The sequence below is a fragment of the Luteimonas sp. 100069 genome (assembly GCF_003813845.1).
Classification (GTDB): domain Bacteria; phylum Pseudomonadota; class Gammaproteobacteria; order Xanthomonadales; family Xanthomonadaceae; genus Luteimonas; species Luteimonas chenhongjianii.
Map to the genome: position 1 here is coordinate 169860 of NZ_RPFN01000005.1, position 114337 is coordinate 284196.

Annotated in this window: 97 protein-coding genes, 1 other RNA gene, 1 pseudogene and 1 riboswitch (2 of these 100 only partly in view); of the genes and pseudogenes, 24 read left to right on the plus strand and 75 right to left on the minus strand. The window is 69.4% G+C overall.

Annotated elements, in window-relative coordinates:
• Positions 1 to 432, plus strand: partial view of a dephospho-CoA kinase gene (gene coaE, locus EGK76_RS12165; RefSeq protein ID WP_123832791.1) — the 3' portion only. 216 nt of this gene lie to the left of the window's left edge; the window shows 432 of its 648 coding nt (coding positions 217-648); the start codon falls outside the window, past its left edge; it ends in the stop codon at positions 430 to 432.
• Between the two features lie 418 nt (positions 433 to 850).
• On the opposite strand, the gene EGK76_RS12170 is transcribed toward coaE, so the two are convergent.
• The 3 genes from EGK76_RS12170 to EGK76_RS12180 form a co-directional block, all read right to left on the minus strand.
• Positions 851 to 1798: a Nudix family hydrolase gene (locus tag EGK76_RS12170; RefSeq protein ID WP_123832792.1), complete on the minus strand. Its 948-nt coding sequence runs from the start codon at positions 1796 to 1798 to the stop codon at positions 851 to 853.
• A gap of 602 nt (positions 1799 to 2400) precedes the next feature.
• Positions 2401 to 5151, minus strand: coding sequence for a preprotein translocase subunit SecA (gene secA / locus EGK76_RS12175; protein WP_123832793.1), 2751 nt, complete (start codon positions 5149 to 5151; stop codon positions 2401 to 2403).
• A 398-nt stretch (positions 5152 to 5549) separates the two neighbouring features.
• Complete coding sequence (locus EGK76_RS12180; protein WP_233580290.1) at positions 5550 to 6434, minus strand: M23 family metallopeptidase; 885 nt, start codon at positions 6432 to 6434, stop codon at positions 5550 to 5552.
• Positions 6435 to 6469: 35 nt separating this feature from the next.
• Here EGK76_RS12180 and EGK76_RS12185 point away from each other — a divergent pair, with 35 nt between their 5' ends.
• A complete protein-coding gene (locus EGK76_RS12185) occupies positions 6470 to 6934 on the plus strand; it encodes a DUF721 domain-containing protein (protein WP_123832795.1) in 465 nt (154 codons plus the stop codon).
• 212 nt (positions 6935 to 7146) lie between these two features.
• Here the strand turns inward: EGK76_RS12185 and lpxC are convergent, their stop codons facing one another.
• The 18 genes and pseudogenes from lpxC to rsmI form a co-directional block, all read right to left on the minus strand.
• Positions 7147 to 8055, minus strand: a complete 909-nt coding sequence (gene lpxC / locus EGK76_RS12190) for a UDP-3-O-acyl-N-acetylglucosamine deacetylase (RefSeq protein ID WP_123832796.1) — start codon at positions 8053 to 8055, stop codon at positions 7147 to 7149.
• 440 nt (positions 8056 to 8495) lie between these two features.
• On the minus strand, positions 8496 to 9776 hold the full coding sequence (gene ftsZ, locus EGK76_RS12195; RefSeq protein ID WP_096297252.1) for a cell division protein FtsZ: 1281 nt from the start codon (positions 9774 to 9776) through the stop codon (positions 8496 to 8498).
• 143 nt (positions 9777 to 9919) lie between these two features.
• Positions 9920 to 11155 carry a cell division protein FtsA gene (ftsA, locus tag EGK76_RS12200; RefSeq protein ID WP_096297251.1) on the minus strand — a complete coding sequence of 412 codons (1236 nt, stop codon included), beginning with the start codon at positions 11153 to 11155 and terminating at the stop codon, positions 9920 to 9922.
• Positions 11152 to 11949, minus strand: coding sequence for a cell division protein FtsQ/DivIB (locus EGK76_RS12205; RefSeq protein ID WP_233580291.1), 798 nt, complete (start codon positions 11947 to 11949; stop codon positions 11152 to 11154). The genes ftsA and EGK76_RS12205 overlap by 4 nt, the downstream gene beginning before the upstream one ends.
• Positions 11946 to 12905, minus strand: coding sequence for a D-alanine--D-alanine ligase (locus EGK76_RS12210; RefSeq protein WP_123832797.1), 960 nt, complete (start codon positions 12903 to 12905; stop codon positions 11946 to 11948). The genes EGK76_RS12205 and EGK76_RS12210 overlap by 4 nt, the downstream gene beginning before the upstream one ends.
• Complete coding sequence (murC, locus tag EGK76_RS12215) at positions 12902 to 14365, minus strand: UDP-N-acetylmuramate--L-alanine ligase (protein ID WP_123832798.1); 1464 nt, start codon at positions 14363 to 14365, stop codon at positions 12902 to 12904. Before murC ends, EGK76_RS12210 begins: the two co-directional genes overlap by 4 nt.
• Complete coding sequence (gene ftsW, locus EGK76_RS12220; RefSeq protein ID WP_123832799.1) at positions 14362 to 15702, minus strand: putative lipid II flippase FtsW; 1341 nt, start codon at positions 15700 to 15702, stop codon at positions 14362 to 14364. The genes murC and ftsW overlap by 4 nt, the downstream gene beginning before the upstream one ends.
• Positions 15702 to 16787, minus strand: a complete 1086-nt coding sequence (gene mraY, locus EGK76_RS12225) for a phospho-N-acetylmuramoyl-pentapeptide-transferase (RefSeq protein ID WP_096297247.1) — start codon at positions 16785 to 16787, stop codon at positions 15702 to 15704. The genes ftsW and mraY overlap by 1 nt, the downstream gene beginning before the upstream one ends.
• On the minus strand, positions 16777 to 18156 hold the full coding sequence (gene murF / locus EGK76_RS12230) for a UDP-N-acetylmuramoyl-tripeptide--D-alanyl-D-alanine ligase (protein ID WP_123832800.1): 1380 nt from the start codon (positions 18154 to 18156) through the stop codon (positions 16777 to 16779). Before murF ends, mraY begins: the two co-directional genes overlap by 11 nt.
• Positions 18153 to 19625: a UDP-N-acetylmuramoyl-L-alanyl-D-glutamate--2,6-diaminopimelate ligase gene (locus tag EGK76_RS12235; RefSeq protein WP_199730910.1), complete on the minus strand. Its 1473-nt coding sequence runs from the start codon at positions 19623 to 19625 to the stop codon at positions 18153 to 18155. The genes murF and EGK76_RS12235 overlap by 4 nt, the downstream gene beginning before the upstream one ends.
• Before the next feature lie 8 nt (positions 19626 to 19633).
• On the minus strand, positions 19634 to 21520 hold the full coding sequence (locus tag EGK76_RS12240; protein ID WP_096297245.1) for a penicillin-binding protein 2: 1887 nt from the start codon (positions 21518 to 21520) through the stop codon (positions 19634 to 19636).
• Positions 21517 to 21780 carry a cell division protein FtsL gene (ftsL, locus tag EGK76_RS12245; protein WP_096300325.1) on the minus strand — a complete coding sequence of 88 codons (264 nt, stop codon included), beginning with the start codon at positions 21778 to 21780 and terminating at the stop codon, positions 21517 to 21519. Before ftsL ends, EGK76_RS12240 begins: the two co-directional genes overlap by 4 nt.
• A 2-nt stretch (positions 21781 to 21782) precedes the next feature.
• Positions 21783 to 22763: a 16S rRNA (cytosine(1402)-N(4))-methyltransferase RsmH gene (gene rsmH, locus EGK76_RS12250; RefSeq protein ID WP_123832877.1), complete on the minus strand. Its 981-nt coding sequence runs from the start codon at positions 22761 to 22763 to the stop codon at positions 21783 to 21785.
• On the minus strand, positions 22751 to 23200 hold the full coding sequence (locus tag EGK76_RS12255; RefSeq protein WP_096297244.1) for a division/cell wall cluster transcriptional repressor MraZ: 450 nt from the start codon (positions 23198 to 23200) through the stop codon (positions 22751 to 22753). Before EGK76_RS12255 ends, rsmH begins: the two co-directional genes overlap by 13 nt.
• A gap of 862 nt (positions 23201 to 24062) precedes the next feature.
• An RNA gene (gene rnpB, locus EGK76_RS12260) (RNase P RNA component class A) lies at positions 24063 to 24427 on the minus strand.
• Positions 24428 to 24468: 41 nt separating this feature from the next.
• The gene (locus tag EGK76_RS12265) at positions 24469 to 24693 is read right to left on the minus strand and encodes a hypothetical protein (protein ID WP_123832802.1); all 225 of its coding nucleotides are present in this window, start codon (positions 24691 to 24693) and stop codon (positions 24469 to 24471) included.
• Positions 24668 to 24869: pseudogene (locus tag EGK76_RS12270) on the minus strand (chromate transporter); the annotation flags it as partial. The gene EGK76_RS12265 and the pseudogene EGK76_RS12270, both read right to left, overlap by 26 nt.
• Positions 24826 to 25692, minus strand: a complete 867-nt coding sequence (gene rsmI, locus EGK76_RS12275; RefSeq protein WP_123832803.1) for a 16S rRNA (cytidine(1402)-2'-O)-methyltransferase — start codon at positions 25690 to 25692, stop codon at positions 24826 to 24828. The pseudogene EGK76_RS12270 and the gene rsmI, both read right to left, overlap by 44 nt.
• Before the next feature lie 56 nt (positions 25693 to 25748).
• Here rsmI and EGK76_RS12280 point away from each other — a divergent pair, with 56 nt between their 5' ends.
• Positions 25749 to 26993 carry a penicillin-binding protein activator gene (locus tag EGK76_RS12280; protein WP_123832804.1) on the plus strand — a complete coding sequence of 415 codons (1245 nt, stop codon included), beginning with the start codon at positions 25749 to 25751 and terminating at the stop codon, positions 26991 to 26993.
• On the plus strand, positions 26990 to 27370 hold the full coding sequence (locus EGK76_RS12285) for a YraN family protein (protein WP_123832805.1): 381 nt from the start codon (positions 26990 to 26992) through the stop codon (positions 27368 to 27370). The genes EGK76_RS12280 and EGK76_RS12285 overlap by 4 nt, the downstream gene beginning before the upstream one ends.
• A 32-nt stretch (positions 27371 to 27402) precedes the next feature.
• Here EGK76_RS12285 and thiL read toward each other — a convergent pair whose 3' ends face one another.
• The 8 genes from thiL to glyA form a co-directional block, all read right to left on the minus strand.
• On the minus strand, positions 27403 to 28359 hold the full coding sequence (thiL, locus tag EGK76_RS12290) for a thiamine-phosphate kinase (RefSeq protein WP_123832806.1): 957 nt from the start codon (positions 28357 to 28359) through the stop codon (positions 27403 to 27405).
• An 18-nt stretch (positions 28360 to 28377) separates the two neighbouring features.
• Positions 28378 to 28842, minus strand: a complete 465-nt coding sequence (gene nusB, locus EGK76_RS12295) for a transcription antitermination factor NusB (RefSeq protein WP_096297239.1) — start codon at positions 28840 to 28842, stop codon at positions 28378 to 28380.
• Positions 28839 to 29306 (minus strand): 6,7-dimethyl-8-ribityllumazine synthase, encoded by a 468-nt coding sequence (ribH, locus tag EGK76_RS12300; protein WP_096297238.1) that lies wholly within the window; start codon positions 29304 to 29306, stop codon positions 28839 to 28841. Before ribH ends, nusB begins: the two co-directional genes overlap by 4 nt.
• Before the next feature lie 41 nt (positions 29307 to 29347).
• A complete protein-coding gene (gene ribB / locus EGK76_RS12305) occupies positions 29348 to 30448 on the minus strand; it encodes a 3,4-dihydroxy-2-butanone-4-phosphate synthase (RefSeq protein ID WP_096297237.1) in 1101 nt (366 codons plus the stop codon).
• Positions 30445 to 31062: a riboflavin synthase gene (locus tag EGK76_RS12310; protein WP_096297236.1), complete on the minus strand. Its 618-nt coding sequence runs from the start codon at positions 31060 to 31062 to the stop codon at positions 30445 to 30447. Before EGK76_RS12310 ends, ribB begins: the two co-directional genes overlap by 4 nt.
• Before the next feature lie 94 nt (positions 31063 to 31156).
• Positions 31157 to 31305: riboswitch (FMN riboswitch) on the minus strand.
• Between the two features lie 272 nt (positions 31306 to 31577).
• Positions 31578 to 32672 carry a bifunctional diaminohydroxyphosphoribosylaminopyrimidine deaminase/5-amino-6-(5-phosphoribosylamino)uracil reductase RibD gene (gene ribD / locus EGK76_RS12315; protein WP_096297235.1) on the minus strand — a complete coding sequence of 365 codons (1095 nt, stop codon included), beginning with the start codon at positions 32670 to 32672 and terminating at the stop codon, positions 31578 to 31580.
• 230 nt (positions 32673 to 32902) lie between these two features.
• Entirely contained in the window at positions 32903 to 33427 is a 525-nt protein-coding gene (nrdR, locus tag EGK76_RS12320; protein ID WP_096297234.1) for a transcriptional regulator NrdR, read from the minus strand.
• A 35-nt stretch (positions 33428 to 33462) separates the two neighbouring features.
• Positions 33463 to 34731 (minus strand): serine hydroxymethyltransferase, encoded by a 1269-nt coding sequence (gene glyA, locus EGK76_RS12325; RefSeq protein WP_096297233.1) that lies wholly within the window; start codon positions 34729 to 34731, stop codon positions 33463 to 33465.
• Between the two features lie 161 nt (positions 34732 to 34892).
• Here glyA and ettA point away from each other — a divergent pair, with 161 nt between their 5' ends.
• The 3 genes from ettA to pyrF all read left to right on the plus strand — a co-directional run bounded on the left by ettA (position 34893) and on the right by pyrF (position 38212).
• On the plus strand, positions 34893 to 36554 hold the full coding sequence (gene ettA, locus EGK76_RS12330) for an energy-dependent translational throttle protein EttA (protein ID WP_096297232.1): 1662 nt from the start codon (positions 34893 to 34895) through the stop codon (positions 36552 to 36554).
• Between the two features lie 79 nt (positions 36555 to 36633).
• Positions 36634 to 37371: a type I methionyl aminopeptidase gene (gene map, locus EGK76_RS12335; protein WP_096297231.1), complete on the plus strand. Its 738-nt coding sequence runs from the start codon at positions 36634 to 36636 to the stop codon at positions 37369 to 37371.
• A 10-nt stretch (positions 37372 to 37381) separates the two neighbouring features.
• Positions 37382 to 38212 carry an orotidine-5'-phosphate decarboxylase gene (pyrF, locus tag EGK76_RS12340; RefSeq protein ID WP_123832807.1) on the plus strand — a complete coding sequence of 277 codons (831 nt, stop codon included), beginning with the start codon at positions 37382 to 37384 and terminating at the stop codon, positions 38210 to 38212.
• Positions 38213 to 38379: 167 nt separating this feature from the next.
• Here the strand turns inward: pyrF and EGK76_RS12345 are convergent, their stop codons facing one another.
• The 25 genes from EGK76_RS12345 to xerD all read right to left on the minus strand — a co-directional run bounded on the left by EGK76_RS12345 (position 38380) and on the right by xerD (position 74726).
• Entirely contained in the window at positions 38380 to 39804 is a 1425-nt protein-coding gene (locus tag EGK76_RS12345; RefSeq protein WP_199730907.1) for a hypothetical protein, read from the minus strand.
• A gap of 359 nt (positions 39805 to 40163) precedes the next feature.
• Positions 40164 to 41351, minus strand: a complete 1188-nt coding sequence (pncB, locus tag EGK76_RS12350; protein WP_123832808.1) for a nicotinate phosphoribosyltransferase — start codon at positions 41349 to 41351, stop codon at positions 40164 to 40166.
• 3 nt (positions 41352 to 41354) lie between these two features.
• Entirely contained in the window at positions 41355 to 42287 is a 933-nt protein-coding gene (locus tag EGK76_RS12355) for a glycosyltransferase family 2 protein (protein ID WP_123832809.1), read from the minus strand.
• Positions 42288 to 42320: 33 nt separating this feature from the next.
• Positions 42321 to 43295, minus strand: a complete 975-nt coding sequence (locus tag EGK76_RS12360) for a glycosyltransferase (protein ID WP_233580293.1) — start codon at positions 43293 to 43295, stop codon at positions 42321 to 42323.
• 29 nt (positions 43296 to 43324) lie between these two features.
• A complete protein-coding gene (gspD, locus tag EGK76_RS12365) occupies positions 43325 to 45601 on the minus strand; it encodes a type II secretion system secretin GspD (RefSeq protein WP_233580294.1) in 2277 nt (758 codons plus the stop codon).
• Between the two features lie 8 nt (positions 45602 to 45609).
• Entirely contained in the window at positions 45610 to 46461 is an 852-nt protein-coding gene (locus EGK76_RS12370) for a hypothetical protein (RefSeq protein WP_096297226.1), read from the minus strand.
• Positions 46451 to 47110 (minus strand): type II secretion system protein GspM, encoded by a 660-nt coding sequence (gspM, locus tag EGK76_RS12375; RefSeq protein WP_123832810.1) that lies wholly within the window; start codon positions 47108 to 47110, stop codon positions 46451 to 46453. The genes EGK76_RS12370 and gspM overlap by 11 nt, the downstream gene beginning before the upstream one ends.
• Complete coding sequence (locus EGK76_RS12380) at positions 47100 to 48278, minus strand: PilN domain-containing protein (protein ID WP_123832880.1); 1179 nt, start codon at positions 48276 to 48278, stop codon at positions 47100 to 47102. Before EGK76_RS12380 ends, gspM begins: the two co-directional genes overlap by 11 nt.
• Entirely contained in the window at positions 48278 to 49141 is an 864-nt protein-coding gene (locus EGK76_RS12385; protein WP_123832811.1) for a type II secretion system protein GspK, read from the minus strand. Before EGK76_RS12385 ends, EGK76_RS12380 begins: the two co-directional genes overlap by 1 nt.
• A complete protein-coding gene (locus EGK76_RS12390) occupies positions 49138 to 49773 on the minus strand; it encodes a prepilin-type N-terminal cleavage/methylation domain-containing protein (protein ID WP_123832812.1) in 636 nt (211 codons plus the stop codon). The genes EGK76_RS12385 and EGK76_RS12390 overlap by 4 nt, the downstream gene beginning before the upstream one ends.
• Complete coding sequence (locus EGK76_RS12395) at positions 49770 to 50189, minus strand: prepilin-type N-terminal cleavage/methylation domain-containing protein (protein ID WP_096297222.1); 420 nt, start codon at positions 50187 to 50189, stop codon at positions 49770 to 49772. The genes EGK76_RS12390 and EGK76_RS12395 overlap by 4 nt, the downstream gene beginning before the upstream one ends.
• 2 nt (positions 50190 to 50191) lie before the next feature.
• Complete coding sequence (locus EGK76_RS12400) at positions 50192 to 50656, minus strand: GspH/FimT family pseudopilin (RefSeq protein WP_096297221.1); 465 nt, start codon at positions 50654 to 50656, stop codon at positions 50192 to 50194.
• A gap of 94 nt (positions 50657 to 50750) precedes the next feature.
• On the minus strand, positions 50751 to 51179 hold the full coding sequence (gspG, locus tag EGK76_RS12405; RefSeq protein ID WP_096300315.1) for a type II secretion system major pseudopilin GspG: 429 nt from the start codon (positions 51177 to 51179) through the stop codon (positions 50751 to 50753).
• 67 nt (positions 51180 to 51246) lie between these two features.
• Positions 51247 to 51693: a hypothetical protein gene (locus EGK76_RS12410; RefSeq protein ID WP_123832813.1), complete on the minus strand. Its 447-nt coding sequence runs from the start codon at positions 51691 to 51693 to the stop codon at positions 51247 to 51249.
• Between the two features lie 89 nt (positions 51694 to 51782).
• A complete protein-coding gene (locus tag EGK76_RS12415; RefSeq protein WP_123832814.1) occupies positions 51783 to 52103 on the minus strand; it encodes a hypothetical protein in 321 nt (106 codons plus the stop codon).
• 47 nt (positions 52104 to 52150) lie between these two features.
• Positions 52151 to 53368 carry a type II secretion system F family protein gene (locus EGK76_RS12420; RefSeq protein WP_123832815.1) on the minus strand — a complete coding sequence of 406 codons (1218 nt, stop codon included), beginning with the start codon at positions 53366 to 53368 and terminating at the stop codon, positions 52151 to 52153.
• 11 nt (positions 53369 to 53379) lie between these two features.
• Positions 53380 to 54159 (minus strand): hypothetical protein, encoded by a 780-nt coding sequence (locus EGK76_RS12425; RefSeq protein WP_123832816.1) that lies wholly within the window; start codon positions 54157 to 54159, stop codon positions 53380 to 53382.
• Positions 54156 to 55889: a type II secretion system ATPase GspE gene (gene gspE, locus EGK76_RS12430; protein WP_233580295.1), complete on the minus strand. Its 1734-nt coding sequence runs from the start codon at positions 55887 to 55889 to the stop codon at positions 54156 to 54158. Before gspE ends, EGK76_RS12425 begins: the two co-directional genes overlap by 4 nt.
• Before the next feature lie 117 nt (positions 55890 to 56006).
• Positions 56007 to 56651 carry a DUF2242 domain-containing protein gene (locus EGK76_RS12435; RefSeq protein ID WP_233580296.1) on the minus strand — a complete coding sequence of 215 codons (645 nt, stop codon included), beginning with the start codon at positions 56649 to 56651 and terminating at the stop codon, positions 56007 to 56009.
• 113 nt (positions 56652 to 56764) lie between these two features.
• Positions 56765 to 57172 carry a hypothetical protein gene (locus EGK76_RS12440; protein WP_123832818.1) on the minus strand — a complete coding sequence of 136 codons (408 nt, stop codon included), beginning with the start codon at positions 57170 to 57172 and terminating at the stop codon, positions 56765 to 56767.
• 356 nt (positions 57173 to 57528) lie between these two features.
• Entirely contained in the window at positions 57529 to 59442 is a 1914-nt protein-coding gene (locus EGK76_RS12445) for a S8 family peptidase (protein ID WP_158613497.1), read from the minus strand.
• A gap of 154 nt (positions 59443 to 59596) precedes the next feature.
• Complete coding sequence (locus EGK76_RS12450; RefSeq protein WP_233580297.1) at positions 59597 to 68101, minus strand: cell surface protein; 8505 nt, start codon at positions 68099 to 68101, stop codon at positions 59597 to 59599.
• 527 nt (positions 68102 to 68628) lie between these two features.
• Positions 68629 to 72534 carry a phosphoribosylformylglycinamidine synthase gene (gene purL / locus EGK76_RS12455; RefSeq protein ID WP_123832820.1) on the minus strand — a complete coding sequence of 1302 codons (3906 nt, stop codon included), beginning with the start codon at positions 72532 to 72534 and terminating at the stop codon, positions 68629 to 68631.
• Positions 72535 to 72622: 88 nt separating this feature from the next.
• Positions 72623 to 73435 (minus strand): DsbC family protein, encoded by an 813-nt coding sequence (locus EGK76_RS12460; protein ID WP_096297213.1) that lies wholly within the window; start codon positions 73433 to 73435, stop codon positions 72623 to 72625.
• 316 nt (positions 73436 to 73751) lie between these two features.
• Complete coding sequence (gene xerD / locus EGK76_RS12465; RefSeq protein WP_123832821.1) at positions 73752 to 74726, minus strand: site-specific tyrosine recombinase XerD; 975 nt, start codon at positions 74724 to 74726, stop codon at positions 73752 to 73754.
• 69 nt (positions 74727 to 74795) lie between these two features.
• Between xerD and EGK76_RS12470 the strand changes: the two genes are divergently transcribed.
• Entirely contained in the window at positions 74796 to 75287 is a 492-nt protein-coding gene (locus EGK76_RS12470; RefSeq protein ID WP_096297211.1) for an RDD family protein, read from the plus strand.
• A gap of 361 nt (positions 75288 to 75648) precedes the next feature.
• Here the strand turns inward: EGK76_RS12470 and lptG are convergent, their stop codons facing one another.
• Both lptG and lptF read right to left on the minus strand, forming a co-directional pair.
• Complete coding sequence (gene lptG / locus EGK76_RS12475) at positions 75649 to 76758, minus strand: LPS export ABC transporter permease LptG (protein ID WP_096300306.1); 1110 nt, start codon at positions 76756 to 76758, stop codon at positions 75649 to 75651.
• Entirely contained in the window at positions 76755 to 77840 is a 1086-nt protein-coding gene (gene lptF / locus EGK76_RS12480) for an LPS export ABC transporter permease LptF (RefSeq protein WP_096297210.1), read from the minus strand. Before lptF ends, lptG begins: the two co-directional genes overlap by 4 nt.
• A gap of 135 nt (positions 77841 to 77975) precedes the next feature.
• Here lptF and EGK76_RS12485 point away from each other — a divergent pair, with 135 nt between their 5' ends.
• The 4 genes from EGK76_RS12485 to zupT all read left to right on the plus strand — a co-directional run bounded on the left by EGK76_RS12485 (position 77976) and on the right by zupT (position 84094).
• A complete protein-coding gene (locus tag EGK76_RS12485; protein WP_096297209.1) occupies positions 77976 to 79454 on the plus strand; it encodes a leucyl aminopeptidase in 1479 nt (492 codons plus the stop codon).
• Positions 79455 to 79521: 67 nt separating this feature from the next.
• On the plus strand, positions 79522 to 79947 hold the full coding sequence (locus EGK76_RS12490) for a DNA polymerase III subunit chi (protein WP_123832822.1): 426 nt from the start codon (positions 79522 to 79524) through the stop codon (positions 79945 to 79947).
• A 138-nt stretch (positions 79948 to 80085) separates the two neighbouring features.
• Positions 80086 to 82923, plus strand: coding sequence for a valine--tRNA ligase (locus tag EGK76_RS12495; RefSeq protein WP_123832823.1), 2838 nt, complete (start codon positions 80086 to 80088; stop codon positions 82921 to 82923).
• A gap of 361 nt (positions 82924 to 83284) precedes the next feature.
• A complete protein-coding gene (gene zupT, locus EGK76_RS12500; protein WP_123832824.1) occupies positions 83285 to 84094 on the plus strand; it encodes a zinc transporter ZupT in 810 nt (269 codons plus the stop codon).
• 85 nt (positions 84095 to 84179) lie between these two features.
• On the opposite strand, the gene rpoH is transcribed toward zupT, so the two are convergent.
• From rpoH to EGK76_RS12515, 3 genes are all read right to left on the minus strand, one after another.
• Positions 84180 to 85058 (minus strand): RNA polymerase sigma factor RpoH, encoded by an 879-nt coding sequence (rpoH, locus tag EGK76_RS12505; protein ID WP_096297205.1) that lies wholly within the window; start codon positions 85056 to 85058, stop codon positions 84180 to 84182.
• A 183-nt stretch (positions 85059 to 85241) separates the two neighbouring features.
• The gene (gene glnE, locus EGK76_RS12510; RefSeq protein ID WP_123832882.1) at positions 85242 to 88013 is read right to left on the minus strand and encodes a bifunctional [glutamate--ammonia ligase]-adenylyl-L-tyrosine phosphorylase/[glutamate--ammonia-ligase] adenylyltransferase; all 2772 of its coding nucleotides are present in this window, start codon (positions 88011 to 88013) and stop codon (positions 85242 to 85244) included.
• A gap of 684 nt (positions 88014 to 88697) precedes the next feature.
• The gene (locus EGK76_RS12515; RefSeq protein ID WP_096297204.1) at positions 88698 to 89816 is read right to left on the minus strand and encodes a UDP-N-acetylglucosamine--N-acetylmuramyl-(pentapeptide) pyrophosphoryl-undecaprenol N-acetylglucosamine transferase; all 1119 of its coding nucleotides are present in this window, start codon (positions 89814 to 89816) and stop codon (positions 88698 to 88700) included.
• Positions 89817 to 89918: 102 nt separating this feature from the next.
• On the opposite strand from EGK76_RS12515, the gene EGK76_RS12520 reads away from it, so the two are divergent.
• Positions 89919 to 91451, plus strand: a complete 1533-nt coding sequence (locus EGK76_RS12520; RefSeq protein ID WP_123832825.1) for an acetyl-CoA hydrolase/transferase family protein — start codon at positions 89919 to 89921, stop codon at positions 91449 to 91451.
• A 38-nt stretch (positions 91452 to 91489) separates the two neighbouring features.
• Here the strand turns inward: EGK76_RS12520 and EGK76_RS12525 are convergent, their stop codons facing one another.
• On the minus strand, positions 91490 to 91750 hold the full coding sequence (locus tag EGK76_RS12525) for a GIY-YIG nuclease family protein (RefSeq protein ID WP_123832826.1): 261 nt from the start codon (positions 91748 to 91750) through the stop codon (positions 91490 to 91492).
• Positions 91751 to 92009: 259 nt separating this feature from the next.
• Between EGK76_RS12525 and EGK76_RS12530 the strand changes: the two genes are divergently transcribed.
• Positions 92010 to 93227, plus strand: a complete 1218-nt coding sequence (locus tag EGK76_RS12530; protein WP_096297201.1) for an NAD(P)/FAD-dependent oxidoreductase — start codon at positions 92010 to 92012, stop codon at positions 93225 to 93227.
• A 25-nt stretch (positions 93228 to 93252) separates the two neighbouring features.
• On the opposite strand, the gene EGK76_RS12535 is transcribed toward EGK76_RS12530, so the two are convergent.
• The 4 genes from EGK76_RS12535 to EGK76_RS12550 form a co-directional block, all read right to left on the minus strand.
• Positions 93253 to 95436: a hypothetical protein gene (locus EGK76_RS12535; RefSeq protein WP_123832827.1), complete on the minus strand. Its 2184-nt coding sequence runs from the start codon at positions 95434 to 95436 to the stop codon at positions 93253 to 93255.
• Positions 95437 to 95596: 160 nt separating this feature from the next.
• Positions 95597 to 97234: a chaperonin GroEL gene (groL, locus tag EGK76_RS12540; protein WP_096297199.1), complete on the minus strand. Its 1638-nt coding sequence runs from the start codon at positions 97232 to 97234 to the stop codon at positions 95597 to 95599.
• A gap of 97 nt (positions 97235 to 97331) precedes the next feature.
• Positions 97332 to 97622 carry a co-chaperone GroES gene (gene groES / locus EGK76_RS12545; protein ID WP_096297198.1) on the minus strand — a complete coding sequence of 97 codons (291 nt, stop codon included), beginning with the start codon at positions 97620 to 97622 and terminating at the stop codon, positions 97332 to 97334.
• A gap of 282 nt (positions 97623 to 97904) precedes the next feature.
• Positions 97905 to 98390 carry an acyloxyacyl hydrolase gene (locus EGK76_RS12550; RefSeq protein WP_096297197.1) on the minus strand — a complete coding sequence of 162 codons (486 nt, stop codon included), beginning with the start codon at positions 98388 to 98390 and terminating at the stop codon, positions 97905 to 97907.
• A 237-nt stretch (positions 98391 to 98627) separates the two neighbouring features.
• Here EGK76_RS12550 and EGK76_RS12555 point away from each other — a divergent pair, with 237 nt between their 5' ends.
• The 5 genes from EGK76_RS12555 to accC all read left to right on the plus strand — a co-directional run bounded on the left by EGK76_RS12555 (position 98628) and on the right by accC (position 104110).
• Positions 98628 to 101048: a protein-disulfide reductase DsbD gene (locus EGK76_RS12555; protein ID WP_096297196.1), complete on the plus strand. Its 2421-nt coding sequence runs from the start codon at positions 98628 to 98630 to the stop codon at positions 101046 to 101048.
• Positions 101045 to 101644: a TlpA disulfide reductase family protein gene (locus tag EGK76_RS12560; RefSeq protein WP_096297195.1), complete on the plus strand. Its 600-nt coding sequence runs from the start codon at positions 101045 to 101047 to the stop codon at positions 101642 to 101644. The genes EGK76_RS12555 and EGK76_RS12560 overlap by 4 nt, the downstream gene beginning before the upstream one ends.
• Before the next feature lie 101 nt (positions 101645 to 101745).
• Positions 101746 to 102189, plus strand: coding sequence for a type II 3-dehydroquinate dehydratase (gene aroQ, locus EGK76_RS12565; protein WP_096297194.1), 444 nt, complete (start codon positions 101746 to 101748; stop codon positions 102187 to 102189).
• 72 nt (positions 102190 to 102261) lie between these two features.
• Entirely contained in the window at positions 102262 to 102732 is a 471-nt protein-coding gene (accB, locus tag EGK76_RS12570; RefSeq protein ID WP_096297193.1) for an acetyl-CoA carboxylase biotin carboxyl carrier protein, read from the plus strand.
• A gap of 10 nt (positions 102733 to 102742) precedes the next feature.
• On the plus strand, positions 102743 to 104110 hold the full coding sequence (gene accC, locus EGK76_RS12575) for an acetyl-CoA carboxylase biotin carboxylase subunit (protein ID WP_096297192.1): 1368 nt from the start codon (positions 102743 to 102745) through the stop codon (positions 104108 to 104110).
• A gap of 124 nt (positions 104111 to 104234) precedes the next feature.
• Here the strand turns inward: accC and EGK76_RS12580 are convergent, their stop codons facing one another.
• The gene (locus EGK76_RS12580; RefSeq protein WP_096297191.1) at positions 104235 to 104759 is read right to left on the minus strand and encodes a hypothetical protein; all 525 of its coding nucleotides are present in this window, start codon (positions 104757 to 104759) and stop codon (positions 104235 to 104237) included.
• Positions 104760 to 104875: 116 nt separating this feature from the next.
• On the opposite strand from EGK76_RS12580, the gene EGK76_RS12585 reads away from it, so the two are divergent.
• A complete protein-coding gene (locus EGK76_RS12585) occupies positions 104876 to 105067 on the plus strand; it encodes a hypothetical protein (RefSeq protein ID WP_096297190.1) in 192 nt (63 codons plus the stop codon).
• A 15-nt stretch (positions 105068 to 105082) separates the two neighbouring features.
• On the opposite strand, the gene EGK76_RS12590 is transcribed toward EGK76_RS12585, so the two are convergent.
• The 4 genes from EGK76_RS12590 to EGK76_RS12605 form a co-directional block, all read right to left on the minus strand.
• Positions 105083 to 105499 carry a hypothetical protein gene (locus EGK76_RS12590; protein WP_123832828.1) on the minus strand — a complete coding sequence of 139 codons (417 nt, stop codon included), beginning with the start codon at positions 105497 to 105499 and terminating at the stop codon, positions 105083 to 105085.
• An 80-nt stretch (positions 105500 to 105579) separates the two neighbouring features.
• A complete protein-coding gene (locus tag EGK76_RS12595) occupies positions 105580 to 105993 on the minus strand; it encodes a hypothetical protein (RefSeq protein WP_123832829.1) in 414 nt (137 codons plus the stop codon).
• 174 nt (positions 105994 to 106167) lie between these two features.
• Entirely contained in the window at positions 106168 to 106893 is a 726-nt protein-coding gene (locus EGK76_RS12600) for an HAD family hydrolase (protein ID WP_096300302.1), read from the minus strand.
• A 276-nt stretch (positions 106894 to 107169) separates the two neighbouring features.
• Entirely contained in the window at positions 107170 to 107526 is a 357-nt protein-coding gene (locus tag EGK76_RS12605; protein ID WP_123832830.1) for an EF-hand domain-containing protein, read from the minus strand.
• Between the two features lie 374 nt (positions 107527 to 107900).
• Between EGK76_RS12605 and EGK76_RS12610 the strand changes: the two genes are divergently transcribed.
• Positions 107901 to 109097 (plus strand): PQQ-dependent sugar dehydrogenase, encoded by a 1197-nt coding sequence (locus tag EGK76_RS12610; protein WP_123832831.1) that lies wholly within the window; start codon positions 107901 to 107903, stop codon positions 109095 to 109097.
• A 58-nt stretch (positions 109098 to 109155) separates the two neighbouring features.
• Here EGK76_RS12610 and EGK76_RS12615 read toward each other — a convergent pair whose 3' ends face one another.
• Positions 109156 to 109947: a lytic transglycosylase domain-containing protein gene (locus EGK76_RS12615; RefSeq protein WP_096297185.1), complete on the minus strand. Its 792-nt coding sequence runs from the start codon at positions 109945 to 109947 to the stop codon at positions 109156 to 109158.
• A 95-nt stretch (positions 109948 to 110042) separates the two neighbouring features.
• On the opposite strand from EGK76_RS12615, the gene EGK76_RS12620 reads away from it, so the two are divergent.
• The gene (locus tag EGK76_RS12620) at positions 110043 to 110561 is read left to right on the plus strand and encodes an adenine phosphoribosyltransferase (protein WP_096297184.1); all 519 of its coding nucleotides are present in this window, start codon (positions 110043 to 110045) and stop codon (positions 110559 to 110561) included.
• A 65-nt stretch (positions 110562 to 110626) separates the two neighbouring features.
• Positions 110627 to 111106, plus strand: a complete 480-nt coding sequence (locus EGK76_RS12625; RefSeq protein WP_096297183.1) for a cupin domain-containing protein — start codon at positions 110627 to 110629, stop codon at positions 111104 to 111106.
• Positions 111107 to 111115: 9 nt separating this feature from the next.
• Here EGK76_RS12625 and EGK76_RS12630 read toward each other — a convergent pair whose 3' ends face one another.
• The 3 genes from EGK76_RS12630 to EGK76_RS12645 all read right to left on the minus strand — a co-directional run bounded on the left by EGK76_RS12630 (position 111116) and on the right by EGK76_RS12645 (position 113192).
• Positions 111116 to 111547 carry a hypothetical protein gene (locus EGK76_RS12630; protein ID WP_148087431.1) on the minus strand — a complete coding sequence of 144 codons (432 nt, stop codon included), beginning with the start codon at positions 111545 to 111547 and terminating at the stop codon, positions 111116 to 111118.
• A gap of 60 nt (positions 111548 to 111607) precedes the next feature.
• Positions 111608 to 112321 carry an SOS response-associated peptidase gene (locus EGK76_RS12635; RefSeq protein WP_123832832.1) on the minus strand — a complete coding sequence of 238 codons (714 nt, stop codon included), beginning with the start codon at positions 112319 to 112321 and terminating at the stop codon, positions 111608 to 111610.
• Positions 112322 to 112925: 604 nt separating this feature from the next.
• The gene (locus tag EGK76_RS12645) at positions 112926 to 113192 is read right to left on the minus strand and encodes a hypothetical protein (RefSeq protein ID WP_123832833.1); all 267 of its coding nucleotides are present in this window, start codon (positions 113190 to 113192) and stop codon (positions 112926 to 112928) included.
• A 193-nt stretch (positions 113193 to 113385) separates the two neighbouring features.
• On the opposite strand from EGK76_RS12645, the gene EGK76_RS12650 reads away from it, so the two are divergent.
• Positions 113386 to 113988 carry a DNA-3-methyladenine glycosylase gene (locus tag EGK76_RS12650; protein ID WP_199730911.1) on the plus strand — a complete coding sequence of 201 codons (603 nt, stop codon included), beginning with the start codon at positions 113386 to 113388 and terminating at the stop codon, positions 113986 to 113988.
• On the opposite strand, the gene EGK76_RS12655 is transcribed toward EGK76_RS12650, so the two are convergent.
• Together EGK76_RS12655 and EGK76_RS12660 are read right to left on the minus strand one after the other, a co-directional pair.
• On the minus strand, positions 113985 to 114308 hold the full coding sequence (locus EGK76_RS12655; RefSeq protein ID WP_096297177.1) for a thioredoxin family protein: 324 nt from the start codon (positions 114306 to 114308) through the stop codon (positions 113985 to 113987). The genes EGK76_RS12650 and EGK76_RS12655 overlap by 4 nt on opposite strands.
• Positions 114308 to 114337, minus strand: partial view of a host attachment family protein gene (locus EGK76_RS12660; RefSeq protein ID WP_096297176.1) — the 3' end only. 369 nt of this gene lie beyond the right edge of the window; the window shows 30 of its 399 coding nt (coding positions 370-399); the start codon falls outside the window, past its right edge; it ends in the stop codon at positions 114308 to 114310. Before EGK76_RS12660 ends, EGK76_RS12655 begins: the two co-directional genes overlap by 1 nt.

The window sequence follows — 114337 nt, forward strand, 5'->3', positions numbered from 1 at the left end:
CGCCGGATCTTCGACGATCCCGCCGCACGCCAGAGACTGGAGGCGATCATCCACCCGCGCGTACGCGCACTTCTGCAGCTCGAGTGCGAACAGGCCACCAGCCCCTATGCCGTCGCGGCGATTCCGCTGCTGACCGAAGGCGGCCGCGCAGCCTATCCGTGGTTGCAGCGGGTACTGGTGATCGACGTGCCGCGCGAGCTGCAGCTGGCCAGGCTGCTCGCGCGTGACGGGATCGATGCCGCGCTTGCGGAGCGGATGGTCGCGGCCCAGGCCACCCGCGAGGCTCGACTGGCGATCGCCGACGACGTGATCGTCAACGACGGGACGCTGGAAGCGCTGGATGCGGCCGTCGGCGCGCTGGATGTGCAGTACCGCGGAATGGCGGCTGCGGGTGTTCAAGCCTCACCGGGACGACGTCCACTCGATCGTTAGGTGCCACCGGTGGGCGACAGGTGCAGCAGCGCGAGGCGGCGACCGCAGGATGGATGGACCACGCGAGAGTCCCTGCACCCGGGTGGATCGTCCAGACACGTGCCCGGCGAACAGATTCCGCGGGAGGCTGGCGAGTACGTTAGTGAACTCCCGTCCGCCTCTGCATTGCCGCTCGGGGTGGCTGATCGGTGTTGTCCACGGCCGTCGCTGCGGAAGCACCGTCAGGAGCTTCATGCAGCCCGGAAAGGCGCCCCGTTGGCCGAAGCAGGGTGCATCGCGAGCGTTCGCCCTCACCCCAACCCCTCTCCCGGAGGGAGAGGGGCTTGTCGCGCGGTGCCGACGCATCGCCATGCCGGATCGCCCCCGGTGGTGAACGTGTCCGCACCGTCCGGGTTTCCCTGGCGAAGCCTGGACGCGCTCAGTCCGGCGACCACAGGCTCCGAATGGCGGCAATGCCCTGGGCGCCATGGCGTCGGGCTTCGGGAATATCGGCCGGCGTCATGCCGCCGATCGCGTAGATCGGCAGCGCGCAGGTCTCGCGCAGGCGGGCGAACTCGGACCAGCCGATTCCCGGCTCGCCGGGATGGCTCGCCGTCTCCGCCACCGGTCCCAGCACGACGAAATCACAGTCGATCGCCACGGCGTGGGCAAGGTCGCCAGCATGGTGGCAGGAGGCGGCCAGGAGAATGCCGGCAGGCACCGGACGCATCGTGCATGCCTGCAGCGCAGCCGATGCGAGGTGGACTCCGGCGCCGGCCGCGAGCGCGACGTCCACTGGCCCGTTGAACAGCAGCTGGGCGCCGTGCAGGCGGCAGCGGATCTGCGCCTCCCGCAACAGCGCCTCCTGGCGATCACCCGGGATGCCCGGCAGGCGCAGCTGGACGCGGCGCACGCCGCGGCGCAATGCCGCGTCGAAGCTCTGGAGCCAGGCCGCGTCGTCGTCGCCCGGTGGCGGTGTCACCAGATAGCGGTCCGGGGTTTGCAGTGCGGCGACGACCGGCAGATCCGCCGGCGGCATCGAGTAACGCCCGAGCTTGTCCGGCGCGACCCAGGCCAGTGCCTGGCCCTCCCGCCCCCGAGCCACGCCCTCCCAGTGCGCCACATGGCGCACATCCAGGCGCAGGCGCTTGGCCGGGTAGCGCTGCGGCACCACGATCAGGGGCGCACCGACCGTCACGCGGATACCCAGCTCCTCATCCAGTTCGCGCGCCAATGCCGCCTCGGAGGTTTCACCGGGTTCGCGCTTGCCACCGGGAAACTCCCACAGCCCGGGCATGTCGCGGTTGGGCGTGCGTCGCGACAGCAGGACACGGCCACGCTTGTCGGTGATGACACCGGCAACGACTTCGATGACGCGCTCGCTCATGCGGCTTGGGATCCGGAGAAGGCGGTCAGGGTATGCGGCGCCCGTGCGCTTTGCCAGCCGCAAGACGGTTTCCTCAGACAGCACCCGCGTGGCCGCGACGCGACCGCTCAAGGCCCTTCCCTCCGGGCGACGAGTTGGGCGAGGCTCTCTGCGGCAATGCCCTGCCTCACCCAACGCGCGATGCGCGCACTCGTGCGCAGTGCGTCGCCCCGGATCAGGCCGGGCAGCGCCCTCCCAGATCGAGAAGAATCGCCCGCCCGCACGTCATCCTGATCGTTCGCGCACTCTTCGGCTCAGCGCCGGACAGAGAAGACGCTGGATGTCCCGGAATGCCGGTCACGCAGCAGCGTCCCACCGGACCGCACTCAAAGCCCCTCTCTTCTTTGGGAGAGGGCGCGTTGCGGCAACGCCCTCCCACCCCGCGCGCCCTACGCGTCGTCCTCTCCCGGAGGAGAAGTGCATGCACGCTGGCGCTCCGCGCGTCGCCACGGGATCGGGTCCGGGGCGTCGCTCTGCCGACGGGAACCGTGTCGGCAGCAGGGCGTCCCGGCCCTGGGCACGCCGGCAGAAAACGTCGCTCGAAGGGCAGTACGCCCGGCCGATCAGTTCAGCTGACCGTGGCAGTGCTTGTACTTCTTGCCGCTGCCGCAGGGGCAGGGATCGTTGCGGCCGACCTTGTCGCCGTCGCGGACGATCGTGGCGGGCTGGGCCGCCGCGCGAGTGGCGCGAACGTCCTCGGCCTCCTCGTCGGCGCTGTAGCCGCCGGCGTCGGCGTGCTGGAACTGGGCCTGGTTGAGCTTGGCTTCGACCTGGCGCCGCTCCTCCGCTTCCAGCGCGGCGATCTCGTCGTCGCTGCGCACGCGCACGCGCGCCAGCATGGTCACCACGTCATGCTTGACCTTCTCGAGCATTTCCGAGAACAGCTCGAATGCCTCGCGCTTGTACTCCTGCTTGGGCTGCTTCTGCGCGTAACCGCGCAGGTGGATGCCCTGGCGCAGATAGTCCATGCGGCCCAGATGCTCCTTCCAGCCCTGGTCGAGCACGTTGAGCATGATGTGCTTCTCGAGCATGCGCATGGTCTCGTCGCCGAGCTGCGCTTCCTTCTCGGCGAACAGGCGGTCGACTTCCTGCTGCACAAAGGCGGAGATCTGCTCGTCGTCGAGCTCTTCGCGGCTCTTCGCGAGGTCGACCAGCGACAGGCGCAGTCCGAATTCGCGCTCGAGCTCCGATTCCAGGCCCGGCAGATCCCACTGCTCGTCGATGGACTGCGGCGGCACGTAACGCGCGACGATGCCGGCGACCACATCCGCGCGGATGCCGTCGATGTTCTCCTTGACGCTCTCGGCGTCCAGAAGCTCGTCGCGCTGGCCGTAGATGACCTTGCGCTGGTCGTTGTTGACGTCGTCGAAGTCGAGCAGGTTCTTGCGGATGTCGAAGTTGTGCGCCTCGACCTTGCGCTGCGCGTTGGCGATCTGCTTGGTCACCAGCGGCGACTCGATGATGTCGTCTTCCTGCAGGCCCATGCGCGCCATGACCTTCTGCACCCAGTCGGCGGCGAAGATGCGCATCAGGTTGTCTTCGAGCGACAGGTAGAAGCGGCTGGAACCCGGGTCGCCCTGGCGGCCGGAACGGCCGCGCAGCTGGTTGTCGATACGGCGCGACTCGTGGCGCTCGGTACCGATGATGTGCAGTCCGCCTGCTGCCTTGACCGCATCGTGGCGCACCTGCCACTCGGCGCGCAGCCTGGCCTTCGTGGCCTCGTCGACCGGCGCGCCGGTATCGGCTTCCAGCTGGGCGAGCTCGGCTTCGAGCGAACCGCCGAGCACGATGTCGGTGCCGCGGCCGGCCATGTTGGTGGCGATGGTCACGGCGCCGGGACGACCGGCCTGGGCGATGATCTGCGCCTCGCGCTCGTGCTGCTTGGCGTTGAGCACCTCGTGGGCGATGCCTTCCTTGCGCAGGTGCTCGGACAGCAGCTCGGAGACTTCGATCGACGTCGTGCCGACCAGCACCGGCTGGCCGCGCTCGTTCGCCGCCTGGATCTCGCGCGCGACCGCGCGGTACTTGCCGGCGCGGTTGAGGAACACCGCGTCGGGGTTGTCCTTGCGGATCATCGGGCGATGGGTCGGGATCACCACGACCTCGAGCGAATAGATGCTCTCGAACTCGTAGGCTTCGGTGTCGGCCGTGCCGGTCATGCCGGCGAGCTTGCCGTACATGCGGAACAGGTTCTGGAAGGTGATGCTGGCGAGCGTCTGGTTCTCGCGCTGCACCGGCACCCCTTCCTTGGCCTCGACCGCCTGGTGCAGGCCGTCGGACCAGCGGCGGCCCGGGAGCGTGCGGCCGGTGAACTCGTCGACGATGATCACCTCGCCGTCGCGGACGATGTAATGGTCGTCGCGCTGGTAGATCGCGTGCGCCCGCAGGCCCGCGTTGAGGTGGTGCACGATGTGGATGTTCTGCGGCGCGTAGAGGCTCTCGTCCTCGCCGAGGATGCCGGCCTTGCGCAGCAGTTCCTCGGCGTGCTCCTGGCCGGCCTCGGACAGGTGGACCTGCTTGCCCTTCTCATCCACCCAGAAGTCGCCGTCGCCGTCTTCGGTCTCCTGCCTGACCAGCGAGGGCACCAGACGGTTGACCTTGATGTAGAGCTCGGGGGAGTCGTCGGCGGGGCCGGAGATGATCAGCGGCGTGCGCGCTTCGTCGATCAGGATCGAGTCGACTTCGTCGATGATCGCGTAGTTGAGGCCGCGCTGGTAACGGTCGGCCTTCGACAGCGCCATGTTGTCGCGCAGGTAGTCGAAGCCGAATTCGTTGTTGGTGCCGTAGGTGATGTCTGCGCGGTAGGCGTCGCGCTTCGCTTCGCCGTGGGGCATGCCCGGCCAGATCACGCCGACCGACAGACCCAGCCAGTTGTAGAGCTTGCCCATCTGCGCCGCGTCACGGCGGGCGAGGTAATCGTTGACCGTGATGACGTGGACGCCCTTGCCCTCGAGCGCATTGAGATACGTCGGCAGCGTGCCGACCAGGGTCTTGCCCTCGCCGGTGCGCATCTCGGCGATCTTGCCCATGTGCAGCACCATGCCGCCGATCAGCTGCACGTCGTAAGGGCGCATGCCCAGCACCCGCTTGCTCGCTTCGCGGCAGACCGCGAAGGCCTCGGGCAGGATCTTGTCGAGCGATTCGCCGTTGGCGATGCGTGCCTTGAACTCGGGCGTCTTGGCCTGCAGCTCCGCGTCCGAGAGCGCCTCCATCTGCGGTTCCAGGGCGTTGATCTTCGCGACGATCTTCTCGAGCTGTTTGACGAAGCGGTCGTTGCGACTGCCGAAGACACTGGTGAGCAGGCGATTGAGCATTGGAGTACCGGGTTCGGGAATCGAGGCGCGGCGCAGGCGGTTTCGCCGCAGAGCCGCAAAAGAAAAGGGCGCCGGGCGCCCTTTCGTTGGCAACACGCATTGTAGCTTGGGGAGGGCGGCTGCGCTTTCAAGCCACCCGGACCGCGCCGGTGGCGCCCTTGCGGCTGCCGGCTACCGGTGGACGGCGGACGGGAGCCTTTCTCTGACAGGGCGCCTGCCCCGCGCGGCTGCGGACCGGTATGCGTCGGCGTTGCCGCACGCTGCCGGGCTGCGTGTGTCGAACGCCAGGAACAGGCGCAAGCCCGACACGTCGCCCAGCGTCGCCCCGGATCCGGCCGGGTCAACGCGCATGCGCAGGACCCGCTGCGTCTGCGCCAGGACGCAGCGGCTGCGGCCGGTTACTGGCGGGTGACACCCATGTTGCCGAGGAACTTGCGCGGGTTCTGCACGCGGCCGTTCTCCCACACCTCGAAATGCACATGGGCGCCGGTAGAGCGACCGGTGGAGCCGGCCTTGGCGATCTCGTCGCCGACGCGGACCAGATCGCCCACCTTCGCCACGTTGCGCGAATTGTGCGCATACCGGGTCACGTAGCCGTTGCCGTGATCGACCTCGACGACATTGCCGTAGCCACTGCGCACGCCCGAATAGCTGACCACGCCGTCGGCGACCGTCATCACGCGATCGCCGGTGCGGGCGCTGAAATCGATGCCCTTGTGGAACTGGCCGCCGCGACCGAAGGGGTCGGCGCGGTAGCCATAGGACGAGGTCACGTAGCTTTTGCCCACCGGCGAACGCGACGGCAGCGCGTTCTGCTCGATGCGCAGATCGAACAGCAGGGCCTCGAGCACCGAAAGCTGCTGGCCGGCGGAGGCGAAGTCATCATCGAGCGCATCCATGCCGCCAAGCAGCGTGCGCGCCGGCATGTCCCGCGCCGGTTCCGCACCACCCTGGCCAACCGGCTGGTCGAAATCGAACTCGCCGTCCTCGAGGCCTGCGCCGCGCGCAAGCCGGTCACCAAGGGCATTGAGACGAGTCGCCTGGGCCTGGAGTTCGCTCATCCGCGCAGCGAGTGCGTTGATCTCGCGCTGGGCTTCGCGGCGGGTGGCGTCGATCGCGCGTTCGTTGCTGGCGGCGACGCCATGCAGGCGCGCGACCTCGGCGGCGTTGAGCGCGGCGCCCCCGCACAGGCCGGCGACGGCGACGGCAGCAGCGACGGTCAGCGGCCGGCGCGCCGACACGGCGCGGGCCCGGGCGGCCACCTGCGCGACACGGCCGCGCATATCATTCAAAAACGAGTTCAGGGTCATACGTACCAATGTCTGATTTCAGGTCCAGATCCAAACCGCCCCGCATCGGCGCTTCCCGCGTGGGAGCCCCGACGGCCGCACTGGAAGCGGCACTGGGCGGTACGTCGGCCGATCCGATCCGCCGGGCCATGTGGCTCGACGCGTTGGATCGCCGTCTCGTTCCCCTGTTGCCACCGACGCTGGCGCCGCATGCGCGGTTGGCCAATGTGGATGGCAGCAGGTTGGTCTTCCTCGTCGATTCGCCCATCTGGCACGCCAGGCTGCGCCTGTCGGCTGGTGTGCTGCTCGACGCCGCCCGGTCCATCGGGCTGGATGTCAGCGACATCGTGGTCAGAACCTCGACCCGGCCGCTCCGACCCGAGGTCGATGCTGGCCGCGCACGTACCACCCCACCTTCGCCGGTGGCCCGCGCTGCGCTGAAGGCGGCGCTGGCTTCGCTGCAATCCGGCGAGGATGGCGACGAACGAAAATGAAGCGGCGGTCCCGTCCCCTGCTCACCAAAGTCGAGGCCAGGTGAAGGGGGGAGGGGCCATCCTACTGGCCGAAAGCGGGCAGGAGGTTAACTACAAGTTACGGAATCAGAAAGATAACGTTAACTTTTAGTTATGTATCGCCACAGACATGAACAGGTCGGGCGCGGTCACGGCCAAGTTCATCGCGTGTTGGCGAAGGTGATCACCGCCGCTCAGGCGGCAACCGGGGCGCCGTAGGCGAGCGGTGCATTGCCCGCCCGGTCGAACGTGACCTCTTCCCAGGCGTCGGTCTGCGCCAGCAGGGCGCGGACCAGCTTGTTGTTGAGCGCATGGCCCGACTTGTAACCAACGAACCGCCCGAGGATGGGGTGGCCGGCCAGATAGAGGTCACCGACCGCGTCGAGAATCTTGTGGCGCACGAACTCGTTGGCGTATCGGAGGCCGTCGTCGTTGAGCACGCGGAACTCGTCGAGCACGATCGCATTGTCCATCGACCCGCCGAGACCAAGATTGCGCTCGCGCATGTATTCCAGGTCGCGCATGAAGCCGAAGGTGCGCGCGCGGCTGACTTCGCGGATGTAGGCCTCGGTCGAGAACTCGACTTCGGCGCGCGACTGCGCCAGCGGGATCGCGGGATGGTCGAAGGCGATGGTGAAGTCGAGCTTGAAGCCGTCGAACGGCTCGAAGCGCGCGATCTTGTCGCCCTCGCGCACTTCCACCGGCTTGAGCACGCGGATGAAGCGCTTGGGCGCATCCTGCTCCACAACACCGGCCGACTGCAGCAGGAACACGAAGGGGCCGGACGAGCCGTCCATGATCGGAACTTCCGCCGCGGACAGCTCGACATACATATTGTCGACACCCAGGCCCGCGAGTGCGGACATCAGGTGTTCGACCGTCTGGACCTTGGCCGGGCCACAGCTCAGTCCGGTACACAGCGTGGTCTCGGTGACCAGATTGCCGTGTGCGGGAATGTCCACGGGCGGGTCGAGATCGACGCGTCGGAACACGATGCCGGTATCGGGCGCCGCGGGACGCAGGGTCAAAAACACTTTCTCGCCGCTGTGCAGGCCGACGCCTGTCGCGCGGATCACGTTCTTGATGGTGCGTTGGCGGGGCATGGGGGAGTCCGCAGGAGAGAAGATTCCGCGCATCCGTCATCGGACTGCCATCGGAACCGCGAGGCAGATTATCACGGCACCGGCTGAACCTGAACGGAAAGGCGGGCGATGCTGACTGCGCGGCCAAACGCCGGCAAATGCGCTGCGACGGCTGGAAAACGGCCCACCGGGACGAGCCCGATGGACCAAAAGGCGACGCGCGGACAACGCGCCGCCGGGCACTTCAGGGCAGGAGGACGCTCCGCCCTGCGGCGACGGCCATCCGCAGGCCGCCCGGTCGGGCGGACGCGCATGCCGTCGCGCGGCGAGGAATCAGCCCACCTAACGGTGCAGGACGGGGCGAAGCGCGGGCGAGGCACTGCCTCGCGCTTCGTCACGCGCCCGGTTACAGCAGGCCGGGAGGGGCCTGCCGCAAGCGATGACCCTCGCCAGGGACGGCATCAGTCGGCCTGGCGACGCAGGAACGCCGGAATGTCCAGGTAGCTGCTGTCGCTGCCGAAATCGGCGACCTTGGGGGCCTCGCTCGATTCCGCACGGGCGTTGCTGCGCAGCGGAGAGGTCGACTGGCCGCCGGCGTTGCCGCGCAGCGAGGCCGCGATGCTGTTGCCGGGGCTGTAGGGTGCGACCGCGTCGGAGCCGTCCTCGATCAGCATGCCGGTCGTGCCGTCGCGCACGCCGCGCTGGTTGTTGCTGATCAGCTGGACCTGCGGCTTGCCGCGGCCCGCGCCTTCTCCGCTGTAGCCTGCCGCACGCGCCGGGGCGCGATTGAGGCCGGTCGCGACCACGGTCACGCGGACCTCGTCCTGCATGTCCGGATCGAGCACGGTGCCGATGACGATGGTCGCGTCCTCGCTGGAGAAGTTCTCCACCGTGCGGCCCACTTCGTCGAACTCGGCCATCGTGAAGTCGGCGCCGGCGGTGATGTTGACCAGGATGCCGTTGGCGCCGGCCAGGTTGACGTCGTCGAGCAGCGGGTTCTGGATCGCGGCTTCGGCGGCGGCCTGGGCGCGGTCGTCGCCACGGGCGAGGCCCGTGCCCATCATCGCCAGGCCCATTTCGGACATCACGGTGCGGACGTCGGCGAAGTCGACGTTGATCAGGCCGGGACGCACGATCAGGTCGGCAATGCCCTGCACGGCGCCGAGCAGCACGTCGTTGGCGGCGCGGAAGGCCTGGATCATCGTGGCGTTGCGGCCGAGCACGGTGATCAGCTTCTCGTTGGGAATGGTGATCAGCGAGTCGCAATGCGCCGACAGTTCCTCGATCCCCTTGAGGGCGACCTGCATGCGCCGGCGGCCTTCGAAGGGGAACGGCTTGGTGACCACGGCGACGGTCAGGATGCCCATCTCCTTGGCCATCTGCGCGACCACGGGCGCAGCGCCGGTGCCGGTGCCGCCGCCCATGCCGGCGGTGATGAACACCATGTCGGCGCCCTGCAGCGCATCCATGATGATCTCGCGGTCCTCGAGCGCGGCCTGGCGGCCGACTTCCGGGTTCGCGCCTGCGCCCAGGCCCTTGGTGACGCTGCTGCCGAGCTGCAGCTGCAGCTTGGCGCCGCAGTTCTTGATCGCCTGCGCGTCGGTGTTGGCGGTGATGAACTCAACGCCATCGACGCTGTTGTTGACCATGTGCGCGACTGCATTGCCGCCGCCGCCGCCGACACCGATGACCTTGATCACCGCGTTTGGGGCCATCTTCTCGACCAATTCGAAATGTGCCATGTCCGTCGTCCTCTCGTTGGACCGGGTTCGGCGTGGTGACCACGTCCTTCCCGGCGTCTATTGATGTGCCTTGCTATGCCGTACCGCTGGTTTCGTCGCTGCCCTGCCCGCCGCGTCCCCACCCCCGTTTTCGTGTGCGCGAATCAGAATTCGCCGTTGAATCGCGCCCATATCTTTTTCAGCCACCCGCCGGCGCGGCCCCCGGAGACCACGGGCCGGCGCGGATGTTCGATCTGGCTGCCCATCAGCAGCAGGCCCACCCCAGTGGCGTGGACCGGATTGCCAACCACCTCGCCCAGGCCGGTGACGTGCTGGGGAATGCCCACCCGAACCGGCATCTGCAGCATTTCCTCGGCCAGTTCGACCACGCCTTCCATCTTCGAGGCGCCGCCGGTGAGCACCATGCCGGCGCGCACGTGCTGCTCGAAGCCCGACCGGCGCAGTTCGGCCTGCACCATCTCGAAGATTTCCTCGTAGCGCGCCTGCACGGCCTGCGCCAGCGACTGCCGCGGCAGGCGCCGCGGCGGGCGGTCGCCGACGCTCGGGACCTGGATCGATTCCTCGCTGGTCGCCAGCTGCGCGAGCGCGCAGGCGTAGCGCACCTTGATCTGCTCGGCCTCGGGCGTGGGGGTGCGCAGCATGTGCGCGATGTCCTCGGTGACCTTGTCGCCGGCGATCGGCAGCGAAGCCGTGTGGCAGATCGCCCCCTGCACGAACACCGCCAGATCGGTCGTGCCGGCGCCCATGTCGACCAGCACCACGCCGAGCTCGCGCTCGTCGGAGGTCAGCACCGCGGTGCTCGAGGCCAGCGAGGAGAGGATCAGATCGTCGATCGACAGCCCGCAACGCTGCACGCACTTGCTGATGTTGGCCGCGGCCGACTGCGCGCAGACGACCAGGTGCGCATGCACCTCGAGGCGCACGCCGGTCATGCCGACCGGGTTGCGGATGCCTTCCTGGGAATCGTCGAGCACGTACTCGCGCGGAATCGCGTGCAGGATCTTCTGGTCGGCCGGGATCGCGACCGCCTTGGCCGCATCGAGCACGCGGTCGAGATCGGCCCAGGTCACTTCGTTGTCGCGGATCGGCACGATGCCCGGCGAGTTGCGGCACTGCACGTGGTTGCCGGAGATCGAGGCGTAGACCGAGCGGATCTCGCACCCGGCCATCAGCTCGGCTTCCTCCACCGCGCGCTGGATCGACTGCACGGTCGATTCGATGTCCACCACGACGCCGCGCTTGAGGCCGCGCGATTCGTGGCTGCCGATGCCGATGACCTCGATCGGATTGCCGGGCGAGTACTCGCCGACCAGCGCCACCACTTTCGAGGTGCCGATATCGAGTCCGACGATGAGTGTCTTGTCGCCCTTGCGGTTCATGTGGAAAAGCCGGAAACGGAGGTGGAAGAACGGTGCGCGACCGGGTTGGCGGTCGCGTCAGCGGCCCGGGCTGCATCGGGCGCGGGTGGATCGCCCCAGATCAGCGCGAAACCGTTGGTGTAGCGGAGGTCGGCGCGGGTCAGCGGCTCGACCCGGGTGCCGGTCAGGCGCGGCAGCATCCGCGCGAAGCGGGCCAGGCGCAGGCGCGCTTCCTGGCTGCCGACGACGACATCGGTGCCGCTGGACAGGGTCAGCTGCCAGCTGCCGCGCGCGTCGAGCGCGACGCGCTCGACCCGGATACCGGCAGTGCCGAACAGCTCCCGCGATTCGTTGTAGAGCGCGACGATCTCGGGAATGCGATTCTCGGGGCCGTCGAAACGCGGCATGTCGGTGGGCACGTCGACGCCCTCGGCGGCGAACAGGCGGCCACGCGTCGACAACAGCCGCGCATCGCCCCAGCGCGCGAAGGGCACATGCTCGGCGATGCGTACATGCAGAACGTCCGGCCAGCGCTTGCGCACCTCGACCCCGGCCACCCATGGCAGGCGCGCGACATCGCGCTGCGCCTGAGCCAGATCGACCGCGAAGAAGCCGCGCTGCGCATGCGGCAACACGGCGGCGCGCACGCGCGCGGTATCGACCTGCTCGAGGCCGTCATTGATGCGCAGCACGCGCAGCGGCCAGCGCTCGGCGCCGATCCAGCCGTTGACCACGGCGACCACCGGCAGCGCCACCAGCGCAACCGCCAGCGCCCATGCCAGGACCCGCACCATCGTGCCCAGCGCCTGGTTCATCGCGCTTCCACCTCCACCGGAATCGTGGCTTCGAGCACGCGCCAGCACAGCGCCGCGTAATCCATTCCGATCTGCGCAGCAGCCTTGGGCACCAGCGAATGACTGGTCATGCCGGGCGCGGTATTGACCTCGATCAGCTGCAGGCCACGCTCGATGTCGCGCATGACGTCGACGCGGCCCCAGCCGCTGCAGCCCGCCGCACGGAAGGCGGCCAGTGCCAGCGCGCCGACCTCGGCTTCGTCCTCGGGGGACATGCCGGGGCACAGGTACTGCGTGTCGTCGGCGATGTACTTGGCGTGGTAGTCGTACCACTCGCCTGCGGGCACGATGCGGATGGACGGCAGCGCGATATCGCCGATGATGCCGACGGTCAGCTCGTCGCCACGCACCATCTGCTCCATCAGCAGTTCACCGGCATAGCCGGCGGCGAACTCGACGGCCGGTTGCAGTTCCGCTTCGCTAAGCACGCGGAACACACCGACGCTGGAGCCTTCGCACGACGGCTTCACGAAGACCGGATAGCCGAGCGACGCCGCGGCAGCGCGGAGGTCCGCGCCTGGCGCCAGGCGGGCGAAGCGCGGGGTCGGAAGACCTTCGCTCATCCACACCTGCTTGGTGCGGATCTTGTCCATGGTCAGCGCGGAACCGAGCACGCCCGAACCGGTACAGGGAATGCCGAAAGCCTCCAGCAGGCCCTGGACCACGCCGTTCTCGCCGTCGCCGCCGTGAAGGATGTTGAACACGCGGTCGAACTTGCCGGCGAGGATCGCCTGTGCGAGCGCCGGCACACCGTCGACCGCGTGCGCATCGACGCCGCGCGAGCGCAGCGCATCGAGCACCCCCTGCCCCGACTGCAGCGAGACCTCCCGCTCCGAGCCCGAGCCGCCGAGCAGCACCGCAACGCGGCCGAACACGCCCGGCTCGGTGAAACGGGGTGCGGACAGCGTGGCGCTCATCGGCCCGCCTCCGGGCGCGCTGCGCCGATGAAACCTGCCTGCGCGAGGCGCTGCACGGCGACGCCGATGTCGCCGGCGCCCATCATCAGCAGCAGGTCGCCATCTTCGAGGATGTCGGGCAGCACGCCGGCCAGATCCGCGGCGCCGGCAACGACGACCGGATCGATCCGGCCGCGCGCGCGGATCGCGCGTGCGAGCGCCTTCGCATCGGCGCCCGCAATCGGCGCCTCGCCCGCGGGATAGACCTCGGTCAACACCAGTGCATCGACATCCGACAACACGCCGGCGAAGTCGTCGAACAGGTCGCGGGTGCGGCTGTAGCGGTGCGGCTGGAATGCGACCACGAGGCGGCGATCGCTCCAGCCTCCGCGCGCCGCGGCGAACACCGCCGCCAGCTCCTTGGGATGATGGCCGTAGTCGTCGACCAGCTGTACGCGGGCGCCGGCAGGCGTGACCAGCTCGCCGAGCAGGTTGAAGCGGCGGCCGATGCCCTGGAACGCACCCAGCGCGGCGACGATCGCCTCGGGGGCGACGCCGAGCTGCCAGCCCACCGCGGCTGCGGCGAGTGCATTGAGCACATTGTGGCGGCCGGGCAGCGCAAGCCGCGCGCGGATGCGCGTGTTTTCGGGCAGGCACAGCGTGAAGGTCATCGCCGCGCCGTCCTGGGCGACGTCCTCGGCACGCACGTCGGCGGCATCCGACAGGCCGTAGGTCATCACATGGCGCGGCGTGGCCGTGGCCAGGCGCGCGACCTCGGGATCGTCGATGCACAGCACCGCGAGTCCATAGAACGGCAGTCGATGCAGGAATTCGTCGAACGCGGCCTGGACGCGGGCGAAATCACCGCCGTAGTTCTCCAGGTGGTCGGCATCGATATTGGTGACGATCGCGATCAGCGGATTGAGGCGCAGGAAGCTGCCGTCGCTCTCGTCCGCCTCGGCGACGAGCCAGTCGCCACTGCCCAGGCGCGCGTTCGCGCCGGCAGCCAGCAGCTGGCCGCCGACGACGAAGGTCGGATCGAGGCCGCCTTCGGCGAGCACGCTCGCGGTCAGTGACGTGGTCGTGGTCTTGCCGTGGGTACCGGCCACCGCGATGCTGCGGCGGAAGCGCATCAGTTCGGCCAGCATCTCCGCGCGCGGCACGATCGGGATGCGCTGCGCGCGCGCCTCCATCAGTTCCGGATTGTCGGGCCGGATCGCGCTGGACACGACCACGCAGTCGCTGCCCAGTACATTGGCCGCCGCATGGCCGCGATGCACGGTCGCGCCAAGGCTCGCGAGCCGGCGCGTGGTCGCGCTGTCGGCGGTGTCGGAGCCCGATACCTTGTAGCCCAGCGTGCACAGCACTTCGGCGATGCCGCTCATGCCGGTGCCGCCGATGCCGACGAAATGCACGCGCGAGAACACCTTGGCGAAGTCTTCCTTCGACAGGCCGCGGGTCTGGTGGAGACGACGGATCATGCCTGGCTCCTGCCGCCGAAACTCGGCTCGACGCGCTGGCGCAGGCGGCTGGTGCCGCGCACCGGCGCGCCCGGCTGCACGGGCAGCGGCGGCTGGGTGGTAGTGGGGACCGGGCTCGCGGGCGCCGGCGCCGCGGCATCGCCGCGCAACCGGGCGACCTGGCGCTGGGCGCGGTCGAGTTCGTAGGAGACGCGCAGCAGCAGGCCGAGCGCGAGACACGTCATCATCACGCTCGAACCGCCCGACGACACCAGCGGCAACGTGAGGCCCTTGGTCGGCAGCAGGCCGAGGTTGACGCCGATCGACACCAGGCTCTGCATGCCGATCATCATTGCGACGCCGAAGGCGCAGTAGCCGGCGAAATGGCGCCGCATCTCCACGCACTTCAGGCCGATCCACAGCGCTCGGCCGACGAGCGCGGTGAACAGGCCGACCACCAGGCACACGCCGACGAAACCGAGCTCCTCGGCGAGCACCGAGAAGATGAAGTCGGTATGCGCTTCGGGCAGGTAGGACAGCTTCTGCACCGATGCGCCCAGGCCCACGCCGGAGAATTCGCCGCGACCCACCGCCATCAGCGCATTGCTGAGCTGATAGCCGGCGCCGAGCTGGTCTTCCCAGGGATTCATGAAGGACGTGATGCGGCGCAGGCGGTAGGGCTCCATCACCGCGACGCCCACCACCGCCGGCAGCAGTGCGACGACCGGCAGCATCATCCGCTTGAGGTGACCGCCGCCGAGCACGAGCATGCCGGCGGTCACGCCGAGCAGCAGCATCGACGAGCCGAAGTCGGGCTGCAGCAGCAGCAGGGCCACCAGCACCACGGCGACGCCGATCGGCTTGAGCATCGCGCCCCAGGTCGCATTGACATCGTCGCGGAAGCGCACCAGGTAGCTCGCCAGCCAGACGATGTAGATGACCTTGACCGCCTCGACCACCTGGAAGTTGGAGATGCCGAGGTTGATCCAGCGATGCGCGCCGTTGACCGAACGTCCCAGCCCGGGCACGAATACCAGCAGCAGAAGCACGGCGCAGCCCAGCAGCAGGAACCGGTCGTACTTCTCGATCGTCTTGAGCTCGGTGCGCATCACCGCGGTCGCCAGACCCAGGCCGAGTGCGAGGAAGATGAAATGGCGACTGAGGAAGTAGTAGCGACCGACCTGCATGTCCTCGCCGATCGCGATCGAGCTCGACGCGACCATGATCACGCCGAGTGTGGCGATGGCGACGATGATGCCCACCAGCCAGGGATCGAAACGCCCGTGGATGTCGTCCAGGCGCGTGGCCTGACGCGCGGCGGCGCTGTCGTGGGCCATCTGCTCGAAGGTGCGGGCCATCAGCGCACCTTCAACGTGGCGAGGCCGACCAGCACCAGGATCACCGAGATGATCCAGAAGCGCACGATCACGCGCGGCTCGGGCCAGCCCTTGAGCTCGAAATGGTGATGGATCGGCGCCATGCGGAACACGCGCTTGCCGGTCAGCTTGAAGCTGGCCACCTGGATCATCACCGACAGCGTTTCGATGACGAAGATGCCGCCCATGATCACCAGCACCAGCTCCTGGCGCACGATCACCGCCATCGTGCCGAGCACGGCGCCGAGCGCGAGCGCGCCGATGTCGCCCATGAAGACCATGGCCGGGTAGGTGTTGAACCACAGGAAGCCGAGCCCTGCGCCGGCGATCGCGGCGCAGATGATCACCAGCTCGCCGGCCCCGGGCACCTGCGGGATCTGCAGGTAGGTCGAGAACACCGCGTTGCCCGATGCGTAGGCGAACACGCCCATGCCGCAGGCGACCAGGACCGTCGGCATGATCGCCAGCCCGTCGAGGCCGTCAGTGAGGTTGACCGCGTTGGAGAAGCCGACGATCCAGAAGTAGGCAATCGCGACGAAGCTGATGCCGGCCAGCGGCAGCGCGATCGACTTGAACAGCGGCACATAGAACGTGGTTGCGGCCGGGACGTCGGCGTAGAGATAGAGATACAGGCCCGCAGCCAGGCCGAAGATCGACTGCAGCAGGTACTTCCAGCGCGACTTGAGCCCGTTGGGATCACGTCGCACGATCTTGATCCAGTCGTCGTACCACCCGATCGCGCCGAAGGCGACCATCACCGCGAGGATCACCCATACGTACTTGTTGCGCAGATCGCCCCACAGCAGCACCGACAGCAGCACCGTCAGCAGGATCAGCGCCCCGCCCATCGTCGGCGTGCCGGCCTTGGAGAAATGCGACTGCGGTCCGTCCTTGCGGATCGGCTGGCCACCCTTGAACTGTGCCAGCCTGCGGATCACGGCCGGGCCCAGCCACAGCGACAGCATCAGCGAGGTCAGCGCCGCGAGGATGCCGCGGAACGTCAGGTACTCGAACAGCTTGAAGAAGTCTTCGAGGCCCTGCAGCCAGCGCGCGAGTTCAAGCAGCATGTCCGGTTCCTTCAATGTTGCGCAGCGCGGTGACCACCCGGTCCATCGCACTGCCTCGCGAGCCCTTGACGAGCACCCGCGCCCCGGCGTGCAGATCGGTCGCCAGCGCTTCGATCAGCGCCGCATGGGAGTCGAATCGCCGGGCACCCTCGCCGAAGGCGTCGGCCGCGGCCGCGCTCAGCGCGCCCAGCGCATAGAGTCGGGCGATACCCGCCGCCCTGGCGCGCACGCCGGCCTGGGCATGCATCGCCGGGCCGTCACCGCCCAGTTCACGCATGTCCCCGAGCACCAGCCAGCGCTCGCCGCCGGCCGCGGCGAGCGTATCGATCGCAGCGTTGAGCGAACCGGGGTTGGCGTTGTAGCTGTCGTCGATCAGCACCGCGCCACTGTCGAGCGTGTGGCGCACCAGCCGGCCCGCGACCGCCTCGGCGGTCCCGAGCGCCGCGACGATGGCGTCCAGCGGCACACCGGCTGCCAGCGCGATCGCGGTCGCCGCCAGCGCATTGCGCACGTTGTGGCGGCCCGGCAGCGGCAGCGCCACCTCGGCCTCGCCGGCAGGCGTGACCAGACGGAAGCGTGCGCCCGCGTCATCGAGGCGCACATCGCGCGCGAGCACGTCGGCGGTCGCTTCGATGCCGAAACGCAGCAGGCGACGACCATGCGCACGCTGGGCGAAGTACGGCGCGAACGCATCGTCGGCGTTGATGACCGCGGTGCCGTCGGCCGGCAACGCGTCGTAGATCGCGGCCTTGGTGTCGGCGATGCCGAGCAGGCTGCCCATGCGTTCCATGTGCGCGGGCGCGATGTTGTTGACCAGCGCGATGCGCGGCCGCGCGATCGCGGTCAGATAGGCGATGTCGCCCGGCTTGCCGGCGCCCATCTCGTAGACGGCGAACGCCGCGTCTTCAGGCGCATCGAGCACCGCCAGCGGCAGGCCGATCTCGTTGTTGAAGTTGCCGGGATTGAAGCAGGTGGCGGCGTGCCGGGACAGGATGGCGGCCACCAGTTGCTTGACGCTGGTCTTGCCGTTGCTGCCGGTGATCGCCACCACGGTGGCGCTGCGCTCGCGCTGCACGGCACCCGCCAGCGCGCCGAGCGCGACCTGCGGATCGGCGACGACGATCTGCGGCAGCGGCGTGTCGAGCTGCCGCGCCACCAGCGCGGCGCGTGCGCCGTGAGCCGCGGCTGCCGCGACATGGTCGTGGCCATCGAAGCTCTCGCCCCGCAGCGCGACAAACAGCAGCCCGCGGGGATCGGCCGGGTCGAGCTTGCGGCTGTCGGTGACGACGGCTTCGATCGAGACGTCGTCGCCGCCATGCAGGCGGCCGTTGACGAGTCGGGCAATGCGGGCGAGCGGCATCGGCATCACGGTCGCGCCTCCTGCCACGCATCGAGCGCTGCCTGGGCGACGATGCGATCGTCGAAGGGATGCTGCACGCTGCCGATCTCCTGATAGGGCTCATGGCCCTTGCCGGCGATCAGTACGATGTCGCCGGGCGCAGCCGTCGCGATCGCATGTTCGATCGCGCGACGGCGGTCGCGCTCGACGACCACCGCTTCGGGCTTCGCGAAGCCGGCCATGATGTCGGCGACGATCGCATCACCCTCCTCGCGGCGCGGATTGTCGTCGGTGACGATGACGCGATCGGCGTGGGCTTCGGCGATCGCCGCCATCTGCGGCCGCTTGCCGGCATCGCGCTCGCCGCCGCAGCCGAACACGCAGACCAGTTCGCCGCGCAGATGGCCGCGCAGCGACTGCAGGGCCTGCTGCAGCGGATCGGGCTTGTGGGAATAGTCGACGACGACCAGTGGCTGCGCCCCGCCGCCGAGGCGGTTCATGCGACCGGCGATGGGTTCGAGCGCCCCGAGCACGCGCACGATCTCTGCCGGCGCATGACCCAGCGCCAGCAGCACGCCGGCGACCGCCAGCAGATTGTCGACATTGAAGCGACCGAGCAGCGACGAGCGCACAGGCAGGAACTGCCCATCGATGCGCATCGAGAACGCGATGCCCGACGCGTCGAAGGTGACCTCGTGCGCGGAGAGATCCGCATCGGCGTTGCCGACAGCGCTGATGGTGATGGCGCGGACGTCGTCGGCGAGCTGCGCCGGCAGCGTCCGGCCGAATGCATCGTCGATGTTGATCACCGCGGCGTTCAGGCCTTCGCGTGCGAACAGCTTCGCCTTCGCGGCGCCGTAACCGGCCATGTCGCCGTGGTAGTCGAGATGGTCGCGGGTGAGGTTGGTGAACACAGCGACATCGAAATGCACGGCGTCCACGCGGCCCTGGTCGAGCGCGTGCGAGCTGACCTCCATCGCCACCGCCTGCGCGCCGGCATCGCGCATCTGCGCGAGCAGCGCATGGGTCTGCAGGACCAGCGGCGTGGTGAATCCATTGGCCTCGAGCGCGCCATGCAGGCCGGCGCCGAGCGTGCCGATCGTGCCCACGCGGGTGCCGCTCGCCTCGAACGCCTGCGCGAGCAGCTGCACCGTCGAGGTCTTGCCGCTGGTGCCGGTGACGCCGACCATCGCCATCGCACGCGAAGGCTGGCCATGGAAGGCATCGGCCATCGCGCCCATGCGCGCGCGCAGGCCGGGGACCGCGATCGCATCGCTTGGCAGCGACGGGATCTCGGCCGGCACCGGCGGTTCGAACAGGATCGCTCCAGCACCGGCGGCGCGGGCGACGTCGGTGAAGTGCAGGCCGTGCGTGCCGAAGCCGCCGATCGCGACGAAGGCATCGCCGGGGCGGATCGCGCGGCTGTCCTGCACCAGGCCAGTGATGAGCGTGTCTTCGGGAACCGCTGCGACATCCGGCAGCAGCTCGCGGAGCGCCATTGCGCGGATCATCGCTGGACTCCCGCGACGGCGACTGGCGCCGACGATGCAGCGACCGGTACCGGGACGGCTGGCGCGGCTGCAGGCGCCGGCTTCGCCGACCTGCCCTGCTCGCGCGCACGCTTGGCATCGTTGGCGGCCTGCGCGGCCAGCCAGGTGTCGATGTCGTCGGGCGGCACGTCCATCAGGCGCAGCGCGCCGTCCATGACCCGCTGGAACACCGGGGCCGACACATAGCCGCCGCCGTAGGTGGACCCGCCCTTGGAGGTGTCGGGATCGTCGATGACCACGGCCATCGCGAAGCGCGGATTCTCCACCGGCACCAGCCCGGCGAAGAAGGCGAGATACCGACGCGCGTAACTGCCACCGCTGGCCTTGCGCGCGGTACCGGACTTGCCGGCCACGTGGTAGCCGAGGATCGCCGCGCGCGTGCCCGTTCCGCCCGGTTCGGTGACGGTCTGCATCATCCGCACCACTTCGTCGGCCACGCCGGGCGACACCACCTGACGCGCTTCGCCGGCGCCGCCCTTGACGAAGGTCGGCGGCAGCGCACGGCCGTGGTTGCCGAGCGTGGCGTAGGCGTGCGCGATCTGCATCGGCGTCACCGACAGCCCGTAGCCGTAGGACATGCCCTGCTTGCTCGTGCCGCTCCAGCGCGATGGATCGGGGAACAGACCCGCCGCTTCGCCGGGAAAGCCGCTGCCGGTGCTGCGGCCGTAACCGAAACCGCGCACGAATTCGTAGAAATAGCGATCGTCGAGCTTGCGCACGATCATCGACGAGCCGACGTTCGAGCTCTTGGTGATGATGCCGGTGGTGTCGAGCACCCCGTAGTTGCGAAAGTCGCTGGTCTTGAAGCGGCCGTTCGGAATCCAGCCGGGGTTGGTGTTGAACGTGGTGCTCGGGGTGATGACGCCTTTCTCCAGCGCGGCCGCCACGGTGATCGGCTTCATCGTCGAGCCGGGCTCGAGCAGATCCGTCACCGCGCGGTTGCGGTGCGCGTCGCGGTTCTCGCCGGTGACGCGATTGTTGTTGTAGGTCGGCAGGTTGGCCATCGCCAGCACTTCGCCGGTCGCCACGTCGAGCACGACGATCGACCCGGCGCTGGCGCCGGTTTCCTCGAGCGCACGGCGCAGCTCGCGGTGGGCGAGGAACTGGATGCGTCGGTCGATGCTGAGCACCAGGTCCTTGCCCGGCTCGGCGGCGCGCACCAGGCTCACGTGCTCGACGATGCGGCCGTGGCGGTCGCGGATCACGTTCTGCGCGCCGGGCTTGCCGGCCAGCCATTCGTCGAACGCCAGCTCCACGCCTTCCTGGCCGCGGTCGTCGATGTTGGTGAAGCCGAGCACGTGCGAGACGGCTTCGCCCTGCGGGTAGAAGCGGCGGTATTCGCGCTGCGAGAACACGCCGGGAATACCCAGGTCGAGCACGCGCTTGGCCGCCACCGGACTGATCCGGCGATGGCGCGGGATGTACATGAATTCCTTGTCCGCGCGTTGCGAGACCGCGCGTGCGAGTTCCTCGAGCGGCAGGCCGGTGACCTTGGCCAGCTCCGGCAAGCGGTCGGGATGCTTGCTCAGCTCCTGCGGGTTGACCCACAGCGATTCGACCGGCGAGGAGATCGCCAGCGGCTCGCCGTTGCGGTCGGTGATCATGCCGCGCGAGGCCGGGATCGGCACTTCGCGGCGGAAGCGCGCGTCGGCCTTCTGCTGGTAGAACGCGTTGTCGATCAGCTGCAGGTCCACCGCCCGGCCGACCAGCGCGACCGCGCCCAGACCCAGCGCCCCGCCGACCAGCATCAGCCGCAGGCGCAGATCGAACTGCGCACGCTTGCGCGGCTTCTTGGCATGGCCGTCGCCCGCCTTGACGAACCTCGTGAGCCGGCCGAACTTCATGGCCGCACCACGACGATTTCCGCCGTTTCCGGGAACCGCATGCCCAGGCGCTCACGTGCCACCTGGTCGACGCGGTTGCTCATCGCCCAGGTGGCCTGTTCCAGCTGCAGCCGCCCGAAATCGATGTTGAGCTCGTCGCGCGCGCGCTCGAGCCGGGTCAGATCGATATAGAGCTGGCGATAGTCGTGGCGCGCGTGGACCACGCCGATCGCGGTGATCACGTTGGCGGCCAGCAGCACGGCGACGAGCAGATGGCGCAGCTTCATGCGGCGCCCTCCGCATCGAGCTTTTCGGCCACGCGCAGCACGGCGCTGCGGGCGCGCGGATTGGCGCGCAGCTCCGTCTCGTCGGCCTTGGTGGCATCGCTGACGATGCGCAGGCGCGGCACGAACGGCGCCGCTTCCGGCAGCCGACGGTTGCCGGCCGGCGCTTTTGCGTGGCCGGCGATGAAGCGCTTGACGATACGGTCTTCGAGCGAATGGAAGCTGATGACCGCCAGGCGACCACCGGGGCGCAGTGCATCCATCGCCGCGCTCAGGCCGGTTTCCAGATCCGCCAGCTCGCGGTTGATGTGGATGCGGATCGCCTGGAACGAACGCGTTGCCGGGTGGGTTTCCTTCTGCCCGGGCTTGGGCCTGCCGCGCGGCACGTTGGCGGCGATCACCGCGGCGAGATCGGCGGTGCGCAGGAACGGGGCCTCGACGCGGCGCGCGACGATCGCGCGGGCGATGCGGCGGCTCATGCGCTCCTCGCCATAGGTCCACAGCACGTCGGCGATGTCCGCCTCGGCCGCGCGCGCGATCCACTCCGCGGCGCTTTCGTCGGCCTCCGGGTCCATGCGCATGTCGAGCGGGCCGTCCTTGCCGAAACTGAAACCGCGCTCGGCGACGTTGAGCTGCGGCGAGGACACACCCAGGTCGAACAGCGCGCCGTCGAGCGGCGCTTCGGCGACCGCGCTCCAGGCCGCCAGGTCGGCGAAGCTGCCGCGACGGATCGACACGCGCGCATCGTTGCCGAAGCGAGCCTGTGCGACCGCGATGGCCTCGGGATCCTTGTCCATCACCAGCAGCCGGCCGGCCTCGCCCAGTTGCGCCAGCACGCCGGCGGCATGTCCGCCGCGACCGAAGGTGCCGTCGAGGTAGCGGCCGTCCGGGCGCACCTGCAGACCATCGAGGACCTGCGCGTACAAGACCGGGAGGTGGCCGGACGTGGCATCCGTACCACCCGCGGTCACAACGGCAATCCTTCGAGATCGTCTCCGGCCATGTCCTCGTCGGTGAGGGTCTGGCGGATCTGCGCCTGATGCGCCTGCTCGCTCCACAACTCGAACTTGTCGCCCATTCCCACCAGGACCGCGCGCCGGTCGATGCCGACCGTGTTGCGCTGGCTGGGCGGAATGCCGATGCGGCCGTTGCCATCGGGCTCGAGCACGGTGGCGGCGCCGACCAGTTTCAGCTGCAGGATGCGGTTGCGCGCCAGCGTGCGCGGCAGGGCGTTGACCTGGTCACGCAGCACTTCCCAGGCCTTGTACGGATAGAGGTACAGGCCGCCTGCGTCGAAAGGGTTGTAGGTCAGGACGAGCCGGTTGCCACACTCACGCGCGACAAAGTCCCGGTAGGCGGTTGGAATCGCCATCCGGCCCTTGTCATCGATAGTGATGGCGGTCTCGCCCTGCAACACGTCCGTCTCTGCCCGTTGGCGCCCGTCTGAAGCAGGCTTGTGTGATGGAAAACCACAAAAAACCCGGTTTCCCCACGAGTCGCCACCTTAGGACTGGGCATTTGGGTTGTCAACAGCTTCGTGTGGGCCTTTTCACCTGTCCGGTCAATGACTTGCAGCACTCTTCAGAGAATTGTTCAAGCTTTATCCACAAGCGATTGTTTCATCTCAAATTTTGAGAATCAGGCCGATTTCGCAATGAACGGAACCCTCACGCAGGCTTCACGAAATCCAATGCTGCGATGCGGTAAAGCCCGCTGCCGAAGGCGTTCGCGGGAGGGGATGTGCGCGAACGAGAGCGCGTAACGATCTCCGGTCCACTTCCGCGCCAGCTCTCTGGAGGCTCCACCCGGGTGACACCGACCGCCCGCTCGCTCGGGCGTCTCCAGACGTGAATGCATTTCCGCACTTCGCAGAGCCACCCGACCCGGGACCGGGATGCGCGGCGCCTGCCTTTGCAGCGCCGCAGCCGGACAGAAGACCGCTGACGGACCGGCCCTGTGTCCGGGTGGGCGACATGGATATCCACGAAGGCTCAGCCTGAGGATCCCGAGCCGGCCGTCCACCCGCGTCCAACTCAACCCGGATGGTCCGAGGCGCCTGGAGAGGAACTTCAGTCGCCCTGGAAGAGAGGTCCCCACCGCTCCGGGCTTCCCGGGAGCTCGACAAACCAGCGCGAGGGTGGACACGGCTGGTTCTCATGGCATGGATGACAAGACCCGCCACGCCTGTCGAGCAGCGGGGATTCCAGCGCCCCGCCTTGGAACGTTGGGCGGCGGTCCCCACCCTTGCGGTCAAAGGCAGGCCCGCGATCTGAAGAAGGTGGCGGAGCCGGCCGATAAGCCGGGTTCTGTCGTGGACAGTCATTCCTCTAGGCGCACCGTCACCGGTACGCTCGAGCAACCTACCCGGACCCGACGCGGGCAACGTCATGAGGTCCCTATTTGGTCTTGCTCCAGGTGGGGTTTGCCGTGCCGGCCTGTTACCAGGCTCGCGGTGCGCTCTTACCGCACCATTTCACCCTTGCCGTCCTGCCGAAGCAGTCTTGGGCGGTATCTTTCTGTTGCACTTTCCGTCGGCTCGCGCCGCCCAGGCGTTACCTGGCACCTTGCCCTGTGGAGCCCGGACTTTCCTCGGCATCGCCGGGTGCCGAAGCTCCCGTGATGACGCGACTGTCTGGCCGACTCCGCCGGCGCGGATTGTCGCATGCTCCAGCGCTCCACGCCGGTCTAGCCAGCCGACAGGGCCCGACCGGCCAGCGACATCAGCGGCACCAGCAGCCACGGCGGCATGCGCAGCCCGGCCAGGATGAACAAACCCGCCACGACCAGCACGACGTCGTGCCAGTCCTCGACCGCGCTGCGCCACAGCGGATCAGCCTGCCTGGCGAAGGCGATCGCCAAGCCCACCGGCTGCTCGCCGGCGCAGCTGGCACAGCGCGACGAGCTCGGCATACTCGGTTTCCCGCAGCCAGCGCCGCCGCACTGCGAGCTCGGCGTGGAAATACGCCAGATGCGCGACCGGGCCGCCGAAGGCCGTGAGGCCGAGCCGCAAGAAGACGCCGAAAATGCGTCGGGACAGCCGCCTCAGCCGTCGGTGGCCTCGGAGTCGGCGCCGCCGCCCATGCCATACAGCGCCTTGCGCGGCGCACCGGTGATGTCGGCGGCGAGCTTCGCCGCCAACGAGGGTTTCATCTCCCTGCTCAGCAGCGCATACACCCGCCGTCCTTCCGCCAGGCGCGCATCGGCGTCCTCGCCTGCCCCTTCGACCAGCACCACGAACTCGCCCCGGCGCTGGTCGGCATCGGCGGCGACCCGCGCCGCGAGCGTCTCGAGCGGACCGTCGAGTACGGTCTCGAACAGCTTGGTGAGCTCGCGGGCGACCACCGCCGGACGCTCGCCCCCGAACGCCTGCACCGCATCGGAGAGCATCTCCTCGATCCGGTGCGAGGACTCGTAGAACAGCAGGGTCCGCGGCTCGGCGGCCAGCGTCTGCAGGCGCTCGCGCCGCGCGCCGGTCTTGGCCGGCAGGAACCCTTCGAAGACGAAGCGATCACTGGGCAGGCCGGCGACACTGAGCGCGGCGATCAGCGCGCTCGGCCCCGGCACCGGCGACACCCGCAGCCCGGCCGCGCGCGCGGCGCGGACCAGACGGAAGCCCGGATCGCTGACCAGCGGCGTGCCGGCATCGCTGACCAGGGCCAGCGAGTCGCCAGCGCGCAGACGCTCGACCAGGCGCGCCGCGAGCCCGTCCTCGTTGTGCTCGTGCAGCGCCAGCAGCGGGCGATCGATGCCGAAATGACCCAGCAACTGACGGGTATGCCGAGTGTCCTCGGCACAGATCGCGTCGACGCTGCGCAGCACGTCCTGCGCCCGCGGCGACAGATCGCCGAGGTTGCCGATCGGCGTGGCCACCACGTGGAGGACGCCGGGGGCGCGGGAGGAATCGGTCATCGTCTGCACGCCGGGAACGCTAGAATGCGGCCATTATCCTGCAGCGGAACCGCGACATGGCAGCAACGGTCCAGCCTTCGAACGCCCGCACCCACGCCACGCGCCTCCGCGATGCCCGGCCCCGCGCCCTGCGCCTGCTCACCGGCGCTGCCCTGGCGGCCGTGCTTGCCGGTTGCGCCACCGTGCGGACCTCGGGCCCTGCGCCCGTCCCGATGGAGCCTTCGACGACAACGACCAGCGCGCCGACGCGCTGGCATTTCGACGATACGCGCGCGCCCGCCGATCGCGACGGCTACCGCCCTCCGCGCAAGCTCGCAGTGCTGCTGCCGATGAGCGGCCCGCTGGCCACTGCCGCCGCGCCGGTGCGCGACGGCCTGCTGGCCGGCTATTACGGCGAGCGCCGCGCCCGGCCCGAACTCGCCTTCTACGACACCTCGGGCACCGCTGCCGGCGCCACTGCCGCCTATGCACGGGCGATCGCCGAGGGCGCCGACCAGGTGCTCGGCCCGCTTGGGCGCGACGAGGTGGACGCGCTGTTCCGCGGTCCGATCTCGGTGCCGGTGGTTGCCCTCAACCGCGGCTCGGCCGAGGCTCCCGACAATGCCGCGGCATTTTCGCTTGCCCCCGAAGACGAGGGCGACGCCGCCGCGCAGTACTTGCTCAAGCGCAATGCCCGCAATGTGCTGGTGCTGAGCAATGGCGAGGACGCGGCCCGTCGCAGTGTCGATGCGCTGACCGCGCGGCTGGCCCAGAACGGCGGCAGCGTCGTGGCCACGCTCGCAATCATCGGCGACGCTCCGGTCGACCAGACTGCCGCGCTGCAGAACGCACTGGCCGGCGAAGTCGGCGTGGATGCGGTCTACCTGGCCATCCGCGGCAACCAGGCCCGCGTGCTCGCCCCGCAGATGTCGGTCGCCGGGCTGGCGACGCGCCCGCGCGTGGGCAGCTCGCTGCTGACGCATGGCACCGGCAAGGCCGAGGAGGACCAGATCCTCGACGGCATCGTGTTCCCGACCGAAAGCTGGTCCATCGGCAGCGGCGCACGTTCCTTGCCTCCGCAGGCCTCGGTCGCCAGCGACCTGCCGACCGCGCGCGGTCCCGCCGCCCGTCTGTTCGCATTCGGCTTCGATGCCTGGCTGCTGGCCGGCTATCTCGAGCACCTGGCGCTTGCGCCTGATGCCACGGTCGGTGGCGCGACCGGGATGCTGCGCATTGCCCCCGACGGCAACGTGATGCGCCAGCCCGCGTGGTCGAGCTGGCGCAACGGACATGTGGTGCCGCAGGCGGACGCCGGCGGTTGAACGAGCGGCGGCGCGATGGTGCCGCCGTCGAGCGGGCCGCGGCCGCGCATCTGCAGGCTGCCGGCCTGCGGCCACTCGCTGCGAATGTCGGATTCCGCGGCGGCGAGCTGGACATCGTGATGCTGGATACGCGCGCCGGTGCGCGGACGGTCGTGTTCGTCGAGGTCCGCCACCGCCGCACGGCCGCCTTCGGCGGGGGCGCGGCCTCGGTCGATGCCGGCAAGCGCCGCCGGCTGGTGCTGGCCGCCCAGCAGTTCCTGATGCGCCAGCCCGGGCTGCGCGAACTGCCGTGCCGTTTCGACGTGGTCGAAGCGAGCGGCGACGCGGCGTCGCCCACGCTGCGCTGGATCGAGGATGCGTTCCGCGCGGATGACTGAAGGCCGCGGCGGGTGCCATCGGCGCCGGGCACTCAGCCGGAAAAGTGATCCCAGCCAGCGCGCGGCGACGTCCAGGGCGCGCCGTCGGCGCCGACTGCTATGACTTCCGCCCCTGAGCCGATGCGGCCGATCCTGGTGACCTCCACCCCTGCCCCATCGCCCGCCTCGAGAACGGCCCCGCGGCGGTCGGGCGATGCGGTGAAGCACAGCTCGTAGTCGTCGCCGCCGGTGGCCTGCAGTGCGCGGCGCGTGTCGCGATCGGGCGCGGCAGCCCGAAGGGCGGCCGACACCGGCAACGCATCGAGGTCGATCGTGGCGCCCACGCCGCTGCCACGGCACAGATGGGCGAGGTCGGCCAGCAGGCCATCGGAGATGTCGATCGCGGCACTGGCGAGGCCGGCCAATTGCAGGCCGAGCGCAAGCCGCGGGCTCGGCCGGTCGAGGCGCGAACGCAGCGCGGGATCGCGCGGGGCGCCCGCCGACCATTGCGCCAGCGCGGCCGCCGCGTCGCCGGGCGTGCCACTGACCCACACGTCGTCGCCGATCCGCGCGCCATCGCGGCGCAGCGCCATGCCCGGCGCCACGAGCCCGAACGCGGTGACGCAGACCGAGAGCGGCCCGCGCGTGGTGTCGCCGCCGACCAGCGCGACATCATGCAGGCGCGCGAGCGCATCGAAGCCGTCGAGGAAGCCGTCGAGCCAAGCCGGATCGGACGCAGGCAATGACAACGACAGGGTGCACCAGGCGGGCGCGGCGCCCATCGCGGCCAGATCGGACAGGTTCACCGCGAGCGCCTTCCAGCCGATGTCCGCAGGCGCGGTGTCATCGGGGAAATGCACGCCGGCGTTGAGCGTGTCCATCGCGACGACGAGCTGCTGGCCGGCGGGCGGTTGCAGCAGCGCGGCGTCGTCGCCGATGCCGAGCACCACGTCACCGCGCGCGACGGTGCGGGCGCGGATACGCTCGATCAGATCGAATTCGCCGGCCATCGTCGGCGCGCCGGGGGCTCAACGCCCGCGCAGCGCCCCCACTTCCGGCGCACGCCAGGCCGCGGCGGCCTTGTCGAGCACGCCATTGACGTAGGTATGGCCGTGTTCGGAGCCGAAGCGCTTGACGGTCTTGAGCGCCTCGTCGATCACCACCCGGTAGGGCACGTCGATGCGGTGCTGCAACTCGTAGGCGGCAATGCGCAGCATCGCGCGCTCGATCGGATCGACCTCGTCGATGCCGCGGTCGAGGAACGGCGCAAGCGCTGCGTCGAGTTCGCGGTAGCGCGCGCCCACGCCGTGCACCAGATCCTCGAAGTACGCCAGATCGGCGACTTCCTTGGCCTGTTCGTGCGCGAACTGGGCGACGATCTCGCGCGGTTCGGTGCCCGACATCTGCATCGCGTAGATGGCCTGCAGCGCGCGGCGGCGTGCACGCGAACGCAGCACGGGGTCGACGCCATGGGGCTTGCGGGTCTGGTTCATCCGATCTTGTCCAGCAGGTTGCTCATTTCGATGGCGACCAGCGCCGCCTCCTCGCCCTTGTTGCCGTGGACGCCGCCGGCGCGCTTCTCCGCGTCGCCGTGGGTCTCCACCGCCAGCACGCCGTTGGCGACCGGCACGCCGCTGTCGAGCGCGACGCGCATCAGCGCCTCGCTGCAGCCGTCGGCGACCTGTTCGTAGTGGCGCGTGTCACCACGCACCACGCAGCCCAGGGCCAGCAGCGCGGTATATCGGCCCGCGCCGGCCAGGCGCGCGCAGACGACCGGAATCTCCCAGGCGCCCGGCACGCGGATCACGTCGACCGCGTCCTCGGCGACGCCATGGTCGGCGAACGCGGCGCGCGCGCCGGCCACCAGGGCATCGGTGATCTTCGGGTTCCAGCGGCTGGCGACGATCGCGTAGCGCGCGCCGGCCGGGGCGCGCAGGTCGCCTTCGATGTGGCTCATGGGCATGGGGTCTTGCGCAGGGCCGTCCAGTTTACCGCGCGTCATGCCCCGACGTATTCCACGACCTCGAGCCCGTAGCCGGCAAGGCCCACCTGCTTGCGCGGCGTGCCCAGCACGCGCAGCCGGCCGAGGCCGAGGTCGGCGAGAATCTGCGCGCCGGCGCCGTTCCGCCGCCACTGGCCGACATCCTTGTCCTTGCCCGGGGGCCGCACCACCGCTTCCTTGCGCAGCTTCGCCAGCAGGGCCTCGGAATCGCGCGGCGCCGACAGCACCACCATCACGCCGCGGCCTTCGGCGGCGATCGCCCGCAGCGCATCGCTGCCGGCGATGCCGAAATCGTCGCGGCGCCAGTGCAGCAGATCGGCCAGCGGATTCTCCACCTGGACGCGGACCAGCGTCGGTGTCTGCGCGTCCGGCGTGCCGCGGACCAGCGCGAAATGCAGGTCATGGGCGATGCGGTCGCGGTAGGTCACGAGCCTGAAGGGGCCGAACTCGGTGTCGATCTCGCGCTCGTCGATGCGCTCGACGGTGTGCTCGGTGGCGAGACGGTAGGCGATGAGGTCGGCGATCGAGCCCATCTTCAGGCCGTGCTCGCGGGCGAAGGCTTCCAGCTCCGGGCGACGGGCCATGCTGCCGTCGGGATTGAGGATCTCGACCAGCACCCCGGCCGGCTCCAGGCCCGCGAGCATCGCCAGGTCCACGCCGGCTTCGGTATGCCCGGCGCGGGTCAGCACGCCACCGGGCTGGGCGACCAGCGGGAAGATGTGGCCGGGCTGGTGCAGATCCTCGGGCCTGGCATTGGCCTTCACCGCGGTGCGGATCGTATGCGCGCGGTCGTGCGCCGAGATGCCGGTGGTCACGCCCTCGGCGGCCTCGATGCTGACGGTGAAGTTCGTCTGGAACTGCGCGGTGTTCGCGCGGACCATCGGCGCCAGTCCGAGCTGCGCAGCGCGGCTCGGCGTGACCGGCAGGCAGACCAGGCCGCGGCCGTGGGTGACCATGAAATTGATGTCCGACGGCTTGACCAGCTCGGCGGCCATGATCAGGTCGCCTTCGTTCTCGCGGTCCTCGTCGTCGACGATGACCACCATGCGGCCCTGGCGGATCTCTTCCAGCAGTTCGGGGACCGGGGCGAAGTTCATGCCTGCGCTCCCGCCGGCACCACGCCACTGGCGAGCAGCCGCTCCACGTAACGGGCGACCAGGTCCACTTCCAGGTTCACCCCGTCGCCGACGGCCGTGCTTGCGAACGCCGTGTGGGCAACGGTGTGCGGCACCAGCGCGACCTCCAGGCCCGTGGCGTCCACGGCATTGACCGTCAGGCTGACGCCATCGACGCAGATCGAGCCCTTCTGGGCGATGTACTTCAGCAGCGCGGCCGGCACTTCGAAGCGCCAGCGCTGCGCGCGGGCATCGTCGTGGATCGAGGCCACGCGGCCGACGCCATCGACATGACCGCTGACCAGATGGCCGCCGAGGCGATCGGTCGGGCGCATCGCGCGCTCCAGGTTCAGCGCGCGGCCCGGAACGAGTGCGCCCAGCGTGGTCAGCGACAACGTTTCGGTCGAGGCATCGGCCTCGAAATGCGCGTCGTCGAAGTCGACCACGGTCAGGCACACGCCATTGACCGCGATGCTCTCGCCCATCGCCACGCCCTCGAAGGGCAATGTGCCGACCGCGATGCGCAGCCGCGCGTCGCCGCCACGCGATTCGATGGAAACCAGGCGTCCGACGCCCTCGATCAGTCCGGTGAACATGTCGCTGCCTCCGTCCGCGCGGCACCCGCGCGGTCAAGCGAGAAGGGAACGGTCCGGGACGCGACAGCGTGCGCGGCCGTTCGGCCACGCATGAGGTCGTCTTCTCGCATCCGGACTCTGACCGTCGGCTCCGGATTTCGACCGGATCTGCTGACCCGCCGGCAGCTGCCGGCGGCGCTCGCGGGCTCGCGCGTCGCCGCGCCTACCGCCGGTGGGGACTTCCACCCCGCCCCGAAGACATTCGATTGATGCCGGCACGCCGGCCCGCGCATTCTAGCAGCGCCGCTCGCGCTGCCTCCCGCGCCCGGCGGGATGCTTCATTGCAGGGACAGCGGAGCCGCAAGCCCGGCGTACGTGAAGCTCGATCCCGGCCCCGGGAAAGCGAGCAGGAGGCGGGAGCCGGCAAGCGCCTTACAGCCGGGGCCCGCCGCCGGTCGAAACCCTTGGCTGCCTGGCCATCGAAACTCGATTCCGGCGCACTGGTCGCGTGCCCACCGCCGACTGCGGCACATCATTCAGACAGCGGGACGGAGCAGGATCCTGAAGTCGTCACCGATCCGGCGCGTGTCGACAGTCTCCAGATGCAGCCGCTGCGCCATCGATTCGATGCCGAGGCCGTCGAACATCGGCCGGCCGCGTTCGCCCAGCAAGACCGGGGCGATGTAGAGCAGGAGTTCGTCGACGAGTCCGGCGCGCAGGAACGCGCCCGACAGCGTCGCGCCCGCCTCGACCTGGACCTCGTTGATGCCGCCCTCGGCCAGCGCTGCGAGGACCGCCTGCAGATCGAGCTGGCCGTCGGCCCCGCGCGCGACGGCGAGGCGAGGCGCCGCGAAGCCCTGCGGCGGCTTGGCATCGCGGGCATGCACATAGAGCGTCGGCGCGGCGCCATCGCGCACATTGCCGCGCGCGATCGTCGCCAGGCCCGCGTCCAGCACGACGCGCAGCGGCGGGGCGAACGGCGCCTCCGGCTCGAGGCGCACGGTGAGCCGGGGGTCGTCGGCCAGCACCGTGCCGCTGCCGGTCAGCAGCGCGCCGGCGCGGGCGCGCCAGCGCATCACGTCCCGGCGCGAGGCCGCGCCGGTGATCCATTTCGAATCGCCATTGGCCATCGCGGTGCGGCCATCGAGGCTGCAGCCGAGCTTGACCCGCAGCCAGGGCCGTCCGCGCTCGATGCGCGAAAGAAAGCCACGGTTGAGCGCGCGCGCCTGCGGCTCCATCAGGCCGGACGCCACCTCGACGCCGGCCGCCCGCAGCCGGTCGAACCCGGCCCCGTCGACCTGCGGAAACGGATCGCGCATCGCCGCGACCACGCGCGAGACACCCGCCGCGATCAGCGCGTCCGCGCAGGGCCCGGTGCTTCCGGTATGCGCGCAGGGCTCGAGCGTCACGTAAGCGGTCGCGCCCCGCGCACGTTCACCGGCCGCCTGCAATGCGACCACCTCGGCGTGGGGGCCGCCCTTGTGCACGTGGAAGCCTTCGCCGACAGGCTCGCCCGCCGCGACCAGCACGCAGCCGACCATCGGGTTGGGACGAGTGGTCCAGGCCCCCCGCTCGGCCAGATACAGCGCGCGGGCCATGAAACGGTGGTCGTCGGCGGTGAAGTCGGTCATGCGCAATCCTCGAATCGATGGGGCCGCCGGTTCGCATCCTGCCCGGAAGGGGGCCGATCCGGGATGGCGGGCGCACGTGCCGGCGAAAGTGCGCCCGGGCATGCCTCGCCCAGGGCTGGTCAGGCCGGGGCGTGATGCGGGGCCAGGTCCGCTGCCGGACCGGGAAGCCGTCCCGACCCGATGCGACAGCCCTTCACCGCGCGCGTGGCAGGCACCAACGAGCGGAGCGTTCAGCGCTTGCGCGGTCCCTTGACCGGGGTCGCGGCGGCGCCCTCGAGCAGCGGCAACTGACCATCGCCCGGCAGCTCGCGCTCGAGCCGGTCGAGCTCCTCGCGGAAATCGGCCACGTCCTCGAACGCGCGGTACACGGAGGCGAAGCGCACGAAGCCGACGTGGTCGAGCTTGCGCAGCTCGGCGATCACGAACTCGCCGACCCGCCGCGAGGACACCTCGCGCTCGGCGGTCATGCGCAGCTGGTGGACGACCGCGCGCACCGTCGCTTCGATCTGCTCCTCGGAGACCGGGCGCTTGTGCAGCGCGCGGTCCATGCTCAGGCGCAGCTTGCGCGCATCGAACGGCTCACGCCGGCCGTCGCCCTTGATGATCGTCGGCAGCTTGAGCTCGATCGTCTCCAGCGTGCTGAAACGCTCCCCGCAGGCCTCGCATTCGCGCCGCCGACGGATGGTCGCGCCGTCCTCGGACACGCGCGAGTCGATCACGCGCGTGTCGGTGCTCTGGCAGAAAGGGCAATGCATGCGTCAGTCCGTCAGCCGGTGGCGCGCCGTGGCGCTCAGCCGTAGACCGGGTACTTCGCGCACTGCGCGGCGACCTTGTCGCGCACCGCGGCGATGACGCTCTCGTCGGCCGGCGCGTCGAGCACGTCGCAGATCCAGTGGGCGAGTTCGGCGCAATCGGCCTCGGTGTAACCGCGCGTGGTCACCGCCGGCGTGCCCAGGCGCAGGCCCGAGGTCACGAAGGGCTTGCGCGGATCGTTGGGCACGGAGTTCTTGTTGACCGTGATGTGGGCGCGGCCGAGCGCTTCTTCCGCGTCCTTGCCGCTGACGTCCTTGCCGATCATGTCGACCAGCATCAGGTGGTTCTCGGTGCCGCCGGAGACGATCTTGTAGCCGCGCTCGATGATGACCTTCGCCATCGCCTGGGCGTTCTTCACCACCTGCTGCTGGTAGGCCTTGAACTCCGGCGCCAGCGCTTCCTTGAACGCGACCGCCTTGGCCGCGATCACGTGCATCAGCGGGCCGCCCTGGATGCCGGGGAACACGATCGACTGCAGCTTCTTGGCGATCTCGTCGAACTGCTCGCCGGCGCCCTGCCTGCTGGCGACGATGACGCCGCCGCGCGGGCCACGCAGGGTCTTGTGCGTGGTCGAGGTGACGACGTGCGCATGCGGCGCGGGGTTGGGATACACGCCGGCGGCGACCAGGCCTGCGACATGCGCCATGTCGACGAACAGATACGCGCCCACCTTGTCGGCGATGCTGCGGAAACGCGCCCAATCGATGACCTGCGAATACGCCGAGAAACCCGCGACGACCATCTTCGGCTTGTGTTCGACGGCCAGACGCTCGACCTCGTCGTAGTCGATCAGGCCGGCATCGTTCACGCCGTACTGCACCGCGTTGAACAGCTTGCCGGATGCGTTGACCTTGGCGCCGTGGGTCAGGTGGCCGCCATGCGCCAGCGACATGCCCAGGATGGTGTCGCCGGGCTGCAGCAGGGCGAAATAGACGGCCTGGTTGGCCTGCGAACCCGAATGCGGCTGCACGTTGGCGTAGTCCGCATCGAAGAGCTGCTTGAGGCGGTCGATCGCGAGCTGCTCGGCAATGTCGACGTATTCGCAGCCACCGTAGTAGCGCTTGCCCGGATAGCCCTCGGCGTACTTGTTGGTCAGCTGGCTGCCCTGCGCCTCCATCACCAGCGCGCTGCAGTAGTTCTCCGAGGCGATCAGCTCGACATGATCCTCCTGGCGGCGGGTCTCGTCGGCGATGGCCTTGGCGAGGTCGGGATCAAAGCTTTCGAGACGGGCGTCGCGCTGGAACATCGAGGGCTCCGGAGAGGGGGTCGGCGGGCCCGCCATTGTAGCGCCCGGCCACCGGCGGCGCCGGCCCGGCCGCCTCCGACCCGCTATAATCGCCCCATTCCCCTCGAGACCCGACGCCGCCCGACCGGGCCCCGGCGCGGGTCGGTGCAACCGGAGCCCCCATGTCGCAATACATCTACACCATGAACCGCGTGTCCAAGGTGGTCCCGCCGAAGCGGCAGATCATCAAGGACATCTCGCTGTCGTTCTTCCCCGGCGCGAAGATCGGCCTGCTCGGCCTGAACGGCTCGGGCAAGTCGACGGTGCTGCGCATCATGGCCGGCGTCGATACCGATTTCGAAGGCGAGGCGCGCCCGCAGCCGGGCATCAAGGTCGGCTACCTGGCGCAGGAGCCGCAGCTCGATCCCGAGATGACCGTGCGCGAAGCCGTCGAGGAAGGCGTAGGTGAAGTGCTGCAGGCCCAGGCCGCGCTCGACAAGATCTACGACGCCTACGCCGAGGAAGGCGCCGATTTCGACGCACTCGCCAAGGAACAGGAGCGGCTGGAGGCGATCCTCGCCGCCGGCGACGCACACACGCTTGAAAACCAGCTGGAAGTCGCTGCCGACGCGCTGCGCCTGCCGCCGTGGGACGCGATCGTGGGCAAGCTGTCGGGTGGCGAGAAGCGCCGTGTGGCGCTGTGCCGCCTGCTGCTGCAGAAGCCGGACATGCTGCTGCTCGACGAACCGACCAACCATCTCGACGCCGAATCGGTGGAATGGCTGGAGCAGTTCCTCGCCCGCTACACCGGCACCGTGGTCGCGGTCACCCATGACCGCTACTTCCTCGACAACGCCGCCGAGTGGATCCTCGAACTCGACCGTGGCCGCGGCATTCCGTGGAAGGGCAACTACACCGAGTGGCTGACGCAGAAGGACGAGCGCCTCAAGCAGGAAGACAACCAGGAAAAGTCGCGCCAGAAGGCGATCCAGAAGGAGCTGGAATGGTCGCGCCAGAACGCCAAGGGCGGCCGCACCAAGGGCAAGGCCCGTCTGGCCCGCCTGGAAGAACTGCAGTCGGTGGATTACCAGAAGCGCAACGAGACCAACGAACTGTTCATCCCGCCGGGCGAGCGCCTGGGCAACGCGGTGATGGAGTTCAAGAACGTCTCCAAGAAGTTCGGCGACCGCCTGCTGATCGACAACCTGTCGATGATCGTCCCGCCGGGCGCGATCGTCGGCATCATCGGTCCCAACGGCGCGGGTAAATCCACGTTGTTCAAGATGATCACCGGGCAGGAGAAGCCGGACTCGGGCGAGATCGTGGTCGGCCCGACCGTGCAGCTGTCGTATGTCGACCAGAGCCGCGATGCGCTCGAGGGCAACCACAACGTCTTCCAGGAAATCTCCGGCGGCCTCGACATCCTCAACATCAACGGCACCGAGATCCAGTCGCGCGCCTACATCGGCCGCTTCAACTTCAAGGGCCAGGACCAGCAGAAGCTGGTCGGTTCGCTGTCGGGTGGTGAGCGCGGTCGCCTGCACATGGCCAAGACCCTGCTGCAGGGCGGCAACGTGCTGCTGCTCGACGAACCGTCGAACGATCTCGACATCGAGACCCTGCGTGCGCTCGAGGACGCGCTGCTGGAATTCCCCGGCAATACCTTCGTGATCTCGCATGACCGCTGGTTCCTCGACCGCATCGCCACGCACATCCTCGCGTTCGAAGGCGACAGCCACGTCGAGTTCTTCCCCGGCAACTACCGCGAGTACGAAGAAGACAAGCGCCGCCGCATGGGCGACGACGCCGGTCCGAAGCGTCTGCGGTTCAAGGCGCTGAAGTAAGCGTCCGGAGAGAGTCGAGCCCCTCTCCCTCTGGGAGAGGGGTTGGGGTGAGGGCAGCGCGGACAACCGGGAGCCACACATGACCATCCAGACCCTGGAAGAACTCGAAGGCCTCAAGCGCGCCGGTGCACTCGTGGCGCGCATCCTGTCGACGATGCGCGATCACGCGCTGGCCGGCACCACGCCGTGCGAACTCGACGGCATCGGCGCGGACATGCTGTGCGTGGCCGGCGCTCAATCCGCCCCGGTGCTGACCTACGGTTTTCCGGCCGCGACCTGCATCAGCGTCAACCGCGTGGTCGCGCACGGCATCCCGGACGCGACGCCGCTGCGCGATGGCGATCTGGTCAATATCGATGTCTCTGCCGAACTCGATGGGTTCTTCGCCGATACCGGCGCCAGCTTCGTCGTCGGCACCGCGAGCGCGGCGCAGCAGCGCCTGCTCGATGCGACGCGCGAAGCGCGCCACGCAGCCATTGCCCAGCTGCGCGCCGGCGAACTGCTCAGCGGCGTCGGCCGCACCATCGAGACCGTCGCCGCGCGCCGCGGCTTCCGCATCATCCGCAACCTGCAGAGCCATGGCGTCGGTCGTGCGCTGCACGAATCACCCGGCTCGATTCCCGGCTACTTCGATCGTCGCGACACCCGGCGCCTGCACGACGGCATGGTGATCACCGTCGAGCCGTTCCTGGCCACCCATGTCACGCGCACCGAAGATCTGGACGACGGCTGGTCGCTGGCCTGCCGCAGAGGCTATGGCGCGCAGTTCGAACACACCGTCGTCGTCACCCGCGGCGCACCGATCATCGTCACCTGAGGCACGCACCATGACGCACACCTTCATGCAGGCGCTGCGCGCGCGCTGGCAGTCCGCCGACACGCTCGTCTGCGTCGGCCTGGATCCCGAACCGGCGAAGTTTCCCGCGCGTTTCGCGAACGATCCCGATGCGGTGTTCGCGTTCTGCCGCGACATCGCCGATGCGACCGCCGAATACGCCTGCGCGTTCAAGCCGCAGATCGCGCACTTCGCGGCGCTCGGCGCCGAGGATGCGCTGCAGCGACTGATCTCCCATCTGCACGCCGCGCATCCCGGCGTACCGGTGATCCTCGACGCCAAGCGCGGCGACATCGGCAGCACTGCGCAGCGCTACGTCACCGAGGCCTTCGAACGCTTCGAGGCCGATGCGGTAACCGTGAATCCCTACCTCGGCCGCGACTCGGCGCAGCCGTTCCTCGAGCGCAGCGAAAAGGGCGTGGTGGTCCTGTGCCGCACGTCGAACCCGGGCGCGGCCGACCTGCAGGATCTGCCGGTCGCCCATGCCGGCAGCACGCGCCCGCTCTACCAGCACGTCGCCGAGACCATCGCGCGTGAATGGAACGGCCACGGCAACGTGTCGCTGGTCGTCGGCGCGACCTGGCCCGGGCAGCTGCGCGAAGTCCGCGCCATTGTCGGCGACATGCCGTTCCTGGTGCCGGGTGTCGGCGCGCAGGGCGGCGATGTCGAGGCCGTAGTGAAGAATGCGAAGACCACGGACGGCACCGGCCTGATGGTCAGCTCCTCGCGCGCGATCCTCTACGCGTCCAACGGCGACGACTACGCCGAGGCAGCCGCGCGCGAGGCGCGCACGTTGCGGGATGCGATCAACGGGCATCGCTGAGGGCGCGCGCCCCGTCACCCGACCGCGGAGGCGGCGAGCCGACGGCGACCGCCGACCGTCGGCACGCGAGTGTCCAGGCAGCCGACACGACCGGCAGCCGATGGCAACTACCGGCCCGGTGCGGCCAGTCGGGCGCCCCGCTCATCGAAGCGCCCCACGGTTCGCGGTCAGGGTGTGACGGCAGCCGATGACCCGGCAGTGACGAATGCGCGCACGTCCGCGGCAAGCGCGGCGCGGCTGCCCACGCCGATGTAGGGCATGTGCCCGGATGCGTAGGTGCGCGTGACGACGCGTGCCGGGTCCATGCCCGACAGTGCAACCGCCTGGTCCGCGGCGCCGACGGTGGTCACCAGATCGTAATGGCCGGTGGCCACGAGCACGCGCAGGGCGGGATTTCGACGCATCGCAATGGCCAGAGACAATGCGTGATTCTCCTGAAGCGGCGGTCGGCCCTTCCAGAAACGGGCATTGATGCGGCGGAACTCGATCGCGTTGTAGGCCCGAGCGGTGTGAACCCCCAGCGTGTCGCGCAGATGCGTCTGCAGCGTGGCGACGTACAGCGGGACGTACTGCCCCATCGCCGGATCGTCGGCGACGGGATCGCCGCCTGACGCAGTCAGAGGCAGGGTGAAGCGTGCGTCGTAGGCGCCGACCTGCAGGCCGGCATCGCCCAGCACCTCGCGTCCGAAGGTCGGCGCATCCATGCGCAGATCGCGCGCGAGCCAGCGCGCGGCGTCGATGCCGGTCAGCGCGGCCAGTTCGGCAGCCACGGCAGCGCGGTCGTCTTCCGGCAGTCGAGAACCCGCGAACAGCGCCTGCAGATACGGGCCTTCGGCGAACGTACGGGCGCGGGCGACATGCGCCTCGAGCGTGGCGTCCTGCGGCACGGCCCGGTGGTACCACGCCGTGGCCGCCCAACTCGGGAGGCCGGTCACCGCGGCGAGTTCCGGGGCGGGACGGCTGCCGTCCATCGACTGGCCCAGCAGCATCACGCCGTTGAGCGTGATGCCGTCCATGCGTCCGCTGCCGGTCGGCCCACCGGCCAGCAGACGGGCCAGCTCGGCGGCGCGCACCGTGCCGTAGCTTTCGCCCATGAGATAGCGCGGGCTGGCTTGCCGGCCATGGCGCCGCAGCCAGTCGCCGATGAAACGCGCAACCGCATCCGCATCCTCGCGGACGCCGAACACGCGTTCCGCATTGGCCTCGCCGAACACGCGCGCATAGCCGGTGCCCGGCGGATCGATCAGCACAACGTCGGCCACGTCGAGCGGCGACTCCCGATTGTCGACCAGCACGAACGGCGGCGCGGTCGGCGGTCGGATCTCCGCATCGCCCGCCTGTGTGCCGTAGTCCGGGCGCTTCGGCCCGAGGATGCCCATGTGCAACCAGAGCGACGCGGAGCCGGGACCGCCGTTGAACGCGAAGATCACCGGACGCGCCATATCGGCACCATCGGCGAGATAGCTGGTAGCGAAGATCGATGCGATCGTCGCGCCGCCGGCATCGCGCAGCGGCCATTCCTCGACGACGCTACGGTAGCGCAGCGCTCGACCGTTGAAACGGCCCCGGTGCCGGCGTTCGACGCTCGGCATCAGCGGCGTGCCCGCAGGTACAACGACGGCGTCGGATGCAACGGGCGCCGTGACAGGCGACGCGTCGGACGCGACTGCCCCAACGCCGGCACCGGCCAGAACCAGCATCGCGCCAACGCCCCAGGCGTAAACGCCGACAGCCCGCGTGCGCATTACGGCGCCGCCACGAAGGTACGCAGGTCGTCGGCGAACTGCGCCGGAATACTCTCGATCGTGTACGGCATATGCCCGAAATGTAGTTGAGCGTGTGCACCCGGTCCAGTGGGCAGCCCGAATGCGCGACTGCTTGCCCGGACGTGGTCATGCACGCGCGAGACGCCGCTACCAGCCGGCCCGTGAGCCCGCAGGCTGCGGCGCGATCAGGCGACCGCGTCGGCCGGCAGTCCGAATACCTGCCGCAGATACGCAAGATAGGCCGGGTCGTCGCACATGCCCTTGCCTGGCGAATCACTGAGCTTGGCCACCGGCTGGCCGTTGCAGCGGACCATCTTGATCACGATGTTCAACGGCGTCGGACCCAGATCGTTGGTCAGATGCGTGCCGACACCGAAGGCCAGCTTGCAGCGGCCACGGAAGTAGGCATGCAGACGCTTCACCTTGTCGATGTCGAGGCCGTCGCTGAAGACCAGGATCTTGCTTGCCGGATCGACGCGGTTGTGCGCGAAGTGCTCGAGCATGCGGTCGCCCCAGACGAAGGGATCGCCCGAGTCATGGCGCACGCCGTCGAAGAGTTTGCAGAAGTACATGTCGAAATCGCGCAGGAACGCGTCCAGGCCGACGACATCCGACAGCGCGATGCCCAGGTCCCCGCGATATTCGTGCGCCCACGACTCCAGCGCCGCAACCTGCGAATCACGCAGCCGCGGGCCCAGCGCCTGGAAGGCCTGCAGGTATTCGTGCGCCATCGTGCCGTGCGGCGTCATCCCGTAAAGGCGCGCGAAGTGGACGTTGCTGGTGCCGACGAACTGGTCGCCCAGTGCATCGCGCAGCAGCGGCAGCATGTGCCCATGCCAATGCAGCGAATAGCGCCGACGCGTGCCGTAGTCGGCGATCCGGCACTCCTCGTAGCCGGGAACGTCGCGCAGCAACGCGGCCTTCGCCTGCAGGCGCCGCACGCCTTCGCCGAAATCGGGCTGCGTGGTGTTGCGGAACCAGACCTCGTTGATGATCGCCAGCAGCGGCACTTCGAACAGGATCGTGTGCAGCCACGGCCCGGTGATCTCGAGCTCGATCTCGCCCGGGACGTCGCGGGACGGGCGCAACACGATGTACTTGCGGTCGAGATAGAACAGGCCGAGAAAGTCGGCGAAGTCCGGCTTGATGAAGCGCAGCGCGCGGACGTAGGCCAGCTCGTCCGCAGTGAACCGCAGCGCGCACAGCGCATCGATCTCGGCATCGATCTCATCGATGTAACGGGCCAGATCGATACCGGGCGTCCGGCATTTGAAGCGGTACCGCACGACCGCGCCCGGATGCTGGTGCAGCACGGCCTGCATCATCGTGAATTTGTACAGATCGGTATCGAGCAGCGAGGCGACCGTAGCCATCGTTCAGACCCCTGCCTGGGATACGCGGCGCAACACCGCGAGCGGAAAGCGTGTCCAGATCATCGCCCACACGGCGACGCGCACCGGCCAGGCCCGACGGTCCGCCTCGAAACGCCGGAAATAGCGCCACAGGCCGCGGTGCTTGTGCCATTCGACGAACACCGGGCGCGCGCGACTGGACACGCCGCGCACGTGCAGGACCGCGATGTCGTTGGCGACCGCCACCACCGCGCCCGCTTCGCGAACGCGCCGGCACAGGTCCAGGTCCTCGGCATGCAGGCGGTAGCTGGTGTCGAATCCGCCGACACGGTCGAACAGCGTGCGCGGCAGCAGCATCAACGCGCCGGACACCGCCGGTACGCGCTGCAGGGCCTGCGCGGGGTCGCGCGGCACTGCCAGGACGCGCGCGGCAGACGCGCGCAGCATCGCCGCGAAGTCGGGGTCGCGGCGGCGCGCGGCGGGATCACGTACGCCGTCCTCGCCCACCAGCTCGGTTCCGAGCAGGCAGGGTGCATCGAGCGTGGCGGCGTGCCTGCGCAGGCGCATGAGCGTGTCCGCATCGACCAGGCAATCTGGATTGACGAATGCGATCCACGCCGCATCGGCATCGCGTGCGCCCAGGTTGCAGGCCACCGCGAAGCCGGGATTGTCGGGATTGCCGATGAAGCGCAGGCGCGGATCCAGCGAGGCATGGCGCTGCACGATGGCGAGCGTCGAGTCGCTGGAGGCGTTGTCGACAACCCGGATCTGCGCCACGCCTTCAGCCGCGCGCAGCCGCGCCAAGCACCCGTCCAGCGTGCTGGCGCTCTGGTGGGTAACGACGACGGCGACGATGTCGGGCGAGGCGGCGGCTGCGGTCACTTCGTCGGCGGGGGCTGCGGCGGGAGGGACATTGTCCGCCACACCGGGGGCGTCGTGGGTCCCCGTGCGTTCCATCGCCGGTCCGGGCTCCCGCTACGCGGGGTTCGCTCATGCTGCCGGCAGCGAGGCGGAGTCCGGGCTGGCCGTGGCGTGGGCCGGCTTGAACCCGTCATCCGCGCCGCCGGCCTCTCTCCCTTCCGCTTCGGCGGCGGAAAGCGGCGTCGGCGGACGAACCGGGTCCACCGTCTCTTCATGGAACAACTGCTGCTGGGCCGGCGCGTGTTCGAGGGCATCGAATCCGCGCTGCAGGGCGATCCGGGTCGCGTGCAGCGGGTCCTGCATCAGGAACGTCGCCAGTCGCGAGTGCCAGGACGGCCAGCGAACGCCAAGCGCATCCATGTCGCCATCGGCCGGGCCGCCCTCGCCGCCGCGCGCGACGAACGCGGTCTCGCACAGCGCATTGCGCCAGCCCAGGCCCGCCATGCGCAGCGACAGGTCGATCAACGCCGCATACCAGGAGCGGTAACTCGATGCATCCAGCCCGCCGGCCTTGCGCCGCGCATTTCCACGCAGCAGAACCGCATGGCCAACGGCGGCCGGCAGTTCCGGATACAGCGGCGGCAGCGCCTGGCAGGCGCGGGCCAGGCGGGCGGGATCGTCCTGCACGGGATTGATCTCGCCGATCCGCGGCCAGGCAGCGGCTTCGCCGGCATTGCACCACGGCGTGGCCGTGGCGATGGAGGCGTCACCGGCGAAACAGCGGGCGAGCGCATTCGCCCAGCCCGGCGCGGGCATCGCGTCGGGCGCAAGCACGATGACGTCCGCATCGCCGCAGGCGCGGAGCACGTCGTCGAGATGCGCGACCTCTCCGATCGAGCGCTGGCGGCAGGTGTAGTCGGCCTGCAGTGGCGTGCTGGCGAGCCAGCGCTGCACGATCTGCGCGCCGCGCGGGCCGATGCGCGCATCGTCGGCGAGCCAGATCCGGGTGCCCGCCGGCGTGCCGGCATCGAGCGCGGCGAGACACGCATCGAGCGCGTCGTCGTCGTGCCCGACCGGCAGCAGGATCACCGGCAGCTCAGCCATGCGCAGCGCCTCCGTGCACCGGCGAACCCTCAGTCCTGCACGCGCTGCAGCGGCTGCAGGGCGCGGAAGCGGCGGCCGTACTCGTCGGTCAGCTGACGCGCCTCGAGCGGATTGCGCACGATGGTCGGGGTCAGCAGCACCACGACCTCGGTGCGTTCGGTACGCGAGCTCTGCGTCCCGAACAGGCCGCCAAGCACCGGGATCCGGCTCAGGCCCGGCAGGCCGCCGGACGTGCGCCCCACCTCGTCGCGGATCAGGCCGGCCAGCATCACCGTATCGCCCGCCTGTACCGCCGCCTCGGTCTTGAGCCGGCGCGTATCGATGCGCACGTTGCCCTGCGAATCGGCGGTGTTCTGCGGCTGTGGCGAACTCACTTCCTGCACGATGTCGAGGAAGACCATGCCGTCGCGGGTCACGCGCGGGCGCACCTTGAGGATGATGCCGGTCTCCAGGTACTGCACCTGCGTGTACTGGTTGTCGCCGAGGATCGGATTGACGCTGGTGCTGGCGACCGGAATGTTCGCGCCGACGTTGAACTCGGCGATCGCGTTGTTGCGCACGAACACCGACGGCGACTGCAGGATCTGCACGTCGGTCACCTGGTCGAGGGCACGGATCACCGCCGCGGCGTCGTTCTTGACCAGCGTCCAGGCGGCGCCCGGGCCGCGCACGCCGCCGATGCTCGCGCCCAGCGTGCTCCAGCGGTTCGGTCCACCGGCGGCCGGCGGCAGGAACGGGCCGAGGCCGTTGTCGGTCATGCCCTGCTCGATGTACCAGTTGACGCCGTACTCGAGCTCGCCGCTGAGCAGCACCTCGACCACCTGGGCCTCGATGTGCACCTGGGCCGGCATCACGTCCAGCCGTTCGACGACGTCGCGGATCGAACGCCAGGCCGCGGGCGTCGCGCGCACCAGCAGGGTGTTGGTTTCGTCGACGGCCGAAACGCCGACGCGGTCGCCCTCGACCTCGAGCGTGACGGTACCCGGGCCTTCTTCGACCTCGTTGAGCTGCATCTCGCCGCCACCGCCACCGCCGCCGCCCAGGCCACCGCGGCCGCCGCCCGGCATCCCGCCGCGGTTGTTGCTGCCCAGTCCGCCGCCGCTGTCGAGTCCGGACTGGTTGCCGTACTGGGTGTTGAGCCCGCCGCTGCGCATCGTGTTGCCGGTCAGGCCCGGCATCACCGAAGCGCCCCCCTGGACGCCACCGCCACCACTGCCCGGGCCACCGCCGAACACCTCCGCCAGGCGCTGCGCGAGTTCGCGCGCCTTCACGTACTTCAGCTCCAGCGAGAACAGGCGCGCCTCCTGGCCGGCGTTGTCGATGCGCTCCAGCCACTGCTGGATCTCGCCCAGGTAATCGGCCTGCGGCGTGATCACCAGTACCGCGTTCGCCCCTTCCAGCGGCATGAAGCGGAACATGCCCGAGACCGGCGATTCGCTGTCCTGGCCGAACACCTTCTCCAGATCCGCGACCACCTGGCTGGCCTTGCCCGACTGCAGCGGGAACACGCCCACCGACATGCCCGACAGCCAGTCGACATCGAAGATCTCGATCGTGCGCAGGTAGTTGTCGAGTTCGGAGCGGCTGCCCGAAACCGTGATGACGTTGCGCGCGTTGTCGGCCGACACGATCGCGTTCGGCCGCGCATAGGGCTCGAGCACCTTTTCCATCTCGGTCGCCGAGATGTAGCGCAGCGGCACGGTGCGCACCTCGAAACCACGCGCCGCGCCGGTGCCACCGGTACGCGGGGCCACGGTGCCGGTGGCGAGCGCGGTGTCGGCGGCGACGATGTTGTAGCGGCCGTCGCTGTAGATCATGCGGGCGTTGTTCCAGCCCAGCACCATCTCCAGCAGGCTCAGGGCCTGGGCCGGACTGACCGGCTGCGGCGTGGCGAGCGTCACCGTGCCCTGCACTTCCGGCGCGATCACGTAGTTCTGCCCGAGCATGTCGCCGAGGATCGCCTTGGCGACCGCGTGCACCGACTCGCCCTCGAAATTGAACGACGCCTGCCCGCTGGTCGCGCCGAGCGTCGGCGCGGCCGCGGAGGCCGCCCGCTGGTTGATCACCGTGCCACTGCCGCGGCGGATCTGCGGCTGCGGACGTTCCTCGTCGGCCAGCAGCGGCTGGGTGCGCGCGCCGGTCGTCGATGGGGTGTCGGCAGCGGCGCCGGCCTCCACGCCCTGGCGCATGTCGGCATCGCGGCGCATCGTCGCGGTCGGCACGCTCGCGCAGCCCGCGAGCAGCGCGATGCCGGTACCGATGGCGATGGCACGGAGATGGAAGGCTGGCGTCATGGAAGGCTTCATCGACAGGTCTACGGAGTCTGGACGGGGTTGGACTGCTGTTGCTGGCGCAAGCGCGCGCGCCGCTCCTCGATGCGGCGACGGATCGCCTCGACCTGCGCTTCCGAAGGGCCGGCGGCCGGCGCGCTCTCGGAGCTTGCAGCGCCGCTGGCCTCGACCTGCGGCGCTGCCTGGCGGCTGACCTGGGGCCGCGCCTGAGGCGTGCCTGGCTGCCGTGACCGCGCTGCCACGGCGGCCGCCTCGGCGGCGCGCTGCACGGCCGCGTTCGCCTCGTCCTGCAGCGCCGCCTGGCGCGCGACAGCCTGGGGGGCCCGCCCGACCGGCAGCGCTGTCGGCGCCATCGGGGTCGGCGGCTCGCCACCAATGCCGTCGAACACGCGCAGCTCCAGCGTGCGTGGCCCCTCGGGCGTGGTGAAGACCACGCTGCGGGCATCGACCGTCTCGAGCTGCCATGTGGACGCGGCCGGAGGCGCCTCGCCGATCTTCAGGCGCACCGGATCGCCGCCGTCGCCCGGCTGCAGGATCGCCATTGCGAAATCGGGCGTGCGAAGCACACTGGTCAGCACGTAATCGAAGCCGGCCCCCTCGCCCTCGCCTTCGTCCTGGGGATCGATGAAGAACGGGTGCGGCCGGCGGTCGCCGGAGAACAACGGCCGCGACGCGAACTCTCCGAACGCCGAAAGCGGCGGCGCTGGCGGCATGGGCGCCACCGCGGCAACCGGCGCCGCGAGCGCGCTGCCGTCGTCTTCGAGCGTGCCGATGCGGCTGCCGAGCCCGGCCAGCGACAGCGCCGCGAACACCAGCGCCCAGCCGCCGACCGCGGCAAGCAGCACGGTGCGCGCATTGCTGGCATCAATCCGCATCGGCGCCTCCGTTGGCGGGCGGCTGTGCCGGCGCCGCCGCGCCGCTGCCGGGCGTGGCGGCGGGCGCCGGCAGCAGGTAGCCCGACAGATCGAAACTGACGTCCACCCCGCCGCTGCTTGCCCCGGCGGTCAACGTGTGGCGCTGACTGAGGATGTTGAGGTTGTCGACGAACAGCCGCGGCGTACCGGTCTCGAGCGAATACAGCACGGCAGCCAGCTCCGGATTGCCGCAGCGCAGGCGCACCTGCACGGTCGCGCGCGGGTAGTGGTCGGTGCGCTGGCCGGCGATCGGCGAGCGGTTGCTGATCGCGCAGCTGCGGTTGCCCGGGCTGGCCTCGAGCACGGCCTGCTCCAGGCGCTGCACCAGCGCGGCAGTCGCCAGTTCCACGCCCGGCTGCGGCATGAAGCCGGGGGCGTCGTCCATGCTCGCGCGCAAGCGCTCGAGTTCGGCGCGCACCTGCGGCGCCTGTTCGAGTTCACGCCGGATGCGCAGCTCGCGTTCCTGCAGGGTGTCGATCCTGGACTGGATCTCGCGCATCGGCCGGGTCCACCAGGGGTGGATCAGCAACAGATACGCAAGGGCCAGGACACCGAGCAGCAGCCCCAGCGCCAGCCAGCGGTCGCGGGCCGACACGGGCCTACCGGTCATCGTCCGCACGCACGGGTTCCAGTGTCGGGCCCGCCGGCGCGGCGGGCGGCGCCACGAGTTCGGCGGTGAGGGTGAAGCGGTCCGAGCGCGTGCGCGGGTCGTTCTGCAGGGCCCCCGCCAATGCTGGCGCGCGCCACAGCGCCGATCCCGACAGCTGCCCGACCAGGGCCGAGGCCTCGGTGCTCAGGCCGATCAGCAGCACCCGGTCGCCCTCGATCGCGGCCTTCTCCAGCGACGTGCTGTCGGGCAGCCTGCGCGCGAGTTCGTCGAGCACCGCGACCGTCATCGGCCGCGCGGCGCGCTGCGCCTGCAGGAAGGCCATGCCCTCGCGCAGTTCGGTGAGCTGCTGGCGCTGCGCAGAGGCGGCGCGGGCGCGCACGGCTTCCGACGCGACGCGCGCTTCCAGGGCATCGGCCGCTGCGGCGCGGTTCTCGCGCATCTGCCACAGGCCGAATGCGGTCAACAGCACGGCGATGCCGGCGATCAGCCATTGCACGCGGGCCTGGGGATCGCCGCGCCGGCGCCTGCGCGCATCGTCGATCAGATTGACGCCCAGCGGCCCCGTGTCACTGGCGAGGTCGATGCCGGCGAGGGTCGGCGCGACCGGCCCGAGCGCGGCGAGCTGGGCATCGATCGCGGCGCGCGGCACCACCACGAGTTCCACGTCGATCTGGCCATCGCCGCGTCGTCCGAGCAGGCGATGGTCGTAGCGCACGTCGGCTGCAGCGAACGGCGTCTGCCGGTCGATCTCGAAGCCCAGCACCTCATGGAGCCGGTCGGCCGCCGCCTCGGGCAGGGTCATGCGACGCCGCAGGCCAACCGCGGCCGGCAGCAGCAGCCAGCGCGGCAGTTCGACCGTGCGCGGCGCGAGCACAGCCGCCAGCGGATCGGCCGCCCCGGTGTCGAGCGCGGCGCGCGGCAGGCTTGCGAGCTCCCGCACGCCTTCGCTGTCCTGCAGCTGCAGTGCCACGTCCGCGCCCCGACCGACCAGCAACAGGCGACGGCTGGCGAGCCCGAAGAGTTCGCGCACGCGCACCGGCAGCCACGCCGCGAGCGACGCCCCCCACCACGACCGGAAACCACGCAGCCGCGCCAACGTGCGGCCGTCGACGCGCCAGGCACGCCGGTCCGGCGCGGATTCGCCTGGGGTTGCGGGTGTAGCGGACATCATCGTGGCGACGCTCCTTCCTCCCAACGCAGCACGCTGTAGGCCGTGCCGGGTATGGCACCGCTGCCGCTCCTGACCACGGCCCGCAGCCGCGCGGTCCGTCCCTCCGGGAGCCGCGCCTGGCTCTGGATACTATACGTGCCGCTACCGCCGCCCAGCAGCGCGCCCACGAGCTGTGCGCCGACCGCGGCGCGGCCCGCCAGGATCGGATCGGCGTCGACCCCCATCGCCTGCAGCACCGGCGCGGCCGCGAACTGCGGGTCCGGCGTCGGCAGGCGGCTGTGGATCGTCAGATAGGGGGCGATCGCCTCGAACAGGGCGGGGGTCATGCCGAGCACCTGCTCGACCTCGGCCACGCTTTCGAAGGGGGCGTTCTTGGCTCCGTAGGGTCGGCCGGCACTGCGGTAGTCCGCCGCCTCGGCGCCGCCGGTGACCTGCACCAGATCGTCGCCGTCCCGCCAGTCGACGATTGCGCCGCTCACCTGCTGTGCGACATCCGGCTCGGCGCCGGTCGCCTGCAGCAGCGCGGTGATCAGGCTGGCATCGGCGGCATTGAGATCGACCTTGCCGGTCTCGTCGACGATCCACAGCGTCACGTCCACGTCGTGGAAGCGCCAGGTATAGGGGCGCCCGTCGGGCTGCCACTGCAGCGCCGGGTCGTCCGCCGCCAGGCGCGTCAGTGCGTACTCCAGGCCGGCGCGTGCGGCCTGGTCGGCGGCGAGCCCGCGACTGAGCACGCGGCCCTGCTGCTGTTCGATACGGGCGGTCAGGGCGAATGCGCCCACCAGCGCCGCCAACAGCGTGATCAGCCACAGCACCAGCAGCAACGCCGCGCCCCGCTGGACATGCCGCCGCGCATTCATGGCTGCAGTTCCGCGCCCGGCTGGCCGGTGCCCTGCGGCAGGGTCACCACCAGCACCGGCCACGCACCGTCGCGCTCGGTTTCGATCGAGACCTCCACCTGCAGCGGCAACGCCGACGGCCCCCAGCGCTCGTTCCACGCCCCCAGCGCGCCGGTTTCGTCGAAACCGCGGTAGCGCAGCCGCAGGCTGGTCAGGTCATCCACCAGGGTTTCGGGGGGACGCGGGTCTTCCGGTTCGATCGTGCGGCCGGTCATCACCATGCCGAACGCCACCGTCAGCCGCTGTGCCCGGCCGGAATCGTCGACCGCGATGTCGTGCAGGTGCGGGCCGCCCTGACCGAGATAGTCCGGCAGATCCGCAACCCAACGCAGGCGCTGCGGCTCGCCGATGAACTGTGCGATCTCGCCGGTGCCTTCGTCGGTCTGGAACGCGATCTGCTGCGCGGACGCGATGCGCCGGCGCAGGAAGCCGGCGACCGCGCGCATGCGTTCGCTGCGCTGCGACAACGCTTCGCCACGATCGACCGTCGCCGTCGCCGCACGCAAGGTGGTCAGGGCCAGGGCGAGGCCGGCGGCCAGCAGCACCGTGGCCAGCAGCACCTCGATGAGGGTGAAACCGCGTGCCTGCCTCATGGCGCCAGCACCGCCAAAGCGCCGGGTTCATGCAGGCGCAGCGTATGCACCTGCAGGCGCTCGCGGGGGCTGCCCTCTCCCCAGTGGACGTCCAGCGCCAGTTCGAAGAGTTGCCGGCCGGAAGGATCCGGCACGGCGGCGGGCAGTTCCGGATCGACGAAGGGCGTGATCGCCAGGGACCAGCGGTAGCGCCCGTCCTCGAACTCGCCAGTGCTGCGGCCGGCCACGATCGGCACGTCGATGCCGACTCCGTCGAGCAAGGAGCGCGCATGCAGCGCCGCTCGGCCGGAATCGGCCGCCCAGCGCACCTGGCGCGTCCCGTTCGACAGCGTGCCCAGCAGCAGCATCAGCGCAATGCCGAGTACGGCGAACGCGACGATGACCTCGATCAGCGTGTAACCGCGCTGGCCACGCATGCTCATTCGTTGGCGTTCCCGCGCGAGAGCCTGACTTCGCCCGTCAGCCAGGCGACATCGACCTGCCAGGCCGCATCGCGCAGCAGCACGCGCACGCGCCCGCCGGTGGCTGCTCCATCGGCGAAGAACACGATCACGCCTTCGTCGGCGCTGGCCTGGAGTTCACGCGCGCCGGTGAACTCGACCTCGAGCGATTCGGGAATGCTGCCGTGCCGGCCATTGGGCGCCTGCCAGCTGCGCGCCTGTGGATTGAGGACGAACCGTTGCGGCTCGCCGGTCGCGATCGCGTGCGCACGGGTGTAGCGCAGTTGCGCGGCAATGGTCTTGCTCGTGGACTGCAGGGCGACACGATCGAACCCGCCACTCATCGCCGCCGCAGCCAGCACACCGGTGACGGCGATCAGGCCGACCACGAGGAGCACTTCCAGCAGCGAAAAACCGCGGATCCTGGCGATGCGGTGCGACATCTGGCGCGGCGATCTTCCGGAGCGGGACAGCTCCGGAATCTAGCATCAACGGCGCCGCACTTCCGCGCCGCCACCGGGGTTTTCCAGGCCCTGATTACTCGTATCGGATGTCGGCGTTCACGCTGTCGCCGCCCGGCTTGCGGTCGGCGCCGAAGCTGACGATCTCGAAGGGCTGGCTGTTGCCCGGCACGCTGTACTCGTAGGGCGTATTCCACGGATCGCGCAGCTCGGCGTCCTTGGCATAGGGTCCCAGCCATCCGCTGGCGCCGCCGGGCTGGGTCACCAGGTCGTTGAGCGCGTCCGGCAGTGTGCCGGTGTCCATTTCGTACTGGTGCACCTTCTCCGCCAGCGTCTGCACCTGCGCCTTGGCCAGATTGACGCGCGCGCGGTCACCGCCGCCGAGGATCCGGGTCGCCGCGAACGCGACGATGCCGCCGATCAACACGACGACGAGGATGATCTCGATCAGGCTGAAACCGCCTTGCGCCATGCGCGGGCTGCCGGGAGAACGCGAGCGGAGCATGGTCTGCATGGGGACGCCTCTTCGGGGGAATGCCCCCGATTGTATGCGTCCTAAACGCACCGGTCGGTCAGTTGCTGGCCAGCAACTGCTTCGCGCGACGCTGCGCTTCTTCGTAACCGTCCCGGGACAGGCGGTCGCGGACATAGCCCCTGACGTCGAGACCCTGCCGGCAATGCTGCGGCATGCACATCCGGTAGACCATCAGCGAGCCGGGGCCGCAACCGCCGAAACGCTCGCACCTGGCCAGAAGTACTGCATGGCCCCAGGCATCGCGCAGGGCTTCGTCGTCCATCCCGAGTGGCCTGTCGATCACCTTGGCGGGATCGAAAAAGGTGGCCTCGAGCAGCAGGATCTGAAGCGCTTCGAAGACTGCGGGACTGCGTGTTTCAGCGCTTGTCCTCTCGGCCGCCAGGCGCAGCACGTGGCGATCTTCATGGTCCATCTGTTCATCCGCTTCCAGCAGCGCGGAGATCAGCTGTGCGTCCGCATCACCGGCCTCGACCCGACGCTGCATCTCCACACGCTCGGCCTCGCGCCGGTCGAGCGGCTTCTCCGGTGGACAGAAGCGCGCCTGGAACGCGCGCAGCTCCGCGAGCGAAAGCGTCAGGCGGGATCCTCGCGGTACGCGCCATGGAACTTCTCCAGGGCGATCGTGTCGAGAACGCAGACGTCGGTGGCGGACGCACCCAGCAGGAGGACGCCGAACGGAGCACCGGCCTCCTGGGCGGCGTGCTGCAGCTGCTCGTAACGGCTCGCCCGCCAAAGCGCGGCCTCGCTCCGCGCCACGCGCGAGCCGGACGGATCACTGCCTGCCGTCGACGCCGGCTGCGGTTGGGCGTCCGCGTCGCCTGCAGCCCCGTCGGTGACCGCAGGCTGGCAGGCAACCAGCGCCAGCAAGATCAAGCCCGCGCCGAGACAGTTCATTGCCGGTTTCCACATGCGGCCTTCCCCGTCCAGACCCGTCCGCCCGCTCAGCCGATGACACTGGTCAGGTCGTAGATCGGCACCAGCACCGCGAGGATCACAACCATCACCACCAGCGCGAGCAGCATGGTGATCGCGGGTACCAGGGCGGCGAGCATGCGATCGAGCGAGGTACCGGTCTGCTGGTCGAAGGTGTCGGCCGTGCGCAGCAGCATCGCATCGAGCGCGCCGGATTCCTCGCCGACCTGGATCATCTGGATCGCCAGCCGCGGAAACCGCTTGCTGCGGCCGAGCGCGGCCGACAGGCCCACGCCATTCTTGACCTCCGCCTCCGCCGCCTCGACATCCGCCGCCAGCGCGAGATTGCCCAGCACCTTGCGGCCGATACCCAGCGCCGCGATCAGCGGCACGCCGTTGCGAAGCAGGGTGCCGAGGGTGCGCGCGAGCCGCGCGGTCTCGATACGCGCGACCAGCGGCCCGAAGATCCGCCGCTGCAGCAGCCAGGCATCGAAGCGCAGGCGGAAGCGCGCATCGCGCAGTTTCAGCGTGAAGGCATAGACCGCGAGTGCCGGCACGATGAGCAGCGCGATCCACCAGTCGCGGACGAACTCGCCCACGCCCAGTACCACCATCGTGAAGCCCGGCAGCTCCGCATCGAGGCTGTCGTACATCGCCGCGAACTGCGGCACCACGTAGCCGAGCAGGAACATCAGCGACGCACCGACCATGACGATCAGGATCGCCGGATAGATCAGCGCGTTGACCACGCGCCCGCGCAGCGCACGCGCCCGCTCCAGGTAGTCGGCCAGGCGTTGCAGTGTGTCCTCGAGGCTGCCACCAGCCTCGCCGGCGCGGACCATGTTCACGTAAAGCCGCGAGAACGTACCGTGCTGGCGTTCCAGCGCCGCCGACAGCGAAACACCGCCGCGCACGGCGTCGCGCAGCTCGGTGATCGTGCGCTTGGCTTCGGGTTCCTCGGGCAGGTCCAGCAGGATCGTCAAAGCGCGGTCAAGTGGCTGCCCGGCATTGAGCAGCGTGGCCAGCTGCTGGGTGAACTGCACCAGCCGCTGGCCTGCGAACGGCTTCGGCTTGAACAGCGCCCTCCAGTCTTCGACTGCGCGCGCTTCGCTGGCCGGCCGCGCTTCGATCGGCAGATGCCCCTGTTCCTGCAGCCGCAAGGCCACGTCGGCTTCGCTGGCGGCATCCATGGTGCCGTCGAGCGTCTCGCCGCGCGTGTTGAGGGCCTTGTAGCGGTAGAGGGGCATGGTCCGGTCTCCTACGGCGTGCCGATCGCCGCGCTGTGGGGATCGGTGGAAAACATCATCCGCATTTCGGTGCGGCCGTCAGGCCAGGTGAATGGCGATTCCACGAAGACCGGGAGCGGCATGGGCGACGCCTTGCGCTCTTGTCTGCTCCAGCGCTGGTAGGCAGCCTGCGCATCGGGCCCGGACAGCGGAATCGTCGCCAGGCACAGGCTGCGGCCGCAGCCGAAGTCGGCGAACTCCAGGCCATGGCGGCCGAGCGTTGTGGTGAGCCAATCGCCGAAAAGCAGGTGTAGATCCCGCGCGTCCGGATCGCTCAGACCGTCATTCTCGAAATCCCGCGCGAGCTTCGCCCAGGCCGGCCCGTCCTGGAAAACCCCCATCGCCTCCGCGCGCAGCCTGCCATTGCGCAGGAATCGCGATTCGGCGGGTGCGGATGCCTGCGATGCATCAGCAGGTCGCGCAAACGGCTCGGCGCGCTCGGAAGCACTCCCCGGGCTGCGTTCGCTTGAATCCCCGGGGACAGCGAGCAGGTCGGTGGACGGCAAATGCCTGACAACCACGGTGCCTTCGGGTGCCGTTGGCTGCGTCGGCGCTTCACCCCGGGCGTGAACCGGATTTGGCGCTGCGACATCCGGTCGGCTGTCGACGGCTGCGGGATCCTCGCCCGCCTCGCGCTCCTGTGGCGCGCCATGGTCGCCACAGCCCACGAGCATCGCCGCGACCAGTCCCCAAAAAGCTGCGTGTCTCATCACCGCCTCCATGACATTCCCCCGATAGGTGCGCACACTCACGCGTCTTCCGTCACGCGCAGTACTTCCTCGATCGTCGTCTCGCCGGCCAGTGCCTTGAGGATGCCGTCCTCGTACATGGTGCGCATGCCCGATTCGCGGGCAAGCTGCTCGAGTTCGCCCATGCCGGCGTGACGCATGACCGCGCGACGCAGGGCATCGTTCATGACCAGGAATTCGACGATCGTCGTGCGGCCCAGATAGCCGGTGGGCGCGACAGCGGACGGCCCGGGCCGATACAGCATGATCTCGCCGTCGGGCTGGAAGCGGCGCAGCTCGAAGCGTTCGATCTCCTCCGGGGACGCCGCATAGCGCACCGCATGGGTCGGCTCGAGCCTGCGCACCAGGCGCTGGGCGAGGATGCCGTTGATGGTCGAGGTCAGCAGGTAGTCCTCGACCCCCATGTCGAGCATGCGGGTGATGCCGCCGGCGGCGTTGTTGGTGTGCAGCGTGCTGAGCACCAGATGGCCGGTGAGCGCCGACTGGATCGCGATGCGCGCGGTTTCCAGATCGCGCATCTCGCCGATCATGATGATATCCGGATCCTGGCGGACGATCGAGCGCAGCGCGTGGGCGAAGTCGAGCCCGATCGACGGCTTGGCCTGGATCTGGTTGATGCCTTCGATCTGGTACTCGACCGGATCCTCGACGGTGATGATCTTCACGTCCGGCGTATTGAGTTGCGACAGCGCGGTGTAGAGCGTCGTGGTCTTGCCCGAACCGGTGGGCCCGGTGACCAGCAGGATGCCGTGGGGCTGGTCGAGCACCTTGTTGAACTGCGGCAGGAACTCGTCGGTGAAGCCGAGCCGGTAGAAATCGAAGACCACGGTCTCGCGGTCGAGCAGGCGCATCACCACGCTCTCGCCATGGGCGGTGGGCATGGTGCTCACGCGCAGGTCCAGCTCCTTGCCCTGCACGCGCAGCATGATGCGGCCGTCCTGCGGCAGGCGGCGCTCGGCGATGTTGAGCCGCGCCATGATCTTGATGCGGCTGATCACTGCGGCGGTCAGGTTCACCGGCGGGCTCTCGCCGTCGATCAGCACGCCGTCGACGCGGTAGCGCACCTTCAGCCGGCTTTCGAAGGGCTCGATGTGGATGTCGGAAGCGCGCAGTTCCACCGCGCGCTGGATCAGCAGGTTCACCAGGCGGATCACCGGCGCTTCGGACGCGAGATCACGCAGGTGTTCGACATCGTCGACATCGCCGCCGCCCTCGCCATCTGCCGACTCGACGATCGTGCCCATGGCGCTGCGGCCCTGGCCGTACCAGCGCTCGATCAGGTCGTCGATTTCCGAACGCAGCCCGACCGCCGGCGCGATCTCGCAACCGGTCGCCAGGCGCACCGCGTCGAGCGCATAGCCGTCCTGCGGATCGGACATCCACACCTGCAGCCGGCCACGGCTTTCGCCGATCGGCAGCAGATGGAACTGGCGCAGGAAACGCACCGACAGCGGCTGTGCGCCCTCGACGAGTTCGGGCGGATCTTCGGGCACCGATTTCGCCGCGAGCAGGGGCAATCCGAGTTCGGCGGCGCAGGCTTCGGCGTGGTCGCGTTCGGACACCAGACCCAGACGCCCCAGCAGGCCGAGCAGGCTGCCGCCGGCCTCGGCGTGCAGGCGCTGCGCCCGGCCCAGGTCGACATCCTTGAGCCGGCCGTTGTCCCGCAGGCGCGCGACGATGCGTGCTTCGGGTGTGTCGGGCGTCGCCGGAGATTCCTCGAACACCGCGTTCACGGCTGGGCCACCCATTGAATGTCGGATGGCCGGACTTTAGCAGTTCAGGACAGGCCGACCGCGCACGCCGATTGCCGGCGCCGTCGCTGCGCGAATGCGTTGCCGCAGCCCATCACTTCAGCGAGGAGGCGAGCCGCCAACGGGGGACGTGGCATCGCCGCCGTGCCTGAGATCCGCAGGCGGTGGATCCTCCTGGCGCATCTCCAGCGGGCTCGGCTTGCGGTCGCGACTGCTGGGCGCAGGCACGTAGTAGCCGACACGTTCGAAGAACCGGCGATAGAAGCCCGTGTCCTGCACGGTGCTGCTGGCGGTGCGCACCAGCGAGTCTTCGCGGCTGCCGATCGGCAAGGACAGCGAGCCGATGCCGCCGACGCCGACGCTGGCCGAGTTCGAGCTCTTGCGCAGCACGTATCGGTCGAGCAGCGCACTGACGAACAGCAGCGATCCATCGTTGCCCCGCGGCACGCAGGACACGCGGACCGACAGCTGCGTATGCACCTCGTCTTCGGGCTGGAAGTTCTTGGTCGCCTCGACCGCATCGTCATTCGCCTTGCCGACCGCGTACCCCTGACCGAGCAGGGCGAGACGCGCCGCGCTGCAGACCTGCGCCGGCGGCAGCGCATAGGTACGCGAATAGGTCTCGTCGGCGTCGAAGGATTCGCCCATGAACGGCGCGTCCTCGCGCGCATTGCGGCCGCAGGCGGCCAGCACGCAGATGGCGAGGATTGTGGCGGTCAGGCGTAGCAGGGACGGGGCGCGCATCACCGGTTCGTTCGCTGGAGCGGGGAGCGCATGATAGCGACGGCGCCGGCCCGGGCAGGTGACAGGTCCTGCGCATTCATCCCGCAGACGGAACCGGCCTCGGGGCCAGGCCTTCAGTGTGTGGTCGGCGCGGGCGGTGCTGGCTCGTTGCGCGTGCGCCGCTCGGCTTCCAGCCAGTCGAGGTGCTCCACCAGGGTGCGGCCTTGTGCCTGCGCTTCGGCGGCCGCGGCCGCGTCCAGCACCTTGGAGACCGAGAGCGAAGTCGCGATGCCCTGCGCCTTTCGTGATGCAGCGATGTGCCGCAGCATCGCGATGAGCATCGCGGCGCTCGGCGTATTCGCCACCGTTTCGCCGCGGAGCACCAACGTCCACTCGCCCTGGTGGAAGGTGCCGCCGGCGAGCACGCGGTCGTCCACACTCTTGAGCTGTGCATGGACCTGCACGGCAGGCGCGGCGCCATCCTGGCGGCGCGGGGCATTGCGACGCCGCGCGTCGCGGCGGGACTTGGACGAAATGGACATCGGACGACGGTGTTCGCAGGACTGGCGCGACAGTATCCCAGATGACGGCCGCCCGCCCGTGGCGGTGTCGCGGCTGCCAGCGGCCGCGTGCGTGCGAAAAAGCCGCAGGAGCGCCCGGCGCGCCGCCGTATGCCCAACAGGCCTGAAGGGCGCCGGACTGCCGTATGGACAGGCGATCCGGCCCGGGCCTCGCGATTAGTCGCGCGCGACTGCGCGATCGGCCGCTGCCTCGCCCCTGCTGGAACGATCAGGCCGCGCCGGAGCCCACATGCACGAGGCCGGCGGATGCAGCACCCCGCCGGCCTCGTGCACAGTGGGTGGAACCCGCTCCGCGTCACCGCGGAGCGGGCGTTGGCTCAAAGCGGCGGCAGGGTGAAACGTGCCTGCAGCGTGACGTTCGAATACGCGCGAACACCGCTCAGCTTGATGTAATACACGCCCGCAACGGGCGCATTGATGCGGATCGTCTCCGAATTGCCCGGGCGCGTGGAGTTCCAGGTGCCGCTGGCGCCAGGCGCCTCGTCCAGGCTGACGTGCAGCGAGACATCGCCGCTGCCACCTGTCGTGGTGATGCTCAGCGGACCGGTGACACCGGTCGGAACCTCGATGCTGTAGAGCGTCTCGCTGCCCGCCGCGCCGGAGAGCGCGCGCACCGGCGTTCCGTTGACGATCGGGGTGGCGGGCGGCGCGCAATCGACTTCACACGGCGGCTCGATCGCCTTGAGCACGGCAGCGCCGGCGTTGACGACACCCGGCCCGATCTGGCGATTGGCGACCGGCGTCACTGCGAACGGGGTCGCGGTCTGACGCAGGATCGCCAGCGCTTCGGCGGTGTCGAGCAGCGGCAGGTCGGCTTCCAGGCGAGCGCTCTGCATCAGCGCGATGATGCCTGCCACGTGCGGGGAGGCCTGCGATGTCCCGGCCGAACCACCGATGGGCACGCCAGTGATCTGCGCGAGGGGCGTGGGCGTGGTGGTGCTGGGATTGCGCGCCTGCCACACGAAACCGTCGTCGATCGGGCTGCCGGTGCTGCCGTCGTTCGGATAGACACCACCGCCCGGCGCCGAGATGTCGATGCCGTCGCCGTAGTTCGAGTAGTAGGCGCGGCGGCTGGTCACGCCGTTGGATGCGACCGTCACCACGCCCGGGCAGTTCGCCGGCGAGAAGTTGCTGACATCGGCGTTGCTGTTGCCGGCCGCGACGACGACGATCGCACCGAGCTCGTTCGCCCGGGCGACCGCTGCAGCTTCCACCGACGAACACGGGCCGCTGCCGCCGAGGCTCAGGTTGATGACCTGCGCGGGATTCGCATTGAGCGGCACGCCCGCCACCTCACCGCCGGCCGCCCAGATGATGGCGTCACTGATGTCCGATTCCATGCCCCCGCAATGGCCGAGCACGCGCACCGGCAGGTGCTTGGCACCGTAGGCGACGCCGGTCACGCCGACCCCGTTGTCGGTGCGCTGCGCACCGGCGGTACCGGCAACGTGCGTGCCGTGCCAAGAGCTGTTGCGCTGCTGGCAGCTGCCCGCGCCTGGATAGCCGATCGTCCAGTCGCCAAGGTCCCAACCGCCCGGCACCCGTTCATCGGTCGCGCGGCCGGAGACGAAGGCGTCGCTGATGAAGTCGTAGCCCGCATCGGCCATCGAGGTGTCGATGTCCGGATGCGCGGTGATGCCGGTATCGAGCACGGCGACGGTGATGCCGTTGCCGTCTGACAGGTCCCAGCCGGCGGGGGCGTCGATACCACCGCGGTTTGGCCCGCCGTCGAAGGTGTCGCTGCCGTCAGGCGCAAGCATGTGCCATTGCCAATCGATGTTCGGATCGTTGGGCGTGTAGGCCGGCTGCACCGGCGCCACGGCGATCTGGCGCAGGCGGTCGAGGCTCACGGATTTGACGTTCGGATCGCTGGCGATCTGCCGCATCAGCGTCGCGGCTTCCGCGCGGTCGACTCCGCGCGACAGGCGCACGACCTCGTGGCCGGTCGCGAGCCTGCGCACGTACGTGGCCCTGGTCGCGCGCTTGGCAGTGGAGAGGCCCGCGCGGGTCAGCGCGGTATCGACGCTGGCGAGGACGGCGTCCCGGCTGGTGCGGGTGCCGTCCTTGTACTCGACGATGAAGCGCGTGAACGGCAACTGCGCTTCGGTTGTCGTCACCTGCGGCGCCTCGAGGCCGGACTTGCGTGCCTGCCCCGCCGCTTGCGCGGTACCGACCGCGAGTACAGCAGTGACCGCAACGGCCAGCGTGCACGGAATGATGCCCTTCTTCATTTGTAGCCTCTCTTGACTGAAGTGATGGATCCAGATGTCGCAAGTCCGCGCTGCGCCATGCAGGCCGCGTCCTATGCGTTCCGTACGGGATGACCCGAACGCAACGCACCTCCGCTGTTGCCGCGACCGACAATCGCCGGGCGCGGCGCATTGCCTACCAGCCGAAACCGGCACCCACGCCGATCGACTTCTCATCGCCACTGAACGCACCACCCACGGTCATCGTTGCCCGGTCGCTGATCGCCCGCTGGTAGCCGACCGACAATGCGCTCTCGCCCCCCTGGAACCCGACGCCGACGCCGACCCGGTTCTGGGTGCGGATACCGGCGGCACTGGTCGCCATGTTGAGCATCGCCGCGCCCATCGCGCCCTGGCGGTCGATGCGGCGATCCGTGTCGTAGAAACGCCGCTCCACGTCGCCCTTGAAGGTGTCGAAGCTGTCGTTGAACGCGGCGAAGCGCTGATCGGTATAGGCGTTCGCACTGGAAACCGCCTGGGTGGCGGTACTGTCCGCATAGGCACGCACATCCGCGGAGATCGCGTCTGCAGGAGCCGCGGCCGCGCCGCCCGCAATCGGAGTTCCGGCACTGTCCACCGCCACCGGGGCGGAGACCGATGCGGGTGTCGGCACACCGGACACCCGGCTGCTTCCCGCCGTGTCCGCAGTCGCATCCGTTCCCTGCGCAGCCGGTTCCTCCGCAACCGTCGCAACCGCACTGCCGTCGCCGCTATCCGCGTGCACGGACTCGACCGATGTGCCGGCGATCTCGCCGCGTGACGCCCTGTCCTCCGCCGCGGTTGTGGTCACCCCGCCACGCGCCTCTCCCGCTTCGGCCTGGACATCGGGAGCGGCAGCGACCTCGTCGGTGTTGGCGACATCCGTGCCGGTGGGCGTCGCCACCGGCGTGGCCGGGGCGGACGTAACGCTCGCGGCCGCTCCGGTGCGTGCATCCTTGGATGCGACCGCACCATCACCGCGGTTCGCACTCGTCCGCATCGCCGTGTCGATATCGCCTACCTGCTGCTTGAGCCCACTGATTTCCGCGTCGAGTGCTCCGAACGCATCGCCCACCGAGAAGTAGTTGCCACCCTGGATCGCAAAGGTCGGCGCCGAGATCGTGCCGAATGCGGTCACGGCAGCGCCGCCGCCCAGCGCATCGGCGGTCGTCTGCAGCGCCCCGTGGAGCTGCCCGCCCGTGATCGCGTCGGTGCTGCTCGCGCTGACGGTGCCGCGCGCGAGGTTGGTCAGGCGCGTGCCGTCTTCGCCCGCGAGCGTGACGCGGGAGCGGGTCTCGTCGTCATAGGTGACGGCGCTCGCGGCCACATTCTCGACATCTCCAATGCGGTCTTCGACGCCGTCGACGCGGACGTTCGTTTGATTGAGCTGACTGCCGGTCACGGCGTCCGTACTGCCTTCGGCCACGACACCATCGGCGACATTGGTGATCTGGCGTTCGGCGCCAACGGTACCCACCGAAACGCTGTTCTCGCGATCCGCCAGAGCGCCCTGGCCGAGGGCGACACTGCCATTCGCACTGGCTACGGCATCCGAACCCAGGGCGACGCTGTCACTCCCCTCCGCGGTGGAGAAGTTGCCCAATGCAGTGCTGTTGTAGCCGGTGGCCCATGCAGCACCACCAATCGCCGTGGAGAAATCGCCGCTGGCTTCTGTGGGGAAGAGGTTGAACAGACCCGCGCCGCCGCCGACCGCCACGCTGTTCTGTCCGCTTGCGATCGAATAGGAGCCGATCGCGGTCGAGTCGGCCGCCGTCGCCGCGGAGGCATAGCCCATGGCGGTCGATTGGTCGCCCAGCGCCGACGCGACCGCGCCGAATGCCGCGGAAAGATCGCCGACAGCGGATGCGCCCACGCCGACCGCAGAGCCGGCAAACCCCGAGGCCTCGGCACTGGCACCGATCGCCGTACCAGCCACGCCTGCGCTCGTTGCGGATGTCTCGATGGCATTGCCACTGCCATCGACCAGCAGCGGCTCGCCATCCTCGTCCACTGCTGTACCGCCGATGGCCACGCTTGCTGCGCCATCGGCCTGCGCGCCGGCACCCAACGCCGCACTGTTCTGGCCGAACGCCACCGAGTTCATGCCGACAGCGGTGCTGTTGTCGCCCTGCGCAAGCGAGCCGCTGCCGAACGCCGATGCGCCATCGCCGATCGCATTGCTCGCATCGCCAGCGGCTGTTGCGTTGATGCCCTCCGCGAAGGCACCTACGTCGTCCGCGCGATCTTCGTTGTTGCCTGTCGCAGCGAAGTACTTGTTGTACTGCGTGGCGCCTTCCAGCTGGTCGAGATTCACCGCGTCGGTGCCCTGCGTACCGGCAGCCACGTTGGTGATCTGGCGCTCGCTGCCGGCTGCGCCGACCGAGACCGTATCGACGCGGTCAGCCTCCGAACCTGCGCCCAGCGCGACGCTGTTGTTCGCCGAGGCATCGGCCAGGAAACCGATCGCGGTTGCGTCTTCGCCCGAGGCCGAGCTGCCGCTGCCGATCGCCGACGCGCCATCGGCGGTGGCGTAGGCCAGTGTGCCGACCGAGGTCGCCTGCACGCCGGTCGCTTCTGCCAGGGTGCCGACCGCCGTCGCGCCAATCTCGGTTGCCAGGGCGCCGTGGCCGAGTGCAGTCGATGCGACGCCGCTGGCCTCGGTTGTCTGCAGGAGCAGACCCGGCCAGCCGATCAGCAGGTCGCCGTAATCGGCGATGCCGCCGACCGCCAGACCGTAGTCACCGCTGGCAACGCTGCCATAGCCCACGGCGGTGGCGAACCCGCCGGTCGCCTCCGCAAACGCGCCCAGGGCGCTCGAGCCGTCCGTCAGCGCCGAGCTGCTGTAGCCCAGTGCCGTCGACTGCTGGCCTTCGGCCGAAGCGGCGGCGCCGCTCGCGGTGCTGAACGCACCAACCGCCTGCGCACCGGCGCCCAACGCCGAGGCGCCCGGGCCGATCGCCGTCGTGGTCTGGTCGAGCAGCACCTCGCCCGTGTCCGGATCCTCGTAATACAGCCAGCCGCCCACTGCGGTGCTCGAGTCGCCTTCGGCCACGGCGTTGTAGCCGGACGCCGTCGCGTACTGCCCCCAGGCGCTCGCCCCGCTGCCGAAGGCCGACGAGCCGACGCCCATCGCGCTGGTCGTCGAACCGACCGCGGTCGAGTAGTCCGCCTCGGCGATCGCGTTGGACCCCGATGCGGTCGCGTCCTGACCGTCGGCATAGGCTTCGCCATCGCCGGTCGCGCGGAAGTACCTGCTGTTCGCAGTGGCGTCTTCCAGCTGCCCCAGGTTCACCGCATCCGTCGCTTCCGTGCCGGCGGCGACATTGGTGATCTGGCGCTCGTTGTCCTCGGCGCCCACAGACACGCTGTTGGCGCGGTCGGCTTCGGAATATGCGCCCAGTGCGACGCTGTTGTCCGCGGATGCATACGCGTTGAAGCCCACTGCCGTGGAATCTTCGCCGTCCGCCCACGACAGCGTGCCCACTGCCGTCGTGAAGTCGGCCGTCGCGCCCGACCCTGCGCCGAGCGCGGTTGCACCCAGACCGGTCGCTTCCGCCGAGAAGCCATCGACGATGCCGCCCAGCGCAGTGCTCGCCTCGGCCGACGCGATGCTGCCCTGGCCTACTGCCGTGCTGCCGATCCCCGCAGCGGTGCTGTCGGAACCTACCGCGACGCTGTCCTCGCCCGAGGCCGTGCTCGCATTGCCGAACGCCGAGCTGTTGAAGCCCGTGGCCGCCGAGCCGCCACCGACCGCCGTCGCATAGGCCGCAGAAGCGTCGGCGCGGAAGCCGAACGCGGCCGAGTCGTTACCACTGGCGATGCTCTCGGCGCCGACTGCGGTGGAGGTTTCACCGGAGGCTTCGGCAAAGAAGCCAACCGCCGTCGACTCGATCCCCGAGGCCTCGGCAAGCGCACCGGACGCCAGGCTGCCGTCGCCACTGGCGACCGCAGCTGCACCGGTGGCGGTCGAGAGTTCGCCGTTCGCCAGGCTCTCCGCGCCGAGGGCTACGGCGTACTCGCCGTTGGCCTCTGCCGTCGCGCCGATCGCGATCGCGTTGGCCGCCGAGGCGGTCGCGTTGAAGCCGATCGCCGTCGCCTGTTCGCCGAATGCAAAGGCGCCGCTGCCGAGGGCGGATGCCCCGTCGCCAATGGCATTGCTGGCATCACCAGCCGCGGTCGCGTTCGCGCCTTCCGCCCATGCGCCCACATCATCCGCGGGATCTTCGTTGTTGCCGGTCGCAGCGAAGTACTTGTTGTACTGCGTGGCGCCTTCCAGCTGGTCGAGATTTACCGCGTCGGTGCCCTGCGTACCGGCAGCCACGTTGGTGATCTGGCGTTCGCTGCCGGCTGCGCCGACCGAGACTGTGTCTTCGCGGTCCGCGATCGAATTGGTGCCCAGGGCCACGCTGTTGTTCGCTTCGGCCAGAGAATTGACGCCCAGCGCGGCGCTGTCTGCGCCTATCGCGGTGCTGTAGAAGCCCACCGCCAGAGCGCGATTGCCGTATGCCCACGCCTGGGCGCCCAATGCCGTCGACGTTTCCGCCTGTGCGTATGCGAAATACCCCAACGCAGTCGCACCAACGCCATCCGCTTGGGCAAGAGCGCCCACTGCGCTGCCGTAATTGCTCCACGCACCCGAACCGGCACCGAACGCGACCGAAGCCGTCCCGGCTGCTTCTGCATTGACGAGGAAGCCCAATCCGGGCACCAGATCGCCCATGCCGCCGACCGCGGTGCTTCCAGCGCCACTGGCAGTTGCGCCCCAGCCGACCGACGTCGAGTACTGGTTGGACGCATCCGCGCCGTAACCCAGAGCGGTCGAGCCGAGGCCACTGGCGGCACTGAAACTGCCGTTCGCGGTGCTGTAATCGCCGACCGCATTGCTGGCATAGCCGGTTGCAGTAGCCTGAAGTCCTTCCGCGGTCGCCGCGGCGCCGCTCGCGGTGCTGAACGCACCAACCGCCTGCGCACCGGCGCCCAACGCCGAGGCGCCCGGGCCGATCGCCGTCGTGGTCTGGTCGAGCAGCACCTCGCCCGTGTCCGGATCTTCGTAATACAGCCAGCCGCCCACTGCGGTGCTCGAGTCGCCTTCGGCCACGGCGTTGTAGCCGGACGCCGTCGCGTACTGCCCCCAGGCGCTTGCCCCGCTGCCGACGGCCGACGAGCCGACGCCCATCGCGCTGGTCGTCGAACCGACCGCGGTCGAGTAGTCCGCCTCGGCGATCGCGTTGGACCCCGATGCGGTCGCGTCCTGACCGTCGGCATAGGCTTCGCCATCGCCGGTCGCGCGGAAGTATTTGCTGTTGGCAGTGGCGTCTTCCAGCTGCCCCAGGTTCACCGCATCCGTCGCTTCCGTGCCGGCGGCGACATTGGTGATCTGGCGCTCGTTATCTTCGGAGCCCACTGACACGGTGTTGTCGCGGTCGGCCTCCGAACCCTGCCCCAGGGCAACGCTCCCCTCCGCGCTCGCCGTCGCGTCCGAGCCCAGCGCCAGGCTGTTGTCGCCGGCCGCGGTGGAGAAATTGCCGACAGCCGTGGTGTTGAAGCCCGATGCCCAGGCCGCGCCGCCAATTGCCGTCGAGTAGTTGCCACTCGCCTCGGTCGGGAACAGATTGAAGAAGCCGGCGCCACCGCCCACCGCAACGCTGTTGATGCCGCTGGCCACCGAGTACGAGCCGATCGCCGTCGAATCCGCGCTGGTTGCGGCCGCCGCGTAGCCCATTGCAGTCGACGCGTCGCCTGCAGCCGTCGCGACCGCACCAAAGGCGGAAGACACCTCGCCCGCGGCCGATGCGCCCACGCCATAAGCCGAGCCTGCGAAGCCGCTGGCGCTTGCGCTCGCGCCGACGGCCGTGCCCGCCACGCCGGCACTGGTCGCGGCGACTTCGACCGGCAGGCCGTCCGCATCGAGGAGCAGCGGCTCGCCATTCTCGTCAACGGCCGTCCCGCCGACCGCCACGCTGGCCGCACCCGACGCGCTCGCGCCCGCGCCGAAGGCGGCGCTGTTCTGGCCTGCCGCGGTGGCGTTGAAGCCGACTGCCGTCGCCTGATCGCCCAATGCAAACGCGCCGCTGCCGAAGGCCGAAGCGCCGTCGGCGCCGGCATAGGCACTCTCGCCTGCGGCAGTGGCGTACTCGCCATCGGCCGCTGCCGCGTTGTCGTTGTCCGCGCCGCCGGTCGCGGTGAAGTACTTGCTGGTGCTTTCCGCGACTTCGGCCACGGCATCGAGCTGGGCCCGGTTCACCGCGTCGGTGGCATTGATGCCCGGCGCGAGATTGGTGATGCGGCGCGTCGCAGGGAAGCCGCTCGCGCCAGTGCCGTTGCCGATCGATACCACGCCTTCTTCGGTCGCACGCGCCCCCGCACCGAGCGCGACACTGTTCACGCCGTTTGCCCATGCGCTCAGACCGAGCGCTGTCGCGTTCTGCCCGTAGGCGAACGAATCGCGGCCCATCGCGGTCGTGCCGACGGCCGTCGCCCAGGCGAACTGGCCGACTGCAGTGGCGTTGGCACCGGTGGCCCGGCTCGAGCCGCCGACCGCGGTGCCGTTGGTCCCCGTCGCCTGCGAAGAGCCGCCAACCGCCACGCCGCTGGCGACGCTTGCGTTTGCGCTGCTGCCGACGGCCACGGCGCTGGTGCCGCTGGCGCTCGCGCCGACGCCGACCGCGGTGGCATTGGCAGCGGAAGCGTTCGTGCCATAGCCAAGCGCAGTCGAGAAGTTGGCCGTGGCCTCCGAGAAGCCGCCCGCGGCGGTGGCATAGTCCGCGCCGGCGGTGCTGCTGTAACCGGTAGCCGTGGACTGCCCCCCTTCGGCGGTGGCACCAGCGCCGGTTGCGGTGGAGAACGCACCCGAGGCCTCGGCGCCCGCGCCGAATGCGGAGGCCCCGACATTGGAGGCGGCAGTGTTCCGGTCGAGCAGGACCTCGCCAGTGGATGGATCCGTGTAGTAGAGCGTGCCTCCGACAGCCGTCGCGGAATCAGCGCTCGCAGAAGCGCCGTAGCCGGACGCGCTCGCGTACTGGCCATCGGCCTGCGCGCCCGATCCGAATGCGGAGGCGCCCTGGCCGTAGGCGCTGCTGCCCGAGCCGACCGACGTGGCGTAGTCGCCGTCGGCGAGCGCGTCGGAACCCACCGCCGTCGCCTCCTCACCGGCAGCAAAGGCCTGGCCGTCACCGGTCGCCTGTACATAGGCCAGTTGCGCGGTCGCGCTTTCGAGCTGGCCGAGATTCACCGCGTCCGTCGTCTCAGTGCCATCGGCGACATTGGTGATCTGCCGTTCGTTGCCTGCCGAGCCGACCGAGACGCTGTCGCTGCGGTCGGCAACCGAATACGCGCCCAGCGCAACTGCGCGCGAGCCCGACGCCTCGGCATACAGGCCGAGCGCCACGCTGTCGTCTCCCGACGCGACGGCGACGGTCCCGACCGCCGTGCTGAAATCGCCGGAAGCCTGGCTGTCCGCGCCGACGGCCAGGCCCAGAATGCCCGCCGCACTGCTCGCATTTCCGACTGCGGTGCTGTTGAAGCCGGCGCTCGAAGCGCCAGCGCCGACTGCGGTCGAGAATTCGCCCTCGGCTTGCGCCTGCAGGCCGAACGCGGCGGACTGCGCGCCCGCTGCCACGCTCTCGGCGCCCACTGCAGTCGCGCCTTCGCCGGAGGCATCGGCGATGTAGCCGATGGCCGACGCTTCGGTCCCGGAGGCCTGCGCGCCCGCGCCCGAGGCGGTGGCGCCCGGCCCGCTTGCGCTGGCACCCGCACCTGTCGCGGTGGCCTGGTCGGCCAGGGCGCTGCTGCCGTAACCGATCGCGGTGGCCTCCAAGCCGCTCGCCACCGCGCCGCTGCCCAGCGCGCTGGCACCCTGCTCGAACGCCGAGGCGTTCGAACCCACCGCCGTCGTGAAGTCCCCTTCCGCAAAAGCTCCGGCGCCGGCCGCCACCGCTTCATCGCCTTCGACGATCGCATCGTCATCGCCGGTGGCCTGGAAGTGGCGGGTGGATACCGCGACCGCATCGTCAACCTGGCCCACCGTGGCCGCGTCGCTGTCGGCGATGCCGTCGGCGACGTTGACCAGACGACGCGTCGCAGGCGTCCCCGCAGCGCCGGTGCCAACACCGTCGCCGAACGAAACCGTATCCGCTTCGGTCGCGACCGACCCGTGGCCGATCGCAACCGCGTCGGTTGCCCCTGCGCGCACCGTAGCTGCCCGACCCACGGCGGTTCCACCGTCTGCGAGCGCCTGCGCGGTGAAGCCCACCGCAGTCGATTGCGCGCGCGATGCCTGCGCGTTGGACCCCAGCGCGGTGGCGCCGGTGGCGCCCGCCGTTGCGCCCGCACCGATGGCCGAGGCATTCGCGGCGGACGCGCGCGCGTTCGCACCGGAAGCGGTCGCGCTGTTGGCGGTCGCGCGCGCGTTGGCACCGGTTGCGGTGGAGTTGGGGCCCGTCGCCTGGGCGGCATAGCCCAGGGCGGTCGCTTGGGCACCGCTCGCGACCGCCTGCGCGCCGAACGCTGTGGCGTTGGTACCGGATGCGTTTGCGCTTCCGGTAATTGCGCACTGGGTGACCACGAGACGGCCACCGGTGACCACCGCACACGAGCCCGCGCCCCCGACCGCCGTGGACTGCGCCCAGAGGGGAAGACCAGCTCCCGACAGGACCAGGAGCATGGCAGCCGAGAGCACAGCGGGACCGCGGCGGCCCACCACACGCGACGCGCTTCCGGTCGTCGAATCTCCAGTGGCAAGTTCCGATGCCACCACGAGCTGCCTGAGCGCGTGGCTCCAAACCTTCCGATAGATCCGGTTCATTCGATCCTCTCCAAGTCGCTGATCTGATAGGTAAAAAAAAGCCACGACCTTGCGCAGGCCGTGGGCTGGATTCCTACATCGCGTGGGCGGGGGCCGCCGGAGCGGCAATTGGGGCGGCACCGGGGACCGCGTTCGTGGTCTTGCTCAAGTTGAACCGCCCCCAAACGCCGGATTTCCGTCGATACTTGCGCCGCGTTATGTGCCCGTCAAGGACAAAACCTGACAATTTCCACCGATCAACGACTTAAACGGCTCATGACTGCCGCATGCGCCCATTTACGTGACCTGCGTCACATATTTATGTTTGATCACGAAAAAAGCCCCGGCGATTGCGCGCTGGGGCTGTTTTTAAAGGCCATAAACTGCTGAATTTAAAGCGGTTTTAATTAACCCAAAGCGACTCTTGCATTTCTGAACAGGCGCAGCCATGGGCTGTCCTCGGGCCAATTTTCCGGCGCCCAGCTCAGATTGGCCGTACGCGGCGTGCGCTCGGGGTGCGGCATCAGGATCGTCGCGCGGCCATCGCTGGACGCGAGACCGGCAATGGCATCCTGCGAGCCGTTGGGGTTGGCCGGGTAATGCTGCGCGGGACCGTCGCCGTCCACGTAACGCAGAGCGACCGTGGCGGCAATGCGATCGGCGTCGTTGTCGAACGCGACGCGCCCCTCACCGTGGGCGATCGCCACCGGCAAGCGCGAGCCGGCCATGCCGGAGAGGAACAGCGACGGCGAGTCCTCGACCTCGAGCAGACCGAAGCGGGCTTCGAACTGCTCGCTGCGATTGCGCAGGAAGCGCGGCCAGTGCTCGGCCCCGGGGATGATCGGCTTGAGCTGCGACAGCATCTGGCAGCCGTTGCAGACGCCCAGCGAGAAGGTATCGCCGCGGGCGAAGAACGCGGCGAAGGCCTCGCGCAGCGCCGGACGCTCGAGGATCGAGGTCGCCCAGCCACGGCCTGCACCCAGCACGTCGCCGTAGCTGAAGCCGCCACAGGCGACCAGACCCTGCATGGTGGCCAGGTCCACGCGCCCCTCGATCAGGTCGCTCATGTGCACGTCGATCGCGGTGAAACCGGCGCGGTGGAAGCCTGCGGCCATCTCGATCTGGCCATTGACGCCCTGCTCGCGCAGCACCGCGACCCGCGGCCGGGCGCCGGTGGCGATGTACGGCGCCGCCACGTCTTCCGCCGGATCGAAGCTCAGCACCGGACGCATCGGCGGGGCATCGAACCGGCGTGCGCTCGCCCGCTCCTCGTCGGCGCAGGCGGGGTTGTCACGCAACGCCTGCATCGCGTGGCTGACCGACCACCATGCGTCGAACAGCGTTTCCCACTTCCACTCGGCCAGCACGCCATCGGCGTCGAGCACGCGGATCGTGTTCGCGGTGGTCGGCCTGGCGATGCGCTGGGCGCAGTCGATCAGGCCGTGCCGTGCCACCAGATCGGCGAACTCGGCGCGGTCTTCGCAGGCGATCTGCACCACGGCGCCGAGCTCCTCGGAGAACAGGGTGCGCATGGCGTCGCGGTTGCGGCCGTCGCCCCAGCCATCGAGGTCGATGTCGAGGCCCACATGCGCGCAGAACGCCATTTCGCACAGCGCCGCGAACGCGCCGCCGTCGGAGCGGTCGTGATAGGCGCGCAGAAGTCCGGCCTCGCGCGCTTCGCAGATCAGTTCGAAGAATGCCTTGAGCCGGTCCGGCTCATCGACATCGGGACACGGGCCGCCGAATCCGTCGAAGCACTGCGCCAGGACCGAGCCGCCGAGGCGCTGCTTGCCGGCGCCCAGGCCGATCAGCCAGATCTCCGAGTCGGGCTCGCGCGCCAGCAGGGGGGTGAGCTGCGTGCGCACGTCGGTCACCGGCGCGAACGCGGTGATCACCAGCGAGACCGGCGAGACCACCTTGTGGGGGCCGTCGCCGCCCTGCCACTGCGCCTGCATGGACAGCGAATCCTTGCCGACCGGAATGGCCAGATCGATGTCCGGGCACAGCTCCATCGCGACCGCATGCACGGCATCGAACAACCGCGCGTCCTCGCCGGGATGCCCGGCCGCGGCCATCCAGTTCGCCGAGAGCTTGACCCGGTGCAGGGTTTCGACCGGCGCGGCGCACAGATTGGTGATCGCCTCGCCCACGGCCATGCGCGCGGCGGCGGCGGAATCGATCAGCGCCAGCGGGCTGCGCTCACCGATCGCCATCGCCTCGCCGGTGTAGCCATCGAACCCTGACAGCGTGATCGCGCAGTCCGCCACCGGCAGCTGCCAGGGGCCGACCATCTGGTCGCGCGCGGTCAGCCCGCCCACGCTGCGATCGCCGATGGTGACCAGGAACGACTTCGACGCGACGGTCGGATGCGCCAGCACCCGCAGACCGGCTTCGTGGAGGTCGATGGCGCGGCTGTTGAGCGCCGGCCAGCGATGCGGCGCCAGGCGCCCGGTGTCGCGGTGCATCTTCGGCGGCTTGCCGAACAGCAGGTCCATGGGCAGGTCGATGGGCCAGTCGCGACCGCTGCCGACCGTGTCGGGCGTGGCGCCATGGCCGACGGTCAGATGCTCCTTCGCCGTCGCCACGCCGACGATCGCCACCGGACAGCGCTCGCGCGCGCACAGCGCCTGGAATTCCGCGACGCGATCCTGCGGAATGCCCAGGACGTAGCGCTCCTGCGATTCGTTGCACCACAGCTGCATCGGCGACAGCGAGGGATCGTCACTCGGCACCCGGTCGAGATCGACGACACCGCCGACGCCCGAGTCGTGCAGAAGTTCGGGAATCGCGTTCGACAGGCCGCCCGCGCCGACATCGTGGAACCACAGGATGGGATTGTGATCACCCATCGCCACACAGCGGTCGATGACCTCCTGCACGCGGCGCTCCATTTCCGGGTTGTCGCGCTGCACGCTGGCGAAGTCCAGGTCTTCGGCGCTCTCGCCCGAGGCCACCGAACTCGCCGCGCCGCCGCCCAGGCCGATCAGCATCGCCGGACCGCCAAGCACGACGACCGCGTCGCCGGGGGAGAGGGTCCTCTTCTCGACCATCACGCGATCGATCGCGCCCAGGCCGCCGGCGAGCATGATCGGCTTGTCGTAGCCACGGACCAGGCCGTCCTCGCCTTCCGGCAGCTCGAAGCTGCGGAAATAGCCCAGCAGATTCGGGCGGCCGAACTCGTTGTTGAACGCGGCACCGCCAAGCGGGCCGTCGAGCATGATCTCCAGCGCCGGTGCCATGCGCGGGTTCAGCGCGCGCGGCGCCTCCCACGGCTGCGGCAGCGTCGGAATACGCAGGTGCGAGACCGAGAAGCCGGTCAGACCAGCCTTGGGCTTGCCGCCGCGACCGGTCGCGCCCTCGTCGCGAATCTCCCCACCGGCGCCGGTGGCCGCGCCGGCGAACGGCGAGATCGCGGTGGGATGGTTGTGGGTCTCGACCTTGATGCAGAACGCGCTCTCGACCAGCGGCTCGCTGCGGTATTCGAACGACACCGGATCGGGACGGAACCGCTGCGCCGGATAGCCTTCGACGACCGCAGCGTTGTCGCTGTAGGCCGACAGCGTGTGCTCGGGGGTCTGCGCGTGGGTATGGCGGATCATGCCGAACAGCGACTCGGGGCGGCCGTTGCTGCGCTGCATGTCCTCGCCGTCGATGGTCCAGGAGGCATTGAAGATCTTGTGCCGGCAGTGCTCGGAGTTCGCCTGGGCGAACATCATCAGCTCGACATCCGAGGGGTCGCGCCCCAGCGCGCCGAAGCGCTCGCGCAGGTAGGCGATCTCGTCATCGGCGAGCGCCAGTCCCAGACGCCGGTTGGCGTCATCGAGATCGGCAAGCGCAATGCGCTCGAGGGCGCCGCGCGCCGGCACCGCGAACAGCGCGTCGGCGGCCCGGACATCGGCCAGCAGCGACTGCGTCATCGGGTCGTGCAGCAGCTTGGCGACTGCCGCCTGCAGCGCGGCGTCCTCCGGCCAGCCGGCCAGATCCAGCCGCAGCCCGCGCTCGACGCGATGCACCGGCAGGCCGGCGCCCCGCAGCAGCTCGGTGGCCTTGCTCGCCCATGGCGAAATCGTGCCGAGGCGCGGCGACACATAGCGCGTGACCGCGGCGTCGGCGCACGCCGTCGCCGGGCCGGCGTCGACCTCGAGGATGCGTCGGAGCGTGGCGTCGTCGGGCGTCCGCCCGGGCTCGGCCTCGACGAAGTAGACATGCCAGGCGCCAACCACGCGGAGCGTGGGCGACACCGACTGCAGACGTGCTTCAAGCCGTTCGCGACGGAACGGTGACAGGGCCTGTTGGCCCTCGAGGACGATCATGTCCGGGGACACCGATTTTCAGGGCCGGCCATTGTAGCCAATGGCCGGGCCCGCCGCCCCCACCGCGAGCGCGGGCCGGCTGCGCGGGTCAGCGCGCGCCGCCCACCGCCGCCCCGTCGAGGCGCTGCAGGGCCTCGAGGAGCTGGTCGGGCGGCATGTAGCCGGGCATCTGGGTGCCGTCGGTGGCAATGATCATCGGCGTGCCGGTCAGACCGGCGCGCTGGCCCAGCGCGTAATGCGCGGCGACCGGGTTCTCGCAGGTACGAGGCTCGACCCGACGGCCGGACTTCGCAGCGGTCAGTGCCTGCTTTCGATCGCTGGCGCACCAGACCGATTCCATCAGGCGGAAGTCGTCGCTGCCCGGGCCCATGCGCGGAAAGGCCAGGTACTCGATCGCGATGCCACGCTTGTTGTACTCGGCGACTTCCTCGTGCAGGCGGCGGCAATAGCCGCACTCGACATCGGTGAACACCGAAACCGTGTACTTGGGATTCGCCGGAGCGAAGATGATCCGCTGGTCCTCGGGGACCTCCGACAGCAGCCGCTGGCGCAGCTTCGACAGGCCCGCCTGGCTCAGGTCGCGCTGTTCGCGCGCGTCGAACAGGCTGCCCTGCATCACGTAGCGGCCGTCGTTGCTGACGTAGAGGACCTGGCCCGACACGATGACTTCCTGGAACCCCGGCAGCGGCGCATCGGCGACGCTCTCGACCGATACCTGCGGGTTGATCGACAGGATCGCGTCCCGGGCCTTGGCCGCCGGCGAGCCGGCCGGTGCTTCGACGGCGGTGGGCGTGGATGCCGCCGCACCCGCGGTGGCCGGCGCGGCGTCGGAGGCGCCCGGATTCTGGGCGCAGGCGGACAGACTGAAGGCGCCGAGCAGCGCGAACACGTATCGCTTCATCGAATGTGGCGACCAAGAGCGGGGGATCCCGGAAGCCGCCATTCTGGCACGAAGGTCTGAACCGGTTCCGGCCCCCACTGGGGCGGCCGCCGTGCGTCGGTGATGCGGCAGGGCGCCGCGGAATGACGTGACATGACGTGGCCGGGCGCCGGGATGGCCTGGCCGCGGCCGGGGCAATCCGCCAATCGCGCGCCCGGCCTCAGCGAGCCGCCGAAACCCTTGCGGCTGCGAGCAGGGCCGAAAAAGCCGTGAGCCGTGACCTCGCCGCCCATCCAGCCGGCAAGCACGTCGCGCACCCGGCCCCAGACGCGCCCGCTCACCCCCTCGGATGATGCGTGGCGTGCAGGCGTTTGAGCTGCTCGCGCGCGACCAGGGTGTAGATCTGGGTCGTCGACAGCGAGCTGTGGCCGAGCAGCATCTGCAGTGCGCGCAGGTCCGCGCCGTGGTTGAGCAGATGGGTGGCGAAGCTGTGCCGCAGGCCATGCGGACTCACGCGGGCGTCGATACCGGCCGCGCCCGCGTAGCGTTTCACCAGCGACCAGAAGTGCTGGCGGCTCATCGCCACGCGGTGCCGGGTGAGGAACAGCGGGGTTTCGCCCGCAGTCGCGCTCGTAGGCTTCCCGTCAGCGAGCAGCGGCCGCGCATCGGCGATATAGCGCTGTAGCCAGTGCTGGGCCTCCTCGCCCAGCGGCACAAGCCGCGTGCGCTCGCCCTTGCCGGTCACCCGCAGAACGCCCTGCCGGAGATTCACGCCATTGGTCGGCAGCTCGACCAGTTCACTGACCCGCAGGCCGCAGGCGTACATCAGCTCCAGCATGGTGCGGTCGCGCAGGCCTTCGGTGTCGTCGATGTCGGGAGCGGCCAGCAGGGCCTCGATCTCCGATTCGCCCAGCGCCTTGGGCAGCGAACGCGGCAGCTTCGGAGGGTCCAGGAGGGCGGCGGGGTCGTCCGTCCGGCCATGGCGACGCTGGCGATGGGCGAAGAACGCGCGCAGCGCCGACAGCAGGCGGGCATTGCTGCGCGGCGACCAGCCATGCCGGGTACGCCAGGCGAGATGTTCGAACAGCGCGGCGCGATCGGCCTGCGCGATACCGCCATCGCGCCCGTCGCGCCAGCGCGCGAACCCTTCGAGGTCACGCCGGTATGCGTCCGCCGTCTGCCTCGCGATGCCGTGCTCGGCCCAGAACGCATCGAGGAATCCCTCGATGTCGCGACGGTCGTCGTCGCGCAACGCCGGCAGGGCGACAGCAAGCGCGCGCCGCTCGGCAGGTGTGGTCGCAGTGCTGGACATGACGCACAGCTTAGGCGGCGGGAGCTTCGATGGCACGACCGGCGTCGAAGCTCCCGCTATGCTCTGCCGATGTCCGCGCCCGACGCTTCCGCCACCACTGTCGCCGTCGCCAGCCCGCCCCGCCCGTTGATCGGCTGGCGGCTGCTTGCGATGTTCTACGACCTGTGGCCGGTACTCGCGCTGTGCTTCGCGATCGCCGTGCCGTTCGTGCTGATCGACGTGCTCATTGCCGGCGATGTCCGCCACAACATCGGCCCGCTCAGTGCGATGCAGTGGCTGCTGTGGGCGGTCTGCGTGGTCGCCGCCGGCCTGTACGCGGTGACGAGCTGGCGGACCGGCGGACAGACCCTCGGCATGCGGCCATGGCGGCTGCGGGTGCGCGATTCCGCAGGCCAACGCCCGTCGACCAAAGCACTGTGGCTGCGCTTCGGCGTGGGAATGCTGTCACTGCTGGCCGGGGGGTTGGGGTTCTGGTGGGCCTGGATCGATCGCGACCGCCTGACCTGGCACGACCGCGCGAGCGGAACCCGACTGATGCGCGAGCCCGCGCGCAAGGGCTGAGTGGGATTGGGGATGACCCGCTTGAGCGGGTTCGCGGCGTCCGCGCCGTCCCCGCGAAACGGGACCGGTCCCACCGCATCGGGCAATGGGTCTGGCAGGCGCGACATGCGCGGGCCAGCGCGGCAGGCCGACAAGCCTTCAACGCCGGCGGCCCAGCAACCCCCGGGCTCTGCCAGACCCCAAGGCGCTCGAGGCGTCCCTGCGCGCGCCCCGCCGCTTCTGCAGCAATGGAGTCTCACCGCGTTCGCCGCGTGTGATCGTGATCAGTCGCAAGGGCTCGTTCCCTCCGCGCGCCGATCCGCGGCGAAGCCGGCCGGACGTCTTCCGCCCCCGCGCCAGTGCTGCGCGAGCGGCGGTCGGCTTACCCGCTCCGTCGGCGGAACAGCGCCCAGGAGATGACCAGCATCACCACCGGCGGGATCAGGTAGGCGAGGCGGTAATCGAGGTGGTAGACCGCGGCGAGCTTGACCACCTGCATCTGGGCGAGCCAGAAGCCCAGTGCGAAGACCACGCCGATGAAGAGCCGCTTGCCGGCATTGCCGCTTCGCAGCGAGCCGAAGGCGAACGGGATCGCGGCCAGGCACAGCGCGAGCACGTTGAGCGGATAGAACCAGCGGCCCCAGTAGTGTTCCTCGAATTCGCTGGCATCGAGCTGGTTGCGATGGCGGTACTCGATGCCCGCCCGCAATTCGCTTGCCGGCATGTAGCGGGGCCGCCAGATGTTGCTGGCGCTGGCCGCCAGCGTGGACGCATCGAGCTGGGATTCCCAGCGTTCCTCGTTGGCTTCGGTGCGGGTGACAGCGCGGGGCTCGAACCAGGTGCGCTTGACGTCCTGCAACACCCAGCCGCCCGCGCTGTGCTCGGCGGTCTGCGCATGCGCGACCGATTCCAGACGGCCATCGCTCGCGAATTCGAACAGACGCACGTCCTGCAGCTGGATGCGGCTTCCGCTGTCGTCGCTGATCTCGTTGCCGTTCTGGGCGTTGAGGAAGGTGTCGCCCTCGCGCGCCCACAGACCCGAATACCGGCCCACGATCATGTCGCTCGAGCGCGCGGCCGACTTCATGCTGTCCGCGTTGCGCTGGGCCATCGGGCCGAGGGTCTCGCCGTTGATCATCATCAACGCTGTCAGCACCAGCAGCGGCAGCGCGACCGACACGCTCAGGCGCGTGCGCGATAGACCGACCGCGCGCATCGCAATCAGTTCCGAGGTCGCGGCCAGTTGCCCCAGGCCCATCAACGCGCCGATGACCGCCGCGGTGGGAAACATGACATAGGCGCGCCGCGGCAAGGTCTGCAGGACGTAGGTCACTGCGCCCAGGTAGGTGTAATCACCCTGACCGACGGCGCCGATCTCGCTGACACCGGCCATCAGCGCGTCGAGGCCGACCAGAACCACCCAGGTCGCCAGCACCATCACCGTGACGACGCGGGCGACGTAGACATCGTGGATGCGCAGCAATGGCCTCATTTCGCGCGCTTCCACTTCGGTGCGACGACCCGGCCGTCAGTGAAGTACATCCAGGCGGCGAAGCCGAGCAGCGGCAGGACCAGCCACCAGAGGCCCAGCGCCACCGGAATGCGGCCTTCGCCCACCCAGTCCTTGCCGAGCATCATGAAATTCATCCCCAGCACGTAGGCCAGAAAGCCGGTCATCATCCGACCGTAGCGTGCCTGGCGAGGGGGGCTGCGGGCGAGCGGCACCGCCAGCAGCGCGAACGCCAGCGTCAGCAGCACCGGCGCGAGCCGGTAGTGAAGCTCGGCGCGCGCCTGCGGCCGCGCATCCCCGAGCAACGCCCAGGTCGGCTGCAGCTCGGGGTCATCACCGTCCGCCCGCGCCTCCGCTGCAGGCAAGCGCAATTCGTTGCTGGCGTAGCGCATCAGCCGGTAGTCGAGGCCGGCGTCGAGCGGACCCTCGACGCGGAACCCCTCGTCCAGGCGCAGGAAGCGCTCGGTGCCGTCGATGCTCAGCGCACCACTCAGCGCGGTGGTGACGTCCATGCGGTCCTCGTCCTGGCGGTAGACGAAGACCCGGCCGAGCTTGCTGCCGTCATCGGACATCGCATTGACGTAGATCACGCCGCTGCCGCCCGGGAACTCGACGAATCGCCCCGCCTCCAGGCCCGAGACCAGCAGGCTGCGCTGGCCGGCCTCGATCATCTGCTGCGAATAATCACGCGCCCATGGGCCCAGCCACAGCGAGCACGCGCCGATGACCAGCAGCATCGGCGCCACCACCAGCGCCAGGGGCCGCAGCAGGCGCCGGGGGCCGATGCCCACCGAGGTCAGCACCGGCATTTCCGAATCGCGGTAGAGCCGGCCGAAACCCATCATCAGCCCGAGCATCAGGCCCAGCGGCAGGATCAGCGGCAGGTAATTGATGACCTGCAGGCCCAGCTGGGCCAGCATCAGCTTGGCCGGCACCCGACCGCGGGCGATGTCGCTGAGCACGTCTGCGAATACGCCGCCCAGGCTCACGATCAGCAGCACCACGAGGGCGGCGAACGTGGACTGGGCCAATTCGCGGGAGAGGTATCGGTCGAGCTTCGACATCAGGCGTGGGGGCTTTGCTTTAGACTTGGGGGTTCGTCCAGTCGCGCCACCACGGCGCTTCTGCGGCGGCAAGCCTGACACGGGCGCCGCGCGCTGGACCGTGAAGTGTACCGATCACTCCTTGGAATCTGGTTGATGACCCTCGAATTCTCCCTGAACCACGAGACGCCCGCCGCCCTGTCGGCCGACTGCCTCGTCATTGGCGTGTTCGCCGACGGCCCGCTGGCCGGCGCCGCTGCCGCCATCGATACCGCGAGCGGCGGCCGGCTGGCCGCGCTGGCCGCTCGTGGCGATCTGGCCGGCAAGGCCGGCCGCACGACCCTGCTGCACGACCTGCCGGGCGTCAGTGCGCCGCGCGTGCTGGCGATCGGGCTCGGCGAACGCGCCAAGTTCGGCGTGCCGCAGTATCTCAAGGCGATCGGCGACGCCGTGCGCGCACTGCGCGACGGCAACAGCGCCAGTGCCGCGATCGCGCTGGCCGACCTGGATGTGGCGGGCCGCGACACCGCCTGGAAGATCCGCCAGGCCGTGATCGCCGCTGATCACGCCGCTTATCGCTACACGGCCACCCTGGGCGCGCAGAACAAGAAGCGCGAACCCGAGCGGCTGGCGGCGATTTCGATCGTCGGCGACGATGCCGTGGCGCTGGACCAGGGCAAGGCGATCGCCGCAGGCGTGAAGTTCGCCCGCGAGCTCGGCAACCTGCCGCCCAACATCTGCAACCCGGCCTATCTCGGTGAGCAGGCGCAGGCATTCGCCGCCGGCTTCGACAAGGCCTCCTGCGAGGTGCTCGAAGAGAAGGACATGGAAGCGCTGGGCATGGGCTCACTGCTCGCCGTGGCGCGCGGCTCGGCCAACCGGCCGCGCCTGGTCGTCCTGAGCTGGAACAACGGCGGGGATGCCAAGCCCTATGTCCTGGTCGGCAAGGGCATCACCTTCGACACCGGCGGCGTCAACCTCAAGACGCAGGGCGGGATCGAGGAGATGAAGTTCGACATGTGCGGCGCGGCGTCGGTCATGGGCACCTTCGTGTCCGTGGTCGGCCTCGACCTGCCGATCAACCTGCGCGTCGTCGTCCCGGCGGTCGAGAACGGCATCGACGGTGACGCGTATCGCCCGTCTGACGTGATCACCAGCATGTCGGGCAAGACCATCGAGGTCGGCAACACCGACGCCGAGGGCCGCCTGATCCTGTGCGACGCGCTGACCTATGCCGAGCGCTTCGAGCCGGCCGCGCTGGTCGACGTCGCCACGCTGACCGGCGCCTGCATGGTCGCGCTGGGCACGCAGGCGACCGGCCTGATGAGCAAGCACGACGACCTGGCCGCGGAGTTGCTGGCTGCGGGCGAGCACGTGTTCGACCGGGCCTGGCGCCTGCCGCTGTGGGATGAATACCAGCCGATGCTCGATTCCAACTTCGCCGATGTCTACAACATCGGCGGCCGCTGGGGCGGCGCGATCACCGCGGGCTGCTTCCTGTCGCGCTTCACCGAAGGCCAGCGCTGGGCGCATCTCGACATCGCGGGCAGCGCCAGCGGCAGCGGCAAGATGGCCTATGCCACCGGCCGGCCGGTGGGCCTGCTGAGCCAGTGGCTGATGGACCAGGTCGCCTGACCGGCCAGGGCCACGCGGCACTCCCGCATTGCGCCGGAGTGCCGATCGCGGCCCGCCGCCTGCCCGTATGGCCCGCGCCGACTTCTATCTGATCGCCAAGCCGCGGTTCCGCGAGGGACCGTTGCGCCTGGTCTGCGAACTGGTCCGCAAGGCCTATGCGGCCGACCTGTGGACGCTGGTCCTCGCGCGCGACGCCGCGCAGGCCGAAGCGCTCGACGACATGCTGTGGGACATGGGCGAGGACGCCTACATCCCGCACCAGATCGCCGGCATGGACGAGGAGGACGACGAAACACCCGTCCTGATCGCCACACCGGACTTCGACGCGCCGATGCGCGCCCTGGTCGTCAACCTGCGTGATGCGGTGGCGCCGCCCGGCTTCGAGCGCGTGCTCGAGGTGGTGCCCGCCGACGACTCGGCGCGAGAACCGCTGCGCGAGCGCTGGAAGCAGTACAAGGCAGCCGGCCTCGAGGTCAGCAAGTACGACATGTGAGTGCACCGCTCCCGCCTGCGGGAGCGGCCGGATCGCAGGCGCGCGCCACGCGCGATGCGTGCCGCATCCGGCGACCCCTTCCATCCGCCCACCGGGCACCTTCTCGCGTGACCGAGAAGACCAACGCGACCTGCCACCATGACCGACACCCTCGCCCCCAGCTACGACCCCGGCACCTTCGAAGCCCGCCTCTACGCGGAATGGGAGCAGTCCGGCGTCTTCCAGCCACAGGGCGACGGCCCGGCCTACTCCATCCTGCTGCCGCCACCGAACGTCACCGGCACGCTGCACATGGGCCACGCCTTCCAGCACACGCTGCAGGACGCGCTGATCCGCTACCACCGCATGCTCGGCGACCGCACGCTGTGGCAGATGGGCACCGACCACGCCGGCATCGCGACCGAGATGGTGGTCTCGCGCAACCTCGCGCTGGAAGGCAAGGGCGAGACCCGCGACTCCCTGGGTCGCGACGGTTTCATCGAGAAAGTGTGGGAGTGGAAGGGCCAGTCCGGCGACACGATCGAGCGCCAGATGCGCCGGCTCGGCGCGTCGGGTGACTGGTCGCGCAAGACCTTCACCATGGATCCGCTGCCCTCGCAGGCCGTCGTCGAAGCCTTCGTGCGCCTGCATGAGGAAGGCCTGATCTACCGCGGCCAGCGGTTGGTCAACTGGGACCCGGTGCTCAAGACCGCGATCTCCGATCTGGAGGTCATCAGCGAGGAAGAAGACGGTTCGCTGTGGTCGATCCGCTACCCGCTGGCCGATGGCGCGAGCTACGAACACATCGAAGTCGACGCCGACGGCAACGAGACGCTGCGCGAAACGCGCGATTACCTGGTCGTCGCGACGACGCGCCCGGAAACCATGCTCGGCGACACCGCGGCGATGGTGCATCCCGACGACGCGCGTTATGCGCACCTGATCGGCAAGTCGGTGGTGCTGCCATTGACCGGCCGCACCATCCCGGTCATCGGCGACGGCTATGTCGACCGCGCCTTCGGCACCGGCGTGGTCAAGGTCACGCCCGCGCACGATTTCAACGACTACCAGGTCGGCCAGCGCCACGGCCTGCCGATGATCAACCTGTTCACGCCCGATGCCGCGCTCAACGAGAACGCGCCCGAGCGCTACCGCGGTCTCGACCGTTTCGACGCACGCAAGGCGGTGCTCGCCCATCTGGAAGCGGAAGGCTTCCTGGTGGAGACGAAGCCGCACAAGCTGCAGGTCCCGCGCGGCGACCGCACCGGCCAGGTCATCGAGCCGTACCTGACCGACCAGTGGTTCGTCGCGATGGAGGGCTTCGCGAAACGCGGCATGGACCTCGTCGAGAGTGGCGAGGTCAGGTTCGTCCCGCCGAACTGGACCAACACTTACCGCCACTGGATGGAGAACATCCAGGACTGGTGCATCAGCCGCCAGCTGTGGTGGGGGCATCGCATTCCCGCGTGGTACGACGCCGATGGCCGCGCCTACGTCGGCCGCGACGAAGCCGAAGCGCGTGCGAAGGCCGGCCTGGGCGCCGATGTTGCGCTGACCCAGGACACCGACGTGCTCGAGACCTGGTTCTCCTCGGGCCTGTGGCCGATCAACACGATGGGCTGGCCTGACGAGGCTGCGATGGCCGAGCGCGGCTTCGAACAGTTCGTGCCGTCGAGCGTGCTCGTCACCGGCTTCGACATCATCTTCTTCTGGGTCGCCCGGATGATCATGCTGACCGACCACCTGACCGGCCAGGTGCCGTTCCGCGACGTCTACATGACCGGCCTGGTCCGCGACCGCGATGGCCAGAAGATGTCGAAGTCGAAGGGCAACGTGCTCGATCCGCTCGACATCATCGACGGCATCAGCATCGAGGACCTGGTCGCCAAGCGCACCACCGGGCTCATGAAGCCCAAGGACGCGCCGAAGATCGAAAAGGCCACGCGCAAGGAATTCCCCGAGGGCATCGCCGCCCACGGCGCCGATCCGCTGCGTTTCACGATGGCCGCGCTGGCTGGCCCCGGCCGCGACATCAAGTTCGATCTGGGCCGCGCCGAGGGCTACAAGAACTTCTGCAACAAGCTCTGGAACGCGACGCGCTTCGTGCTGATGAACACCGAGGGCTTCCGGCCCGGTGGCGCGCTCGAACCGGCGACGGATGCCGAAAAGTGGATCCTCGCACGGCTGGCGGGCACGGCCGACGAGGCGCGCACGCACTTCGAGAGCTACCGCTTCGACCTGCTTGCGCAGACGCTGTACGAATTCGCATGGAACGACTTCTGCGACTGGTTCGTCGAACTCGCCAAGCCTGCACTGCTCGGCGACGACGCCGCGGCTGCGGGCAGCACCCGCCATACCCTGCTGCACGTGCTCGAATCGCTGCTGCGACTGCTGCATCCGCTGATCCCGTTCGTCACCGAAGAACTGTGGCGCCAGGTTGCGCCGCGTGTCGGCATCGAAGCGGAGACGATCTCGCTGCAGCCGTACCCGGCATCCGACGCACGCGTCGCGGACTACGCCCAGGCCACCACCGACATCGAGTGGCTCAAGCAGATGGTCACCGCGCTGCGGCGAATCCGCAGCGAGCTCGGCGTCTCGCCGTCGAAGCAGGTCCCGCTGCTGGCGCGCGCCGGCAATGATCGCGACGCCGCGCGCCTGCAACGCTGCGCCTCCCAGCTGCGCTTCCTCAACCGTCTGTCGAACATCGAAGTGCTCGATGGCACTACGCCCGACGCCGACCTGCCGCCAGCGGCGTCCGCACTGGTGGGCGAGCTGGCGCTGTTCGTGCCCCTCGAGGGCCTGGTCGACCTGGACGCCGAACGTGCGCGCCTCGACAAGGAGATCGCCCGGGTGTCCAGCGAGAAGGACAAGAGCGCCGCCAAGCTCGCGAAGTTCAGCGACAAGGTGCCGGCCGCGGTCGTCGACCAGGAACGTCAGCGCCTCGTCGACTGGACCGCGCAGTACGACGCGCTGACCGCGCAGCGCGCGCGGCTCTGACCGTCCCCCGCGCACAGGCGCGGGCCGACAGGCGGGCACGGCCGCGCTGCGGCTGCCGCCGTGGCGTGGCGTAAGCGGGTCCGGGCCGCCCGTTCGCGCTGGCGATGCGGGACTACCGCACGAGTCCCGGGGAGCTGCACCACATCGCGCAGCCCGCCCCGCGCTGGCACCGGCAGGCGGGCGCTGGCCATGTACGCACGCGGGTCGTGGCTGGCGCCAGCGACGCGCAGCTGGGCCGATGGGCGCCCCGACGGTCGACACGCCTCAACCGCGCGCTCTCGGATAGCATGGCGCCGCGTCTTCCCGCGACTGCAGTCCACCGGCGTCGCGCCCCGCCTCCACGCTCCGCCCGGGCCAACGCATGATCGAAGTCTCGAGCTCCAACTTTCTCATCGCGCTCGGCGTGACCACCGCGGCCGGCCTGGCGACCGGGCTCGGCAGCCTGATGGTGATCTTCGCCAAGCAGCCCAACGCCCGGCTGCTGGCCTTCGGCCTCGCCTTCGCCGCCGGCGCCATGGTCTACGTGTCGCTGACCGAGATCCTGGACAAGGCGGTCCAGGCCTTCACAAATGCCTACGGCGGCCAGCTGGGCTTCACCTGGGGCACGCTGTCGTTTCTGGGCGGCCTGCTGTGCATCGTCGCCATCGACCGGCTGGTCCCCAACCCGCACGAGCGGCTGGAAGTGGACGACCCCTATTTCCGCGAGCACAACACCAGCTACATCCGCCGCGTCGGCCTGCTCACCGCGATCGCGATCACCGCGCACAACTTTCCGGAGGGCCTGGCCACGTTCTTCGCGACACTCGAGAACCCGGGCGTTGGCCTGCCGCTGGCGTTCGCGATCGCGATCCACAACATTCCCGAGGGCATCGCGATCGCGGTGCCGGTGTATTTCGCGACGAACAACAAGCTCTACGCGTTCCTGGCCTGCCTGCTGTCGGGCCTGGCCGAACCGATCGGGGCGTTGATCGGCTACGCCGTGCTGCGGCCGTACCTGTCGGAGCCGGTGTTCGGCGTGGTGTTCGGGCTGATCGCCGGTGTGATGGTCTTTCTTGCGCTCGACGAACTGCTGCCGGCGGCCAAGCGCTACGCGAAGGGCCACGAGACGGTATACGGCCTGGTCAGCGGCATGGCCGCGCTGGCGGTGAGCCTGGTGCTGTTCAAGTGGTGACCTGGGGGCGGCGACGCCACGTGCCCGGTGCAAAGAAAAACGGCCCGCTTGCGCGGGCCGTTTCGTAGCCGACTGGCGCGACGGATCAGGCCGCGAACAGCGCCTTCATCTTCTTCAGCGCGTTGGCTTCGACCTGGCGGATGCGCTCGGCGGAGACGCCGTACTCGTCTGCCAGTTCCTGCAGCGTCACCTTGTGCTCGTCGTCGAGCCAGCGGCGGCTGATGATGTCGCGCGAGCGGGCATCGAGCGAGGCCATGCCTTCGCGCAGCAGCTCGAGCTTGTTCTCCTCGCTGTCGTTGCGCTCATAGGCTTGGGCCGGGCCCTCGTCCTGCGCCACCAGGTAGGCGACCGGCGCCGGCGGCGCGTTGTCGTCGTCCTCGCCTGCAGGCGCGTCGAAGCCGATGTCGCGGCCGGACAGGCGCGACTCCATCTCCAGCACCTCGCGCTCGGACACGTTGAGATCCGCGGCGACCGCCTTGACCTCGCTGGCATTGAGCCAGCCCAGACGCTTCTTGCTCTTGCGCAGGTTGAAGAACAGCTTGCGCTGGGCCTTGGTCGTGGCGACCTTGACGATGCGCCAGTTCTTGAGAATGAACTCGTGCATCTCGGCGCGGATCCAGTGCACCGCGAAGCTCACCAGGCGCACGCCGACATCGGGGTCGAAGCGCTTGACGGCCTTCATCAGGCCGATGTTGCCCTCCTGGATCAGGTCGCCGAGCGGCAGTCCGTAACCGTTGTAGCCACGGGCGACATGCACGACGAAGCGCAGGTGCGAATGCACCAGTTCGCGCGCGGCATCGAGATCCTCGTGGTCGCGGTAGCGCTGCGCGAGCGCCTGCTCCTCTTCGACCGACAGCACCTCGATACGGTGCACGGCGCTGATGTAGGCGTCCAGCGAACCAAGCGGGCTGGGAATCGGAAGGCTGTTGGCAACCAGGGCGTGGGACATGGTCTGCGTACTCATGGAGTGGATGTTAGCAGTCGCCATCTAAGACTGCTAAGGCGCGCGGAAGTTCCCGAACGTTCTGGAAATGGAATGGTTGCGGAAGACCCGACGGGGATCCTCATGAGGCTTTCGAGAGGCTGCCGCAGCGAGTTGGATGATTATCCGGACCCACCTGCAACTGACGGATGAAGAGCGGCCTGTTCAGGACCATCGGGCCACGCGACAGATCGTTTCACGCGCTGCAGCCAGTCCGGGACTGGCGGGCACGATCCGGGTGCGGCGGTCCAGGCTGCAGCCCAGGGCCAGCTCCAGCAGCGTCGCGTGCGCGGCGCGCAGGCTGGCGCTGGTTGCCGGGTCCAGCAGGTTCTCGGCGCCCGCAGCCTCCAGCAGCAGGGGGGTCGCGCGCGGACCGAGCAGCGCTGGCCGCGTGGCGGCCTCGCGCAACACGAGGTACTGCAGCAGGAACTCCAGGTCGACGAGGCCGCCCTCGCCCTGCTTGAGGTCGAAGAACCCCTCGGTGCTGCGATCGAGCTCGGCGCGCATGCGTCGCCGCATCGCTGCGACATCTTCGCGCAGCACGGCCGGATCGCGGGGGGCGGACAGTGTCGTCCGCCGGACCTCCTCGAAGACCGCGGCCATGGCGTCGTCGCCCGCGACGAAGCGCGCCCGCACCAGCGCCTGGTGCTCCCAGGTCCACGCCCGCTCGCGCTGGTATTCCGAATAACTCGCCAGCGAAGACACCAGCAGGCCCTTACCGCCGTCGGGCCGCAGCCGTACGTCCACGTCGTAGAGCCGACCGCCGCCGGTCACGGTGCCCAGCAGCGCAACGATCTTCTGGCCCAGTCGCGCCGCCCAGCGCTGCGCGTCCAGCGGCCGCGCCCCGTCCGATTGCGCCCCCGGCGGGGCGTCGTAGAGGAACACCAGGTCGAGGTCGGAGCCGAAGCCCAGTTCCTCGCCCCCCAGGCTGCCGTAGCCGACGACCGCGAAGCGCGCGTCCGGCAGCGCGCCATGGGCGGCCTCGAGGTCGCGCTTGGCGAGTGCCAGTACGACGTCTACGACCGCGTCGGCCAGCCACGCCAGCTGACGCGTCGCATCCTGGCCGGACTGCCGCCCATCGAGCGTGGCCAGCGCGATCCGGAAGCTGAGTTGTTGACGGGTCTCGTTGAGCGCGAGCAACGAGGCTTCGAGATCGGGCTGGCGCAGGGCCCGTGCGCAGGCCTCCGCCAGATCGCCGCGTTGCGGCAGGGGGCCTTCCGCGCGCGCGTCGAGCAGTTCGTCGAGCAGCAGCGGATGGGCGGCCACGCGCTCGGCGAGGAACGCGCTGCGCGTGACCACTCCCACCAGGCGCGCGAGCGCAGCCGGCCGCTCGTCGAGCAGGGCCAGGTAACTGGCCCGGCGCAGGATGTTGTGCAGCAGCGCGAGCAGCCGGCGGATCGCCTGAAGCGGGCGGTCCGCAGGCGCCGAGGCCTGCAGCAGGACCGGCATCAGGCGGTCGAGCCGCGCACGCGCCGCATCCGAGAGATCGCGCACGCTCGGCGAACGGGCGAAGTCGCGCAGCGCCGAGTCGACATCCGCCGCATCCGCAAAGCCCGCAGCCTCGAGCACCGCCGGCGCGCCCCCGTCAGGCAGCGCTTTCCAGTAGCCGGCGATGTCGCCATCGGCCTCGACGCTGCGCTGCTGGCTGCGCACCGCGAACAGCGCATCGAATTCCTGGGCCACGGCGGCGCGCTGTGTGCATAGCGCGTCTTCGAGCGAGGCCCAGTCGACATGGCCGAGGCCGCGAGCAACGCGCAGCCGGTCCAGCGGATCGGACGGCAGCCGGTGCGTCTGCGCGTCGCGCAGCATCTGCAGGCGGTTTTCCAGCCGGCGCAGGAAGCGGTACGCGTGCTGCAGCAGGGCCAGCGTGTCCGCATCGATCTGCGCATGCGCGTGCAGGGCCTCGAGCGCAGGCATCAGCCGGCGCTCGCGCAGCGCCGGCTCGCGGCCGCCGCGGATCAACTGCAGCGCCTGGGCCAGGAATTCGATCTCGCGAATCCCGCCTTCGCCGCGCTTGATGTCGTCTGCAAGATCCTTGCGCGCCACCTCGGCGGCGATCATCGCCTTCATCTGCCGCAGGCCGTCGAGTGCGCCGTAGTCGAGATAACGGCGATAGATGAAGGGCCGCAACTGGACGAGAAAGCGTTCGCCCGCCTCGATGTCGCCCGCGACCGGCCGGGCTTTCTGCCAGGCATACCGCTCCCAGTCGCGGCCTTCGTGCTGGAAGTACTGCTCCATCGCCGCGAAGCTCAGGGCGATGCGTCCGGCATTGCCGAACGGACGCAGGCGCAGGTCCACGCGATGACTGAAGCCGTCGGCCGTGGTCTCGTCCAGCAGTCTCGTCAGCTGCTGGCCGAGACGGGTGAAATAGGCCTCGGCGGCCAGCGGGCGCGCGCCATCACTGTCACCTGCAGCGGCGAAGCCGTAGATCAGGTCGATGTCGGAGCTGAAATTGAGCTCGCCGCCGCCGAGCTTCCCGAGCCCGAACACGACCAGATGGACCGCGCGACCCTCGGCATCGCGCACGTGGCCGTAGCGCTCGACGAACTCGCCTTCGAGCGCCTCCAGCGCCAGCGACAGGCAGGTTTCCGCGAGCCGGGTACTGCCGGCGAGCGTCGCATCGACATCGTCGACCCCGTGCACATCCCGCCAGACCAGCCGGGCCGAGCACGCGGCGCGATACCGGCGCAGCAGGGCCGGCCACTCCCCGCGGTTGGCGGGCGTCAGCGCAGGCGCCGCGATGCCGCTCCTCGCATCATCGCCCAGCAGTTGCGCCAGCACGTCGGGCTGCCGCTGCAGCACCTCCAGGGCGAAATCGCTGGCCAGCGCAACCGGGGACACGCGGGCCATCGCGGCGGCATCGCTGCGTACAGTCGCCGGCAAGCGGGCCAGAAGCCGGTCGAGATGGGCGTCGAGTTCAGGGGGCATGTCGTGCATCGACGGATTGTCGCATTGCCCGTCGCGCCAGCTGCGGGGCGCACTCCATGCCGCGAAGGTGCGGCGCGCATCGCGCGACAAACGCCAGGCAATAAAAAAGCCCGCTTCCGGCGAACCGGTCACGGGCTTGCTCCCTCCCCCACGTCGGGTGCAGGGCGATAGTGAAAGAGTTGTTAGGGCATTGCACGCTGCATTGCAAAACGATACTGGCAGGTACAAGAAAGCATCGCGACCTGGGGAGGCCGTCCCTCTGCGAGCGCCCCCGCCGCTCATCGCCCAGACACGCCGCCGACGCGGGCGCATCGCCCACCACCGACTGCAGAGCCGGTAGCGCCCGCGGTGTCCCGTCCACACGGCTGGATGCCGGGCGCGGATGCGGACTCGGCCGACTGGGGACACGGAAATGCCGGCGCGCGGCAGGACGTGCGACCACCACCAGCTCGTGGAGCGGCTCGCCGGCCGGCGGCCATGACAACTGTGCAAGCCGGCGGGTAGTTGGGCCGGAACCAGATCCGACAGGAGCGGCGCCCCTGACGATCGGACCATCGCAATGAAGGCTGTCCGGCTGTCCGGCTGTCCGGCTGCCGGGCGTGCTGCTAAATCTGGAACGCAGGCGCCGCGGAAGCCGGCGTGCCGCTGGGCGACGCACGGCATCAGCGTGACCCGGTTCGCGCGCGCGGACGCTCAGGGATTGCGGGCAAGCGTTTCCTGGACCAGATCGGCCAGCGTCGCTGCCGCCTGGGGGCGGCCGAGTGCGGCCGAGGCGCGTGCCGCGTCCGGCAGCACGGTGGGCGACGCGAACGCCCCGGCCAGCAGCTCGGACAGCCGCTCCGGCGTGAACTCCGATTCCGGCAGGCACCAGCCCACTCCCGCTGCCGCCAGGGTCTCGGCATTGCGGCGCTGTTCGTCGCGCGAACCGCCCTGCGGAATCGGTACGAGTACCGCGGGGCGGCCCATGCTCAGCAGATCGGCGGCGGTCGTCGCGCCAGCGCGCGTGATCACCAGGTGCGCGTCACGCAGACGCGCGCCCATGTCGTCGAAGAACGGGCGCACCGTCGCCTCGATACCGCCGGCCTGCAGTGCGGCTTCGACGCTGGCGACCGCGTCGCCCTTCATCTGCAGCGACACCTGCAGTCGATGCCGGATCGACACGGGCAACTGCAGCAAGGCCGGGGGCACCACTTCGCCGAACACCCGCGCGCTCTGGCTGCCGCCGACGACGAGCAGGCGAAGCGGGCCGTGCGGATCGAGCGATGGATAGTCGCCCCGCGCGTCGAGAATGGCCTGGCGCACCGGATTCCCCGTATTCACGATCCGGGCGGGATCGAACCCGTCGAGTCCCGTGGTGGCGGGGAACGAGGTCGCCACCCCGTCGGCGAAGCGCAGCAGCTTGCGGTTGGCCATGCTCAGGCGCGCGCCCTGCTCGTGCAGCAACAGCGGCAGCGCCCGGCTTTTCGCGGCCAATGCGGGCGCGAAGCTCGGATAGCCGCCGAACCCCACCAGCAGGCGCACCCGGCGACGCACCATGTCGGCGCGCGCCAGGGCAGTCGCGCGAAGGATGGTCAGGCCGGCGGCAAGCTTTCCGGCCAGGCCGCCCTCGAGACTGCGCGCGGGCAGCACCACGTGGTCGAGCCCGGCCAGCGCCTGCGTGTACGCGGCGCCACGGCGTTCGGTGTAGATCACCACCGGATGCCCGCGCCGCTGCAGTTCCCGCGCCAGCGCCTCGGCGGGAAACAGGTGCCCCCCGGTGCCGCCGGCGGCGCAGGCGACGGTGGGCAAGGACGAAGAAGGCGCATGCGACATGGGACGGCGTGTTCCGGTACGGCGCACGACTATAGCCACTGCACCCCACCGGGGCACCCGGCCACAGGCGATAATCGCGATTCCCCCGCGTGCTCCACCACCATGTCCGAAGACCGCATCCGCAACGCCGCCCTGCGCGACCGAGTCGTGCCCGCCGCGACCGCTGCCGCCCTGATCCACCCCGGCCAGACCGTGGCCATGAGCGGGTTCACCGGCTCCGGGTATCCGAAGTCGGTGCCGCAGGCGCTGGCCGCCCGTATCGAGGCCGCACACGCGGCCGGCGAGGCATTCCAGATCCGGCTGCTGACCGGCGCATCCACTGCGCCGGAACTCGACGGCGCGCTGGCCAAGGTCGACGGCATCGCGCTGCGGCTGCCGTTCCAGAGCGATCCCGATGCGCGGCGCCGGATCAACGACGGCACGCTGGCCTACATCGACGCGCACCTGAGCCATGTCGCGCAGCACGCGTGGTTCGGTTTCTACGGCGATATCGATGTGGCGGTGATTGAGGCCGTCGCGATCCGCGAGGACGGCAGCATCGTGCCGTCGACGTCGGTGGGCAATTCCAAGACCTGGCTGGACCTGGCCAAGCACGTGATCGTGGAGGTCAACGACTGGCAGCCGGCCGGTCTCGAAGGCATGCACGACATCTACTACGGCACCGCGCTGCCGCCGCACCGCCGGCCGATTCCGCTGGAACATCCGGACGACCGGATCGGCGAGACCGCATTGCGCGTGGATCCGGACAAGATCGTCGCGGTCGTGCGCACGCGGGCCCCGGACCGCAACAGTCCTTTCAGTCCCGTCGATGCGACCAGCGAGCAGATCGCCGGGCACCTGATCGAATTCCTGCGCCACGAAGTGGACAAGGGCCGCTTGCCGGCCAACCTGCTGCCGCTGCAGTCGGGCGTGGGCAATATTCCCAATGCCGTGCTGGCGGGACTGGCGAAGAGCGGCTTCCGCGATCTCACCGCCTTCACCGAAGTGATCCAGGACGGCATGCTCGACCTGCTGCGCAGCGGGGTGCTGGCCAGTGCCTCGTGCACCGGCTTTGCGATGAGCCCCGAGGCCAATGCCGCGTTCAAGGACGAGATCGACTTCTTCCGCCGCAAGATCATCCTGCGCACGCAGGAGATCTCCAACCATCCGGAACTGGTGCGGCGGCTGGGCTGCATCGGCATGAACGGAATGGTCGAGGTGGACCTGTACGGCAACATCAACTCCACCCACATCATGGGCAGTCGCATGCAGAACGGCATCGGCGGTTCCGGCGACTTCGCGCGCAACGGCTTCATGTCCATCTTCATGAGCCCGAGTACCGCGAAGAACGGCACGATCTCGTCCATCGTGCCGATGGTCAGCCACGTCGACCACACCGAGCACGATGTCTCGATCATCGTCACCGAGCAGGGCCTGGCGGACCTGCGTGGGCTGTCGCCCAAGCAGCGCGCGCGGCAGTTGATCGACCGCTGCGCGCACCCCGACTATCGCGACGCGCTCGAGGACTACTTCGAGCGTGCACTGCGCGACAGCTACGGCAAGCACACCCCGCATCTGCTGCCCGAGGCGCTGTCATGGCACCAGCGCTGGCTCGATACGGGTGATATGCGTCCGGCGGCGAACCCGCCCTCCTGACGGCGCTCCAGGCCTCGAAGCCCGCCCCCGGGCGGGACTCAGGCCAGTGCGAGCAGCCAGGCCAGCTTGCGTGCGCGCGGCTGGCGCTTGAGCTGCCATTCCGCGCGCGATGCGCTGGCGCGGTCGGGAAACATCCGGCTGGCGACGATGCGCACCGGCGGGTTGGCCCGCGTGTATTTGGCCCCGCGCCCGAGGGCGTGTGCGATGAAGCGCGCTTCGAGATCGAGGGTGATGCCCGCGTAGTAGCTGCCGTCCCGGCATTCGAGCAGGTACAGGTGCCAGGGTGGCGAGACGGTCATCGCAGCATTATCCCGCGCGCACCCGGGTCCGGCTACGCGCGGCAGTCAGGGGCTGCCGCCGCGCGCCGAAAGTCGGCACGCACTGCGGGCGCGAGGCATTTTTTGGCCAGGACACGCCGCATCCGCACCCGGCGACCGGCATCGCGCTGCCCGCGGATCGCATCGCGCGTCGACGACACGGTGACGCGGATGCAAGGCGGCGGCGACGCCTCCCGCCGACGACCGCTAGACTGCGCGCCCCTGTTCCGCCCCGCCCGCGATGCCCGCAGCCCCTGCCTCCGCTTCCCCTGTCCTGGCGTCCACCGACTGGGACGTCATCGTCCTCGGCGCCGGTGCGGCCGGCCTGATGGCGGCGATCGCGGCCGGCCAGCGCGGCCGGCGCGTGCTGGTGCTCGACCACGCCAACAAGGTCGGCAAGAAGATCCTGATGTCCGGCGGCGGCCACTGCAATTTCACCAACACCGGCACCACGCCGGCGCAGTACATCTCGGGCAACCCGCATTTCTGCAAGTCGGCGCTGGCGCGCTACACGCCGCAGGATTTCATCGATCTGGTCGACGCGCACGGCATCGCCTGGCACGAGAAGGAACTGGGACAGCTCTTCTGCGACGGATCATCGAAGCAGATCGTGCAGCTGCTGCTCGACGAGGCCGTCGCCGCCGGCGTGGAAGTGCGCACGCATTGCCAGGTGGAGCTGCCGCGCCGGAGCACCGACGGCTACACGCTCGCGACGGCGCTGGGACGCCTGGAATGCGCCTCGCTGGTGATCGCGACCGGCGGCCTGTCGATCCCGAGCATGGGCGCGACCGGCTTCGGCTACGAGATCGCGCAGGCCTTCGGCCATGCGCTGGTGCCCACGCGTGCGGGCCTGGTGCCGCTCACCCTCAGCGGCAAGCACCAGGAACGCCTGGCCGACCTGTCCGGCGTCGCACTCGATGTAGAAGCCAGCTGCAACGGCGCGCACTTCCGCAACCGGATGCTCATCACCCATCGAGGCATCAGCGGGCCGGCGATCCTGCAGATCTCCTCCTACTGGCAGCCGGGCGACGATCTGCGCCTGGACCTGCTGCCCGGCCGTGATGCGCTCGCCTGGCTGCAGGCGCAGCAGGCCGAGCGCCCCGGCACCGAACTGAAGAACGTGCTGGCCGAACTGATGCCGCGCCGCTTCGCCCAGCGCCTGTGCGAGATCTGGCTGGCGAACCGGCCGATGAAGCAGCTCACGCCGCCCCAGTTGCACGACACGGCCGCGCTGCTGCAGGCCTGGCCTCTGGTGGCCAGCGGCACCGAGGGCTATCGCACCGCCGAGGTCACGCTCGGCGGCGTGGACACCGCGGGCGTGTCCTCGCGCACGCTCGAATCACAGCACGCGCCCGGCCTGTACTTCGTCGGCGAGGTACTCGACGTGACCGGCTGGCTCGGCGGCTACAACTTCCAGTGGGCCTGGGCATCGGGCATGGCCGCGGGCAGCGCGGCCTGAACCCCGCACGCCGGCCGTGGCCGGCCTACTCCGCCAGCAGCGGGGGTTGTGATTCGAACCACTCGCGGGCCCCGGCGATGTGCAGGGTGCGCTTGCCGTCGTCGAGCTCCACGCCCAGGCCGAGGATGCCCCAGCGCGCGTAGAGATCACCCTGCGGTTTCCCGTCGAGGATCCGCAGGCGCGCCAGCAGGTCGATACGGTCGTTGTGGGCCTCTACCCGGTCGAAGATCAACTCGCGGCCACTTACCTGCAGATCGGCGGTCGCGTGTGCCTCGCCGGAATCGATCAGGTTGCCGATCCAGCGCGGAAACGCGCTGCGTTCGGCGAACAGCCCCAGCAGCACGCTGACATCACGCATGTCGACCTGCGCGCGGCCGCGCACCGCGAAGGGCTCCTTCCACTCGAGCGTGCCGTCCTCGAGCGCGACCTGTGCCCACCACGGCGTTGCGTCCTCCAACCCGTCCAGGCGCACGCCGTCGACGCGCACGGCCATCTCGTCGATCGTGTAGTGGCGGCCGACCCGCTGCATCCGCGACAGCTTGCTGTCGAGATCCACATTGCCCGACAGCTGCGAGGGACCGAGGGCCAGGCGCACGTCCTGACCGCGCACGCGGATGTGCCCGTTGATCATCTCGCCGGCGTTGTCGAGCCGGATGTCGCCGCTGGCCTCTCCGCTGCCGCCGTTGAGGCGAGCGCTCTGGCCGGGCAGGTAACGGTTGAAGGTGCGCAGATCCGGGACCTCGGCGTCGTCGAAACGCAGGCGCGCGTCGAGATTGCTGTGGAACTCCGCCAGCGGGCCGGTGGAGGCCAGGTCCAGGCGCAGGTCACGCCCGCGCAGGTCAATGACGCCGGGTGAGGCCTCTGGACCCAGGGTGAAGCGCTCCAGGACGATGCCGATCGCCGTACGGATCCCGCCGCTCTCCTCACTCATGCGCATCTGCGCATGCGCCTGTCCGCGGAAGCGGTTGTCGAGCACGCGTGCAGCCAGTTCGGCCTGATCCACATCGAGCCGGCTGCCCGCCTGCAGCGCGCCGTCGTGCAGCTGGAGATCCGCCTCCAGATCGGCGCGCCCATCGAAGGACAGCCAGTCGAGATCGTCGAGGATCACGCCGATCCAGCGCAGCGGCACCGCCGGCCATTGCGCCTGCACCGTGCCGCCCAGCGCCCGCAGCGGCCGCAGCCAGTCGTCGGGGTCGAGCCGGCGGTCTTCGACGCGCAGGTCGGCGCGCAGCCAGGGCGCAGGGCCCGGAGATTCCGGCGGCACCCGCACCGCGATGAGGATCGTGTCGTCGGCAGTGCGCAGCGCCACGCCGAGCGGATGTCGAACCGGCGCGCCGGCGGCATCGCTGGAGAACACCGGCGCAGACCAGTCGAGCCGGCTGCCGGGCATCAGCACGCCGCGCTCGAGCGTCAGATCGGCGTCCAGCCGACCCAGCGCGCCGGTGGTTCCGATCGGCAACGGCTCGTCGTTGCGGACCTTCAGGTCCAGCCCCGGCGCCGGCCCCTCGACGCGCATGCGCGCATCGAGCAGCACCAGTTTTTCCTCGCCCTCCGCCTGTTCGCGGACGTGTGCCGGAATCGAGATCTCCAGTGCCAGCCGCCCATCGCGCAGCAGCGTCACCTCGCCCACCTGCAGCGTCGCGTCGGGCATCGCCAGCGTGGACGGACCAACCGCCATCGGTCCACCCTGCAGGGTCTTCTCGAACACGAAGCGCGCATCACCGCGCCCGGTCACCCGCGCCTCGTAGAAATCGAACCGCAGCAGGCTCGGCGTGGTGATCGCGTCGAAGCGGAGCGTCCATGGCTTGTCCGCACGGCGGGCCGGAAGCAGATCGCGCGACGCCCGCGCGACGTGCACGGATACGTCCTGGGCGCGGATCCTGCCGAACGCCGCTTCGCGCCGCAACAGCGGCAGCAGTTTGATGCGTCCGTTCGCGCGCGGACTGGCAACCGTCCAACGGGTGGTGCGCGCATGTCCGCCCATGACGATGTCGCGCGCATGGATGTGCCCCGGATACAGGCTCATCGCCCAATCCCAGCGCGCGTGATAGCGCTCGGGTCTGGCGTTGATCACGCCCGCGCCCCAGGCGCTGTTGAGAAAGATGTTGGCGGCGAGCAGATACAACGCATACAGCGCCGCAATCACGATGGCGGCGATCCGGAGGCCGCGGCGGTGGGTGCGCAGCCTGGCGATCAGCGGATGGGGCATACGCGAAGCTTGAACGAAACAGGGTGAGGATCGTCTAGACGGTGTCGCCCAACACAGGCATGCCCGCCGGCGTCGACGCCGGACCGTCGGAGCGCGCCCAAAGAAAAACCCCGCCTCGCGGCGGGGTTCTTCATGCAACGGTGGGACAGGTGGCGCTGGATCAGAAATCCATGCCGCCCATGCCGCCCATGCCGCCGCCCGGCATCGCCGGCTCTTCCTTCTTCGGCAGCTCGGCCACCATCGCTTCGGTGGTGATCATCAGGCCGGCGATCGAGGCTGCGTTCTGCAGCGCCGAACGGGTGACCTTGGTCGGGTCCAGGATGCCGAACGCGATCATGTCGCCGTACTCGCCGGTCGCGGCGTTGTAGCCGTAGTTGCCGCTGCCGTCCTTGACCTTGTTCAGCACGACGCTCGGCTCTTCACCGCAGTTGGTGACGATCTCGCGCAGCGGCGCTTCCATCGCACGCAGGGCGATGACGATGCCGTGGTTCTGGTCTTCGTTCGCGCCCTTGAGCTCGCCGATCGCCTGCAGCGCGCGCACCAGCGCCACGCCACCACCGGGGACCACGCCTTCCTCGACCGCTGCCCGCGTGGCGTGCAGGGCGTCTTCGACGCGGGCCTTCTTTTCCTTCATCTCGATCTCGGTCGACGCGCCGACCTTGATCACCGCAACACCGCCGGCCAGCTTGGCCACGCGCTCCTGCAGCTTCTCGCGGTCGTAGTCGGACGAGGTCTCTTCGATCTGCGCCTTGATCTGCTTGATGCGCGCTTCGATGCCGCTGGTCTCGCCGGCGCCGTCGATGATGGTGGTGTTCTCCTTGGAGACCTGCACCTTCTTGGCACGGCCGAGGTCGGCGATGGTCGCCTTCTCGAGCGACAGGCCCACTTCCTCGGAGATCACGGTGCCGCCGGTCAGGGTGGCCATGTCTTCGAGCATCGCCTTGCGACGGTCGCCGAAGCCCGGCGCCTTGACGGCGCAGACCTTGACGATGCCGCGGATGGTGTTGACCACCAGGGTCGCCAGCGCCTCGCCTTCGACTTCCTCGGCGACGATCAGCAGCGGCTTGCCGGCCTTGGCCACGCCTTCCAGCACGGGCAGCAGGTCACGGACGTTCGAGATCTTCTTGTCGTAGAGGAGGATGAACGGGTCATCCAGTTCCGCCGACATCGACTGCTGGTTGTTGACGAAGTACGGCGACAGGTAGCCGCGGTCGAACTGCATGCCCTCGACGACGTCGAGTTCGTTGTCCAGGCCCGAGCCTTCCTCGACCGTGATCACGCCTTCCTTGCCGACCTTCTTCATCGCGTCGGCGATGATCGTGCCGATGGATTCGTCCGAGTTGGCCGAGATCGTGCCGACCTGGGCGATCGCCTTGTCGTCGGCCGTCGGCTTGGACAGCTTCTTGAGCTCGGCGACGGCGGCGATGACCGCCTTGTCGATGCCGCGCTTGAGGTCCATCGGGTTCATGCCGGCGGCAACCGCCTTGGAACCTTCGCGGATCAGGGCCTGGGCCAGCACGGTCGCGGTGGTGGTGCCGTCACCGGCGTTGTCGGAGGTCTTGGAAGCGACTTCCTTGACCATCTGCGCGCCCATGTTCTCGAACTTGTCGGCCAGCTCGATCTCCTTGGCGACGGACACGCCGTCCTTGGTGATCGTCGGCGCGCCGAAGCTCTTCTCGAGCACGACGTTGCGGCCCTTCGGGCCCAGGGTTGCCTTGACGGCATTGGCGAGCACATTCACGCCACGCACCATCTTGGAGCGCGCGTCTTCGCCGAAGCGGATTTCCTTCGCAGCCATTCGTAATTACCTCAGAAATATTTCAGGGGATTGAAGGCGGGGCCAGCCCGCCAAGATCGATCGCGGTGTCGCGCGGACGCGGCGCGTCCGCTGCGGATCAGCCGACGATCGCGAGGATGTCGTCTTCCTTGACGATCTTGTATTCGATGCCGTCCGCCTTGTAGGCGCTGCCGGCGTACTGACCGTAGATCACGATGTCACCGACCTTGACCTTCGGCGCGCGCACGCTGCCGTTGTCGAGTGCCTTGCCCTCGCCGACGGCGACGACTTCACCCTTGGTGGGCTTTTCCTTGGCGTTGTCGGGGATCAGGATGCCGCCGGCGCTCTTCTCTTCTGCCTCGACGGGCTTGACCACGATGCGGTCGTACAGCGGCTTCAGGTTGCTCATTTTTCACCCTCGCTAAGTTATTGATCGTAAACAAATCGTGCGCGGATTCTAGCAGTCGCATATTGCGACTGCCAGAAACCGGAGCGCGCGCACCCGGCTGAGCCAGGACTGCAACGGAGATGGGGACACCCCCGGGCTTTTCAAGGCCCGCCGAGCGAAAATTTTTTGCCTCGGTCAGGAGCGCGACAGAGGACGGCGCCCGTCGTGTCCGCGTGCGCCGAGTCCACGCAAGCGGAGAAATCGACGGCGGGCGGAGGCCCGGGGCCGGTCAACGCGCCCGGATCAGCGCAGGCGCCAGGTCGCCACCAGCATCGTCTCGCCGTCGTTGGGCTGCTTGATGCTGGCGTTGGAAATGTGCCGCGCCATCAGCGAGAACCGCTGCCAGCGCCAGCCGATCGAACTGACGAACTGCGGATTGCCCGACAGTGCATCGGTACGCCCGACCTGCACGCCAGCGCCGAAACCGGCGACGAATCCATTGTCGCGTTCGTAGCGGGCGCCGCCATGGAACACGCCCACGTCCTCGTCCAGATTCAACCGGGTGTCGTCGCGGCCGCGTACATAGATCGCGCCGACATCCCACCGCAGCACGCCGTGTTCGGTGCGGCGCCACTCCGGCAACCAGGCGGCGGTGAGGGCCAGAGTGGTCTCGTTGTCCCGGGTCGCGGACGCGCCGGCGCCGATCTCGATGGGTGCGGACTGGGCAGCCACGGGGCATGTGGCCAGGGCCAGGGTCGCCGCGATGAAGAGTGTGGGAATGGGGCGCATCGGCTCGGTAGAGCCGCGGGCGGCTCGGCGTTGTTCAGGGGAAAGTGCGGGTAATCATACTGACGGGTTCATTAATCTGCGTGGCGTGATGGCGGGATACTGCGTTCACCGGGTGCACCCTGGCAGCGGCCGTACGGAGCCACTGCGCGAGTCGCCGCAAGCGATCCAGCGCGGCCCGACGGCGGTGCGCTGAACCCGCGTTCGGCATCGTTGGCGGCGCCCTGCGATACTGGCTCGATGCGTCCGACCGACATCCATTCCCTGGCCAGCCGCGCCCGGCGGCACCCGTCACCTTCGTGGACAACAAGCCGGCTGCTCACTGCCTGGCTGCTGGCCTGCGCCCTGCTGATCGGCGCACGGACCGCGCAGGCGCAGGGCATCGGTTTCGACGACGTGTTGCCGGTCGACGAGGCGCTCGCGGTTTCTGCCGAGGCGGTGGGCCGCGACCGTATCGAGATCCGCTGGGCAATCGCCGACGGCTATTACCTGTACCGGCATCGCATGGGCGCGCGGGTCGAAGCGGGCTTCGCGGCCACCCCGTTGCAGCTGCCCGATGGCCGGCGACATACCGACGAGTTCTTCGGCGAGGTGGAGACCTACCGCAGTCGCGTCACCGGCGTGCTGGAGGGGACAGCCGCTGCCGGCATCGAGACCGTGCAGGTCGAAGTGAAATACCAGGGCTGCGCGGATGCCGGAATCTGCTATCCGCCGCAGACCCGGACCCTGCGGGTCGCCCTGCCCGCGGCCCCGACCGGCGCCGCCGCGCGGCAGGCCGGCGACGCCGGCTTCGCCGCTTTCGGCCAGGCACTCGGAGGCACCAGCGCAGGGCGCACGCCGACACTGGCCGGCGCCAACGACGCGCTGCCGCCCGAGCGGGCATTCGCCTTCGAGGCCATCCCCGGCGATGCCGACACCGTACTGCTGCGCTTCACCCCGGCAAAGGGCTATTACCTCTACCGCGACCGCAACCGCTTCGAGGTGCGCGGCGCCGAAGGCATCCGCGCCGGCACGCCGCGCTGGCCGAAGGGACAGTCGCATCACGACGCGCATTTCGGCGGCGTCACCGTCTATTTCAATCAGATCGACGTGCCGCTGCCCCTGCTGCGCACGCGTGCCGATGCAGCCGAGATCGACGTGGTCGCGACGTTCCAGGGCTGCCAGGACGAAGGCATCTGCTATCCGCCGATGACCCGCACGGTGCGCGTCGCATTGCCTGCAGGTCGCGCGCAGACCGCGGCCGACGTGGCGGGCACCGCCCCCGCCAGCGGTGCGGACACGGCAGCTCCGCAGGATCCCGCCGGGACGCCGGGCGCATCCGCTCGCGCCGAGGATCCGGTACCCGACGCCGTCGATCCGCCCGGCCCCGCCGCCGACGCCGATCCCGGAACGCCCGGCGCAGCCCCGGACAACGACGCACGCACGCGCCCGCCCGGCGCTACCTCACTGGGCCTGTTCGCGGCGCTCGGCCTGGCCCTGCTCGGTGGCGTGCTGCTCAACCTGATGCCCTGCGTGCTGCCGATCCTCTCGCTCAAGGTGCTGGGACTGGCCCAAAGCGGCGGCAGCCGCGCGGCCGCGCGTGCGCATGCGCTCTGGTACACCGCCGGCGTACTGGTCGCCTTCGCCGCGGTCGGCCTGCTTGTGATCGCCCTGCGCGCGGCTGGCCAGGCGATGGGCTGGGGCTTCCAGCTGCAGCAGCCGTGGTTCGTCGCCGCCCTGGCCTATCTGATGTTCGCCGTCGGACTGAGCCTGTCGGGCGTCTTCAGCCTGGGCGGGCGGGTCGGCAACCTGGGCCAGGCGCTGGCCGGGCGCACCGGGCCGGCCGGCGATTTCTTCACCGGCATGCTGGCCTGCGTGGTGGCGAGTCCCTGCATCGCGCCCTTCATGGGCAGCGCGCTGGCCTATGCGTTCACCGCCTCGACGCCGATGGCGCTGGCAGTGTTCCTCATGCTGGGCCTGGGCCTGGCGCTGCCGTTCCTGCTGATCGGCCTGGTGCCGGCACTGGCCGACCGCCTGCCGAAGCCGGGCGCGTGGATGGAGACCTTCAAGCAGGCTCTGGCGTTCCCGATGTACCTGACCGCGCTGTGGCTGGCCTGGGTGCTCGGCAAACAGCGCGGCGTGGATGCGATGGCGCTGCTGGTCGCCGGCCTGACGTTCCTCGCGCTCGCCCTGTGGTGGTTCGAACGACGGCGCTGGACCGGCCACGCCCTGCATCGCGGACTGGCGCTGGCGCTGGCGCTGGTCGCGCTGCTGCCGGTGGTCGCGGTAGGCCGACTGACACCTCCGGCCGCGACCGCCAGCGCGGACGCCACGCATGTCGCCTATTCGGCCGAGCGCCTGGCTGCGCTGCGCGCAGCCGGCACCCCGGTGTTCGTCAACATGACCGCGGACTGGTGCGTGACCTGCAAGGCCAACGAGCGCCGGGTGCTGTCGGGTGCTGCGTTCGCAGACGCACTGGCCGATGCCGGCGCGACCTATATGGTCGGCGACTGGACCAACGTCGATCCCGAGATCGGCGCTTTCCTCGAGGCCCACGGGGCCGTCGGCGTGCCGCTTTACGTGGTCTATCCGGCAGGCGGTGGCGAAGGCGAGGTCCTGCCCGCCCTGCTCAGCGATGCCGTCGTCGTCGAGGCGCTCGGCCGCGCCGGCGTGGCGCCATGAGGGTCGGTCCGCTGACAGTCGTGGCGATCGCGGTCGTGGCCGGCGGCCTCGGGGTGCTGGCCAGCCTGTTCGTTGGCGGCCCGGGGCCCCTGCTCGGCACCGAGGCCGGCCAGCGACTCTATGCCGACACCCTGAGCGCGAGCGCGCCGGCACCCCCGGAAGGCGTGTCGGTGCCGCGGCGCGGCGGCATCGTGGCGCCGTTCTCAATCAACCGCCTCGACGGAAGCCCGCTCGAGCTGCCATCCGCCTATGCGGGTCGCCGCGTACTGGTGAACCTCTGGGCCAGCTGGTGCGGGCCGTGCATCGAGGAAATGCCCGAGCTGGACCGCTTCGCCCGCGAACAGGGCGACATCGGCGTGCAGGTGCTGGGCGTCGCGCTGGATGACGCCGACGCCGTGCGGGCGTTTCTCCAGCGGATCCCGGTGGCCTACGCCATCGCGCTTGACGCTCCAGGACCGGCCGACGCGGGCGTGCGGCTCGGCAATCCGCGCGGCGTGCTGCCCTACTCCGTGCTGTTGTCGGAGGACGGACGCCTGCTCAAGCAGCGGATCGGGCCGTTCGCCCCGGGCGAGATCGACGGCTGGGTCGCGCCCTGAGCTTAAAATCAAACAACCGTTTAAAATCGCCAAACGTCTGCGAACTGGACACGATCACAGGCATCCCGCAGACTTCGCGCACCCGCCGCCCTGCGTACCCGATGGCCTCCGTCCTCGTCCTCCATGGTCCCAACCTCAACCTGCTCGGCAGCCGCGAGCCGGAGGTCTATGGACAGACGACGCTGGCGGAGATCGACGCGATGCTGGAAGGCACGGCCCGCGCCGCCGGTCACTCCCTCGAAACGCTGCAGTCGAACGCCGAACATGTGCTGGTGGACCGCATCCAGGCCGCCCGCAACGACGGCACCGCGGTGATCCTGTTCAATCCGGCGGCGTTCACCCACACCTCGGTCGCCCTGCGCGATGCACTGGCCGCCGTCGCCCTGCCGTTCTTCGAAATCCACCTGTCGAATCCGCACCGCCGCGAGCCTTTCCGCCAGACCAGCTATTTCAGCGATCTCGCCGTCGGCGTCGTCTGCGGTTTCGGCGCCGACAGCTACCGCTACGCGCTCGACGCCGCGCTTGTCCGGCTGCGTGCGGGCTGAAGGCCCGACGCAACTTCCATTCCCGTTTTCCCGTACTCGCGCACTGCGCGACCCACGCAAAGAGAGGCCCGCATGGACCTGAGAAAGATCAAGAAGCTCATCGACCTGCTCGAAGAGTCCAACCTGACCGAGATCGAGATCAAGGAAGGCGAGGAGTCGGTGCGCCTGTCGCGCAACGCCGCCGCGCCGATGATGGTCGCCCAGGCCCCCGCGCCCGCCGCGCCGCGCGCCGAGCCGGCCATGCCGATGAGCTCGCCGGTCGATGCCGCCACCGGCGCGGCGCCCAAGCAGGGTGACGACATGCCGCCGGGCCAGGTCGCGCGTTCGCCGATGGTCGGCACCTTCTATGCGTCGCCCGCGCCGGACAAGCCCGCCTTCGTGACCATGGGCCAGCAGGTCAAGGTCGGCGACACGCTGGGCATCATCGAAGCGATGAAGATGTTCAACCCGATCGAGGCTGAAACCTCGGGCACGATCGTCGCGGTGCTGTGCGAGAGCGGCCAGCCGGTCGAGTTCGACCAGCCCCTGTTCGTGATCGGCTGAGGCTGCGCCGATGCTCGAGAAGGTCGTCATCGCCAACCGGGGCGAGATCGCGCTGCGCATCCTGCGCGCCTGTCACACCCTGGGCATCCGTACGGTCGCGGTGCATTCCACCGTCGACCGCAACCTCAAGCACGTGGCCATGGCCGACGAGTCGGTCTGCATCGGTCCGCCGCCTTCCGCCCAGAGCTACCTCGACATGCCGGCGATCATCGCCGCCGCCGAGGTCACCGACGCCCAGGCCATCCACCCCGGCTACGGTTTCTTGAGCGAAAACGCCGACTTCGCCGAACGCGTCGAACAGTCGGGTTTCGTCTTCATCGGACCGAGGGCGGAAACCATCCGCCTGATGGGCGACAAGGTCGAGGCGATCCGCGCGATGAAGGAGGCAGGCGTGCCCTGCGTTCCCGGTTCGGGCGGCCCGCTGGACGACGACGCCGCGACCAATGTGCGCATCGCACGCGAGATCGGCTACCCGGTCATCGTCAAGGCCGCCGGCGGCGGCGGCGGACGCGGCATGCGCGTGGTGCAGACCGAGGCAGCGCTGGTCACCGCGATCGCCACGACCAAGCAGGAAGCCAAGGCCGCGTTCGGCAACGACATGGTCTACATGGAGAAGTTCCTCGAGAACCCGCGCCATGTGGAGATCCAGGTACTCGCCGACGGCCAGGGCAATGCGATCCACCTGGGCGAGCGCGACTGCTCGATGCAGCGCCGCCACCAGAAGGTCGTCGAGGAAGCGCCGGCCCCGGGGATCACCCCGGAGGCGCGCGCGGAGATCGGCAAGGTCTGCGTGGATGCCTGCATCCGCATCGGCTACCGCGGCGCGGGCACGTTCGAGTTCCTGTATGAGGACGGACGCTTCTACTTCATCGAAATGAATACCCGCATCCAGGTCGAACACCCGGTGACCGAGATGGTGACCGGCATCGACCTGGTGCGCGAGCAGCTGATGATCGCCTCGGGCCACAAGCTGTCGATCCGCCAGGAAGACGTCGTGCTCTCCGGCCATGCCATCGAGTGCCGCATCAATGCCGAGGATCCCGATAGCTTCCTGCCCTCGCCCGGCACGATCCGCCATTTCCATGCGCCTGGCGGCCCCGGCGTGCGCGTCGACACCCATGTCTACGAAGGCTATGCGGTGCCGCCGAACTACGACTCGATGATCGGCAAGCTGATCGTGCACGGGCCGGACCGCGAAACCGCGATCTGCCGCATGCGCGTGGCGCTGTCGGAAATGGTCGTTGATGGCATCAAGACCAATATCCCGCTGCAGCAGCGGATCATGCGCGACCAGGGCTTCCAGGCCGGTGGCCAGAACATCCACTATCTGGAAAAACGCCTCTCCGAGCGCAAGAACAAGACCCTGGCCATCGGCTGAGGCCGAACCCCGCAGCGGCCATGTTCGCAGCGGGGGCTCATGCCCCCCCGCCAGCCAGCTGACAGGGACCCGAGAGAACCCGGTGTGATGCGCCCGCAGGTCGCATGGCCTGCACGCGCGGCTCTCAGTTCTCCCGGTCCGGGAGGGCGCGGCGCAATGCCGCGTCCAGCCGGATCGGCCGCGCCCAGCGATCGAAACTCGCCACCAGCCCCTCGCGCACGCGCGCGAACGGCGCGGTGCCGGGCCCCGCCTCCAGCCGCTCCAGCACACCGCTCCAGCCCTCGGCGGGCGCGCGTCGCCATTCGGCGATCACTTCGCGGCACGTGCGCCCAAGCGCCTGCGCGGTCGCGCACGCGAGATAGAGGTCCGCCGGTCGCGCCCCGGCATCGAGCAGCTCGGTGACGAACGGGCGCGGCGCGCCCTGGTAGCGCACCAGCTCGTCGACGAACGCGCCGCGATAGCGGCCGGCATAGACGTTGACGTCGGCCAGCCAGGTATCCAGCCAGATGTCGCCGCTCGCGACCGACCACTCCGGTGTATCTTCCCCGGCGGCCTGGGCACGCCCGGTTTCCTGCGCCGAGACCGGCATCGCAGCGCCGACCAGCAGCCAGGCGAGCAACGGGGCGATCAGGGAATGACGCACTGGCATGGGGAACTCCTCGGGACCGGCCTGACACCACATCACGCATCCCGGAATCGGCCACCACACCCCCGCGACGCGTGCTGGCCGACCATAGCGCAGACCCGCAATCCGAGGACACCGACATGGCCACGCCCGACACGCAGAACCGACCGCCCAGGCTGTGGCGCTGGGGGCTGCTGATCGCCGTAATGGCGGTCGTGCTGGGCGCATGGTGGCTGGCCGTCGACCGGTTCGCCACGCGCATCGGGCTGGATGCCCGGGACACCATGCGCGAACTGCCGCGCAACGAGGACACGCGCCGGCCGATCGATTGATCGGCGTCCGCAGGCTCAACGCGTGGCGATCACCAGGGAGTCTGGACGCCCGCCCCGCTGCCACCAATCACCGGTGGCGGTGACGCGCAACGCGATCGCGCCCTTCCGCATGGCGACGACGTCACCGAGCTCGCCCTGCGCCGCATACGCGCCGATCACGTCGCGCGGATCCACGACACCGCTGAAGCTGGCCGCGCCGGCATCGATCCGCAACGGATCGCCGTCCGCCTTGACGCTGATCCGGACCGGAAGCGTCTGCCCGTCGGCACATCGCAACTCGCCCGTCCCGCGTGCGGTGCGGTGCTGCAGCGACCAGTGGGGCGCGGTGAAGCGCAGTTCGCAGGTCATCGGCTCGGCGGCCAGCGCCGGCTGGAAGAGTGCCACCAGCAAGACCGCAGCCAGACGACGCGGGTGTCGGAATGGAATGGGCATGACGCGGTGCATGTCCGAAACCTAACAGAAAACGCGCCGCAGCCTGATGACTGCGGCGCGCCGTATCAGGGGATCGAAGTTCAGCGCCAGCGGTTGGACCGGTCGCGGCCCGGGTCGTAGTACTGCACGGTGCAGCGGCCACGTCGGTCGCAGGACTCCCGCCGCACCTGCTTGGCGCGGTAGCCGTGGGCGGGCGCGTGGCGGGGCGGCCCCTTGCGATGGTGCCCCGCGGCGTAGCGCTGGTCATGGCGGGGAGCCACGCGGTAGTAGGTGGGACGGCCGCGGTGGTCGTACGCTACCCGCAGACGATCGTCGTAATTGCCGCGGTAATAGGGCTGGTTGCCACGCAGCACGACGTCAGCCACATCGACGATGACCCGTGCCAGATCGTCGCCGGACTGCGCCTGCGCCGGCGCAGGCACCAGCGCGGCTGCGGCCAGCCCCGCCGCAAGCAGACCGGGCAGCATCCATCGGGACAGGGGGGTGCTCGTCATGACGTCATCTCCAGTGAGCCGCCACCGCAGCGGCCATGGAACCACCATGGCGTCCCCCGAATGAACAGCCGTGCAATTTCGCTGGGACGCGGCGTCCGACGTAAGGCGCAGATTCAAACTGTAAGCGGTTACCGGGAGATGGAACCGTTTTCGCTGGATTACGTGCCCAATCGATCAAAGCGCCGCGGCGCGCTCGGCCAGCGTCGCCACCGCTTCGGGCAGCTCATCGGGAGCTGCGACCACGCACATGCGCTCATGGCCCGATTCAATCGCAACATCGCGTTCGTGCACCCAGGTGGTGCGGTAGGGCATGTGCACGCCCCAGCCACCCAACGCGAGGACCGGCGCGATATCGGAGCGCAGGGAATTACCGATCATCAGGAATGCGGAGGCTTCGGCGTCGAACTCCGACAGCACCCGGGCATAGGTCGGAGGATCTTTCTCGCTGACGATCTCGATGCGCCGGAACAGGTCGGCGAGTCCCGAATCGCGCACCTTGGCTTCCTGGTGGAAGAGGTCGCCCTTGGTGATCAGCACCACCTCGTACCGGGATGCGATGACTTCCACCGCCTCGCGGATTCCCGGCAGCAACTCCACCGGATGGCGCAACAGGTCCTTCGCCATCTCGACGATGCGGTGCAGGTCCAGGGCGCTGATGCGGCCGGCGGTGATGCGCGTCGCCGATTCGATCATCGACAGGGCCATGCCTTTGACGCCGTAGCCGAAGACCGCGAGATTCGCGGTTTCCACCGCATAGAGGGCGTCAGCGACACGCACGTCGGCAAGATCGACATAGCGGCCGACGATGCGCTCGAACTCGATCTGGGCGTCGTCGAAATAGTCCTGGCTGCGCCAGAGGGTGTCGTCGGCATCGAAGCCGACCAGGCGGATCTGCGTCATCGGCAAAGTATGCGGCAGCGACGGGTACAGGTCGCCGGCGCTCCGCAGCGCCTGCACCTCGCTTCGCAAAGACCTGCTTTCCGCCGGGCTCCAGCTTTCGCCCGGCGGCCGGAACGTCCCGCCACGACCGGACCACATGTCCTCAGCCATGACTTCACCGGAGCTCGGACGACGACGTCCCTTCGTCGACCAAGCGTCCTCGTGCGAGAGTTTCGAGGCCGCTGCATCAACCAGGGGCGGCAGCGCGCCGCCCCTGGTTCGCGACGACCGGACCGGTCAGTCCTGGGCGGCGCCCGCACCGGCCGCCTGGCGATTCACGTAGGCGCGGTATTCCTCCGGGGTCACGTTCCCGTCGCCGTCTGCGTCCACGTCTTCGAAGACCAGGGCGAGACCTTCCAGCGCAGCACTTTCCGTGCGGCTCAGCTTCCCGTCGCCATCGGTATCGAGATCGGCCCAGGTCACCTGACCCTGCTGGGCCTGCGCCACTTCCGCCGTCGCATCCTGAGCGTATTCCCGGGCCGGGGCATCGCTCATCGGTGGCGCCTGGGCGGCGTCCTGCGCGAAGGCCATCGGCATGGCAAGGGCGGCGCCCAAGGCGATCGTTGCAGCCAACGGCTTGCGTACGTTCTTCATCGGCGTTTCTCCATCTTGTCTACTGCGGATTGATGCGCGGTCGACGTGTCACGTCCGGTCGCCGCACAGCCTCACCTTGCAAGCGGGCGAATGAACGCCCGTCGGTGTGGGCGCCGACGCCTTACACATGCTTAACCACAATGCCGGCCCCTGAGGGTAGGTCGTGAACGGATGCATCCCGACACAGGTGGGCAATCGCCGTGGCAATGGGCATCTCCCGGTGGACACGCGCGTCCAGCCCGGGATCGCAAGTGCGGAATTCCGCTGAACGCAACACAACGTTCACGAGCGGCGCGCAACGGGGCGGTGCCGAAGTGGCTCGTATCGCCTATGCCACACTGGCGATCTCTTCTCATCTGCGCTCTGGAGCCTCCATGACATACCCGCGCCCCCTCGTCCTGACGACGCTCGCCGCGTCCCTGCTGTGGCTTTCCGGCTGCAACGGCAATGCAGCCAATGGCGCGTCGGCCGCAACGGACTCCGCGCAGGCCCAGGAAGCCACCGATCCCGCTACCCCCGCCGCCGGCGATGCCATCGAGGGCGTCCCCTTCGCGAGCACGGCAGTGGCCACCTTCAACGAACCGTGGGCGATGGATTTCCTGCCCGACGGCAGCCTGCTGGTCACCGAGAAAAGTGGTGTGCTCAAGCACGTGCGCCTGCCCGGCGGCGAGACGCGCGAGATCACGGGCGTGCCGGCGGTCGGTTACGGCGGACAGGGTGGTCTGGGCGACATCGCGGCGCATCCGCAGTTCGCCGAGAACGGCATCGTCTATCTGAGCTTTGCCGAAGACGGAGACGGGGGTCGCGGCGCCGCGGTCGCACGCGCGCGGCTCGATGCCGATGCGGGCGCGCTGCAGGACGTGTCGGTGATCTGGCGCCAGGTGCCCAAGGTCAGCGGGAACGGCCACTACGGCCATCGCATCGCGTTCGATGGCGACGGCAAGCTGTGGATCTCCTCGGGCGAGCGGCAGAAGTTCGATCCGGCGCAAAGCATGCAGTCGAACCTGGGGAAGATGATCCGCCTCAACGACGACGGCAGCGTGCCGGAAGACAACCCGTTCGCAGGCCAGGGCGAGGTCGCCGCGCAGGTCTGGTCGCTCGGTCACCGCAATCCGCTGGGTATCGCATTCGATGCGCAGGGCCGGCTGTGGAACAGCGAAATGGGCCCGGCCGGCGGCGACGAGCTGAACCTCGTCAAGCGCGGTGCGAACTATGGCTACCCCACGGTTTCCAACGGCAACCACTACGACGGGCGGCCGATGCCCGACCACGACACGCGGCCCGAATTCGAGGCGCCGGCGATCACATGGACGCCGGTGATCTCGCCATCGAGCCTGATGTTCTACACCGGCACGCTGTTCCCGCAATGGACCGGAAACGCCTTCATCGGCGGGCTCTCCGGCCAGACCCTGGTGCGCGTCGAGATCGATGGCGAGACCGCACGCGAGGCCGAACGCTTCGCGATGGGCGCGCGCATCCGTGGCGTCGAACAGGGTCCCGATGGCGCGCTGTGGGTGATCGAGGATGGCAAGGATGGCCGTCTGATCCGGCTGACGCCGCGCGAGGGCTGATCCTCCGCTGGGCCGGAAAAAAAAAGCCGCGGGCGACCGCGGCTTTTCCGTGTCCGGGCTACAACGCGGGCCGCTCGATCGGCCTGCCCAGCGCGGCCCGGTAACGCGCATACAAGGCCTGCACCTTGTCGATATAGGCGCGGGTTTCCGCGTACGGCGGCACCCCGTCGTAACGCGCGACCGTGCCGATGCCCGCGTTGTAGGCGGCCAGGGCCAGGGTGCGGTCGCCGCCGTAGCGGCGCAGCAGCGCGCGCAGGTGCTGCGCGCCGGCGCGGATCGATTCGGCCGGTGCATACGGATCGCTCACGTTGTAGTCGGCGATCACCTCGGGCATCAGCTGCATCACGCCGCGCGCGCCCTTGGGCGAGACCGCGCTGCTGTCGAATCCGCTTTCGGCATGTGCGATCGCGCGCAGCCAGGCCTCGTCGAGCCCATAGCGCTTCGCATTCGCCGCGAACAACGCCGAGTGCGGCTTGAGCCGGGGCGCGCCGACGTTGCCCAGCCCCTCGTGCGCGGGCTCGCCCGGGGGCGTCTGTGCGGTGAAGCGCAGGTATTCGCGCGATCCGGGCAGCCGGCGGGTGCCGTAGACCAGCACGCCGTCCTGTTCGCGCTCATAGAGCACGCCGCTGAAGACCCCCATCGCGCCCCAGAGATTCGGCGTCTGCACCGCGTCATCGGCGAGCTGTCGGGCCTCGCACTTCGAGCCCGGCTCGGGCGCGGTCGACAGGCTCACGGTACCGTCCTTCACGCAACGCCAGACGGTGCGCGCCTCCGCCGGGCCGGCAGCCACCAGCGCAAGGGCGAGCACGACGGATCGCCAGCAGCGCGGGGCGGAAAACGACGGGGACATGCGGACACCGGGTCACGGCCGACTGGACCGCGGGCCGACATTGTGTCGAAGGCCGCGTGGAGCCATCATCATTGCCATTCGCACGAGCACGCCCGATGCCGCACTGGTCGACCCTGATCCGGGAAATTCCCGACTTCCCCAAGCCGGGCATCGTGTTCAAGGACATCACGCCGCTGCTCGCGGACGCCCGTGCTTTCGCCGGCGCCATCGACGCGATGGCCGCACCGTGGCGCGATCAGGTGCCCGACGCCTTCGTCGGCATCGAATCGCGCGGTTTCATCTTCGCCGCCGTGCTCGCCCACGCACTTGGCGCCGGTTTCGTGCCGGCGCGCAAGCCCGGCAAGCTGCCCGCCCAGGTGCTCGTGCACGACTACGCGCTCGAGTACGGCAGTGACCGGCTGGAAATGCATACCGATGCGCTGAAGCCCGGTGCGCGCGTCGTGCTGGTGGACGACGTGCTGGCCACCGGGGGCACCCTGCGCGCCGCGCTCTCGCTGGCCCGCCTGCAGGGGGCCACGGTGATCGGTGCCGCTGTGCTGGTCGAACTGCCGGCGCTCGGCGGACGTGCGCGCTGGGACGCGGACGCGCCGCTGCATGTGGCGCTGCAGGGCTGAGGCCTCGGCGGTGCGATGACACGCGGACGTGCAGGCTGGCGGTCCATGCCAGCAGGAGCCCGCGAATGCGTGTCGAACACCTGATCCTCGGTCCCAACGACTGGGTGCCGAACAATCCGCTGATCGCGATACGCATCTATCACGGCGTGCGCCTGGCCAACGGCGCTGCGCCGGACGCGGCCGCATTCGAACGGTTGTTCGCCGCCCACGGCTGGCCGCCGGACTGGCGCGGCGGCGTCTACGACTACCACCACTACCACTCCAGTGCGCACGAGACGCTGGGCGTGTATGCCGGCACTGCGCGGCTCGTTCTGGGAGGCCCAGGTGGCACCGAGGTCACGCTCGCTGCCGGCGATGCGCTGCTGCTGCCCGCGGGCACAGGTCACTGCTGCATCCACGCCGATGCAGGATTCCGCGTTGCCGCAGCCTACCCCTCGGGTCAGCACTGGGATGTGCTGCGCGATGCGCCCGACGCGGACGCGCTGGCGCGCATCCGCAATCTCCCGGGCCCGCAGAACGACCCCGTCACCGGCAGGCCGTTCTAGGTTTTCCGGTCAGGGCGTTGCCGGCGGACCCCGCTTGGCCTGCTCCAGCATGCTGGCGAAGCGCGCCTGCCTGAGCTGGTCGCCGAGCGACGCGCACTGGGCCCCGACCGGCTGCGCGGCGAGTTGCGTGCGCATGGTGCCGGCCATCCGATCGAACTGCGCATCGACGGCCTTCACCGTTGCATCGAAATCGGCCGACTGCGGCTTGCTCTCCTTCGCGGCCACATAGTCCGGATTGTTCAGCCGGAACTGCATCACGGCGGTATCGAGCGCCTGGGCGCCGGCGCGATCCTGGGCGCAGAATTCACGAAAGACCTCGAGCTGGCGGTCGAACACGTGCGCCCCCATGTAGGTGGCTTGCGCGTCGGACAGGGGCGCCTGGGCGAACGCTGGAACGGCGGCGAACGACAGCACGACGCAGGCGGTACGCAGGATTCTCATGGTCGTTTCCGAACGGGTTGGGGGAGGAGACCACGATAAAGCGGCGACGTGAGCGTCCCGTCATCCGTCGTCGAAATCCTCCCCCGGGTGGACGTCATCGACCATGTCGTCGCTATCCGGCGCCGCCGGTTCGAGCAGCGTGTAGTCGTCCGCCTCGCGACTGCGGATCCGCCGCGACACCGCGTACGACTCGAGCGCGGGCTGCGGCGTGGCGGCGAGGCGCGCGGGGTCGGGCACGGGGCCGCGAAGCCAGGAGAGGATCGAGGTGGCCGGCAGGAACACCGGACCGTCCGGCGACAAGGGTCGCGGGATCGCCGGGTTGGCCATCGTCAGCAATGCGAAGGAAGCCAGCGGCGGCAGCTCGCGCTCCCAGAGGTCCCAGAGCCCTGCCGCGAACAGCAGTTCTCCGGTACGCGACTGGATGAAATGCGGGACCGGCTTGGCTCCGCTACGGTCCCATTTGTAATAGCCGTTCATCGGCACGACGCACCTCCGTGCCGACCAGGGCCGGGCAAAGATGCGACTCGACGGTGCGCGCGTGAGCCGTGCGGTGATCGTGCTGTAAGACGTCTCGGGCTGTTTGGCCCAGCGGGGGACGAGCCCCCAGCGCAGCGCCTCGACCGCGACCTCATCCTCGCGCAGGACGAGGGCGAGCGCCTCGCCGTCCGAGGCGATGTTGTAGCGCGGTTCGGCGCCGGCGAGTGCGGTGGCGACCTCGCGCGACAGCCCCGGCGGCACTGCGTCTTCGGCGATGGCCTGGACGAACCTACGCATCGCGACGATGGATCCGGGCAGCCCGGTCCGGCTGGAAGCGTGACATGCGCCCAGCCTGCGACGCGACGCGTGAAGTGTCCGCGGTTTTCACGGCTCCATGGCACCGGCCCGGCCACGGTGCCGGGACACCCGTGCGACGAGATACCGACATGCAGATGCCAAACCCCTCACAGCCGCCTACCCCCTCCACCGACGTGCCGGGCAGCATTCCCCACCCCATGCATGATCCGGCGCCCGATCAGCCCATCGACCCGCCGATGCCCACACCTGGCGATCCGGAGCGCGATCCGCAACCCCAGCGTGATCCGCCCGCGCCCGGTGGTCCGCAGGATCCGCCGATCCAATACTGATCACGGGCTCCGCGGTACGCGAATGTCCGACGCGCCGACACGGGCTGGTCACCCAGGACGCAACACGCCGTCGGGAGTGTCACCGAGCCGGATGCTTGAAGGCGGGGGCGATGGCATCCAGCCGGCCTGCGTGCCTCGGAATGCGTGTCACCGGTGCAATGTCAGAACCGGTCCAATGTGAGAGTCGCGTATCGAAGCAGCCGGCAGATGTCACACGGCTCTATTGACGCTCCGGCGAGCCGCGCCTCGGCCACTCAGGCGGGGAGCTTCAACTCCCTCTCCGCTTCCACCGCACGCGGGAAACTGCGCATCGCCACCGTGCGCTCGCACTCGAATCCGCCGTCCGCCCCGAAGACCCGCACCGTCGCACCGCGCATCTCCAGGCGCGGGTCCACGGCCAGACGCGCGAACGCCGAGGAATGCGTGGCGTGACGCGAACTCGCGGCCGTGCCGCAGGAATCGGACAGCTCCCAGTCGAACGTCTTCGCGTTGTGGCGCAGGGTGTATTGCAGGGGCGGCATGGAGGCGGTCCGGTGTCGGCGCTGGCGTTCGCAGGGCGCCATCGTGCGGGGGCCGGCATGACGGGGCCGTGTGTGCAACGCCGTCGCCCATTGCCCGTGCAGAAAGCAAGGCGCGCGCACGCCCACTGACGCTGCCGTGTGCCTTTCGCGCTCAGGCCACGCGTGAGCATTCACGATGCGCTCCATGCGTCCCCTGCCCCGCCGTTTCTATGCCCGTGACGCGCACGTCGTCGCACCCGAACTTCTCAACAAGGTGCTGGTGGCCGCCGATGGCCGCCGCGCGCGCATCGTCGAGGTGGAGGCCTACTGCGGTCCTGACGATCCGGCCGCGCATTCGTTCCGCGGGCCCACGCCACGCAACGCGGTGATGTTCGGCGCGCCCGGGCACCTCTATGTCTATTTCATCTATGGCATGCACTGGGCGATCAACGCCGTGTGCGGGCGACAGTCGGGACATGGCGTGCTGCTGCGTGCAGCCGAGCCGCTGGACGGCGTGGAGACGATGGCCGCATTGCGCGGGAGCTCTCGGCCCACCCTGCTTGCATCGGGACCTGGCCGCCTGGCCCAGGCCTTCGGCGTCAGCCGCGACGATGCCGGCCTGGACATCACCCGCACCGATTCGCGACTGTGGCTGGGCGATGACGGTGTTGCGCCGCCCCGGGCGCCCGACATCACCACACGCGTGGGCATCCGCCAGGCCGTCGACCGCCCCTGGCGCTTCAGCGTACCCGGCAACGCACATGTCTCGCGCCACCGTGCACCCTTGGCGCCGTTGCCCGAGCGCGTTGCGCGCTAATCCAGTGCGCGCAGCGCCTGTTCGACATCGCCGCTATCCTGCGGCCGCACCACTCTGGCCACCTCGACGCCATCGCGAAGGATTACGAGGGTGGGCCAGAGCTTGATCCTGAAACTGCGGCCAAGCGGTCTGCCCGGGCCGTCCTCGATCTTGATGTGTTCGATCCCGGTATGGGTCGCGAGCGCGCGCGCGATGGGCGCCTGCGCCCCCTGGCAATGTCCGCACCAGTCGGTGCCGAACTCCAGCACCAGCGGCCCGCGCGTCGCATCCACGGTCTCACGCGTGGGCGCATCCACGCGGTAACCGCCGGCGCCGGCCATCAGGCGAGCGCGCTCTGGATGGTGTCGAG

What these genes read in the sequence shown, in the direction of transcription:
- ribD (WP_096297235.1), bottom strand. Translation starts at nt 32,672, where the DNA reads ATGACCGACTTCACCGCCGACGACCACCGTTTCATGGCCCGCGCGCTG.
- EGK76_RS12450 (WP_233580297.1), bottom strand. Translation starts at nt 68,101, where the DNA reads ATGCTCCTGGTCCTGTCGGGAGCTGGTCTTCCCCTCTGGGCGCAGTCC.
- mraY (WP_096297247.1), bottom strand. Translation starts at nt 16,787, where the DNA reads ATGCTGCTTGAACTCGCGCGCTGGCTGCAGGGCCTCGAAGACTTCTTC.
- aroQ (WP_096297194.1), top strand. Translation starts at nt 101,746, where the DNA reads ATGGCCTCCGTCCTCGTCCTCCATGGTCCCAACCTCAACCTGCTCGGC.
- EGK76_RS12170 (WP_123832792.1), bottom strand. Translation starts at nt 1,798, where the DNA reads ATGAGCGAGCGCGTCATCGAAGTCGTTGCCGGTGTCATCACCGACAAG.
- EGK76_RS12435 (WP_233580296.1), bottom strand. Translation starts at nt 56,651, where the DNA reads ATGCGCGCCCCGTCCCTGCTACGCCTGACCGCCACAATCCTCGCCATC.
- EGK76_RS12240 (WP_096297245.1), bottom strand. Translation starts at nt 21,520, where the DNA reads ATGAAGTTCGGCCGGCTCACGAGGTTCGTCAAGGCGGGCGACGGCCAT.
- rsmI (WP_123832803.1), bottom strand. Translation starts at nt 25,692, where the DNA reads ATGACCGATTCCTCCCGCGCCCCCGGCGTCCTCCACGTGGTGGCCACG.
- nrdR (WP_096297234.1), bottom strand. Translation starts at nt 33,427, where the DNA reads ATGCATTGCCCTTTCTGCCAGAGCACCGACACGCGCGTGATCGACTCG.
- groES (WP_096297198.1), bottom strand. Translation starts at nt 97,622, where the DNA reads ATGAGCAACCTGAAGCCGCTGTACGACCGCATCGTGGTCAAGCCCGTC.
- EGK76_RS12400 (WP_096297221.1), bottom strand. Translation starts at nt 50,656, where the DNA reads ATGTCGCACCGCATCGCCAGGATCCGCGGTTTTTCGCTGCTGGAAGTG.
- EGK76_RS12585 (WP_096297190.1), top strand. Translation starts at nt 104,876, where the DNA reads ATGGCCACGCCCGACACGCAGAACCGACCGCCCAGGCTGTGGCGCTGG.
- EGK76_RS12515 (WP_096297204.1), bottom strand. Translation starts at nt 89,816, where the DNA reads ATGTCGCATGCGCCTTCTTCGTCCTTGCCCACCGTCGCCTGCGCCGCC.
- thiL (WP_123832806.1), bottom strand. Translation starts at nt 28,359, where the DNA reads ATGGCCGGCGAATTCGATCTGATCGAGCGTATCCGCGCCCGCACCGTC.
- pncB (WP_123832808.1), bottom strand. Translation starts at nt 41,351, where the DNA reads ATGGCTACGGTCGCCTCGCTGCTCGATACCGATCTGTACAAATTCACG.
- EGK76_RS12550 (WP_096297197.1), bottom strand. Translation starts at nt 98,390, where the DNA reads ATGCGCCCCATTCCCACACTCTTCATCGCGGCGACCCTGGCCCTGGCC.
- EGK76_RS12370 (WP_096297226.1), bottom strand. Translation starts at nt 46,461, where the DNA reads ATGCGGATTGATGCCAGCAATGCGCGCACCGTGCTGCTTGCCGCGGTC.
- xerD (WP_123832821.1), bottom strand. Translation starts at nt 74,726, where the DNA reads ATGTCCAGCACTGCGACCACACCTGCCGAGCGGCGCGCGCTTGCTGTC.
- EGK76_RS12655 (WP_096297177.1), bottom strand. Translation starts at nt 114,308, where the DNA reads ATGGCCGGCGCCGGCGGTTACCGCGTGGATGCGCCCACGCGTGAGACC.
- ftsA (WP_096297251.1), bottom strand. Translation starts at nt 11,155, where the DNA reads ATGAACCGCAAGGGCGACAAGACACTCATCGTCGGACTCGATATCGGC.
- EGK76_RS12580 (WP_096297191.1), bottom strand. Translation starts at nt 104,759, where the DNA reads ATGCCAGTGCGTCATTCCCTGATCGCCCCGTTGCTCGCCTGGCTGCTG.
- EGK76_RS12485 (WP_096297209.1), top strand. Translation starts at nt 77,976, where the DNA reads ATGACCCTCGAATTCTCCCTGAACCACGAGACGCCCGCCGCCCTGTCG.
- ftsW (WP_123832799.1), bottom strand. Translation starts at nt 15,702, where the DNA reads ATGGCCCGCACCTTCGAGCAGATGGCCCACGACAGCGCCGCCGCGCGT.
- gspD (WP_233580294.1), bottom strand. Translation starts at nt 45,601, where the DNA reads ATGAAGCCTTCCATGACGCCAGCCTTCCATCTCCGTGCCATCGCCATC.
- EGK76_RS12280 (WP_123832804.1), top strand. Translation starts at nt 25,749, where the DNA reads ATGGCAGCAACGGTCCAGCCTTCGAACGCCCGCACCCACGCCACGCGC.
- EGK76_RS12205 (WP_233580291.1), bottom strand. Translation starts at nt 11,949, where the DNA reads ATGAACCAGGCGCTGGGCACGATGGTGCGGGTCCTGGCATGGGCGCTG.
- lptG (WP_096300306.1), bottom strand. Translation starts at nt 76,758, where the DNA reads ATGAGGCCATTGCTGCGCATCCACGATGTCTACGTCGCCCGCGTCGTC.
- EGK76_RS12235 (WP_199730910.1), bottom strand. Translation starts at nt 19,625, where the DNA reads ATGGCGCTCCGCGAGCTGCTGCCGGATGTCGCAGCGGTTCCCGAAGAC.
- EGK76_RS12420 (WP_123832815.1), bottom strand. Translation starts at nt 53,368, where the DNA reads ATGCCCCTCTACCGCTACAAGGCCCTCAACACGCGCGGCGAGACGCTC.
- EGK76_RS12360 (WP_233580293.1), bottom strand. Translation starts at nt 43,295, where the DNA reads ATGGCTGAGCTGCCGGTGATCCTGCTGCCGGTCGGGCACGACGACGAC.
- secA (WP_123832793.1), bottom strand. Translation starts at nt 5,151, where the DNA reads ATGCTCAATCGCCTGCTCACCAGTGTCTTCGGCAGTCGCAACGACCGC.
- EGK76_RS12390 (WP_123832812.1), bottom strand. Translation starts at nt 49,773, where the DNA reads ATGAGGCAGGCACGCGGTTTCACCCTCATCGAGGTGCTGCTGGCCACG.
- ettA (WP_096297232.1), top strand. Translation starts at nt 34,893, where the DNA reads ATGTCGCAATACATCTACACCATGAACCGCGTGTCCAAGGTGGTCCCG.
- accB (WP_096297193.1), top strand. Translation starts at nt 102,262, where the DNA reads ATGGACCTGAGAAAGATCAAGAAGCTCATCGACCTGCTCGAAGAGTCC.
- rpoH (WP_096297205.1), bottom strand. Translation starts at nt 85,058, where the DNA reads ATGAGTACGCAGACCATGTCCCACGCCCTGGTTGCCAACAGCCTTCCG.
- EGK76_RS12385 (WP_123832811.1), bottom strand. Translation starts at nt 49,141, where the DNA reads ATGAATGCGCGGCGGCATGTCCAGCGGGGCGCGGCGTTGCTGCTGGTG.
- EGK76_RS12460 (WP_096297213.1), bottom strand. Translation starts at nt 73,435, where the DNA reads ATGAAGCGATACGTGTTCGCGCTGCTCGGCGCCTTCAGTCTGTCCGCC.
- lptF (WP_096297210.1), bottom strand. Translation starts at nt 77,840, where the DNA reads ATGTCGAAGCTCGACCGATACCTCTCCCGCGAATTGGCCCAGTCCACG.
- purL (WP_123832820.1), bottom strand. Translation starts at nt 72,534, where the DNA reads ATGATCGTCCTCGAGGGCCAACAGGCCCTGTCACCGTTCCGTCGCGAA.
- EGK76_RS12310 (WP_096297236.1), bottom strand. Translation starts at nt 31,062, where the DNA reads ATGTTCACCGGACTGATCGAGGGCGTCGGACGCCTGGTTTCCATCGAA.
- EGK76_RS12265 (WP_123832802.1), bottom strand. Translation starts at nt 24,693, where the DNA reads ATGCCGAGCTCGTCGCGCTGTGCCAGCTGCGCCGGCGAGCAGCCGGTG.
- glyA (WP_096297233.1), bottom strand. Translation starts at nt 34,731, where the DNA reads ATGTTCCAGCGCGACGCCCGTCTCGAAAGCTTTGATCCCGACCTCGCC.
- nusB (WP_096297239.1), bottom strand. Translation starts at nt 28,842, where the DNA reads ATGAACCAGACCCGCAAGCCCCATGGCGTCGACCCCGTGCTGCGTTCG.
- EGK76_RS12605 (WP_123832830.1), bottom strand. Translation starts at nt 107,526, where the DNA reads ATGAAGAACGTACGCAAGCCGTTGGCTGCAACGATCGCCTTGGGCGCC.
- EGK76_RS12185 (WP_123832795.1), top strand. Translation starts at nt 6,470, where the DNA reads ATGTCTGATTTCAGGTCCAGATCCAAACCGCCCCGCATCGGCGCTTCC.
- ribB (WP_096297237.1), bottom strand. Translation starts at nt 30,448, where the DNA reads ATGAACTTCGCCCCGGTCCCCGAACTGCTGGAAGAGATCCGCCAGGGC.
- murC (WP_123832798.1), bottom strand. Translation starts at nt 14,365, where the DNA reads ATGATCCGTCGTCTCCACCAGACCCGCGGCCTGTCGAAGGAAGACTTC.
- EGK76_RS12415 (WP_123832814.1), bottom strand. Translation starts at nt 52,103, where the DNA reads ATGAACTGTCTCGGCGCGGGCTTGATCTTGCTGGCGCTGGTTGCCTGC.
- EGK76_RS12560 (WP_096297195.1), top strand. Translation starts at nt 101,045, where the DNA reads ATGAGGGTCGGTCCGCTGACAGTCGTGGCGATCGCGGTCGTGGCCGGC.
- groL (WP_096297199.1), bottom strand. Translation starts at nt 97,234, where the DNA reads ATGGCTGCGAAGGAAATCCGCTTCGGCGAAGACGCGCGCTCCAAGATG.
- glnE (WP_123832882.1), bottom strand. Translation starts at nt 88,013, where the DNA reads ATGCACGACATGCCCCCTGAACTCGACGCCCATCTCGACCGGCTTCTG.
- EGK76_RS12600 (WP_096300302.1), bottom strand. Translation starts at nt 106,893, where the DNA reads ATGACGCAGATCCGCCTGGTCGGCTTCGATGCCGACGACACCCTCTGG.
- EGK76_RS12535 (WP_123832827.1), bottom strand. Translation starts at nt 95,436, where the DNA reads ATGCCCCATCCGCTGATCGCCAGGCTGCGCACCCACCGCCGCGGCCTC.
- gspM (WP_123832810.1), bottom strand. Translation starts at nt 47,110, where the DNA reads ATGACCGGTAGGCCCGTGTCGGCCCGCGACCGCTGGCTGGCGCTGGGG.
- EGK76_RS12380 (WP_123832880.1), bottom strand. Translation starts at nt 48,278, where the DNA reads ATGTCCGCTACACCCGCAACCCCAGGCGAATCCGCGCCGGACCGGCGT.
- map (WP_096297231.1), top strand. Translation starts at nt 36,634, where the DNA reads ATGACCATCCAGACCCTGGAAGAACTCGAAGGCCTCAAGCGCGCCGGT.
- EGK76_RS12180 (WP_233580290.1), bottom strand. Translation starts at nt 6,434, where the DNA reads ATGCGCGGCCGTGTCGCGCAGGTGGCCGCCCGGGCCCGCGCCGTGTCG.
- accC (WP_096297192.1), top strand. Translation starts at nt 102,743, where the DNA reads ATGCTCGAGAAGGTCGTCATCGCCAACCGGGGCGAGATCGCGCTGCGC.
- EGK76_RS12210 (WP_123832797.1), bottom strand. Translation starts at nt 12,905, where the DNA reads ATGAGCGCCACGCTGTCCGCACCCCGTTTCACCGAGCCGGGCGTGTTC.
- EGK76_RS12615 (WP_096297185.1), bottom strand. Translation starts at nt 109,947, where the DNA reads ATGTCCCCGTCGTTTTCCGCCCCGCGCTGCTGGCGATCCGTCGTGCTC.
- EGK76_RS12495 (WP_123832823.1), top strand. Translation starts at nt 80,086, where the DNA reads ATGACCGACACCCTCGCCCCCAGCTACGACCCCGGCACCTTCGAAGCC.
- EGK76_RS12445 (WP_158613497.1), bottom strand. Translation starts at nt 59,442, where the DNA reads ATGAAGAAGGGCATCATTCCGTGCACGCTGGCCGTTGCGGTCACTGCT.
- EGK76_RS12645 (WP_123832833.1), bottom strand. Translation starts at nt 113,192, where the DNA reads ATGCCGCCCCTGCAATACACCCTGCGCCACAACGCGAAGACGTTCGAC.
- gspG (WP_096300315.1), bottom strand. Translation starts at nt 51,179, where the DNA reads ATGCTCCGCTCGCGTTCTCCCGGCAGCCCGCGCATGGCGCAAGGCGGT.
- EGK76_RS12620 (WP_096297184.1), top strand. Translation starts at nt 110,043, where the DNA reads ATGCCGCACTGGTCGACCCTGATCCGGGAAATTCCCGACTTCCCCAAG.
- EGK76_RS12525 (WP_123832826.1), bottom strand. Translation starts at nt 91,750, where the DNA reads ATGACCGTCTCGCCACCCTGGCACCTGTACCTGCTCGAATGCCGGGAC.
- ribH (WP_096297238.1), bottom strand. Translation starts at nt 29,306, where the DNA reads ATGAGCCACATCGAAGGCGACCTGCGCGCCCCGGCCGGCGCGCGCTAC.
- EGK76_RS12635 (WP_123832832.1), bottom strand. Translation starts at nt 112,321, where the DNA reads ATGCGTAGGTTCGTCCAGGCCATCGCCGAAGACGCAGTGCCGCCGGGG.
- EGK76_RS12555 (WP_096297196.1), top strand. Translation starts at nt 98,628, where the DNA reads ATGCGTCCGACCGACATCCATTCCCTGGCCAGCCGCGCCCGGCGGCAC.
- EGK76_RS12530 (WP_096297201.1), top strand. Translation starts at nt 92,010, where the DNA reads ATGCCCGCAGCCCCTGCCTCCGCTTCCCCTGTCCTGGCGTCCACCGAC.
- zupT (WP_123832824.1), top strand. Translation starts at nt 83,285, where the DNA reads ATGATCGAAGTCTCGAGCTCCAACTTTCTCATCGCGCTCGGCGTGACC.
- lpxC (WP_123832796.1), bottom strand. Translation starts at nt 8,055, where the DNA reads ATGCCCCGCCAACGCACCATCAAGAACGTGATCCGCGCGACAGGCGTC.
- pyrF (WP_123832807.1), top strand. Translation starts at nt 37,382, where the DNA reads ATGACGCACACCTTCATGCAGGCGCTGCGCGCGCGCTGGCAGTCCGCC.
- EGK76_RS12625 (WP_096297183.1), top strand. Translation starts at nt 110,627, where the DNA reads ATGCGTGTCGAACACCTGATCCTCGGTCCCAACGACTGGGTGCCGAAC.
- EGK76_RS12410 (WP_123832813.1), bottom strand. Translation starts at nt 51,693, where the DNA reads ATGCAGCGTCGGGTCGAGGCCGGTGATGCGGACGCACAGCTGATCTCC.
- EGK76_RS12520 (WP_123832825.1), top strand. Translation starts at nt 89,919, where the DNA reads ATGTCCGAAGACCGCATCCGCAACGCCGCCCTGCGCGACCGAGTCGTG.
- EGK76_RS12355 (WP_123832809.1), bottom strand. Translation starts at nt 42,287, where the DNA reads ATGGAACGCACGGGGACCCACGACGCCCCCGGTGTGGCGGACAATGTC.
- EGK76_RS12395 (WP_096297222.1), bottom strand. Translation starts at nt 50,189, where the DNA reads ATGCGTGGCCAGCGCGGTTACACGCTGATCGAGGTCATCGTCGCGTTC.
- EGK76_RS12595 (WP_123832829.1), bottom strand. Translation starts at nt 105,993, where the DNA reads ATGACGAGCACCCCCCTGTCCCGATGGATGCTGCCCGGTCTGCTTGCG.
- EGK76_RS12630 (WP_148087431.1), bottom strand. Translation starts at nt 111,547, where the DNA reads ATGAGAATCCTGCGTACCGCCTGCGTCGTGCTGTCGTTCGCCGCCGTT.
- EGK76_RS12440 (WP_123832818.1), bottom strand. Translation starts at nt 57,172, where the DNA reads ATGTCCATTTCGTCCAAGTCCCGCCGCGACGCGCGGCGTCGCAATGCC.
- ftsZ (WP_096297252.1), bottom strand. Translation starts at nt 9,776, where the DNA reads ATGGCACATTTCGAATTGGTCGAGAAGATGGCCCCAAACGCGGTGATC.
- EGK76_RS12470 (WP_096297211.1), top strand. Translation starts at nt 74,796, where the DNA reads ATGTCCGCGCCCGACGCTTCCGCCACCACTGTCGCCGTCGCCAGCCCG.
- EGK76_RS12490 (WP_123832822.1), top strand. Translation starts at nt 79,522, where the DNA reads ATGGCCCGCGCCGACTTCTATCTGATCGCCAAGCCGCGGTTCCGCGAG.
- EGK76_RS12345 (WP_199730907.1), bottom strand. Translation starts at nt 39,804, where the DNA reads ATGCCGAGCGTCGAACGCCGGCACCGGGGCCGTTTCAACGGTCGAGCG.
- EGK76_RS12610 (WP_123832831.1), top strand. Translation starts at nt 107,901, where the DNA reads ATGACATACCCGCGCCCCCTCGTCCTGACGACGCTCGCCGCGTCCCTG.
- EGK76_RS12590 (WP_123832828.1), bottom strand. Translation starts at nt 105,499, where the DNA reads ATGCCCATTCCATTCCGACACCCGCGTCGTCTGGCTGCGGTCTTGCTG.